Source organism: Curtobacterium sp. MCJR17_055 (genome assembly GCF_003224335.1).
In the GTDB taxonomy this organism is placed as follows: Bacteria; Actinomycetota; Actinomycetes; order Actinomycetales; family Microbacteriaceae; genus Curtobacterium.
The window spans coordinates 110628-224604 of record NZ_QKLF01000006.1 but is presented as its reverse complement, the minus strand read 5'-3'; the positions used below and the strand labels follow the sequence as shown (position 1 = coordinate 224604).

General features: G+C 72.3%; 105 protein-coding genes and 2 tRNA genes (2 of these 107 only partly in view). 44 read left to right on the top strand and 63 right to left on the bottom strand.

The window, feature by feature from the left end; translation table 11 throughout:
• The 6 genes from pstS to DEJ16_RS14730 all read right to left on the bottom strand — a co-directional run.
• Positions 1–445, bottom strand: the 5' portion of a protein-coding gene (gene pstS / locus DEJ16_RS14755; protein WP_258366011.1) for a phosphate ABC transporter substrate-binding protein PstS. The gene continues 1247 nt to the left of window position 1, outside the view; only the first 445 of its 1692 coding nucleotides appear in the window; it begins with the start codon at positions 443–445; the stop codon falls past the left edge of the window.
• A complete protein-coding gene (gene pstA / locus DEJ16_RS14750; protein WP_258366010.1) occupies positions 442–1803 on the bottom strand; it encodes a phosphate ABC transporter permease PstA in 1362 nt (453 codons plus the stop codon). Before pstA ends, pstS begins: the two co-directional genes overlap by 4 nt.
• Positions 1804–1805: 2 nt before the next feature.
• A complete protein-coding gene (pstC, locus tag DEJ16_RS14745; protein WP_220032714.1) occupies positions 1806–2783 on the bottom strand; it encodes a phosphate ABC transporter permease subunit PstC in 978 nt (325 codons plus the stop codon).
• Positions 2784–3164: 381 nt separating this feature from the next.
• Positions 3165–3253, bottom strand: a tRNA-Ser gene (locus tag DEJ16_RS14740).
• A 317-nt stretch (positions 3254–3570) separates the two neighbouring features.
• On the bottom strand, positions 3571–4257 hold the full coding sequence (locus tag DEJ16_RS14735) for a GntR family transcriptional regulator (RefSeq protein WP_181419621.1): 687 nt from the start codon (positions 4255–4257) through the stop codon (positions 3571–3573).
• Between the two features lie 226 nt (positions 4258–4483).
• Positions 4484–5965 (bottom strand): MFS transporter, encoded by a 1482-nt coding sequence (locus DEJ16_RS14730; RefSeq protein ID WP_110826002.1) that lies wholly within the window; start codon positions 5963–5965, stop codon positions 4484–4486.
• Between the two features lie 293 nt (positions 5966–6258).
• On the opposite strand from DEJ16_RS14730, the gene DEJ16_RS14725 reads away from it, so the two are divergent.
• From DEJ16_RS14725 to DEJ16_RS14715, 3 genes are all read left to right on the top strand, one after another.
• Positions 6259–7458: a cobalamin-independent methionine synthase II family protein gene (locus tag DEJ16_RS14725; RefSeq protein ID WP_258366009.1), complete on the top strand. Its 1200-nt coding sequence runs from the start codon at positions 6259–6261 to the stop codon at positions 7456–7458.
• Between the two features lie 71 nt (positions 7459–7529).
• Positions 7530–8918: a magnesium chelatase gene (locus tag DEJ16_RS14720; RefSeq protein WP_110826001.1), complete on the top strand. Its 1389-nt coding sequence runs from the start codon at positions 7530–7532 to the stop codon at positions 8916–8918.
• 32 nt (positions 8919–8950) lie between these two features.
• Positions 8951–10996 (top strand): VWA domain-containing protein, encoded by a 2046-nt coding sequence (locus DEJ16_RS14715; protein WP_110826000.1) that lies wholly within the window; start codon positions 8951–8953, stop codon positions 10994–10996.
• Positions 10997–11066: 70 nt separating this feature from the next.
• On the opposite strand, the gene DEJ16_RS14710 is transcribed toward DEJ16_RS14715, so the two are convergent.
• From DEJ16_RS14710 to DEJ16_RS14700, 3 genes are read right to left on the bottom strand one after another with little or no spacing between them, the layout of a single operon-like run.
• Complete coding sequence (locus DEJ16_RS14710; RefSeq protein ID WP_110825999.1) at positions 11067–11897, bottom strand: SCO1664 family protein; 831 nt, start codon at positions 11895–11897, stop codon at positions 11067–11069.
• Positions 11894–12427 (bottom strand): DUF3090 domain-containing protein, encoded by a 534-nt coding sequence (locus DEJ16_RS14705; protein WP_110825998.1) that lies wholly within the window; start codon positions 12425–12427, stop codon positions 11894–11896. The genes DEJ16_RS14710 and DEJ16_RS14705 overlap by 4 nt, the downstream gene beginning before the upstream one ends.
• A 33-nt stretch (positions 12428–12460) precedes the next feature.
• The gene (locus DEJ16_RS14700) at positions 12461–13171 is read right to left on the bottom strand and encodes an MSMEG_4193 family putative phosphomutase (RefSeq protein WP_110825997.1); all 711 of its coding nucleotides are present in this window, start codon (positions 13169–13171) and stop codon (positions 12461–12463) included.
• Between the two features lie 82 nt (positions 13172–13253).
• On the opposite strand from DEJ16_RS14700, the gene DEJ16_RS14695 reads away from it, so the two are divergent.
• Entirely contained in the window at positions 13254–13682 is a 429-nt protein-coding gene (locus tag DEJ16_RS14695) for a BLUF domain-containing protein (RefSeq protein WP_146243648.1), read from the top strand.
• Positions 13683–13766: 84 nt separating this feature from the next.
• Entirely contained in the window at positions 13767–15032 is a 1266-nt protein-coding gene (locus DEJ16_RS14690) for an AI-2E family transporter (RefSeq protein ID WP_110825995.1), read from the top strand.
• Positions 15033–15183: 151 nt separating this feature from the next.
• Here the strand turns inward: DEJ16_RS14690 and DEJ16_RS14685 are convergent, their stop codons facing one another.
• The 6 genes from DEJ16_RS14685 to serS all read right to left on the bottom strand — a co-directional run bounded on the left by DEJ16_RS14685 (position 15184) and on the right by serS (position 19925).
• Entirely contained in the window at positions 15184–15831 is a 648-nt protein-coding gene (locus tag DEJ16_RS14685) for a ScbR family autoregulator-binding transcription factor (RefSeq protein WP_110825994.1), read from the bottom strand.
• A 91-nt stretch (positions 15832–15922) separates the two neighbouring features.
• Complete coding sequence (locus DEJ16_RS14680) at positions 15923–16774, bottom strand: helix-turn-helix transcriptional regulator (RefSeq protein ID WP_110825993.1); 852 nt, start codon at positions 16772–16774, stop codon at positions 15923–15925.
• Complete coding sequence (locus tag DEJ16_RS14675; RefSeq protein WP_110825992.1) at positions 16771–17538, bottom strand: SDR family oxidoreductase; 768 nt, start codon at positions 17536–17538, stop codon at positions 16771–16773. Before DEJ16_RS14675 ends, DEJ16_RS14680 begins: the two co-directional genes overlap by 4 nt.
• Positions 17539–17617: 79 nt before the next feature.
• Positions 17618–17702, bottom strand: a tRNA-Ser gene (locus tag DEJ16_RS14670).
• Between the two features lie 85 nt (positions 17703–17787).
• On the bottom strand, positions 17788–18657 hold the full coding sequence (locus DEJ16_RS14665; protein ID WP_110825991.1) for an HAD family hydrolase: 870 nt from the start codon (positions 18655–18657) through the stop codon (positions 17788–17790).
• On the bottom strand, positions 18654–19925 hold the full coding sequence (gene serS / locus DEJ16_RS14660) for a serine--tRNA ligase (RefSeq protein WP_110825990.1): 1272 nt from the start codon (positions 19923–19925) through the stop codon (positions 18654–18656). Before serS ends, DEJ16_RS14665 begins: the two co-directional genes overlap by 4 nt.
• Before the next feature lie 139 nt (positions 19926–20064).
• On the opposite strand from serS, the gene DEJ16_RS14655 reads away from it, so the two are divergent.
• Positions 20065–21132, top strand: a complete 1068-nt coding sequence (locus DEJ16_RS14655; protein WP_110826056.1) for a diacylglycerol kinase family protein — start codon at positions 20065–20067, stop codon at positions 21130–21132.
• Positions 21133–21160: 28 nt separating this feature from the next.
• On the opposite strand, the gene pheA is transcribed toward DEJ16_RS14655, so the two are convergent.
• The 4 genes from pheA to DEJ16_RS14635 are packed head-to-tail and all read right to left on the bottom strand — an operon-like array spanning position 21161 to position 25069.
• Complete coding sequence (gene pheA / locus DEJ16_RS14650; RefSeq protein ID WP_110825989.1) at positions 21161–22120, bottom strand: prephenate dehydratase; 960 nt, start codon at positions 22118–22120, stop codon at positions 21161–21163.
• A 39-nt stretch (positions 22121–22159) separates the two neighbouring features.
• Positions 22160–23254, bottom strand: coding sequence for a bifunctional helix-turn-helix transcriptional regulator/GNAT family N-acetyltransferase (locus DEJ16_RS16070; RefSeq protein ID WP_110826055.1), 1095 nt, complete (start codon positions 23252–23254; stop codon positions 22160–22162).
• A 10-nt stretch (positions 23255–23264) separates the two neighbouring features.
• Positions 23265–23762 (bottom strand): hypothetical protein, encoded by a 498-nt coding sequence (locus tag DEJ16_RS14640; protein ID WP_110825988.1) that lies wholly within the window; start codon positions 23760–23762, stop codon positions 23265–23267.
• Complete coding sequence (locus DEJ16_RS14635) at positions 23759–25069, bottom strand: molybdopterin-dependent oxidoreductase (RefSeq protein WP_110825987.1); 1311 nt, start codon at positions 25067–25069, stop codon at positions 23759–23761. The genes DEJ16_RS14640 and DEJ16_RS14635 overlap by 4 nt, the downstream gene beginning before the upstream one ends.
• Positions 25070–25123: 54 nt before the next feature.
• On the opposite strand from DEJ16_RS14635, the gene DEJ16_RS14630 reads away from it, so the two are divergent.
• The 3 genes from DEJ16_RS14630 to DEJ16_RS14620 are packed head-to-tail and all read left to right on the top strand — an operon-like array spanning position 25124 to position 27963.
• Positions 25124–26590 (top strand): glycosyltransferase family 87 protein, encoded by a 1467-nt coding sequence (locus tag DEJ16_RS14630; protein ID WP_110825986.1) that lies wholly within the window; start codon positions 25124–25126, stop codon positions 26588–26590.
• 4 nt (positions 26591–26594) lie between these two features.
• On the top strand, positions 26595–27719 hold the full coding sequence (moaA, locus tag DEJ16_RS14625) for a GTP 3',8-cyclase MoaA (protein ID WP_258366008.1): 1125 nt from the start codon (positions 26595–26597) through the stop codon (positions 27717–27719).
• Positions 27720–27723: 4 nt separating this feature from the next.
• The gene (locus DEJ16_RS14620; RefSeq protein WP_110825985.1) at positions 27724–27963 is read left to right on the top strand and encodes a MoaD/ThiS family protein; all 240 of its coding nucleotides are present in this window, start codon (positions 27724–27726) and stop codon (positions 27961–27963) included.
• 55 nt (positions 27964–28018) lie between these two features.
• On the opposite strand, the gene DEJ16_RS14615 is transcribed toward DEJ16_RS14620, so the two are convergent.
• The 5 genes from DEJ16_RS14615 to DEJ16_RS14595 form a co-directional block, all read right to left on the bottom strand.
• Complete coding sequence (locus DEJ16_RS14615; RefSeq protein ID WP_181419620.1) at positions 28019–29086, bottom strand: ABC transporter ATP-binding protein; 1068 nt, start codon at positions 29084–29086, stop codon at positions 28019–28021.
• Positions 29083–29868: an ABC transporter permease gene (locus DEJ16_RS14610; RefSeq protein WP_110826053.1), complete on the bottom strand. Its 786-nt coding sequence runs from the start codon at positions 29866–29868 to the stop codon at positions 29083–29085. Before DEJ16_RS14610 ends, DEJ16_RS14615 begins: the two co-directional genes overlap by 4 nt.
• A gap of 98 nt (positions 29869–29966) precedes the next feature.
• The gene (gene modA, locus DEJ16_RS14605; protein ID WP_110825983.1) at positions 29967–30749 is read right to left on the bottom strand and encodes a molybdate ABC transporter substrate-binding protein; all 783 of its coding nucleotides are present in this window, start codon (positions 30747–30749) and stop codon (positions 29967–29969) included.
• Positions 30750–30815: 66 nt separating this feature from the next.
• Positions 30816–31904, bottom strand: coding sequence for a ThiF family adenylyltransferase (locus tag DEJ16_RS14600; protein WP_110825982.1), 1089 nt, complete (start codon positions 31902–31904; stop codon positions 30816–30818).
• Positions 31901–32311 (bottom strand): molybdopterin-binding protein, encoded by a 411-nt coding sequence (locus tag DEJ16_RS14595; RefSeq protein ID WP_110825981.1) that lies wholly within the window; start codon positions 32309–32311, stop codon positions 31901–31903. The genes DEJ16_RS14600 and DEJ16_RS14595 overlap by 4 nt, the downstream gene beginning before the upstream one ends.
• Positions 32312–32419: 108 nt before the next feature.
• On the opposite strand from DEJ16_RS14595, the gene DEJ16_RS14590 reads away from it, so the two are divergent.
• Positions 32420–34078 carry a glycosyltransferase family 39 protein gene (locus tag DEJ16_RS14590; protein WP_146232902.1) on the top strand — a complete coding sequence of 553 codons (1659 nt, stop codon included), beginning with the start codon at positions 32420–32422 and terminating at the stop codon, positions 34076–34078.
• A gap of 30 nt (positions 34079–34108) precedes the next feature.
• On the opposite strand, the gene DEJ16_RS14585 is transcribed toward DEJ16_RS14590, so the two are convergent.
• From DEJ16_RS14585 to DEJ16_RS14570, 4 genes are all read right to left on the bottom strand, one after another.
• Complete coding sequence (locus DEJ16_RS14585; RefSeq protein WP_110825979.1) at positions 34109–35041, bottom strand: 4-(cytidine 5'-diphospho)-2-C-methyl-D-erythritol kinase; 933 nt, start codon at positions 35039–35041, stop codon at positions 34109–34111.
• Between the two features lie 94 nt (positions 35042–35135).
• On the bottom strand, positions 35136–36434 hold the full coding sequence (locus DEJ16_RS14580) for an O-acetylhomoserine aminocarboxypropyltransferase/cysteine synthase family protein (protein ID WP_110825978.1): 1299 nt from the start codon (positions 36432–36434) through the stop codon (positions 35136–35138).
• Positions 36434–37480, bottom strand: a complete 1047-nt coding sequence (locus DEJ16_RS14575; protein WP_110825977.1) for an LLM class flavin-dependent oxidoreductase — start codon at positions 37478–37480, stop codon at positions 36434–36436. The genes DEJ16_RS14580 and DEJ16_RS14575 overlap by 1 nt, the downstream gene beginning before the upstream one ends.
• Positions 37481–37599: 119 nt before the next feature.
• Entirely contained in the window at positions 37600–38610 is a 1011-nt protein-coding gene (locus DEJ16_RS14570) for a RimK family alpha-L-glutamate ligase (RefSeq protein WP_110825976.1), read from the bottom strand.
• 100 nt (positions 38611–38710) lie between these two features.
• Between DEJ16_RS14570 and DEJ16_RS14565 the strand changes: the two genes are divergently transcribed.
• A complete protein-coding gene (locus tag DEJ16_RS14565) occupies positions 38711–39481 on the top strand; it encodes a DUF3800 domain-containing protein (RefSeq protein ID WP_110825975.1) in 771 nt (256 codons plus the stop codon).
• A 73-nt stretch (positions 39482–39554) separates the two neighbouring features.
• On the opposite strand, the gene DEJ16_RS14560 is transcribed toward DEJ16_RS14565, so the two are convergent.
• Complete coding sequence (locus tag DEJ16_RS14560) at positions 39555–40397, bottom strand: helix-turn-helix transcriptional regulator (protein ID WP_110825974.1); 843 nt, start codon at positions 40395–40397, stop codon at positions 39555–39557.
• 101 nt (positions 40398–40498) lie between these two features.
• Between DEJ16_RS14560 and DEJ16_RS14555 the strand changes: the two genes are divergently transcribed.
• Positions 40499–41239 carry an SDR family oxidoreductase gene (locus tag DEJ16_RS14555; RefSeq protein ID WP_110826052.1) on the top strand — a complete coding sequence of 247 codons (741 nt, stop codon included), beginning with the start codon at positions 40499–40501 and terminating at the stop codon, positions 41237–41239.
• 14 nt (positions 41240–41253) lie between these two features.
• Here DEJ16_RS14555 and DEJ16_RS14550 read toward each other — a convergent pair whose 3' ends face one another.
• The 5 genes from DEJ16_RS14550 to rsmI form a co-directional block, all read right to left on the bottom strand.
• Complete coding sequence (locus DEJ16_RS14550; RefSeq protein ID WP_110825973.1) at positions 41254–41793, bottom strand: hypothetical protein; 540 nt, start codon at positions 41791–41793, stop codon at positions 41254–41256.
• Positions 41794–41855: 62 nt separating this feature from the next.
• Positions 41856–42719: a 16S rRNA (adenine(1518)-N(6)/adenine(1519)-N(6))-dimethyltransferase RsmA gene (gene rsmA / locus DEJ16_RS14545; protein WP_110825972.1), complete on the bottom strand. Its 864-nt coding sequence runs from the start codon at positions 42717–42719 to the stop codon at positions 41856–41858.
• Between the two features lie 2 nt (positions 42720–42721).
• Complete coding sequence (locus tag DEJ16_RS14540) at positions 42722–43645, bottom strand: TatD family hydrolase (protein WP_110825971.1); 924 nt, start codon at positions 43643–43645, stop codon at positions 42722–42724.
• Positions 43642–45219: a methionine--tRNA ligase gene (gene metG, locus DEJ16_RS14535; RefSeq protein ID WP_110825970.1), complete on the bottom strand. Its 1578-nt coding sequence runs from the start codon at positions 45217–45219 to the stop codon at positions 43642–43644. The genes DEJ16_RS14540 and metG overlap by 4 nt, the downstream gene beginning before the upstream one ends.
• Before the next feature lie 122 nt (positions 45220–45341).
• Positions 45342–46163 carry a 16S rRNA (cytidine(1402)-2'-O)-methyltransferase gene (gene rsmI / locus DEJ16_RS14530; protein ID WP_110825969.1) on the bottom strand — a complete coding sequence of 274 codons (822 nt, stop codon included), beginning with the start codon at positions 46161–46163 and terminating at the stop codon, positions 45342–45344.
• 78 nt (positions 46164–46241) lie between these two features.
• Between rsmI and DEJ16_RS14525 the strand changes: the two genes are divergently transcribed.
• The gene (locus DEJ16_RS14525) at positions 46242–47873 is read left to right on the top strand and encodes a dolichyl-phosphate-mannose--protein mannosyltransferase (protein ID WP_181419619.1); all 1632 of its coding nucleotides are present in this window, start codon (positions 46242–46244) and stop codon (positions 47871–47873) included.
• Between the two features lie 91 nt (positions 47874–47964).
• On the opposite strand, the gene DEJ16_RS14520 is transcribed toward DEJ16_RS14525, so the two are convergent.
• Complete coding sequence (locus DEJ16_RS14520) at positions 47965–48642, bottom strand: TetR/AcrR family transcriptional regulator (RefSeq protein WP_181419618.1); 678 nt, start codon at positions 48640–48642, stop codon at positions 47965–47967.
• A 159-nt stretch (positions 48643–48801) separates the two neighbouring features.
• On the opposite strand from DEJ16_RS14520, the gene DEJ16_RS14515 reads away from it, so the two are divergent.
• The 6 genes from DEJ16_RS14515 (at position 48802) to DEJ16_RS14490 (ending at position 58806) form a co-directional block, all read left to right on the top strand.
• Positions 48802–50343 carry an MFS transporter gene (locus tag DEJ16_RS14515; protein WP_110825966.1) on the top strand — a complete coding sequence of 514 codons (1542 nt, stop codon included), beginning with the start codon at positions 48802–48804 and terminating at the stop codon, positions 50341–50343.
• Between the two features lie 197 nt (positions 50344–50540).
• Positions 50541–51392: a sulfurtransferase gene (locus tag DEJ16_RS14510; RefSeq protein ID WP_110825965.1), complete on the top strand. Its 852-nt coding sequence runs from the start codon at positions 50541–50543 to the stop codon at positions 51390–51392.
• 54 nt (positions 51393–51446) lie between these two features.
• Positions 51447–52514, top strand: coding sequence for an NAD(P)-dependent oxidoreductase (locus DEJ16_RS14505; protein WP_110825964.1), 1068 nt, complete (start codon positions 51447–51449; stop codon positions 52512–52514).
• An 87-nt stretch (positions 52515–52601) separates the two neighbouring features.
• Positions 52602–54446, top strand: a complete 1845-nt coding sequence (locus DEJ16_RS14500; RefSeq protein WP_110825963.1) for a thioredoxin domain-containing protein — start codon at positions 52602–52604, stop codon at positions 54444–54446.
• 35 nt (positions 54447–54481) lie between these two features.
• A complete protein-coding gene (hrpA, locus tag DEJ16_RS14495; protein WP_110826051.1) occupies positions 54482–58381 on the top strand; it encodes an ATP-dependent RNA helicase HrpA in 3900 nt (1299 codons plus the stop codon).
• A 41-nt stretch (positions 58382–58422) separates the two neighbouring features.
• Complete coding sequence (locus DEJ16_RS14490; RefSeq protein ID WP_110826050.1) at positions 58423–58806, top strand: VOC family protein; 384 nt, start codon at positions 58423–58425, stop codon at positions 58804–58806.
• Between the two features lie 10 nt (positions 58807–58816).
• On the opposite strand, the gene DEJ16_RS14485 is transcribed toward DEJ16_RS14490, so the two are convergent.
• Positions 58817–59431: a YbaK/EbsC family protein gene (locus DEJ16_RS14485; RefSeq protein WP_110825962.1), complete on the bottom strand. Its 615-nt coding sequence runs from the start codon at positions 59429–59431 to the stop codon at positions 58817–58819.
• A gap of 117 nt (positions 59432–59548) precedes the next feature.
• On the opposite strand from DEJ16_RS14485, the gene DEJ16_RS14480 reads away from it, so the two are divergent.
• Positions 59549–59887 (top strand): hypothetical protein, encoded by a 339-nt coding sequence (locus DEJ16_RS14480; protein ID WP_146232901.1) that lies wholly within the window; start codon positions 59549–59551, stop codon positions 59885–59887.
• A gap of 321 nt (positions 59888–60208) precedes the next feature.
• Here the strand turns inward: DEJ16_RS14480 and DEJ16_RS14475 are convergent, their stop codons facing one another.
• Genes DEJ16_RS14475 through DEJ16_RS14460 form a run of 4 tightly spaced genes read right to left on the bottom strand, consistent with a single transcriptional unit; the run spans position 60209 to position 65887 of the window.
• Positions 60209–62680: a beta-glucosidase gene (locus DEJ16_RS14475; RefSeq protein ID WP_110825960.1), complete on the bottom strand. Its 2472-nt coding sequence runs from the start codon at positions 62678–62680 to the stop codon at positions 60209–60211.
• Positions 62677–63558, bottom strand: a complete 882-nt coding sequence (locus tag DEJ16_RS14470) for a carbohydrate ABC transporter permease (RefSeq protein ID WP_110825959.1) — start codon at positions 63556–63558, stop codon at positions 62677–62679. Before DEJ16_RS14470 ends, DEJ16_RS14475 begins: the two co-directional genes overlap by 4 nt.
• A complete protein-coding gene (locus tag DEJ16_RS14465; protein WP_110825958.1) occupies positions 63558–64589 on the bottom strand; it encodes a carbohydrate ABC transporter permease in 1032 nt (343 codons plus the stop codon). Before DEJ16_RS14465 ends, DEJ16_RS14470 begins: the two co-directional genes overlap by 1 nt.
• A gap of 2 nt (positions 64590–64591) precedes the next feature.
• Positions 64592–65887, bottom strand: a complete 1296-nt coding sequence (locus DEJ16_RS14460) for an ABC transporter substrate-binding protein (protein ID WP_110825957.1) — start codon at positions 65885–65887, stop codon at positions 64592–64594.
• Between the two features lie 200 nt (positions 65888–66087).
• Between DEJ16_RS14460 and DEJ16_RS14455 the strand changes: the two genes are divergently transcribed.
• The 3 genes from DEJ16_RS14455 (at position 66088) to DEJ16_RS14445 (ending at position 70022) form a co-directional block, all read left to right on the top strand.
• Positions 66088–67119 carry a LacI family DNA-binding transcriptional regulator gene (locus DEJ16_RS14455; RefSeq protein ID WP_258366007.1) on the top strand — a complete coding sequence of 344 codons (1032 nt, stop codon included), beginning with the start codon at positions 66088–66090 and terminating at the stop codon, positions 67117–67119.
• Positions 67120–67760: 641 nt separating this feature from the next.
• A complete protein-coding gene (locus tag DEJ16_RS14450) occupies positions 67761–68993 on the top strand; it encodes an endo-1,4-beta-xylanase (RefSeq protein WP_110825955.1) in 1233 nt (410 codons plus the stop codon).
• Positions 68994–69014: 21 nt separating this feature from the next.
• Positions 69015–70022: a LacI family DNA-binding transcriptional regulator gene (locus DEJ16_RS14445; protein ID WP_110825954.1), complete on the top strand. Its 1008-nt coding sequence runs from the start codon at positions 69015–69017 to the stop codon at positions 70020–70022.
• A gap of 155 nt (positions 70023–70177) precedes the next feature.
• On the opposite strand, the gene DEJ16_RS14440 is transcribed toward DEJ16_RS14445, so the two are convergent.
• The gene (locus DEJ16_RS14440) at positions 70178–70912 is read right to left on the bottom strand and encodes a triacylglycerol lipase (protein ID WP_258366006.1); all 735 of its coding nucleotides are present in this window, start codon (positions 70910–70912) and stop codon (positions 70178–70180) included.
• A complete protein-coding gene (locus DEJ16_RS14435) occupies positions 70909–71697 on the bottom strand; it encodes an alpha/beta fold hydrolase (protein ID WP_110825953.1) in 789 nt (262 codons plus the stop codon). The genes DEJ16_RS14440 and DEJ16_RS14435 overlap by 4 nt, the downstream gene beginning before the upstream one ends.
• A 78-nt stretch (positions 71698–71775) precedes the next feature.
• Here DEJ16_RS14435 and DEJ16_RS14430 point away from each other — a divergent pair, with 78 nt between their 5' ends.
• Both DEJ16_RS14430 and DEJ16_RS14425 read left to right on the top strand, forming a co-directional pair.
• Positions 71776–72324, top strand: a complete 549-nt coding sequence (locus DEJ16_RS14430; RefSeq protein WP_110825952.1) for a dihydrofolate reductase family protein — start codon at positions 71776–71778, stop codon at positions 72322–72324.
• A 75-nt stretch (positions 72325–72399) separates the two neighbouring features.
• The gene (locus DEJ16_RS14425) at positions 72400–73731 is read left to right on the top strand and encodes an NAD(P)/FAD-dependent oxidoreductase (RefSeq protein WP_258366005.1); all 1332 of its coding nucleotides are present in this window, start codon (positions 72400–72402) and stop codon (positions 73729–73731) included.
• A 102-nt stretch (positions 73732–73833) separates the two neighbouring features.
• Here the strand turns inward: DEJ16_RS14425 and DEJ16_RS14420 are convergent, their stop codons facing one another.
• On the bottom strand, positions 73834–74772 hold the full coding sequence (locus tag DEJ16_RS14420) for an SDR family oxidoreductase (protein WP_258366004.1): 939 nt from the start codon (positions 74770–74772) through the stop codon (positions 73834–73836).
• Positions 74773–74834: 62 nt separating this feature from the next.
• Between DEJ16_RS14420 and DEJ16_RS14415 the strand changes: the two genes are divergently transcribed.
• Both DEJ16_RS14415 and DEJ16_RS14410 read left to right on the top strand, forming a co-directional pair.
• Positions 74835–75410, top strand: coding sequence for a TetR family transcriptional regulator (locus DEJ16_RS14415; protein ID WP_110825951.1), 576 nt, complete (start codon positions 74835–74837; stop codon positions 75408–75410).
• Between the two features lie 43 nt (positions 75411–75453).
• Positions 75454–76662, top strand: a complete 1209-nt coding sequence (locus DEJ16_RS14410) for an acyltransferase (protein WP_110825950.1) — start codon at positions 75454–75456, stop codon at positions 76660–76662.
• Positions 76663–76740: 78 nt separating this feature from the next.
• On the opposite strand, the gene DEJ16_RS14405 is transcribed toward DEJ16_RS14410, so the two are convergent.
• The 5 genes from DEJ16_RS14405 to DEJ16_RS14385 all read right to left on the bottom strand — a co-directional run bounded on the left by DEJ16_RS14405 (position 76741) and on the right by DEJ16_RS14385 (position 80897).
• Entirely contained in the window at positions 76741–77157 is a 417-nt protein-coding gene (locus DEJ16_RS14405) for a DUF1801 domain-containing protein (protein ID WP_110825949.1), read from the bottom strand.
• A 119-nt stretch (positions 77158–77276) separates the two neighbouring features.
• A complete protein-coding gene (locus tag DEJ16_RS14400) occupies positions 77277–78143 on the bottom strand; it encodes a DUF2382 domain-containing protein (protein ID WP_110825948.1) in 867 nt (288 codons plus the stop codon).
• A gap of 77 nt (positions 78144–78220) precedes the next feature.
• A complete protein-coding gene (locus DEJ16_RS14395; RefSeq protein WP_181419617.1) occupies positions 78221–78988 on the bottom strand; it encodes a hypothetical protein in 768 nt (255 codons plus the stop codon).
• Between the two features lie 125 nt (positions 78989–79113).
• The gene (locus DEJ16_RS14390) at positions 79114–80361 is read right to left on the bottom strand and encodes an MFS transporter (RefSeq protein WP_258366003.1); all 1248 of its coding nucleotides are present in this window, start codon (positions 80359–80361) and stop codon (positions 79114–79116) included.
• A gap of 8 nt (positions 80362–80369) precedes the next feature.
• Positions 80370–80897: a helix-turn-helix domain-containing protein gene (locus DEJ16_RS14385; RefSeq protein ID WP_110825946.1), complete on the bottom strand. Its 528-nt coding sequence runs from the start codon at positions 80895–80897 to the stop codon at positions 80370–80372.
• 103 nt (positions 80898–81000) lie between these two features.
• Here DEJ16_RS14385 and DEJ16_RS14380 point away from each other — a divergent pair, with 103 nt between their 5' ends.
• Positions 81001–82200: an NAD(P)/FAD-dependent oxidoreductase gene (locus DEJ16_RS14380; RefSeq protein ID WP_110825945.1), complete on the top strand. Its 1200-nt coding sequence runs from the start codon at positions 81001–81003 to the stop codon at positions 82198–82200.
• Positions 82201–82329: 129 nt separating this feature from the next.
• Here DEJ16_RS14380 and DEJ16_RS14375 read toward each other — a convergent pair whose 3' ends face one another.
• Both DEJ16_RS14375 and DEJ16_RS14370 read right to left on the bottom strand, forming a co-directional pair.
• On the bottom strand, positions 82330–83496 hold the full coding sequence (locus DEJ16_RS14375; RefSeq protein ID WP_110825944.1) for a N(5)-(carboxyethyl)ornithine synthase: 1167 nt from the start codon (positions 83494–83496) through the stop codon (positions 82330–82332).
• Positions 83497–83554: 58 nt separating this feature from the next.
• Positions 83555–83968: a MarR family winged helix-turn-helix transcriptional regulator gene (locus tag DEJ16_RS14370; protein ID WP_110825943.1), complete on the bottom strand. Its 414-nt coding sequence runs from the start codon at positions 83966–83968 to the stop codon at positions 83555–83557.
• Positions 83969–84018: 50 nt separating this feature from the next.
• On the opposite strand from DEJ16_RS14370, the gene DEJ16_RS14365 reads away from it, so the two are divergent.
• A complete protein-coding gene (locus DEJ16_RS14365) occupies positions 84019–84795 on the top strand; it encodes an alpha/beta fold hydrolase (protein WP_110825942.1) in 777 nt (258 codons plus the stop codon).
• Positions 84796–84858: 63 nt separating this feature from the next.
• On the opposite strand, the gene DEJ16_RS14360 is transcribed toward DEJ16_RS14365, so the two are convergent.
• Positions 84859–85728, bottom strand: coding sequence for a UbiA family prenyltransferase (locus DEJ16_RS14360; protein ID WP_110826046.1), 870 nt, complete (start codon positions 85726–85728; stop codon positions 84859–84861).
• Positions 85729–85908: 180 nt separating this feature from the next.
• Between DEJ16_RS14360 and DEJ16_RS14355 the strand changes: the two genes are divergently transcribed.
• Positions 85909–87255: an MFS transporter gene (locus DEJ16_RS14355; protein WP_110826045.1), complete on the top strand. Its 1347-nt coding sequence runs from the start codon at positions 85909–85911 to the stop codon at positions 87253–87255.
• 12 nt (positions 87256–87267) lie between these two features.
• Here DEJ16_RS14355 and DEJ16_RS14350 read toward each other — a convergent pair whose 3' ends face one another.
• Positions 87268–88203, bottom strand: coding sequence for a DMT family transporter (locus DEJ16_RS14350; protein ID WP_110825941.1), 936 nt, complete (start codon positions 88201–88203; stop codon positions 87268–87270).
• 70 nt (positions 88204–88273) lie between these two features.
• Between DEJ16_RS14350 and DEJ16_RS14345 the strand changes: the two genes are divergently transcribed.
• From DEJ16_RS14345 to DEJ16_RS14315, 7 genes are all read left to right on the top strand, one after another.
• Complete coding sequence (locus DEJ16_RS14345; RefSeq protein WP_110825940.1) at positions 88274–89122, top strand: LysR family transcriptional regulator; 849 nt, start codon at positions 88274–88276, stop codon at positions 89120–89122.
• 34 nt (positions 89123–89156) lie between these two features.
• Positions 89157–89969, top strand: coding sequence for a fructosamine kinase family protein (locus DEJ16_RS14340; RefSeq protein ID WP_110825939.1), 813 nt, complete (start codon positions 89157–89159; stop codon positions 89967–89969).
• A gap of 56 nt (positions 89970–90025) precedes the next feature.
• Positions 90026–90706 carry a hypothetical protein gene (locus DEJ16_RS14335; RefSeq protein ID WP_110825938.1) on the top strand — a complete coding sequence of 227 codons (681 nt, stop codon included), beginning with the start codon at positions 90026–90028 and terminating at the stop codon, positions 90704–90706.
• Between the two features lie 91 nt (positions 90707–90797).
• Complete coding sequence (locus tag DEJ16_RS14330; RefSeq protein WP_258366002.1) at positions 90798–92102, top strand: ABC transporter substrate-binding protein; 1305 nt, start codon at positions 90798–90800, stop codon at positions 92100–92102.
• Between the two features lie 43 nt (positions 92103–92145).
• Positions 92146–93102, top strand: coding sequence for a carbohydrate ABC transporter permease (locus DEJ16_RS14325; protein WP_110825937.1), 957 nt, complete (start codon positions 92146–92148; stop codon positions 93100–93102).
• A complete protein-coding gene (locus tag DEJ16_RS14320; RefSeq protein WP_110825936.1) occupies positions 93099–93995 on the top strand; it encodes a carbohydrate ABC transporter permease in 897 nt (298 codons plus the stop codon). Before DEJ16_RS14325 ends, DEJ16_RS14320 begins: the two co-directional genes overlap by 4 nt.
• 52 nt (positions 93996–94047) lie before the next feature.
• On the top strand, positions 94048–96456 hold the full coding sequence (locus tag DEJ16_RS14315) for a glycoside hydrolase family 31 protein (RefSeq protein WP_258366001.1): 2409 nt from the start codon (positions 94048–94050) through the stop codon (positions 96454–96456).
• A 21-nt stretch (positions 96457–96477) separates the two neighbouring features.
• Here DEJ16_RS14315 and DEJ16_RS14310 read toward each other — a convergent pair whose 3' ends face one another.
• Positions 96478–97302 (bottom strand): NmrA family NAD(P)-binding protein, encoded by an 825-nt coding sequence (locus DEJ16_RS14310; RefSeq protein WP_110825935.1) that lies wholly within the window; start codon positions 97300–97302, stop codon positions 96478–96480.
• Positions 97303–97388: 86 nt separating this feature from the next.
• On the opposite strand from DEJ16_RS14310, the gene DEJ16_RS14305 reads away from it, so the two are divergent.
• A complete protein-coding gene (locus DEJ16_RS14305) occupies positions 97389–98177 on the top strand; it encodes a TetR/AcrR family transcriptional regulator (RefSeq protein ID WP_110825934.1) in 789 nt (262 codons plus the stop codon).
• A 33-nt stretch (positions 98178–98210) separates the two neighbouring features.
• On the opposite strand, the gene DEJ16_RS14300 is transcribed toward DEJ16_RS14305, so the two are convergent.
• Entirely contained in the window at positions 98211–99236 is a 1026-nt protein-coding gene (locus DEJ16_RS14300; protein WP_110825933.1) for a LacI family DNA-binding transcriptional regulator, read from the bottom strand.
• 52 nt (positions 99237–99288) lie between these two features.
• Here DEJ16_RS14300 and DEJ16_RS14295 point away from each other — a divergent pair, with 52 nt between their 5' ends.
• Positions 99289–101154 carry a sugar-binding domain-containing protein gene (locus DEJ16_RS14295; RefSeq protein ID WP_110825932.1) on the top strand — a complete coding sequence of 622 codons (1866 nt, stop codon included), beginning with the start codon at positions 99289–99291 and terminating at the stop codon, positions 101152–101154.
• Positions 101155–101222: 68 nt separating this feature from the next.
• The gene (locus DEJ16_RS14290; RefSeq protein ID WP_146232900.1) at positions 101223–101768 is read left to right on the top strand and encodes a hypothetical protein; all 546 of its coding nucleotides are present in this window, start codon (positions 101223–101225) and stop codon (positions 101766–101768) included.
• Between the two features lie 145 nt (positions 101769–101913).
• Here the strand turns inward: DEJ16_RS14290 and DEJ16_RS14285 are convergent, their stop codons facing one another.
• The 7 genes from DEJ16_RS14285 to mvk form a co-directional block, all read right to left on the bottom strand.
• Positions 101914–102819: a hypothetical protein gene (locus DEJ16_RS14285; RefSeq protein ID WP_110825930.1), complete on the bottom strand. Its 906-nt coding sequence runs from the start codon at positions 102817–102819 to the stop codon at positions 101914–101916.
• Complete coding sequence (locus tag DEJ16_RS14280) at positions 102819–103307, bottom strand: hypothetical protein (RefSeq protein WP_110825929.1); 489 nt, start codon at positions 103305–103307, stop codon at positions 102819–102821. Before DEJ16_RS14280 ends, DEJ16_RS14285 begins: the two co-directional genes overlap by 1 nt.
• 110 nt (positions 103308–103417) lie before the next feature.
• Positions 103418–104590 (bottom strand): hydroxymethylglutaryl-CoA synthase, encoded by a 1173-nt coding sequence (locus DEJ16_RS14275; protein ID WP_110825928.1) that lies wholly within the window; start codon positions 104588–104590, stop codon positions 103418–103420.
• Positions 104587–105651: a hydroxymethylglutaryl-CoA reductase gene (locus tag DEJ16_RS14270; protein ID WP_110825927.1), complete on the bottom strand. Its 1065-nt coding sequence runs from the start codon at positions 105649–105651 to the stop codon at positions 104587–104589. Before DEJ16_RS14270 ends, DEJ16_RS14275 begins: the two co-directional genes overlap by 4 nt.
• Complete coding sequence (locus DEJ16_RS14265) at positions 105648–106727, bottom strand: phosphomevalonate kinase (RefSeq protein ID WP_110825926.1); 1080 nt, start codon at positions 106725–106727, stop codon at positions 105648–105650. The genes DEJ16_RS14270 and DEJ16_RS14265 overlap by 4 nt, the downstream gene beginning before the upstream one ends.
• Complete coding sequence (mvaD, locus tag DEJ16_RS14260) at positions 106724–107722, bottom strand: diphosphomevalonate decarboxylase (RefSeq protein WP_110825925.1); 999 nt, start codon at positions 107720–107722, stop codon at positions 106724–106726. The genes DEJ16_RS14265 and mvaD overlap by 4 nt, the downstream gene beginning before the upstream one ends.
• Entirely contained in the window at positions 107722–108738 is a 1017-nt protein-coding gene (mvk, locus tag DEJ16_RS14255) for a mevalonate kinase (RefSeq protein WP_110825924.1), read from the bottom strand. The genes mvaD and mvk overlap by 1 nt, the downstream gene beginning before the upstream one ends.
• 136 nt (positions 108739–108874) lie before the next feature.
• On the opposite strand from mvk, the gene DEJ16_RS14250 reads away from it, so the two are divergent.
• The 3 genes from DEJ16_RS14250 to DEJ16_RS14240 all read left to right on the top strand — a co-directional run bounded on the left by DEJ16_RS14250 (position 108875) and on the right by DEJ16_RS14240 (position 110810).
• Positions 108875–109327, top strand: coding sequence for a MarR family winged helix-turn-helix transcriptional regulator (locus tag DEJ16_RS14250; RefSeq protein WP_181419616.1), 453 nt, complete (start codon positions 108875–108877; stop codon positions 109325–109327).
• A 67-nt stretch (positions 109328–109394) separates the two neighbouring features.
• Positions 109395–109817 (top strand): organic hydroperoxide resistance protein, encoded by a 423-nt coding sequence (locus DEJ16_RS14245; RefSeq protein ID WP_110825923.1) that lies wholly within the window; start codon positions 109395–109397, stop codon positions 109815–109817.
• Positions 109818–109835: 18 nt separating this feature from the next.
• Positions 109836–110810, top strand: a complete 975-nt coding sequence (locus DEJ16_RS14240; protein WP_110826041.1) for a zinc-binding dehydrogenase — start codon at positions 109836–109838, stop codon at positions 110808–110810.
• A gap of 72 nt (positions 110811–110882) precedes the next feature.
• Here the strand turns inward: DEJ16_RS14240 and DEJ16_RS14235 are convergent, their stop codons facing one another.
• A complete protein-coding gene (locus tag DEJ16_RS14235; protein WP_110825922.1) occupies positions 110883–112337 on the bottom strand; it encodes a sugar porter family MFS transporter in 1455 nt (484 codons plus the stop codon).
• A gap of 195 nt (positions 112338–112532) precedes the next feature.
• Here DEJ16_RS14235 and DEJ16_RS14230 point away from each other — a divergent pair, with 195 nt between their 5' ends.
• Complete coding sequence (locus DEJ16_RS14230) at positions 112533–113540, top strand: LysM domain-containing protein (RefSeq protein ID WP_110825921.1); 1008 nt, start codon at positions 112533–112535, stop codon at positions 113538–113540.
• A 28-nt stretch (positions 113541–113568) separates the two neighbouring features.
• Here DEJ16_RS14230 and DEJ16_RS14225 read toward each other — a convergent pair whose 3' ends face one another.
• Positions 113569–113977: the 3' portion of a hypothetical protein gene (locus DEJ16_RS14225; RefSeq protein ID WP_146232899.1), read on the bottom strand. The gene runs 107 nt beyond the window's last position; 409 of the gene's 516 nt are visible here — the last part of the coding sequence; the start codon falls outside the window, past its right edge; the stop codon is at positions 113569–113571.

Sequence of the window (113977 nt, the reverse complement as noted above, 5' to 3'; positions counted from 1 at the left end):
TGATCTTCCCCGTGAACACCCCGGCGAGCACCGGACCGGACAGCCGCAGGTTCGTGATCTGCTTGCCACCCGAGCTGAGGTTGTACATGAACGACGTCCCGCCCGCGACGACCGGCATGTAGCCGTACCCCACGGTCGGCGGGTCGTCCGTGACCCCACCGTCCTTGATGCCGTACGGGATCTCGGACACCGCGAAGTCCACCGTGCCGGCCTTGAACTGGTTGCGGCCGTCGGACGACCCCGTGCTCGCGTACCGGACCTTCATGCCGTACTGCTGGACGTTCACCGCCCACTGCTGGATGGCGACGGAGCTCCACGAGGAACCGGCGCCCGAGATGGGCACGTAGTTCTCGGCCGCGCTCGCGGCGGTGGTGGGCAGGGTCGTGAGGGCCAGCACGGCGGCGGCCAGGAGCGCACCGATCGTGCGTCTTCTGCGGGTGGTCACGAGGGGTCCTTCGGGGAGGAGTCGGTCAGGCGGGAGTTGAGGCTGTCCACGTGGCGGTCGACGTACCGGCGGGCGGAACGGACGGCGGGTGCGACGGCGGCCAGACCGCGGCGGACCAGTCGACCGGCGGCACGGATGCGGTCGTTGCGGCGTTCCCGGGTCGCGACGGTCTGCGCACCGATCACGCGGGCGATGACGAACAGCACGAGCACGAGGGACATGAGCACCGCGGCGGCGCCGAAGCCGCGGGCGATCATGTTCGGCTCCGGCGACTTGACGAACTCGAAGATCGCCAGGGGCAGCGAGATCATCGGGCCGTTCGTCGGGTCGATGTTGAGGTCCGGCGCGTACCCGGCGGTGAGCAGCACCGGGCTCGTCTCGCCGATCCCGCGCGCCGTCGCCAGGATGATCGCGGTGACGAGACCGGACCGCGACGTCGGGAGCACGACGCGCCAGACGGTCTGCCACTGCCCCGCGCCCAGCCCGATCGACGCCTCCTTGAGGGTCGACGGGACCAGACGGAGCACGACGTCGGCGGACCGGATCATGATCGGCAGCATCATCACGCTGATCGCGAGCGACGCCGCGAAGCCGGACTTGTCGACGCCGAGCCCGACGATGACGCTCGCGTAGATGAACAGCCCGGCGACGATCGACGGGAGGGCCGTCATCGCCTCGACGATGGTCCGGACGAACCGGGCGAACGGCCCCGGCACCTCGGTGAGGAACAGCGCGGTCGTGATCCCGAGCGGGACGGTGATGAGGAGCGCGATCGAGATCTGGATGAGCGACCCGGCGATGGCGTGCAGTACGCCGCCGGAGGTCATCGGGTCGAGCGGCCCGGTGAGTGCCATGTCCTGCGTGTAGAAGTTCGCGTGCGGCAGGGCCCTGGTGGCCCGGACGACGCTGAACCCGACGACGAAGACGAGTGTGGCGACGACGACGAACGCCAGGGTGTGGACGGCCGCCGACACCACGCGGTCCCGCACCACGGCGGCGTTCTCGGTCGTCGCGACCAGCAGCGCGTAGAACACGAGGAACATCACGTACGCGACGGCGGCGAACGCGATCGGACCGGACACCGGTGCCAGGTCGGTGAAGACCACGACCGTGACGGCGAGGGAGGCCAGGCCCGCGCCGACGTGGCAGAGCAGGTCGCTGATCCGCACCCCGCCGACGCGGCGGTCCTCGGGACCGCGGTCCGGCTCGGAGGCCCGTTCGGCCAGCGGCAGGACGGTGCCGGCTCCGGCACCGGACGGGCCCGCAGCGGTCGGCGGGCTGGTCGGGACCGCTGTGCGGCGGGTCATGGCGGGCAGGGGCGTCGTGGCGCCCGACGGCGCCTGGGTGATCTCGGTCATGGCTAGCTGCTGGCTCCGGACCGTGAACGGGCGACGACCGCGGACGCGGCGAAGTTGATGCAGAGGGTCATCAGGAAGAGGGTCAGGCCGGCCGCCATCAGGGCGGACATCCCGAACGGGGTCGCGTCGCCGTAGCGGAGGGCGATGAGCGACGACACCGAGCTCGCGCCGGCCTGCAGGACGTGCGGCTGGATGACGAACACCGGCGAGATGATCATGTAGACCGCGATGGTCTCCCCCAGCGCACGGCCCAGTCCGAGCATCGTGCCGCCGATGATCCCGCCACGGCCGAAGGGCAGCACGACCGAGCGGATCATGCCCCACTTCGTCGACCCGAGGGCGAGCGCCCCCTCCCGCTCGCCGAGCGGTGCCTGCGAGAAGACCTCGCGCATGATCGAGGTGACGATCGGGGTGATCATCAGCCCGACGACGATGCCGGCGATGAAGGTCGACGCCGTGTAGACGGTCGAGGACGCGAGCGGGTCGTCCAGGTCGATCCCCTCGACGCGGAACAGCGGGATCCACCCGAACCACTGCGAGATCCACCGCGACACCGGGGTGATCTGCCCCTGCAGGAAGAAGAACCCCCACAGGCCGTAGACGACGCTCGGGATCGCGGCCATCAGGTCGACCAGCCCGATGAAGAACTTCCGCACACGGGTCGGTGCGTACTCGGTGATGTAGAGCGCGGTGCCGAGGGACAGCGGGACGGCGAGGGCGATCGCGACACAGGCGATGAGGATCGTGCCGACCAGGACGGCCGCGATGCCGAAGCGGTGGGCATCCGGGTCCCAGGCCTGCGTGGTGAGGAAGCTGAAACCGGCGACGCGGAGGGCCTCGGAGGCGCGGAACGCCAGGAACAGGCCGACCAGCGACATGATCGTGAGGACCGCGACCCCGCCAGCACGGGCGATGAACCGGAACCTGACGTCCGACGGGTCCCGCACGACCGTGAGGAGGCGGGGCGAATCTGTGGACAACGTGATCCTTCGGGATTCCGGGGCAGCTGCTCGGGCGACCGACGGAGTGCTGCTCTCCGGTTCGGCGGCATCACAGTGGCAGTCGGATGGCGAACCGCAGCCCTCCCGGGATCAACTGATCCGTGACCCGGAAATGAACAACAGGGGACTCCTAGCGGATTCTGGGGAATCTCCGATGCACCAGTCCCCGGATCGGGGGTCAGGATCTGTCCCCCGGGGTACGCGGACCGCCGGCATCCTGCAGGTCCGCGGCAAAGCCCTGGTCAGGAGGCAGTTTCGTTCCGGGTGCTAACTTGTTCCGCGTCGTAGCCCGCGCACCGAGGAGCTCGGCCGACGACGAAGCCCCGGTCCGCTGCTGCGGAACCGGGGCTTCGAGGAGTGCGGAGACGGAGGGATTTGAACCCTCGGTCCCCTAGAGGGGACTCCACCTTAGCAGGGTGGTGCACTCGGCCTGACTATGCGACGTCTCCAGGTGCCTGACGGCACTCCCACCACCATACAGGAGGACGAGGGCCGGGACGAAACGGTCCGGCAGCGCTACACCCGACCCCGGCGCGGTCGGTCCCCCGAAGTGGGGACGGCGGGGGCTTGCCAGCGTGTACCCCGCTGCATAGTCTCGTCGGGACGTGGCGATCACATTCCGGGGCATCCGTGCCCTGTCGCTACGACACAGCACCCAGACGTCGCTCCCCGTGGCCTGGGCCCGGCGTCCCCGATCGCCCGGCGCCCGCCCGGGGAGCGACGTCGTCTCTGCCAGCACGCAGCAGCGACCGCGTGCCCGGCAGCGCTAGGCGGACTCCGCGCTCCGGAACCGTTCGGGCAGGGCGATGAGGAGCTCGGCGAGCTCGATCAAACGGGCCGCGCACCGGATGACGTCGTCGGCCAGGGCAGCGGCACGGGCCGCCTTGACCAGGTGCATGCGACTGGTCCAGTCCGCGGCGACGTCGATGCCGTTCGCGCGGGCGATGTCGTCCGTGTGGAAGACGTCGAGCACCGGCTGCTGCGACCGGAGCCAGTCCGCGCTCACCGGTGCTCCCGAGCGGCGGAGCACCCACACGGCGAGTTCGACGAACGCCCCCGCCTCGGACTGGCAGTCGCGCAGGACCACGGCGTCGAACGGCTCGTCGGTGGGCGCACAGCTGGTCGGCGGGTCGACGAGCATCGACCGGGCGATGCGCGTGCGCTCCACCATCTGCCCGACGGTCCACGGCGCGATGACGACGCCGACGTACCGCTGGACGACCACGAGCCGCATGGCCTCCAGCGGGACGAGGGCTTCACGGACGGGCGTCCGCGAGACCTGCATGTCGTCCGCCAGCGCATCGAGCCGGAGGCGCTGGCCGCGCCGGTAGTCACCGCGCAGGATGCTCCGGAGCATCCGCGCGAAGACGGCGTCGCGCAGCAGGTTGCGCGGGACGGCGATGGGGTCGCCGGGATGGGCGACATCACGATCGGGGCGCAGGAGGCCGGTCATCACGTCACCGTCACGCATGGCGGCCCTGACGGGACACCACCCCGACGGCACGGTGGACAACGGCCCTGTTCAGTTGCATGTGGAGGGCGACGGCCCGTTCGGCCGTCGCCCGTCGTCCATTCGTCGTTCTCGCGTTCCGCATGGTGCCTCCGTGACCACGGCCCTCCAGGACGGGCCGTGGCCACGAGGATCACAGGACGTGACGCTCACCGCTAAACATGTTGCATCAGGAGTTTCGCGAGGACGACGCCCCCGCCCCGTCCTTCGCGGTCAGGACGGACAGCGGCTGCGTGATGTCCTCGAGTCCCTTCCGCGCGGCGTCGACCCCGAACACGAGTGCCACGACGCCGCCGAGGACCATCACCCCGGACCCGAGCAGGTAGCCCCAGAAGAGCGGCTCGCGCGACGACCCGTCCCCGATGAAGGCGCCGTAGACCAGCGGAGCGATCGCGCCGAAGACCTGCGCGAGGGCGAAGAAGTACGAGATCGCCTGCGACCGGAGTTCGAGCGGGAAGATCTCGCTCACCGTCAGGTAGGCGCTCGACGCTCCGGCCGACGCGAAGAAGAACGACACGCACCAGAACGCGACCTGGACGGTGGCGCTGATGGCGTCGGCGCGGAACAGGAACGCAGAGGTCGCGAGCACGAGCCCGGACACCAGGTACGTCAGGAAGATCATCTGCCGCCGACCCCAGGTGTCGAAGAACCGGCCGAGGATGAGCGGACCGAGCAGGTTGCCGATCGCGAACGGGAAGAAGTACAGGCTCGTCTGCGCGGTCTCCATGTCGAAGAAGTTCGTCAACACCAACGCGTACGTGAAGAAGATCGCGTTGTACAGGAACGCCTGCGTGATCATCATGGTCGCGCCGACCAGCGTGCGGGTCGGGTACTGCTTGAGCAGCACGCGGGCGATGGTGAGGAACCCGACGCGGTCCATCGGCGTCACGGTCATCGCCTTCGACTGCGGCACCACTTCGAGCTTCCGCCCCGACTCCCGCTCGACCTCGGCCTCGATGCGCGAGACGGTCTCCTCCGCCTCCTGCTCCTTGCCGTGGGTCATCAGCCACCGGGGACTCTCGGGGATGTGCCGACGCAGGAAGATGATCGCGATGCCGAGCACCGGGCCGAGGAAGAACCCGATCCGCCATCCGACGTCCTCGGCGAAGTGCGCGGTGTCGAGCAGGTAGATGTTCGCGGCCGCGCCGAGTGCCGCGCCGCCCCAGTAGGTGCCGTTGATGGCGATGTCGACGTGCCCGCGGTACTTCGACGGGATCAGCTCGTCGATCGCCGAGTTGATCGCCGCGTACTCACCACCGATCCCGAGCCCGGCGACGAAGCGGAACACCGCGAGGAACCAGAAGTCCTGCGCCAGGCCCGCGACGCCCGACCCGATCAGGTAGATCGCGAGCGTCAGGATGAAGAGCTTGCGTCGACCGAGCCGGTCGGACATGCGTCCGAAGACCAGGGCACCGACGACCTGGCCGACCAGGTAGACACTGCCGAGCGACGTCACGTCCTGGTTCGACAGCCCCAGGTCCGCCTTGAAGCCGGCGTTGGAGACGATCTGGATCTCGAGTCCGTCCAGGATCCACGACACCCCGAGGCCGACCACGACGCTCCAGTGGAACTTCGTCCACGGGAGCCGGTCCATCCTCGCCGGGACCAGGCTCGTGACCGTGCCGTCCCTCGTTCCGCTGGCGCTCGTCATGCGCATGCTCCTCCCGCGGCGGACGCCCTCGGCCTGCCGCAAGCCAGGACCGTACGCCTGCGCCACCGCCCGGGTTCTCGGCCGGGACGTGCGGATCGACCGCGCCCGTCGACCGGCAGGGAGGGGGGTCGAGCGGGGCGGAGCCGGATCCCCCTATGTCGATCAGGCTCCGCCGCTCTGCCCTCATCCTCTCGGATGCTAGGGATCCTCACAACTCCCGGGACGCTCACACCGCTGGCCGGGAGGCCCGTGGCGGACCCCACCACGAGCCTCCCGGCCAGTAGCGTGGTCGCGTGCCGCTGCAGAACTCGTCCGACCGCATCCTCACGACCCACACCGGTTCGCTCCCCCGGACGCCGGAGCTGACCGCCCTCCTGGTGGCCCGTGACCAGGGGAAACCCTTCGACGAGCGGGCACTCCGCGAGGAGACGGCCGCTGTGCTCGCCGCGACCGTGGACGCGCAGCTCGATGCCGGGCTCGACGTCGTGAACGACGGCGAGGTCCCCCGCGTCGGGTTCTCGACCTACATCCGCGAACGACTGACCGGCTTCGGCGGGACCGGCCACCGCAAGCCGACGCTCGACTCGGTGAAGTTCCCCGGGTACGCCGCGTTCCAGGCGCGACAGATCGACGAGGGTGCCGAGTTCGCCCGTGTGTGGGACACCCCGGTGGCACAGGGCCTGCTGCAGTACGACGCGGAACGGACCGGGATCCGCGAGGACCTGGACGGGTTCGAGCGCGAACTGGCGCGGAACGCCGCGGCAGGACGTGTTCCTGAGGGGACCTTCATCTCCGCCGCGACGCCCGGCATCGTCGCCACGACCCTGCTGCTCGACGACGCCAACCCGCACTACGCCGACCACCGCGAGTACGTGTTCGCCCTCGCCGAGCAGCTCCGGGTCGAGTACGAGGAGATCGTCGCCCGCGGCCACGTGCTCCAGCTCGACGCCCCGGACCTGGCGATGGAGCGCGTGATCCACTTCGGCGACGCGACCCTCGACGAGTTCCTCACGGCGGTGGACCTGCACGTCGACGCCCTCAACCACGCCCTGCGGAACATCCCGAAGGAGCGGACCCGACTGCACGTCTGCTACGGCAACTGGCAGGGTCCGCACCAGGACGACGTGCCGGTCGACGTGCTGCTCCCGCACCTGTACCGGGCAGAAGTCGGGTCCTTCAGCATCCCGTTCGGCAACCCGCGGCACGCGCACGAGTTCCCGGCGTTCCGCGACCTGCCGCTGCCCGAGGACGCCGTGCTCGTGCCGGGCGTCATCGACGTGACGACGAACTACCTCGAACACCCGCAACTCGTCGCGAACCGCATCGTCGAGGCCGCCGAGGCGGTGGGCGACCCCACCCGTGTCATCGCCGGCACGGACTGCGGACTGGCGACCTTCGCGAGCTACGAGTTCGTCGCGTCGGACGTCGCGTGGGCGAAGCTGCGCGCGCTCACCGAGGGCGCCGAGATCGCGTCGCGCCGCCTGTTCGGCTGACCCCGCTCCGGCGGACGCGGCCCGCGACCGGAGGGTCGCCAGCGTCGGCGGGCAGGCGTACCGTGGCGCCCGTGAACCGACCTGACATCTCCACGGTCGGCGAGCTCCGCGCTGCTGGGCACGTCCAGAAGTCGGTCCGCGCCGAGATCCGCGACAACCTGCTGACCGCCCTCCGCGAGGGCCGCAACCCCTGGCCCGGCCTGCACGGCTTCCGGACCACCGTCATCCCGCAGCTCGAGCGCGCCCTCATCGCGGGGCACGACGTCGTCCTGCTCGGGGAGCGCGGCCAGGGCAAGACCCGACTGCTCCGCACGATGAACGGCCTGATGGACGAGTGGACGCCGGTCATCGCCGGGTCCGAGCTCGGCGAGCACCCGTACGAACCGATCACCACGGCGAGCATCCGTCGTGCGGAGGACCTCGGCGACGCGCTGCCGGTCTCGTGGGTGCACCGCGACGAGCGCTACGTCGAGAAGCTGGCGACGCCGGACACCTCCGTCGCGGACCTCATCGGCGACGTCGACCCGATGAAGGTCGCGGAGGGCCGCAGCCTCGGCGACCCCGAGACCATCCACTTCGGTCTCATCCCGCGCGGACACCGGGGCATCGTCGCGATCAACGAGCTGCCCGACCTCGCCGAGCGCATCCAGGTCGCGATGCTCAACGTGATGGAGGAGCGGGACGTCCAGATCCGCGGGTACGTCCTCCGGCTGCCCCTCGACGTGCTCATCGTCGCGAGCGCGAACCCCGAGGACTACACGAACCGCGGCCGCATCATCACGCCGCTCAAGGACCGCTTCGGTGCGGAGATCCGCACGCACTACCCGATCGAACTCGAGGACGAGATCGCGGTGATCCGGCAGGAGGCGCAGCTCACCGCCGACGTCCCGGACCCGCTCGTCGAGATCCTCGCCCGCTTCACCCGGGCGCTCCGCGAGTCGAGCGCCGTCGACCAGCGCAGCGGCGTCAGCGCCCGCTTCTCGATCGCCGGGGCGGAGACCGTGTCGGCGGCGGCCGTGCACCGCGCCGCCCGACAGGGCGAGCCCGAGGCGGTCGCCCGTCCGATCGACCTCGAGACCGCGGTCGACGTGCTCGGCGGCAAGATCGAGTTCGAGTCCGGGGAAGAGGACCGCGCCGACGAGGTGCTCGAACACCTGCTCCGCACGGCGACCGCGGAGACCGTCCGCTCACGCTTCCGCGGGCTCGACTTCGGTGTCCTCGTGGACGCGCTCGAGGCCGGCACGATGGTCACCACGGGCGAGCAGGTCAGTGCACGGGACTTCCTCGCCGGTCTGCCGTCGCTCGGCGAGTCCGACCTGTACGACCAGATCGGTGAACGCGTCGGTGCCACGAACGACGGCGAGCGGGCGGGCGCCGTGGAGTTGGCGCTGGAGGGGCTGTTCCTCGCCCGGCGCATCAGCAAGGAGTCCGGCGGGGGCGAAGCAGCGTATGGGATCTGACGTCGTGGGCCCGAACAGCGGTGGGGTGTCCCGTGGCTAGTCGACTGAACCGTCGTCTCAGCCGGGACAGCCGCTACGGCAAGTACGAGGGCGGGCCGGATCCCCTGGCACCGCCCGTCGACCTCGCCGAGGCGCTCGACGCCATCGGTGAGGACGTCATGGCCGGCACCTCCCCCGAGCGCGCGATGCGGGAGTTCCTCCGCCGCGGTGGTCGCACGCAGCGCGGGCTCGACGACCTGGCTCGGCTCGTCGCCGAGAAGCGCCGCAAGCTCACCAGCGAGAACAACCTCGACGGCACGCTGCAGGAGGTCAGACGGCTCCTCGACGAGGCCGTTCTCGCCGAGCGCGGACAACTCGCGCGTGACACCGCGATGGACGACGGCGACCGCGCTCTCGCCGAACTCCAGCTCGACAGCCTGCCGCCGTCGCCCGCCGCCGCGGTGAACGAACTGCACGGCTACGACTGGAAGAGCCCCGCGGCACGCCAAAAGTACGAGCAGATCAAGGACCTGCTCGGCCGGGAGATGCTCGACCAGCGCTTCGCGGGCATGAAGCAGGCGCTCGAGAACGCCACCGACGAGGACCGGGCCGCGGTCGCGCAGATGATGCAGGACCTCAACGACCTGCTCGACGCGCATCGCCGCGGCGAGGACACGCAGGAGCAGTTCGACGCGTTCATGCGGCAGCACGGTGACCAGTTCCCGAGCAACCCCCAGGACGTCGACGAGCTCCTCGACGACCTCGCCGCCCGCGCCGCCGCCGCCCAGCGGATGCGGAACTCGATGACACAGGAGCAGCGCGACGAACTCGACGCCCTCGCCGAACAGGCGTTCGGCTCGCCGGCGCTGATGGGCGCGCTCTCCCGACTGGACGAGAACCTCCGCGCGCTGCGCCCCGGCGAGGACTGGGGCGGGTCCGAGGGCATGGACGGCGAGCAGGGCCTCGGGCTCGGCGACGGCACCGGGATCTTCCAGGACATCGCGGACCTCGACGCCCTCGCCGACCAGCTCGCGCAGGTCGGTCCGGGCTCCGAACTCGACGACCTGGACCTCGACGCCCTCGCGCAGCAGCTCGGCGACCAGGCCGCCGTGGACGCCCGCACCCTGCAGCAGCTCGAGAAGGCGCTGCGGAACTCCGGGTCGATGCGCCGCGGCACGGACGGGCAGCTCCGGCTCACCCCCAGGGCCATGCGGCAGCTCGGGAAGAGCCTGCTCAAGGACGTCGCCGAGCGGATGTCCGGTCGGCAGGGCGCGCGTGACCTCCGCCGGGCCGGAGCCGCCGGTGACCGTTCGGGCTCGACGCGTCCGTGGGAGTTCGGCGACACCGAGCCGTGGGACGTCACGCGCTCGATCACGAACGCCCTGACCAGGACCGCGGGCGACGGAGCGCGGACCGGTGCCGGTGTGCGCCTGCAGATCGAGGACGTCGAGGTGCAGGAGACGGAGGCCCGCACGCAGGCCGCCGTCGCGCTGCTCGTCGACACCTCGTTCTCGATGGCGATGGAGGACCGGTGGGTCCCGATGAAGCGGACCGCACTGGCCCTGCACACGCTCATCTCCACCAGGTTCCGCGGGGACGACCTGCAGCTCATCGCCTTCGGCCGCGAAGCCGAGGTGATGGACGTCGAACAGCTCGTCGGCCTCGACGCGATGTGGGACAAGGGGACGAACCTGCACCACGCCCTGCTGCTCGCGAACCGCCACTTCCGGAAGCACCCGAACGCGCAGCCGGTCCTGCTCATCGTCACCGACGGCGAGCCGACGTCGCACCTCGAGCCGAACGGGCAGGTGTACTTCAGCTACCCGCCGGACCCGGTGACCATCGCCCTGAGCGTCCGTGAGTTGGAGAACGCCCACCGTCTCGGCGCGAAGACGACGTTCTTCCGCCTCGGTGACGACCCCGGTCTGGCGCGCTTCGTCGAGGGCATGGCCCGCCGGGTCGACGGCACGGTGACCGCGCCGGAGAACGAGAACCTCGGCGTCGCGGTGGTCGGCTCCTACCTGGGCGCCAGACGCGGGTCCGGCTCGGCCTCCGGCGACGACGGGCTGTGGGGCAGCGCCTTCGGGCGCTTCGCCTGAGCGGCGACGGGACCGACAGGTGCCGGCTGCCGGCCGGGAGGCGCGCCTCCCGGCCGGCGACCGGCCCGCGTCAGAAGACCGGCCAGGGCACGGCCGGACCGTACCCGTCCGGCGGCGGGAACGCCCGCACCGCGGCGAGCGCGGCGCACCGCCCGCGGAGGGCGGAGAGCTCGTCGTCCGTCAGGTGCTCCCGGAGGGTCTCGCCGAGCTCGCCGCGCAGCGCCTCGGACAGCCGCTGGAGCCCGGCGACCTCGTCGTCGGTGAGCGGCTCGCCGATCCATCCCCAGAGCACGGTCCGGAGCTTGTGCTCGGCGTGGAAGGTCAGACCGTGGTCGACGCCGAAGCGGTGACCGTCGGGCATCGCGAGGACGTGACCGCCCTTGCGGTCCGCGTTGTTCGTGACCACGTCGAAGACCGCCATCCGCCGGAGCACGGCCGTGTCCTCGTGCACCAGGGTGACCGCCTGGTCGTTCTCGTCGACGGCGTCGAGCACCTCGCGCACGGTCCCCTCGGCGAGCGCGGCCGCGGCCTCCTCGCTCGGGAGCAGGTCGACGGCGTCCTGCGCCGGGTCGATGTCCTGCCACCGCTGGACCATGCCGGGACCGAAGGGGCCGTCCCCGAGCCAGGTCGGCGGGACGACGTTCCACCCGAGGGCCTCGGAGACCAGGTAGGCGGACACCTCGCGGCCGGCGAGCGTGCCGTCCGGGAAGTCCCACAGCGGCTTCTCGCCCTCGATCGGCTTGTACACGACGTTCTCGCCGTCGAGCCGGGCGATGAAGGTGGCGTTCGACGCTTCGCGGATGCGTCCGGTGATCCGGAGCTCTCCCGGTGCGCTCGGCACCACGGCGCTGGCGGCGTCGAGGCCGGTGGAGCCGTCACCGCTGCCGCGCTGGACCGTCATCCGAGTTCGGGCGGGTTCGGCCGACCGGCTGCGACGACCTCCCGGGTCCGCTCGACGAACGCACGAGCGGTCCCGACCGGGATCTTGACCTGCAGGAGTTCGGTCGGCTCGGGGAGTTCGACGACCGCTTCGGCCTCGTCGCCGTCGCCGGTGGTCTCGGTAAAGACCTCGAGGTCCTCCTCGATCGGGTAGGCCTCGATGACCACCTGCGCGGTCGCGGGGTCGAACCCGAGGCTCAGGGCACCGGCGCGGAACTCGGGCTCGACCGGTTGGTCGAGGGGGTCGCCGTCACGGAGTTCGGCGGGTGCGGCGTCGGGGACGCTGAAGCGGTTGTCCTCCACCGTCGCGACCTCGTCGAGGAGTTCGTCGATCTTGTCGGCGAGGACGGCCGACTGTTCCTTCTCGATGGCGACGCTCACGACGCGGCGGCCGTCTCGGGCCTGGATGTAGAACGACCGCTCGCCCGGGAGCCCGATCGTTCCGACGACGAGTCTGTCCGGCCAGTCGAAGCCGTGGACGATGGGGGGCATACCCGCATTGTAGGAGCGACCGCCTCCGTCCGTTCAGGGAGTCGGTCGCTCGGTGTCCTCGTGCCCCGCGCCGCCACCGACCGGTGCGTCCCCCGTCGGCGCCGCTGCCCGTGCCAACCACGAGAGGTCACCCGACTCGGTGTTCGTCGCGACGACCTCGGGCCGCTGCTCGCCGTACCGGACGATCGACACCGAGGCCGGCCCGACGGCGATGCGCTGGAAGAGGTCGAGGTGCATGCCGAGCGCGTCGGCGAGGACGGACTTGATGATGTCGCCGTGGCTCACCGCGACCCAGACCGCGTGCGCGCCGTGCTCGGCCTCGATCTGCGCGTCGAGGCGCCGGACGGCCGCGACCGCTCGGGACTGCATGGTCTGCATCGACTCCCCGCCCGGGAAGACCACGGCACTCGGGTTCGCCTGCACCACCCGCCAGAGCGGCTCCTTCGCGAGGTCGCTGATCGCCCGGTTCTGCCAGTCGCCGTAGTCCGCCTCGATGATGCCCCGCTCGACGAGCTGCTGCGGCTCGCCCGGCTGGAACGCCGTGATCGCGCGGGCCGTCTGTCGGCAGCGCTCCAGCGGACTGGACACGACCGCGGCGAGGGGCACCGCGGCGATCCGCTCGGCGGTCGCAGCTGCCTGGCGCTTGCCGACGGAGTCGAGGGCGACGCCGGCGGTCCGGCCCGCGAGGAGTCCGGTCGCGTTCGCGGTGGTGCGCCCGTGCCGGACGAGGAGGACGGTCGCCATGGGGACGATCCTAGGCGCGCCCGACGGTGCGACCAGCGGACAGGCACGTGCGCGCGATCCGCGGACCCGCGAGAATCGAGGTGTGTTGGTCTCCATCGTCTACATGAGCGTCGCGACGCACGAGTTCCGGGAGGACGAGCTCGCCGAGATGCTCGCCGGTGCACGCCTGCGCAACGAGGCGCTCGGCGTCTCCGGGCTGCTCGTCGTCAAGGGCGGCCGGTTCATGCAGCTCCTGGAGGGCCCGGCGTGGAGCGTGGACGACCGGTTCGCCGCGATCGAGCGGGACCCGCGCCACCACACGATCCGGTCGTTGATCCGTGAGGACATCGAGCACCGCCGGTTCGACGGCTGGTCGATGGCGTACCGCGGCCTCGACGACGCCGACATCGCGGCCGAGGAGGGCTTCAGCCCCTTCCTGTCCGGCACGCTCGAGTTCGCGCCGTCCTTCGACCGCACCAGCGCCGCCTGGCTCCTGAAGTGGTTCCGCGACCGGGACCTGGTCGAGGACTGACACCTCCCGTCCACAGGTCTGCACTGTCCACCGCGACGCGCTCCACCGCGGCGCGCTCACCGTTCTGTCTGTACGGTCGGCGACATGCCGTTCTTCCGTTCCACCCCAGCCCCGCCCGCGACTCCCCCGACGGAGCCGTTGACCGGCGCGCGGGCCGCGTGGTCCGATTCGTTCGGCAAGCTCGCGACCCGGTGCCTCCAGGTCATCATCATCCTGGTCATCGTCGCGGGCATCGTGTACGCGAGCCAGGTGCTCAGCGTCGTCACGATCCCGGTGCTCCTCGCGCTCATCATCGCCTCGGCCATGCACCCGGTCGTGTCCTGGCTCCGTCGGCACGGCTTCCCGTCCGTCTTCGCGACGCTGACGGTGCTCCTCGGTGTCCTCGTCGTGCTCGGACTGCTCGGCTACCTGATCGTCGTCGCCGTCGAGAACCAGTGGTTGAGCCTGCAGAAGTCCGCCGTGCAGGGGTTCCAGCAGCTGCAGGACTTCAGCACGACGTTGCCGTTCGCCATCTCGGATTCGCAGGTCGACGACGCGGTCAACACGGCCACCGACTTCGTCACGAGCGCGCAGTTCGGCTCGGGCGCACTCGCCGGTGCCTCCGCCACCGCGAACTTCCTCACCGGCCTCGTGCTGATGATCGTCGTGTTGTTCTTCTTCCTCAAGGACGGGCCCCGCATCTGGGAGTTCCTGCTCCGTCCCTTCACCGGCGCCTCGTACACCCGCGCCCGCCGCGTCGGTGACCGCGTCGTCTCCACCCTGGGCGGCTACGTCCGTGGCACCGCCACCGTCGCGGCAGTCGACGCGATCGGTATCGGCGTCGGCATCGCCATCGTCGGTGTCCCCCTCGCGCTGCCCCTGGCCGTCATCGTGTTCATCACGGCGTTCATCCCGATCGTCGGCGCCACCGCGGCGGGCATCCTGGCCGCGCTGGTCGCCCTCGTCGCGCTCGGTCCGGTCCAGGCGCTGTTCGTCATCGGCATCGTCGTGGTCGTCAACCAGCTCGAGGGCAACTTCCTCCAGCCGGTGCTCATGGGCAAGACGCTCCGCCTGCACGGTCTGGTCATCCTGATCGGCCTGACCGCCGGCACCGTCCTGGCCGGCATCACCGGCGCGATCATCTCGGTGCCGCTCCTCGCCGCCGCATGGGGTGCGGTGAAGGTCTGGGACGGCCCGGACCTGGCCGCCGAGCCGTGGCGCCAGAAGCGTTCCGAGGACGTCGAGGACCACGAGCGCGCGAACAAGCGCGCGAAGCGTCGCGAGAAGGCACAGAAGGCCCGCACGGAACGCCGCGAGAAGGCGGAGAAGGCCCGCGCGAAGCAGGCCGCGAAGGCCGCCAAGGCGGGCTGACGCCGCCACCGGCTCCGGACAGGAGGCCCGGACCAGCCCGCCGGGGCCGGTCCGGGCCTCCTGTGCTTCCGCGCTCTCGCCCGTCGTGCTCACTCTCGCGGCTGCACGATGCGTGCCGTCGGTCGCGATGGTCGCGCCCGAGGCGTCGGTGTCAGACCGGCGGGCAGGCGAACGAGCGGTCGACGACCGCCAGCAGGCGGGCGCGGTGGGCCGGGGCCACGCAGGCGTGGGCGAGCACGCGCCACATCGTCCCGACGGCCGGGAGCAGGTCCGTCCGGGCAGCACGGACGTCCGAGACGAGCTGCACGCCGGTGAACCACGGCACGACGGTGGCGCCGAGCGCATCGGCGCTGACGGTCGAGTCGACCTCGCCCGCGGCGACGGCGAGCCGGAAGACGTCGACGACGCTCGCGATCCACTGGTCGTAGAAGGCGGAGGTGGCGCCGGAGAAGACGCGGTTCTCGAGCGAGAGCCGGATGCCGGCACGCACCACGGGGTCCTCGAGCAGGAGCCCGGCGATCGTCCGCGACGCCACGACGAGTCCGCCGAGCGGTGAGGGGTCGGCGAACGTGACGGCGGCGAAGGTCCGGGCGTTCTGCTCGTCGATCACGCCGAGCGCGATCGCCTGCTTCGTCCGGAAGTGGAAGTGGATCGCGCCCTGGCTGACCCCGGCTGCCTTGGCGATCCCGGCGATGCTCGCGGCGCCGAATCCCTCCCGGTCGAACTCGACGGCCGCCGCGTCGAGGATCGCGGTCCGGCGGTCGGTCCCGCGTCCGGGCACGGAGGTCGGCATCGTCATGGTCTTCGTTCCCCCGTGGTCCCTGGTGCTGGGCGTGGACAGAACGACCGGTGCACGCCTGTGACAACGTTACCGCGGAAGCGAAGACTCCTCACACCACTGACTGCGGCGGTGCCTCCTGCGTCAGCGCCGCGAGCAGCCCGAGCCGCTCGGCGCTCTCGCTCCCCGGGTCCGCGTAGTAGAGCACGAGGACGAGGCCCTCGACCGGCAGCTTGTCCCGGTGCAGGTGCAGCTCGCCGACGACCGGGTGCTCGACCGTGACCGACCCGCCCTCGAGCGCCCGGACGTCCTGACGCGCCCAGAGCTGCCGGAAGCGTCCGCTCGCGAGCGACAGCTCGCCCACGAGTTCGACGACCCGCTGGTCCTGCACGTCGTCCGCGACCGACCGCCGGAACGCCCCGACGAACTGCGCGACCGCACGGTCCCAGTCGCGGTGGAACGCCCGCTCCTCGGGGTCGAGCAGCAGCGACCGCAGTCGGTTCGCACCGACCCGGAGTCGGGGCGAGAACGCGGTCGCGAGGTCGTTCGCCGCCAGGACGTCGAACGCGCGCCCCTCGATGAACGCGGGGACGTCGACCGCGGCGAGGAGTGCGTGCAGCCGTGCGGGGACCCGCTCGGCGCTCCGGCGGGGTCGACTCCGGCGGACGGGCTCGGCGAGGTGCCGGAGGTGCGCCTGTTCGACGTCGTCGAGCCGGAGCACGCGGGCGAGTGCGTCGAGGACCTGCGGCGACGGGTGGGTGTCCCGACCCCGCTCGAGTCGCAGGTAGTAGTCGGTGCTGACACCCGCGAGCATGGCGACCTCCTCGCGGCGGAGGCCCGGCACGCGGCGGAGCCCGCCGCCCGGGATGCCGGCCTGCTCGGGTGTCACGAGCCCACGTCGTGCCTGCAGGTACGCGCCGAGCAGGTTCGTCGGGGCGTCGTCCGGGCCTCCGCCTGCGGTCATGCGGCCGTCCCGGTCCGGCCGGGCAGCGTCGCGAGCGCGCGCGACCGCTGCGCGACGAGGTCGTCGTAGGTGCCGTCGCGTTCCGCCCACCGGTGCATGAGGACACCCTGCACCAGGACCTCGTGCGGCGTCGGGTCCTGTGCCAGGAGCGTCATCACCTCGGCGCCGAACGCCCCGAGGTCGAGCGCGTTCGGGTTGCTGGTCCCCATGCTCGTGGCGACCGCCGGCGGCACGAGCTCGGCGACGTCGACACCCGTCCCGGCGAGCTGTGCACGGAGTGCCTCGCTGTAGGCGTGGACGGCCGCCTTCGAGGCACCGTACGAGGCCATGAGCGGGAAGGGCAGGAAGCCGATGCCCGAGCTCACGGTGACGATCGTGCCGCTCCCCTGCGCGAGCAGGTGCGGGGTGAAGGCGTCCACGACCCGGATGGTGCCGAGCACGTTGACGTCGATCGTCCGCTCGGCGTCGGCGAAGTGCGCCGGGTCGCGGAGGTCCTCGGGGAGCCCGATGCCGGACATCGTGACGACGGTGTCCAGATCGGGCAGGAGGTCGAGCACGGAGTCGCGTGCGGCTGCGACCGACGCCGTGTCGGTGACGTCGACCGCCACGGTACCGAAGCCCTCGGCACGGAGCTGGTCGAGCAGGTCGGTCCGGCGGCCGCCGATGACGACCGAGCTGCCGGCGTCCCGGAAGCGCCGGGCGAGTTCGAGGCCGATGCCGGAGGTGGCACCGACGATGACGACTGAGCGAGTGGTGATGTCCATGCCTCGACGCTAGGTCGACGCTGCGGACGGTCCCGGGGCCCCCGGAGGACCTGTCAGGGCTGACGGACGGGGAACGGTGCGGAGGGTGTGGGATTCGAACCCACGAGACATCTCTGCCCACCTGTTTTCAAGACAGGCTCCATCGGCCACTCGGACAACCCTCCGTGACGCGACCACGTGGCGAGACGTGACCGCGTCCCGAGCAGTCTACCGGGCCTCCCGTCCGGCGGCGGAGCGCCCGCGCGCGCCTCAGCGGGGCAGGGTGTCGAGCGCCGCCGCGAGCCCGTCGTCCGTGACGCCACCGGTGATCTCGCTGCCGGCGTCGACGACGTCGTCCGGCGCCTGCCCCATCACGACACCACGGCCGGAGGTCGAGGCCCACCGCAGCATGTCGATGTCGTTGCGTCCATCACCGGCCGCGAAGACACGGGAGCGCGGGATGTCGAGCCACTCGCGGACCCGCTCCATGGCGGTCGCCTTCGTGACACCCTCCGGCGCGATGTCGAGCCAGGCCGTCCAGCCGACGGTGTACGAGACCTTGTGCAGGCCCATCCGGTCGACGATCTGCAGGAACTCCTCGAGCCCGTGCTCCGGGGAGATGACGACGACGCGGGTGGCGCGGACCCCGAGCAGCTGCTCGAAGTCGACGTGGTCGCCGGACCCGGTCATGGTGTCGTCGGGGAAGTCGCCGGACAGCAGGTAGTGGCCGGTCTCGTCCTCGACGCCGTACGCACCGTTCTGCAGGGCCCCGCGGATGGTCTGCAGGACCTCGGTCGGGTCGAAGGTCTCGACGTGGACGCGCTCGTACGCGCCGTCGGGGGTGCGCTCGAGCGTGAGCGCGCCGTTCGCACAGACGAGGTACCGCGGCTCGATGCCGAGCTGCTCGAGCAGCGGGACGGTCATGCCCTCGCTGCGGCCGGTGGAGAGCATGACCTCGTGCCCGGCGGCCTCGGCGTCGCGGACGGCCCGGATGACGGTGTCGGTGATGACCCCGTCCTCGCGCATGGTCGTGCCGTCGATGTCGAGCGCGACGAGCCAGCGCTTCACCCGCGCGGGCGCAGCGGCGTCCCGGCCCGATGCCGCGTCGGACCCGTCCACGAAGCCGCGTGAGGAGCTCATCGGGGCTCGATCACCTCGACGCCGCCCAGGTAGGGCCGGAGGACCTCGGGGATGACGACCGAGCCGTCCTCCTGCTGGTGCGTCTCGAGGATCGCGACGAGCCAGCGGGTGGTGGCCAGCGTGCCGTTGAGGGTCGCGACCGGCGCGGTCTTGCCGCTCTCGGTGCGGTACCGGATGTCGAGGCGGCGGGCCTGGAACGTCGTGCAGTTCGACGTCGAGGTCAGCTCGCGGAAAGTGCCCTGCGTCGGCACCCATGCCTCGAGGTCGTACTTCCGCGCAGCACTCGTGCCGAGGTCACCCGCGGCGGTCTCGATCACGCGGTAGTGCAGCCCGAGGTCCTGCAGCATCGACTCCTGGTACGACATGAGCCGCTGGTGCTCGGCGTCGGCCTGGTCCGGGTGGACGTAGGCGAACATCTCGAGCTTGTTGAACTGGTGCACCCGGAGGATGCCGCGGTTGTCCTTGCCCGCCGACCCGGCTTCGCGCCGGTAGCAGGTCGACCAACCGGCGTAGCGGAGGGCCGGGTCGTCCTCGGACGGGAACTGCAGGATCTCGTCCGCGTGGTACCCGGCGAGGGCGACCTCGCTCGTGCCGGTCAGGTACAGGTCGTCGGCCTCGAGTCGGTAGACCTCGGCCGCGTGCTCGCCGAGGAAGCCGGTGCCGGCCATCGTCTCGGGGCGCACGAGGGTGGGCGTGATCAGGGGCTCGAACCCGTGTTGCACGGCGCGGTCGAGGCCGAGCGACATGAGCGCGATCTCGAGGCGGGCGCCCATCCCCTTGAGGAAGTAGAACCGCGAGCCGGAGACCTTGACGCCGCGGGCGATGTCGATGATGCCGAGGGACTCACCGAGGTCGGCGTGGTCCTTCGGCTCGAAGGCGAACGACGGCTTCGTGCCGACGGTGCGCAGGGTGACGAAGTCGTCCTCGCCACCGGCGGGCACGTCCGGCAGCACCACGTTGGGGATGGCGCGGACGACCGAGTTGAAGGTGTCCTCGGCGGCGGTGACGGTGGCCTGCGCCTCCTTCACCTTCGCGGCGAGCGCCTGCGCCTGCTGCACGAGCGCGGCCTTCTCGTCCTTCGGGGCCTTCGCGACGGTCTTGCCGAACGCGTTCTGTTCGGCGCGGAGCGCCTCGAACGCGGTGATGGCGCTGCGTCGCGCTGCGTCCGCGGCGACGGCCTGGTCGACGACGTCGACGGAGGCGCCGCGCGCCGCCTGCGAGGCCTTGATGAGGTCCGGTTCGTCGCGCAACAGCTGGGGGTCGATCACCGCCCCAGCTTACCGGGGAGCCGGTGGCAGATCGGTGGACGCACCGGACGGGAGGCCCGGCACCGGATCGACCCGCGCTCCCGTCCCGGACGTGGTCACGTTCCGGACCGCGCAGCCGGTGCCCGGTAGCGTTGACCGCATGTCGACGCCCTCGGAAGCCACCGCCGTGCCGGAGGACGCCCCTGCCACGGACCAGCGCACCGCCGCAGTCATCTACAACCCCGTCAAGGTCCACCTGCCGACCCTGAAGCGCACCGTGAACCGGTACCAGCGCGAGGCCGGCTGGTCGGAGACCAAGTGGTACGCCACGAGCGAGGAGGACCCGGGCGGCGGCATGGCCCGCCAGGCACTCGAGGCCGGTGCGGACGTCATCGCCGCTGCCGGTGGTGACGGGACGGTCCGCGCCGTCGCCGAGGTCGTGCACGGGTCCGACGCGGCGCTCGCCCTGCTGCCGAGCGGCACGGGCAACCTGCTCGCCCGCAACATCCCCGCGCCGATCGACGACCTCGGTGCCAGCGCGCACACGATCTTCCACGGCGAGGACCGCGAGATCGACATGGGCACGGTGCACGTCGAGCGCCCCGACGGCTCGCGTGAGCAGTTCGGCTTCCTCGTGATGGCCGGCCTCGGGCTCGACGCACGGATGCTCGTGAACACGAACGACGACCTGAAGAAGAAGGTCGGCTGGCTCGCGTACGTCGACTCGCTCGTCCGGTCGCTGCGGGACTCCGACGCCATCGAGTTCCGTTACCGCCTGGACGGCCAGAGCACCCGGTCGGTCCGCGCCCACTCGCTCATCGTCGGCAACTGCGGCATGCTGCAGGCCGGCGCGACCCTGCTGCCGGACGCCGAGATCGACGACGGCTACTTCGACGTCGTCGTGATGCGTCCGCACGGGTTCTTCGGCTGGGTCCGGATCGGGGCCCGCGTGTTCTGGGAGAACGCGATCCTCCGCCGCTTCCGTCGCTCCGCGCTCGGCAAGACCGAGATCGGCAAGACCATCGTCACGAAGACCCGCGACGAGCGTCCGCTGCGCTACCTGCGCGGCGAGGAGTTCACCGCGCGGCTCGAGCGTGCCGAGGAGTTCGAGATCGACGGCGACCCGGTGGGCGAGGTCCGCGCCTTCCGGGCGAAGATCGACGCGGGCGGTCTGACGGTCCGCGTGGCCGGACCCGAGGACCAGACGCGGGCGACCCGCCGCCGCTGACCGCGCGCGGGGGTGTCGGACGGGAGGCTCAGCCCGCGTCCGGCTCCCCGCTCACGATCGCGCGCAGCCAGTCGCGCGCCTCGACGAAGGCCTGGTTGGAGTAGCGGGGTGAGACCTCGGACCGGAGGCCGTCCGCACGCGGGTACGAGCCGAGGAAGGTCACGCGCGGGCTGAACCGGCGGAGACCGAGCAGGGCGTCCGCGACGCGTTCGTCGTGGACGTGGCCGTCCAGGTCGATGACGAACCGGTAGCGGCCGAGCTCGTCGCCGATCGGACGCGAGGACAGCAACCCCATGTTGATGCCCCGGGTGGCGAACTGCTCGAGCATGTCGACGAGGGCACCGGGGTGGTCCGCGGGCAGTTCGACGATGACGCTCGTCTTGTCGGACCCGGTCCGCGGCGGGATCGCCAGGGTCTTCGAGACGAGCACGAACCGCGTGACGGCGCTCGCGTTGTCGCCGATCGAGTCGGCGAGCACGGCGAGGTCGTAGTGGTCCGTGATGCCGGGCGGGGCGACGGCGGCGTCCGCGGTCGGGTGGTCGTCGAGGAGCACGGCCGCCGCGGCGACGTTCGAGGACGCCGGGATGTGCCCGTGGCCCGGCAGGTTCGCCTCGAGCCAGTGGTGCGTCTGGGCGTAGGCGACCGGGTGGGCGTTCACGGTGCGGACGTCCGACAGGGACGTGCCGGGGCGGGCGACGAGCACGAAGTCGACCGGGACGAGGTACTCCCCCACGATCCGCACGCCGGGGATCCGGGCGAGGGCGTCCTGCGTGGCGCTCACGCCGCCGTCGACGCTGTTCTCGATCGCGATCACGGCCCCGACCGAGCGGCCGGTCATGACGTCGTCGAGCGCCTCGCCGACGTTGTTGACGCTCCGCCAGGGCTTCCCGGCGGCGGCCTCGACGAGCTTGAGTGCCGCCTCGGTGAAGGTCCCCGCCGGTCCGAGGTAGCTGTAGGTCTCGGACGGGGAGTCGGCGGCCTGGCTCATACCGGCGAGCCTATCGGCGTGCGGTGCCCCGTCCGCCGCTCAGAGGACGAGCTGCATGGTGTCCGAGTCGCCGTTCCGTCCGACGGTCCGGAACCCCGCTCGTTCGTAGAGGATGCGCGCACCGGTGTTGCCGTCCTCGACGCTCAGGCTCATCCCGGGCCACCCGGCGTCCCGGGCTGCGGCGACGAGCCGGGTGAGCAGCGCCGAGCCGATCCCGCGGCCGCGCGCCCGGGCGTCGAGGGCGAGGGTGAGCTCGGGGACGTCCTCGGCGACGAACCCGTACCCGGGGTCCTCGGCGGGCAGGTGCACCGCCCACGCGACGCCGACCGGCCCGTCGTCGTCGGTCGCGACGACCCCGAGGTCGGCGGCGCCGGGCCGCTCGGGGTCGAACGCGGCGGAGTAGTGGGCGAACTCGGGCCGGTCGAGGTCGGCGTCGGCGAACCGCTCCCCCGACCAGTTCATCGCGTCGAGGGTCGCCCGGCGGAGCAGGGGCACGTCGTCGGCGGTGGCCGCGCGGTACCCGATGCCGTCGACGGTGCTCGGCAGGGAGTCGTCGGCGGTGCCGGTCATCCGCGCCTCGCACATCTCGGTGGCGGCGACCACCTCGTCGCAGGACGCGCCCTCCGCACCGGCTCCGTCCCCACCGGGCATGTCGCTGACCGCGGCGAACCGGCCCTCGGGGTCGACCCGGGCGAGGAGCACGCGGGAGATCGTGTCGAGCTCGGCGACCTGCTCGTCGGTGAGCGCGTCGATCACCAGACGACGGGCGGTGCGGACGTGGTCCGGCGCGGCGGCGACGATGTGGTCGAAGCCGGCGTCGGTGAGCCGGACGTCGGTGGCGCGGCGGTCCTCGGAGGACGGGCACCGGGCGACGAGCCCACGCTTCTCGAGGCGCGACACGACGTGCGACAGGCGCGGGAGGGACGCGTTCGTGGCCGACGCGAGGACCGACATCCGCAGGGTGCGGGAGTCCCGCTCGGACAGCATCGCGATGACCATGTAGTCGAAGAGCGTCAGGTCGGCGTCGCGCTGGAGCTGCTGGTCGAGCGCTGCGGGCAGGAGTTCCATGACGGCGACGAACCCCATCCAGGCACGCAGCTGCTCACGGGAGAGCCAGGGCGTGTCGTCGGTCATGCCGCTCATCCTACGGAGAGGTTGTCGCTGCAACCACAGCATCGTCCGGACGACGCCGAGCGGTGACCACGCCGACCACGAGCACGACCACGACGACGGCGGCGAGCACCCCCTCGACGACGAGCAGCCGCGCGGTGTAGTCGAACGGCAGGACCGTGGGGTTCTTTGTGCCCTGCGACTTCGCGACGATCTCGGACACGGCGACGAGCGCGAGCACGCTGCCGAGGACGACCGCGGCCTGCACGACCACGAGCACCCACGTGCGGAGCGTGCGCCCTGCCCGACGGAGCCCCGCGCCGACGGCGAGCACGAACGGCGACAGCACGGCGTCGTGGAGCACGACCGCGGCGAGCAGCCACACGAGCAGGCCGCCGATCCGGTCCGTCCGGACCGAGGTCAGCAGGACCCACGCCCCGAAGGCGATGACGAGCACGCCGACGACCACGAGGACGGTCCGCGCCACCCGGATCCGCCGGTCGGGACGCTCGGCGGTGGGGACCGCGCTCATGCGATGACCTCGATCCGTTCGATCCACTTCGTCTGCAGGACGCCGGGTCGTCCGGGGGCGATGATCCGCGCCGGGAACCCGTGCTCCAGGTCGAGCGTCGCACCGTTGAGCTCGAGGGCCACCAGGGTGGTCGGGTCGGCGGTGTACTCCGGCCCCATCTCCATCACCCGGTATCCGCCGTGCTGCTCCAGACTCGTCACCCGCACGCGTACGTCCGGGTCGGACTGCACCGCCACGAGCAGGTCGCGCATCCGGACGCCCTTCCAACTCGCCATCTGGCTCCAGCCCTCGACGCACGAGATCGGGAGCCGCGCCTCGGCCTGACCCAGGGCGACGAGTTCGGCGCGTGAGAACGTGCGGCTGACCGCCGGGCCGGCGACGGTGAGGGCCCAGTCGGCGGCGGTCGCCGTGGCGAGGACCCCGGCGGCGCGAGCCGTCCGGTTCACCGGCAGCCCGTTCTGCCCGATGTGCCGCTGACGGGGAGCGAAGACGTTGAACGGCTCGGCGAGCACCGACGACTGGCCGGCCGTGAGGACGACGACGCCGGCCGTGGCCGCCGTGACACCCGCGATGAACCCGCGGCGGGCGAGACGCTGGCGCCCGCCTTCGGCGTCGGCGTCGGCGTCGGCGGCCGGGTCCGGTGCCGCACGGTCCGCGACCGGCGGAGCGCCGTCGATCCAGCGGTGGAGGCGACCGACGAACCCGCGGGACGTCGCGGCGGCGGGAGGGCGGGCCTCCAGGCCGGGACGGGCCTGCAGGGTCGGGTCGGGCAGGTCGCTGCCCACCGTCTCGTCCACGACGAACCGACCGTGCTCGTCGAACGCGTCCCGTGAGCGCCAGTACCGCGTGATGATGCGCAGCTTCGTGCCGATGTGCAGCACGAGCGAGCCGATGAGGACGTACGCGAGGGCGTTGTGGACCTGCCGGAACGGGAACGGCCACGGGTACCACTGGAAGGTGTTGAGCAGTCCGGTCACGACCTGGATGAGCGCGGCCGCCACGAACACCGCGATCGACAGCCGCTCGAGCCCGTGCAGGACACCACGCACGGGCGGTGTCTGGAGCAGCGCCGGCATGACGACGTTGAGCTTGGCGAGCAGCAGCGGGATCGCGGCGATGCCGGCGGTGACGTGCAGGCCCTGCGTGACCTGGTAGAGCTGCACCGGCCGGGTCGGGAAGCGCATCCACCCGGGCGGTTCCTGCAGCAGGTGGCTGTAGACCCCGGTGGCGAAGCAGACGAGGAACGCGATCCCGAGCAGCCGACCGGTGACGACCGCCGAGCGCGCGGTGCGGTTCGGCGACGCCATCACGCTCCGTGCGTCCAGGAGGAGGCGCTGGACGCCCGCTAGCCTCGACGGACCATGAGCGAACGACTGCGCCCCGGCCGCCGACCCTCGACCGGGCTCGTCGCCACGCTGCTCGCCGTCGTGGGCGTGCTCGCGCTCGGCACCGTGATCGCCGTGGGTGTCACGCATCTGGGGTTCCTCCGGGAGGGTCATCGCTCTCCATTCGTCACCTGGACGCTCATCGCTTGGACGGTCTTCGCGGCTTCCGTGCTGGCGCTCAGGTTCGTGCCGCCGCACCTCGTGACGCGGATCGTGCTCGGTGGGGCGGTCGTGGTCGGCATCGCGGCCCTCGTCGGCCCGCCGAACACGAGCACCGACTCCGCACGCTACGCCTGGGACGGCATCGTGCAGCACGCGGGCGTGTCCCCCTACGCGCACACGCCGCAGTCCGAGGCCTTGGCAGGTCTCCGCCCGGAGTGGTTGTTCCCGGACAAGGTCGACGGCACGTGCAAGCCGCTCGAGCCGCGGTACCGCGGACTCGGGGACGGCGCGCTCGGGCACTGCACGGCGATCAACCGTCCGGACGTCCCGACGATCTACCCGCCGATGGCCGAGCTCTGGTTCGCCCTGGTCCGGGTCTTCGTGCCGGCCACGGCGCAGTACATGCCGTTCCAGGTCGCCGGACTGCTCGTCTCGCTCGGCGTCACGGTCGGCCTGCTCGTCGTCCTCCGCCGGACCGGCCGACCGACGTGGTGGGCCGCGCTGTGGGCCTGGTCACCGCTCGTCGCCGCCGAGGCCGTGACGAACTCGCACGTCGACGTCGTCGGGGCCGCGCTGGCCACCGCGGGTGCCGTGCTCGTGGCCTTCGGTCGGCCGATCTGGGGCGGCATCGCGCTCGGTGCCGCGACGGCGACGAAGCTCATCCCGGCGATCGTCTACCCCGCACTGCTCGGCCGGTGGCGGAGCTGGTGGGCGATCCCGGTCGGCATCGCCGTGTTCGGGCTGCTCTACGTGCCGTACGTGCTCTCGACCGGGCCGAAGGTGCTCGGGTACCTGCCGGGCTACCTGTCGGAGGAGGGCTACGAGGACGGCTCGCGCTTCGCCCTGGTGGCGGAGGTCCTGCCCGGCGACGCGGCGACGATCGCCGTGGGCCTGATCGTCCTCGTCGCGGCGGTCATCGCCTGGCGGCTGTCGGACCCCGCGAACCCGTGGTCCGGGCAAGTGTTCATGATCGGCGTGACCTTCCTCGCGGTGACCCCGCGCTACCCCTGGTACGCGCTGCTGCTCATCCCGTTCGTGGTGCTCTCCGGCCGGTGGGAGTGGCTGTCCCTGACGCTCGCCATCGCGCTGCGCGGGGTGTGGCCGTCGGTCGTCGCCTACCGGTGGTGGCTGCTCGCCGCGATCGCCGTCGTGCTCGTCGTCACCCTCGTCCGCACGCGCCGCGAGGACTGGCTCCGGTGGCGGGACCGCCTGCTCGGCCGGAGCCCGGGAGCCCCGCTGCCCGCCGGAGACGCGAGCCGCGGTCCCCGCGACGTATCCTGACGACATGCCGGCCCAGATGCTCCCCTCGACGGGTCTGCTGAGCCGTGTGCGTCCGGGAGCGACGGACACCGCGGTGCACCCCCTGGTCGCACAGCATCCGGGTCTCCCGCCCCGGCCCGACGGCGACCCGGGCCTGGTGGACCGGTTCGGCCGGTACGCCGTCGACCTGCGGGTGTCCCTGACGGAGCGCTGCAACCTCCGCTGCACCTACTGCATGCCGGCCGAGGGTCTGCCCTTCGCGCCCGACGCAGCGCTCATGTCCGTGGACGAGATCGCCCGGCTCGTCGGCCTCGGGGCGCGGGAGCTCGGCATCCGCAAGGTCCGCTTCACGGGCGGTGAACCGCTCCTCCGCAAGGACCTCGTCGACGTCATCGCCCGGTGCGCGGCGGCCCACCCCGACCTCGAGCTGTCCCTCACCACGAACGCGATCGGACTCGCGGGTCGCGCGGCAGCGCTGCGAGCGGCCGGACTGCACCGGCTGAACGTCTCGCTCGACACCGTGGACCCGGACGTCTTCGCCGAGGTCACCCGGCGCCCGTTCCTCGACCGCGTCCTCGAGGGGATCGCCGCCGCGGCCGACGCCGGCCTCGGGGTGAAGATCAACGCGGTCCTGCTGCGCGGGGTGAACGACCACCTGGCGTCCGAGCTGCTCGCGTGGTGCCTGGAGCGCGGCCACGAGCTGCGGTTCATCGAGCAGATGCCGCTCGACCCCGGGCACGCCTGGGACGCCACGACGATGATCACGGCCGCGCAGATCCGCGACCTGCTCAGCGCCGACCACGTCCTGACCCCCGACGACGCCCCGCGGAACGGCGCTCCGGCCGAGCGGTACCGGGTGCGGTCCCGGGCGACCGGCGCCGACCTCGGGACGGTCGGGGTCATCGCGAGCATCACCGAGTCGTTCTGCGGCGACTGCACGCGCACCCGGCTCACCGCCGACGGTCACGTCCGCAGCTGCCTGTTCTCCGACGACGAGACCGACCTGCTCGGTCCCCTGCGCGCGGGCGCCGACGACGCCGACGTCCTGGACCGCTGGCGGCGGGCGATGTGGGCGAAGCCCCGCGACCACGGCGACGACACCGACGGCCTCGTGCACCCGACCCGGGGCATGAGCGCGATCGGAGGATGAGGAAATGACCACCCTGCGCTTCTTCGCCGCCGCCCGTGCCGCGGTCGGCATCGACGACACGACCGTCACGGCGGACTCGCTCGACGCCGCCCTCCGTCAGGTCGAGGCTGCCGACCCCGAGCGCTGGGCCGCGCTGCAGGAGCGGTGCTCGTACCTGGTCGACGGGGTCACCACCCGCGACCGGTCGACGTCGCTCGACGGGGTGGCACTCGTGGACGTGATGCCGCCGTTCGCCGGCGGCTGACCAGCGCCCTGAGCTCAGCACACGGAGCTCAGCGCACGGGCGCCGGACTCCGCGCTCAGGACTCCCACACGGTGAGCTCGGTGGGCGGGACGTGCACCCGCACCGTCGATCCGACCGTCGCCCCGAGCGCCGCGACCGCGGCCAGGGTCAGGTCGGCGGACAGGTCGTCGGTGCGGAACCGCACCAGGCCGTTCCGCGGTTCGAGGGCACGGACGACCCGCGGCAGACCGGGGCCGACGCCGGTGTCCCGTGTCACGACCGCCGCCGTCGGGTGGTAGGCCGCCGACACGGGTCGACCGGCAGGCACGTGGTGCGCGGCCGACGCCAGCGGGCGCCCGTCACCGGAGCCACCGGAGCCACCGTCGAGCACGAGCCCGTCCGCCGTCGCGGTCCCGTGCACCACCACCAGACCCGAGAACGCCGCCGCGAACCCGCTCCGCGGACGCGCGAGCACCTCGGCCGGGGTGCCGGACTCGACGACCCGACCGTCCTGCAGGACGACGACCCGGTCCGCGAGGGCCATCACCTCGACCGGGTCGTGCGTCACGAGGACGCTCGGCCGACCGGACACGGCCGTGCGGAGGGCGGCGCGGACGTCCTCGCGCGCGCCGACGTCGAGTGCCGAGGTCGGTTCGTCGAGCAGCACGACGGCGGGGTCGGCGGCCAGGGCCCTGGCGATCGCGACGCGCTGCGCCTGCCCGCCGGACAGCGTCCCGGGCGCCCGGTTCGCCAGGTCGGCCACCCCGACGGCGGCCAGGGCGTGCCGGGCGGCCGCGCGGGCCTCCCGGCCGGACCGGCCCGCGGCCCGCGGACCGAAGGCGACGTTCGCGAGGACGGAGAGGTGCGGGAACAGGTCGGGCCGCTGGGCGACGAGTCCGATGCGGCGACGGTGTGCCGGGAGGCCCCGCCCGGCACCGGCGAGGACCCGGTCGTCGGAGCGGACCGCACCGCCGTCGAGCGGCAGGAGGCCGGCGACCGCGTCGAGGACCGTCGACTTGCCGGAACCGTTCGCACCGACGAGGGCCACGCACTCGGCCGGTCCGACGGAGAGGGCGACGTCGACGTCCCGGTCGTGGCTAACCACGTGCGCGACGAGGCCGGTCCGGGCTGCGGCGGCGGTCACGGCGTCACCGCGCGGGTCCGGACGGATGCCAGGCCGATGACGAGCACCGCGACGACCACGAGCACGAGGGCGAGGGCGACCGCGGCGTCCGGGTCGACCTCGCGCTGCAGGTACACCTCGAGCGGGAGGGTCCGGGTCACCCCCTGCAGGCTGCCCGCGAAGGTCAGCGTCGCACCGAACTCACCGAGCGCCCGGGCGGCGCAGAGCACCAGGCCGGACAGGATCCCCGGCAGCACCCGCGGCGTCGTGACGGTGAGGAACGTCCGGGTCGGGCCGGCGCCGAGCGTGGCCGCGACGCGCTCGTAGCGGTCCCCCTCGACGCGCAGGGCACCCTCGATCGCGGACGCCAGGAACGGCATGGCGACGAACGTCTGCGCCATGACGACCGCCACCGTGGTGAACGCGATCCGCAGTCCGTGCTCGTCGAGGAACGCGCCGACCACGCCCATCCGCCCGAACGCGGCCAGGAGCGCGAGCCCACCGACGACCGGCGGCAGCACGAGGGGCAGCAGCACGACCGCCCGCGCCACGCCGATCCACCGCGACCGGGACCGGGCGAAGAGCACCGCGAGCGGGTAGCCGAGCACGAACGAGACCCCGGTCGCCGCAGCCGCGGTCCCGAGGCTCAGGACCAGGGCCGTCCGGGACGCGGGTGACGTGACGAGCGCCACGAAGGAGCCCCACTCGACGCGGCCGACCATCGCGAGCACCGGCACGACGACGAACAGGCCGCCGAGCACGGCCGGCACCGGCAGCCACCACGGGACCGGTGCACGGCGGATGCTGCCGGAGCGGCCAGCGGCGCCGTGGCCGGCGGCACCGTGGTCGGCGGTGGTGCGGGCGGCGGCGGCACGGGTGGCGGTGGCACGGCGCACGACGGTCAGGGCTCCCCGAACCCGGCGGCGGCGAGCACCCGCTGGCCGGCGGGCGACAGCACGTACGCCGTGAACGCCCGAGCGGTCGTCGGGTCTGCCGCGTCCCGGAGCACGCTGATCGGGTAGGTGTTCACGACGTCCGCAGCAGCGGCGAACGGGACGCCCGCCACGTCCCCGCCCGCGCCCTGGACGTCGGTGCGGTAGACGATGCCCGCGTCCGCCTGACCGGACGTGACCTTGCCGAGGACGTCGGTGACGGACTGCTCCTCGCTGACCGGGTGCAGCTCGACCCCGCTCGCACGCTCGACGGCCGCGGTCGCAGCACCGCACGGCACTGGCGCGGCGCACGTGACGAGCTGCACGTCCGACGCCGTCAGGTCCGCGAGTTCGGACACGTGCAGCGGGTTGCCCGGCGCCACGGCGATCTCGAGCGTGTTCGTCGCGAAGGCGCGCGGCGGACCGTCCAGCAGGTCGGCCCCGAGCGCCTCGGTGCTCGCCTGGTCGGCGGAGGCGAGGACGTCGGCGGGGGCACCGTTGCGGATCTGCGAGACGAGATCGCTCGAGCCGGCGAACGAGAACGTCACCGTCGCGCCGGGGTGCGCGCGCTCGAACCCGCGCCCCAGGGTCGTGAAGGTCCGTTGCAGCGATGCCGCGGCGAACACCGTGACCGTCCTCGAGGGAGTCCGTTCCACGCCGCCGCCCGCGCGGTCGGCGGTGGGACCGCTCGCGCACCCGGCGGTCGTCAGCGCCAGCACGAGGACGGCTGCGAGTGCGGTCGCGCGTCGCATCGGCCCTCCACACTGCCGCAGGTGCGGCATCCACGGCTGATCCTATCCGCACCAGCGGTCGACGCCTCAGGCCGGTGCGAGCGGGAGCCCTTCCCGACGCCATGCGTCGACGCCACCGTCGAGGACGGTCACGGGCCTCCCGGCGGTTCGTGCCCACGCATCCGCGCGGGGCCCACGGGCGCAGGTCACGACGACCTCCGTGTCGGACGGGACAGCGTCCGGGTGCACGGACCCGGCGATGACGCCCGTCGCCCACTCGGCCGGTGTGCGCACGTCGACGACCGTCACCCGGTCGGCGGGGTCGGCGAGACGGGCGGCGAGCGCGGACGGGGCGATCCGCGCGGGCCGGGTCACGCCGTCCGCGTCCGCCGTCCCGGCCGGGAGGCCCGTGGGCCGTCGCGACGCCGGCCCACGTCGGACGGGACTCTCGGTCCACCGCCACCGCCGGGCGTCGACGGTGAGGAGCCGCCCGAGCAGGGGCTCGCCGAGACCCGCGACGAGGGCCGTCACCTGCGCGGCCATCACCGACCCGACCGCGCCGCAGAGTGACGGGAGGACCCCGTCGACCGCGCATGACCCCTCGTCCGGCAGGACCTCGGGGTGCAGGTCGTGGAAGTCGACACCGTCCGGACCGGCGTCCCGGAACACCGAGACCTGACCGTCCCAGGACAGCACCGTGCCCCAGACGAACGGGATCCCGAGCGGCGCGCAGGCGTCGGACACCGCACGGGTGACGTCGACGGCGTCCGCGGCGTCCACCACGACGTCGTGCCCGGCGACGTGCTCGGGCCGGAACCGTCCCACGACCGCGACGACCTCGAGCTCGGGGTCCACCGCGCGCGCCCGGGCGGCCGCGACCTCGGCCTTGGCGGAACCGACGTCATCGCCGGTGAACAGGGTCTGCCGGGACAGGTTCGACCCGTCCACGACGTCGTCGTCCACGATCGTCAGGCGACCGAGCCCGCTGCCGGCCAGGAGGGCGATCACCGGGGCACCGAGGCCGCCGGCACCGACGACGAGCACCCGGGCTCGACCGAGACGTTCCAGGACGTCCGGCCCCGCACCGGTGAGCGCCGCCGTGCGTGACCCGAGGCGTCGACGCGCGGTGCTGACGGGCGTGCTCGTGCTCGTGCTCGCGTCCGGTGTCGTGCTCACGCGTCCGTCTCCGGGCTCGCAGCCTCGACCGTCACCATCGTGGCCTTGACCGAGGCGACCGCGACGGACCCGACCTCGAGCCCGAGCTCCCGGACCGCCTCGGCACTCATCAGCGACACCACCCGGTGCGGCCCGCACTGCAGCTCGACCTGGGCCATCACCGTGTCGACGACCAGGCCCGTCACGATGCCGACGAACCGGTTGCGTGCGGAGCTCCGGACGCCCGACGGGTCGGCGAGCTGGTCGCCGCGCGACGAGGCGTACTCGGCGAGTTCCCGTCCGTCGACCACGGCCCTGCCCGCGGGGTCGGTCGCCCTCGTGAACGTGCCGCCCTCGACGAGCCGCCGCACGGTGTCGTCGCTGATGCCCAGGTAGGTCGCGGCGTCACGGATGCGGAGCTGCGTCATGACGACGACCCTAGACCGGGGACGACCCGGTACGACTTGTGGACACTCACCGTCTCGCAGGGCCCGACACCGGGTTCCCGTCCAGCGGCGCTCGGTACCGTGCTGGGCGTGAGTTCCCCCCGTACCGGCAGCATCGGCGTCCCGCACGCGGTCCGCCGGGTACCGGTGCGTGCCGGCGTCCGCGGGGCCGTCTCCGCCGCCGCGACGGCAGCGGTCCGGGTGCCGGAACTCACGATCGGCGCGGTGGGCGTCGTCGTCGCCGCGGCAGCCTCGTGGGTCCCGTCCGTCTGGTACGACGAGGCGGCGACCGTCACGAGTGCCCAGCGGTCCTGGGCGCAGCTCTTCGCGGAGCTCCACACCGTCGACGCCGTGCACGGTCTGTACTACGCCCTGATGCACGTCTGGTTCTGGCTCGTCGGGTACACCCCGTTCACGTTGCGCCTGCCGAGTGCGCTCGCGATCGGGGTCGCCGCGGGACTCGTCGTCGCCCTCGGCCGACGCCTCGGCGGACGACGGCTCGGCATCACGGCGGGCATCGTCTTCCTGCTCCTCCCCCGCGTGCAGTGGGCGGGGACCGAGGGGCGTCCCTACGCCACCATCACGACGCTGTCGGTCTGCCTGACGCTCGTGGGCGTCACGGCCCTGCGCCGCACCCGGTCACGCGCACCCCGGTCCACCGGGTGGTGGGTCGCCTACGGGGTGCTCGCCGTCGTCGCGGTGCTCTGCAACGTCTACCTGGCGCTCGCGGTCCTCGCCCACGCCGCCGCGCTCGCCTGGACCCTCGTGGCCGAACGGCACGCGCTGCGGACGGCCGTGGTCACCCGGGACGGCCGCACGCCCGGGCCGCCGCTCGTCACCGGTCGGGTGCTCGTCCGCTGGGCCGCCGCCGCCGGCATCGCGGCCGCCGTGGTCGCGCCGTTCGTGGTCGTCGTGTCCTCGCAGGCGAAGCAGGTCGGCTGGATCAAGGACATCAGCCGCGACACCCTCGGGCAGGTGTGGTCGACCGCCTGGTTCGGCGCGTCCGACCCGTACGCGGCCGTCATCTGGTCCCTCATGGTCGTCGGCGTCGGGCTCGCCCTCGTGCAGGTGCACCGCCGGGTGCCGTCCGCACGCGCCCTGTTCCGGGCGCAGACCGTGCGGGTGGCGCTGCCGCTCGTCGTCGTCCCCACCTCCGTGCTCCTCGTCGCGACGGCACTCGGTGAGCGCCTGTACTCGCCGAAGTACGCGACCCTCAGCCTGCCGTTCGTCGCGCTCCTCGTCGCCGTCGCGCTCACCGCGGTCCGGCCGAAGGCGCTGCTCGCCGCCGCCGTCGCGGTGCTCGTGGTCCTGTCGGTCCCCACGGCCGTGTCCGTCAAGGGCCCCGAGGCGAAGCAGGCGTCCACCTGGGCGCATGCCGCCGCGATCATCAGCGCCGAGCGCGCCGCCCGCCCGAGCGCCAACGAGGGCGTCGTGTTCGGCAGCGTCTACCGCCACCCGACGACGACCGCCGAGGTCATCCGAGTGTCCTACCCGGACGCGTTCTCCGGGCTGACCGACCTGGCCGTCGCGACCGACGGGGCCGACGAGGGCGTCCTCTGGAACACGAACGGCGACCTCGCGACGACCGTCCCGTCCCGTCTCGGCGACATCGACACCGTCTGGTACGTCGGCGGCACCTCCCGCACCATCCGGCCCGAGCTCAAGGCGGTGCTCGAGGAGCAGGGCTTCCACGTCGCGCACAACTGGCAGACCGGCAAGGTCATCATGTCGGAGTTCGTCCGCTCCTGACCCCGCGTCGCTGCCCGTGCGGGCAGCGGGTCAGTGCAGGACGCGGGCGCCGTGCACGGGACCGGTCGCGCGGAGTGCCACGCGCCCCGAGGCGCTCAGTGCGACCTGGACCTCGAGCGCGGCGTCACGGTCGGGCACCAGGAAGGCCACGGTGGGACCACTGCCGGACACGAGACCGGCCAGGGCGCCGGAGCGCTCCCCGAGCTCGAGCGTGTCGGCCAGGCCCGGCTGCAGGCGCATGGCCGGGGCCTGCAGGTCGTTGTGCAGGTTCTCGGCGAGGAGTTCGGCGTCGCCCGCCCGGAGCGCTTGGAGCACGTGCGCCTCGACGACGGGCGTCCGCGGGGCCGGGGAGATGTCGGCCCGGTAGCGCTCCCGGTGCTCGTCGAGCGCGCGGTACACCGACGGCGTGGAGAGCCCGGTGTCGCTCAGTGCGAGCACCCAGTGGAACTCGCCCTTCGCCAGCGCCGGGCTGAGCTCGTCGCCACGACCCGTCCCGACGGCGGTCCCGCCGGCGAAGGCGAAGGGGACGTCGGCCCCGAGTTCGGCGGCGAGCCGCAGCAGTTCGTCGCGTCCGAGTCCGGTGCCCCAGAGCGTGTCGACCGCCAACAGGGTCGCGGCGGCGTCAGCCGAGCCGCCGCCCATCCCACCGGCGACGGGCACCTGCTTGTCGATCGTCAGACGCACGCCGCCGCGGTGTCCGGCGGTCCGGGCGACGAGCCGTGCGGCCCGGAGCGCCAGGTTGGTGTCGTCCGTCGGCACCGAGGACGAGTCGATCGGCCCGGTGAAGCGGACGGAGAAGTCGTCGGCACGCTCGGCGGTGACGTCCTCGTACAGGGACACCGCCTGGTACGCGGTGGCGACGTCGTGGTACCCGTCGTCCTGCAGGGCGCCGACCGACAGGTGGACGTTGATCTTGCCCGGCGCGCGCGTCCGCACCCGACCGGGAGCAGGCATCGACGTCATGCGACCAACCTATCCCCGTCCCGCCGGTCCACCCGCCGTCCATACCGGACGGGAGGCCCGTGGCGGCGCCGCCACGGGCCTCCCGTCCGACGGCTCACGCCGCAGCGGCAAAGCCGCGCTCCAGGTCCGCGATGACGTCGTCGACGTGTTCGAGGCCGATGGACAGCCGGATGAGCCCCTCGCCGACGCCCGCCGCGGCCCGCTCGGACGGGGTCATCTGCACGTGGGTCGTCGACGCCGGGTGCACGACGAGGGAACGGACGTCACCGATGTTCGACACGTGGTCGAAGAGCTCGAGCGCGGACACGAAGCGCCGCCCGGCCTCGACCCCGCCGGCCAGGTCGAACGCGAGGACGCTCGACGGCCCCTTCGGCACGTACCGCTGCTGCAGGTGGTGCCACGGGGAGCTCGGCAGGCCGGCGTAGTGCACGTGCTCGACCTGGTCGTGTGCATCGAGCCAGGACGCGACCGTCGCGGCGTTCGACACGTGCCGGTCCATGCGGAGCGACAGCGTCTGGATGCCCTGCAGCACCAGGAAGGCGTTGAACGGGGCGATCGCCGGGCCGAGGTCGGCGGAGAGCTTCGAGCGGGTGCGCTGGATGAACGCACGGCGACCGAACTTCTCCGCGAAGTTCGTACCCGAGAAGCCCGAGTGCTCGGTCGTGGTCAGCTGCGGGTACTCGTCCGGGTGTGCCGCCCAGTCGAAGTTGCCGCTGTCGACGATGAGTCCGGCGATGGCGCTGCCGTGCCCGGCGAGGTACTTCGTCGCGGAGTGCACGACGATGTCCGCGCCGTGCTCGATCGGCCGGACCAGGTACGGCGTCGCGATGGTGTTGTCGACGATGAGCGGGACGCCGGCCTCGTGCGCGACACCCGCCACCCCGGCGAAGTCGAGGACGTCCCCGCGCGGGTTCGGGATGGACTCGCCGAAGAACGCGCGCGTCTCGGGTCGGACGGCCGCGGCCCACTCGTCCAGGTCCGTCGGGTCCTGCACGAACGTGAACGCGATGCCGAGGTCACGGAGCGTCGACGCGAAGAGCGTGTACGTCGCGCCGTAGAGCGACGCGCTCGACACGATGTGGTCCCCGGCACGGGCGAGCCCGAGCACGGCGAGCGACGTGGCCGCCTGCCCAGACGCGAGCGCGAGCGCGGCGACCCCGCCCTCCAGGTCGGCGATCCGACGCTCCAGCGCCGCAGCCGACGGGTTGTTCACCCGGGAGTACGTGTGCCCGGGTGCGTTGAGCAGGAACCGGTCGGCCGCGTCCTCGCCGGACGGGTACACGAAGGCCGCGGTCTGCGCGATCGGCGGCACGTTCCCGCCGAAGCCCGGATCGGCCTTGAACCCGGCGCGGATCTGCCGGGTCTCGAACGCCCAGTCGTCCTCGGCGGCCATCAGGACACCGTCTCCACGGGGACGGACGCACGCACGAGCGGGATGACCTGCTCGCCGAAGCGCTCCATCTCCTCGAGCTGCGGCGAGAACTGCAGGAGCAGGGTGTCCACACCCACCTCCTCGTACTCGCGGATCCGTGCGGCGACCTGCTCCGGCGTCCCGACGAACTGCGGGCGCAGGCCCCGGTTCGACACCGAGTAGTCCTCGAGCGACGGCACGTGCTCGAGCTGCGACTTCGAGATGAAGTCCTGGTAGGACTCGTACGCCTTGCCGTGCTGCACGTCGGTGATGCGTGCGAGCTCGGCCTGCGCTTCCTCCTCGGTGTCGCGCACGATCGCGTACGCGGCCATGCCGAACGCCTCGAACGGCGGGAGCCCGGCGTCCTCGCGGCGCCGGCGCATCTCGGCGATCTTCGTCCGGAGTTCCTCGACGGTGCCGCCGTGGGTGACGTAGGCGTCGGCGTAGTGGGTGATGCTCGCCTTGCCGGCCTCGCTCTCACCGCCGGCGTAGATGCGCGGGGTGACGCGGGGCTTCGGCTCGAGGTGGGCGTTCTCGATCTCGTAGTACTCGCCGGAGAAGCTGTACGGCGTCTCGCGCCACAACCCCTTCATGATCTCGACGAACTCCGCCGTGCGCTTGTAGCGGTCGTCGTGCTCGGAGAAGATGCCGCCGTACTGACGGGCCTCTTCCGCCCACCAGGCGCTCACGACGTTGAAGGTGAACCGGCCGCCGGAGATGTCGTCGATCGTCGCCGCCTGCTTCGCCGTCACCGCGGGCAGGTGGTATCCGGGCCGCATCGCCGCCATGATCTCGAGGCGCTCGGTCGTCGCCGCGATCGCCGCCGCGAGCGCCCACGCCTCCAGGCTCGGCGCTGCGACGCCCTTGATGTCGTTGAGGTTGAGCTCCGGCACGAGCGTCAGGTCGAACCCGATCCGCTCGGCGCGCTGCGCCAGGAGCTTCACGTAGTCGAACGTGACCGGCATCTGCTCGTCGTCGACGTTGCGCAGCCAGCCGCCGAAGAGCGGGGTCCAGTATCCGAATCGCACGGGGGTTCCTTGCTGGTGGAGATGACGGTCCGGAGGCTCGGTGCCGGTGGCGAGCCGGGCCTCCAGACCGGTGGGTGGGTCAGGCGGTGCCGTGTGGTGCGGCGGTGTCGTGTCGCCGGTCAGGCGTGCGCCGCCGGTGCGGCGGCCGTGGCGTACTCCGCGTCGAGCAGCCCGCCGAGGTAGCGGGCGATCGACCGCGGGCCCGAGGCCGGTGCGGCCTCCTCGACGGCGGGGTTGTAGTTCGTGTTCGTGTTGATGTCGTAGACGACTGTCCGACCGTCGGTCGTCTCCATGAACTCGACGCCGGCGATCGTGATCCGCTGGTCGGCGAGGAACGTGCGGAGCTGCTGCACGAGCGGGTGCTCCGCGGTCACCTCGGTCCGGACGCTGAACGCCGGGGGCGCTCCTGCGGTCTCCGTGCCGGGGACCTCGCACACCGCGCCGGCGATGACCTGCGGGACCTCGCATGCGTCGGCGGGGCAGAGCTCGAAGCTGCCCGCACTCGTGTCGACGCGGACGGCGTAGACGAACTCGCCGCCCACGAACTCGACGCGGGTGATGAACGGCTCACGAGCGGTCAGGTACTCCTGCAGCAGCGTGATGCCGTCCACCGGCTCCTCGAACTCCGGGCTGTCGACGTAGGCGTCGAACTCGGCGAGCGAGTCGAAGCGCCGGACGCCGAGGCCCTTGCCGCCCTGGTTGTGCTTCGTGATGAAGGGGACGTCCTGGCCGCCCGTGAAGTCCGCGGCCGCCTGCGTGAGCGTCGCCGTGCCGAACACCGCGGTGGTGCGGGGCACGTCGAACCCGGCCTGCTGCAGGAGCCCGTGCTGAGCGACCTTCGAGACCTCGAGCTCGAGCACGTGGCTGCCGCCGACGACCTGGCGGCCCGCTCGTTCGAGCCAGCCGAGCACCGCGCGGGTGTACTCCTTGCTGTGCTCGTGCCCGCGTGTGTGCGAGCTGGCCGACATGCGGCTCCAGTACACACCGGGCTCCGGTTCGGCGCCGAGGTCGATCTGCCCCTCGGTCAGCAGGAGCTCCCGCACCGGGACGCCCTCGGCCTCGAAGGCAGCGGCGAGCGGCGGGAACCACTCGGGGTTCTCGTGGATGACGGTCACGCGCGGAGTGCTCACCGCCCCACCCTAGGCACGCACGTGTGGAGGCTGCCAGGTGTGTGACGTGGTGTTGCGGCTGCGGCGCATCGACAGACTGGTACATCAGTATCCTGGCTTGATGCGTCTCATCTTCATCGACGAATCCGCTCGTGATGACCGCTACTACTTCTTCGGCGCGCTCATCGTCGACGCGGCAGCGCTCCGGACGATCGAGGACGGGTTGGACGCGGCGGCGACGGACGTCGCGCGGTCAGTGCCGGGGTTCGACCCGGAGACCGAGTTCCACGCCGTCGAGATGTTCCACGGCAAGAGCGGTTGGGGGTGCGTCCCGCCGCAAGTGCGAGTGCGGGCCTGCATGTCGACGGCGACTGTGCTCGCCCGGTCGACGGCCAGTTTCGTGTTCCGGGGCATCGACCTCCGTGCACACCGCGCTCATCCCGTCGCGGACGCCCGTCCGGTACACCTCCTGACGCTCGCACACGTGCTCGAAGCGGTCGATGAGCACCTGGAAGGAGCTGACCCGAGTGAGCAACTCGGACTCGTGCTCGCCGACGACCACCACGCCGCCGCCGACGGAGCGCGGCGCAGCCTGCGGGACGTCAGGACGGGCGTGTCCTCCGGATGGACAGCGGGTCCGCTCACCAGGATCGCTGACACGCTCTACTTCGGCCCGTCGCGCGAGAGCCGGCTGCTCCAGGCAGCCGACTTCGCGACGTACTTCCTGAACCGGGACAGGACCGTGCCGGAACGTGACCACCGCGCAGCGCGGGCCACGGCCCGGATCGTGCGGGCAGTGCGGTCGATCACAGTCGAGGAGGCCGTCTGGTGCCCCCCGGACGCACGACGCCCCGCTCGAGGGCGGGGCGTCGGCTGGGTGCGGGAGGTCTGACGACGTCCTGCCATGTCACAATATCATCCGGCATAGGCCCTGTCGAGATCGACGGAACAGGTCGATCCGGCCGTCAACCGGCGAAGGTCTGCTGGCCGAGGACGCCGAGCAGTTCGAGCTTCTGGGCGTCCTCGCTCCCCGGCGGTGCAGTGAAGAGCAGGAGCGCCTGTGCCTGGTCGTCCGTGTGCAGCACCTGGCAGTCGACGGTGATGCGACCGAGCTCGGCCTGCATGATCGTCTTGTTGTCCGACCAGCGGAGGGCGACCTCGTGCAGCGCCCACAGCCGGGCGAACTCGGGACTGCGCCGCTCGAGTTCGGCGACGAGTTCGGTCGCCCGACGATCGCCGGGTCCGGCGAGACCGACCGCCGCCCGCAGTGACGCCACCACGACCCGCCCCAGTCGTTCGTGCTGCTCCGGTGCGTACCGGTCGAGCTCGGTGCCGGTGACGAACCACCGCCATGCCTGGTACCGATCGTTGCCCGACAGGCCGACCGACGTGCCGAGGAGCGCCACGGCGAGCCGGTTCTCGACGAGGGTCTCCCCCAGGTGGCTGACGACGATCGCCGGCGTGTCCGTCAGCCGGTCGAGCACCCGGAGGATCGCCGGGTCCACGTGGTCGGCGCGGTGCATGCGCACCGGCGCGTTCTGCCCCGCGAGGTGGAACAGGTGGTCGCGCTCGTCGAGGGAGCAGCGGAGGGCACGGGCGATCGCGGCCACCATCTGCTCGGACGGCTGCGGTCCGCGCTGCTGCTCCAGGCGCGTGTAGTAGTCGACCGACATGCCGACCAGCGCGGCGACCTCCTCACGACGGAGGCCCGGGGTGCGTCGACGAGCGCCGGCACCGAGCCCGACGTCCTCCGGGCGCAGGAGCTCGCGTCGGCGGCGCAGGAAGTCGGCGAGGGCGGCACGGTCCATGCGTCCAGTCTGCTGCTCGGCGCGGCCGGGAACCAGGGACCGGCGGTCCCCCGATGTGCGGGCTCTGGATGCGTCGACACGGCGCGGGCATCGTGGTCGTCATGGACACCACCAACAGCACCGTCTTCATCCCCGGCGCGACCTCGGGCATCGGCCTGACGCTCGCGCTCCGCCTGCAGGCCGCGGGCAGCACCGTCGTCATCGGCGGGCGCCGACAGGCCCTGCTCGACTCCCTCGCCGAGGAGCACGGCCTCGGCACGGTCCAGATCGACGTCGCCGATGCCGACTCGATCCGGGCGGCCGCCGACCAGGTCCTCGCCGCACACCCCGGACTCGACACCCTCGTGACGATGTCGGGCATCATGCGGAACGAGGACCTCCGCGACCCCGGCCACATCGAGGACGCCCTCGAGACGATCCAGACGAACCTGGTCGGGACGATCCGCCTGATCGACGCGTTCCTGCCGCACCTGCTCACCCGCCCGGCCGCCACCGTCATGACGGTGTCGTCGGGGCTCGCGTTCGTGCCGCTCACCGCGACCCCGACCTACAGCGCCACCAAGGCCGGCGTGCACTCGTACACGCAGGCACTCCGACAGCAGCTCGTCGGCACCGCGGTCGAGGTGCTCGAACTCGCTCCGCCGGCCGTGCAGACCGACCTGATGGGCGGAGCGGACTTCGGCGGCATGCCCCTCGACGCCTTCGTCGACGAGGTGATGACGATCATCGAGACCGGCGGGACGTCGGAGGTCCTCGTGCAGAACGTCCAGCCGCTCCGGTGGGCCGAACGCGACGGCACCCACCAGCAGATCCTCGAGATGATGGCGGGCCGCGAGCACTGAGCCCGCCCTGCGGCTCAGACCGCGGCGAGCAGGTCCCGCAGTCCGGCCTTCGCCTCGGGCATCCGCTCCGGCCCGGTGAGACGTTCACGCGTCGCCGACAGCCGGACGGTGCCCGGGCGGGGGCCGTCCTCCGTCGTGAGCAGCACCGACTCCCGGTCGGCGGACGTCCACCGGGCCGAGGGACGCTTCCCACCCCGGCGCTCCGAGGTCGGGCCGTGCCCGAACGCGGCGGACGCGACGACGACCGCGCGGTCGAGCACCGCCTCCCGGTCGCCGTCGACCTGCCGTGAGGCCGAGACGGCGAACGTGCCGTCGGAGCGCTGCCCGGGGACACGGAGGCCGCGGGACTGCTCGTAGCCGACGGCGACGCTCTGCGCCCACCAGGGGTCGACGCCCTGACCGACGAGCCAGGCGGCGATGGCCGTGTGGCCGATGGTGCGCCCGTCGGCTCGGTCGAGGCGGTCGTACCAGTCGTCCGGCGCGGCACCGGTGGCCGCGGCCACGCGGTCGGCGGGGATCCCCCGTGCGTGCGAGCGGACGACGTCGTCGGTCATGGAGCGAGCGTACCCAGCGCGGACCGGATCCTCCGCCGGACGGCTGCCCATGTGTGGCGGGGTCAGGACGCGGCGCCGCCGGCGGCCGCGAGGACGGTCCGGCCGAGCCGCACGAAGTCGTCGACCCCGAGCTCCTCGCCGCGGGCGGTCGGTGCGATGCCCGCCGCCTCGAGGACCTCCGACGCACGGGCGCTGCCACCGAGGACGCCGGACAGTGCCTGCCGCAGCATCTTCCGCCGCTGCTGGAACGCCGCGTCGACGAGGGTGAAGACCCGCGACCGCAGCTGCTCGTCCCCCGGCGGTTCGTGCCGGTCGAAACCGACGAGCACGCTGTCCACGTTCGGCACGGGCCAGAACACCTGGCGGCTGACCTGCCCCGCGATGCGCCACGAGCCGTACCAGGCGGCCTTGACGCTCGGGGACCCGTAGACCTTGCTGCCCGGGTCCGCCGCGAGCCGGTAGCCGACCTCGGCCTGCACCATGACGAGCGACCGGACGAGGGACGGGAAGGTGGCGAGGAGGTGCAGGAGCACCGGCACGGAGACGTTGTACGGCAGGTTCGCGACGAGGTGCGTCGGCGCCACGGGCAGGTCCTCGGCGGCCACCTGGAGTGCGTCCTGGTGGACGACCGTGAGGCGGGCGTCGGGCTGCATCGCGGCGACGGTGGTCGGCAGGTGCGCGGCGAGCCGGGCGTCGATCTCGACGGCGGTCACGGGAGCGCCGGTCTCGGTCAGCCCGAGCGTCAGGGAACCGAGCCCGGGACCGACCTCGAGCACGCGGGAGTCCGGCGTCACCCCCGCAACCGAGACGATGCGTCGCACGGTGTTGGCGTCGTGCACGAAGTTCTGGCCGAGCTTCTTGGTGGGGGTGACGTCGAGCGTCGCCGCGAGGTCGCGGATCTCCGCCGGACCGAGGAGGGCACCCATGACTACTCCCCCACCGTGGTCGGCTCGTCGTCCCACGAGCCGTACACGAGCTCGGTGTTGGACGAGATCTGCTCGGCCAGCGTCGACGGGTCGGTGCCGAGGGTCTCCGCCATCGACCGCACGGTGAGCGGGATGAGGTACGGCGCGTTCGGCCGGCCGCGGAACGGCGTCGGTGTGAGGAACGGGGCGTCGGTCTCGACCATGATGAGGTGCCGCGGCGCCACGTGCAGGGCGTCCCGCAGGTTCTGCGCGTTCTTGAACGTGACCGTCCCGGCGAAGGACATGTACCAGCCGCGTTCGGCGCAGAGCCGCGCGAGTTCGGTGCCGCCGGAGAAGCAGTGGAAGACCGTCCGCTCCGGAGCGCCGACGCGCTCGAGGACCTCGACCACGGCGTCGTGGGCGTCCCGGTCGTGGATCGTCAGCGCGAGGTCGTACTCCTTCGCGATCCGGATGTGCTCCTCGAACGAGCGGACCTGGGCGGCTCGGCCGTCGTCCCCGGTCCGGAAGAAGTCGAGTCCGGTCTCGCCGATCGCCCGGACGCGCGGCAGCCCCGCGAGCGCTTCGATGCCGGCCAGGTGCTCGTCCAACAGCCCCTGCTCGTCGAGCACCGGCGCTTCGTTCGGGTGCAGGGCCACCGCCGCGAGGACGCGCGGCTCACGGGCTGCGATCGACGCGGACCACTGCGAGGTGGCCAGGTCGGTCCCGACCTGCACCACGCCGCGGACACCGACGTTCGCGGCGCGGTCGAGGTGCTCGCCGTACTCGAGCGGACCGTCCCCACCGTCACCGACGCCGTCGGCGATCTCCATGTGGGTGTGGTTGTCGTACACGGGGACCGCCAAGGCCTGCGGCAACGGCGGGTACGTCAGGTCCCGCTTCTGCCGGCCACCGTCGCCACCGCGTGCGCGGACGTGCGCGTCCGTCACGCGGCGCCCTGCTCCGGCTGCTCGATGCGCGGGAACAGCCCGGCGGCGAGGGGCGTCACCGTCTCGGAGCCCTGCCACTCCCAGGCACGGTCGACGCGCTGCTCGGCGATCGACCCGCCGGCACCGATCGACGCCCAGAGCTTCTCGGTGGCCTTCGGCATGACCGGCGACACCAGGACCGCGACGGTCCCGAGTCCGCGGAGCGCCGTGACGAGCACGGTCGCGAGCCGCGCACGCTGCGCCTCGTCCTTGGCGAGGGCCCACGGCTCCTGCTCGGTGATGTAGCCGTTGAGGGCGTCCACGAGCTCCCAGACGGTGCTGATCGCGTCGTGCGGCGCGAAGGCCTCGATCGCGGCGTCGGCACGCTCGGTGACGGCCTGCGCGAGGGCGTCGATCGCAGCGTCGGACTCGGTCAGCTCCCCGCGCTCGGGGACGGCACCGTCGAAGTAGCGGTTCAGCATCGCGACGATGCGGGACGCCAGGTTGCCGAACCCGTTCGCGAGCTCCGCCTGGTACCGCGCCGAGATGTCCTCCCAGCTGAAGTTGCCGTCCTGCCCGAAGGTGATGGCACGCAGGAAGTAGTAGCGGAACGCGTCGGACCCGAACGTGTCGGTGATCTCGCTCGGGGCGATGCCGGTCAGCTTCGACTTCGACATCTTCTCGCCGCCGACGAGCAGCCACCCGTGGCCGAACACGCGCTCCGGCACCGGCAGTCCGGCCGCCATGAGCATCGCGGGCCAGATGACAGCGTGGAACCGTGCGATGTCCTTGCCCACGATGTGCACGCTCGGCCAGAGACGCTGGAAGGCCTCGTCGTCCTCCGTGCCGTAGCCGAGTGCGGTGACGTAGTTGAGGAGCGCGTCGAACCAGACGTAGAGGACGTGGTCCGAGTCCCACGGGATCTGGATGCCCCAGTCGAAGCTCGACCGCGAGATGGACAGGTCGCGCAGGCCCTGCTTGACGAACGACACGATCTCGTTGCGGACGCTCTCCGGCTGGATGAACTGCGGGTTCGACTCGTAGAGGTCGAGCAGGCGCTGCTCGAAGTCGGACATGCGGAAGAAGTAGTTCCGCTCGGCCAGGACCTCCACCGGGATTGAGTGGATCGCGCAGACCTGCTGGCCCTCGTACGGACCGGTCCCGGGCACGAGGTCGCTCGGCTGCTTGTACTCCTCACACCCCACGCAGTAGAAGCCCTCGAACTCGCCCGCGTAGATGTAGCCGTCGTCGTACAGCTTCTGCAGGAACGCCGTCACGCCCCGCTCGTGCCGCTCGTCCGTCGTCCGGATGAAGTCGTCGTTGGCGACGTCCACCGTGTCGAGCAGCGGCTTCCACGCGTCGGTGACGAGGCGGTCGGCCCACTCCTTCGGTGTGACGTCGTTCGCCGAGGCGGTCCGCAGGATCTTCTGCCCGTGCTCGTCGGTGCCGGTCAGCAGCCAGGTGTCGTCGCCGCGCTGCCGGTGCCAGCGCGCGAGGACGTCCGCGGCGACCTCCGTGTACGCGTGCCCGATGTGGGGCACGTCGTTGACGTAGAAGATCGGCGTGGTGATCGAGAACGAGCTGCCGTCGGCCATGCGGACCATCCTAGAGGCGACTCGAAACCGCGTGACGCGCCTCCCGGCCGCCTGTGGATGACCGGACGGGAGGCTCGTCGCGACGTCGCCACGGGCCTCCCGTCCGACTCCCCCCGGTCGGTTCAGCGCGCGGCGAGCGCGCCTTCGTAGAGGTCCCGCTTCGACAGCCCGGTCGCGTCGGCCACCGCGGCGGCGGCTTCCTTCATCCGCGCTCCCGCGGCCACGCGCTCGAGCACGAGGCGGACACCGTCCTCGATCGTGGCGTCCTCCCCCGACCCGGTGGCCCCGGCGACGACGACGCAGATCTCGCCGCGGACCCCGTCGGCCGCCCACTCGGTCAGCTCGGCGAGGGTGCCGCGACGGACCTCCTCGTGCAGCTTCGTGAGTTCACGACAGACCGCCGCGCGCCGGTCGGCACCGAAGCCGGCGGCCATGTCCCCGAGCGTGTCGGCGATCCGGTGCGGGGACTCGAAGAAGACCATCGTCCGCTGCTCCCCGGCGAGCGCCGCGAAGACACGACGCCGCTCCCCGCCCTTCCGGGTCGGGAACCCCTCGAACGTGAAGCGGTCGGTCGGCAGCCCGGAGAGGGCGAGGGCGGTGAGCACGGCGCTCGGGCCGGGGACGGCCGTGACGGTGACGCCTGCGGCCGCGGCGGCCTCGACCAGCGGGAACCCGGGGTCGCTGATCGCCGGCATGCCCGCGTCGGTGAGCACCACGACGTCGTCCTCGCGTGCGAGCTCGACGACCTCGGCCGCGCGCTCCCGTTCGTTGTGCTCGTGCAGCGCGATGAGGCGCGGTCGGTTCTCGATGCCCAGGGCACGCATGAGGTGGATCGCGGTCCGGGTGTCCTCGGCGGCGACCACGGAGGCGTTCGACAGCGTCTCCACGAGTCGACGGGAGGCGTCACCGAGGTTGCCGATGGGGGTTGCTGCGAGGACGATCACGTCCCCATTGTCGTCGTCACGCCTGCGACCTGTGGACAGCGCAGCCGACGCGTGCGCGGCCTCCGTAGGATGCTGCGCGTGACCACGGACCTGGCCGACCCGCTGCAGACCGTGCCGGACGTCCCCCGTGGCTCGCGGCTCGACGACTGGTGGGCGCGCACGCTGTCCGTCGGCTGGCGGGTCGCCGCCTGGCGCTGGGGCGGCCCGATCGCGGTGACGGTGCTGGCCGCGGTGCTCCGCCTGGTCGACCTCGGGCGACCGCACTCCCTGGTGTTCGACGAGACGTACTACGTCAAGGACAGCTGGTCGCTCGTGCACCTCGGGTACGAGGGCACCTGGCCGGCGAACCCGAGCGACGAGGGCGCGCCGACCACCGACGACCGGTTCGCGAGCGGGCAGACCGACATCTACTCCCGCGCCGCCGAGTTCATCGCGCACCCGCCGCTCGGCAAGTACCTCATCGGCCTCGGCATGCTGGTGTTCGGGCCGGACAACGCGTTCGGGTGGCGGTTCACGGTCGCCGTGCTCGGCATCGCGACCGTGTTCCTCATCGCCGTCATCGCGCGGTCCTTGTTCCGCTCGACGCTCGTCGGGACGCTCGCCGGCGGTCTCCTCGCCGTGGACGGGCAGGCGATCGTGATGTCCCGGGTCTCGCTGCTCGACGGCATCGTCACCTTCTTCGTCGTCCTCGCCTTCGGCGCCCTGCTGCTCGACCGCCGCTGGTCCGCCCGCCAACTCGACCGGTGGACCGACCGGCGGGCAGCGGCCGGACGGGCCACGCTCTGGGGCCCGGTGCTGTGGTGGCGACCGTGGCTGCTCGCGATGGGCGTCGCGCTCGGGCTGGCGTCGTCGACGAAGTGGACCGGGATGTACTTCCTGGCGTTCTTCGCGGTGTACTCGGTCCTCAGCGACATGATGCTGCGACGCCGGGCGGGCGTGGTGTTCTGGTCGTCCAGTGCGGCGCTGCAGCAGGCACCGGTCACGTTCCTGCTCACCGTGCCGGTCGCCGCAGTGACCTACCTGGCCTCGTGGTCCGGGTGGTTCCTGACGAAGGGCGGCTGGGACCGCGACTGGATCGGCGGCGGCGGACAGCGCTGGACGGGCGTGCTCGCGTGCGTGCCCGACAGTCTGCAGAACTGGTGGCACTACCAGTCGGAGATCTACGCCTTCAACATCGGCCTGCACACGCCGCACTCGTACCAGGCGAACCCGCTGCTCTGGCTCGTCATGCAACGCCCCACGTCGATGTACTACCAGGGCACGAACGCCGGCCAGGACGGCTGCGGGTTCGACCGGTGCGGCGCTGCCGTGACCGGGATCGCGAACCCGTTCATCTGGTACGCCTCGGTGATCGCCGCCGTGGTGCTGCTCGTGCTCTTCGTCACGCGTCGGCGCTGGGAGTACGGGCTCGTCCTGATCGGCATCGGCGCCGGGTACCTGCCCTGGCTCATGTACCTGGACCGGACGGTGTTCCAGTTCTACACGATCGCCTTCGAGCCGTTCCTCGTGACGGCGCTGGCCGCGGCGATCGCGCACCTGATCGGGTCACGGGACGATCCGCGGCGACGGCGGACGCGGGCGCTGCTCGGGCTCGGCGTGTACCTGCTGGTCGTGGTCCTCGCATCGGTGTACTGGTACCCGATGTGGACGGCGATGCAGGTCCCCTGGGACTTCATCCGCTCGCACTACTGGCTGCCGAGCTGGTTGTAGCGCTCGGGCGATCGCGCCGTCGCAGGCACGCGCCGTCGCGGGCCCGCGCGGTCGCATCCGCGTGCCCTCGGGGCCACCTGGGACGCCGCCGTCAGGACTGCGGCTGCATCGACCGCTCGAGGGCGTCGCGGTCGAGCGGCACGCCGACCATCGGGTCCTGCCGGGCCTGCGGCAGCACGCCGTCGACGAGGACCTGGGCGTAGCGCTTCCAGGCGTCCGGGTCGTGGTTCCGCGTCGCGTCGGCCACGGCACCGACCATCGTCGTGAGGATGGGCAGGTCACGGGCGTCGAAGCCCGGCCGGACGACCCCGGCCTCGCGGGCACGACGGATGATCTCGGCGACCTGCCGCTCGAGACGGTCCCGCTCCTGCATGACCGACGGTCGGGCCTTGCCCGCGCGGACGATCGCGTCGGCGAGCGCTCGGTCGCGGGCGCGGAAGGCGAACACGCCCATCAGGTACAGGCGGAGCGACTCACGGGGGTCGGTCTCCTCGGCAGCGGCCGCGGCCGCGGCGTTCAGCGCCTCGAACTTGGCGCTGAGCAGGGCCGCGATCAGGGAGTCCTTGTCGGCGAAACGTCGGTAGACGGTGCCGACCCCGACCCCGGCCTCGTGGGCGATGTCGTTCAGGGTCACCGAAAGGCCGCGCTCCGCGAAGCACTTCCGTGCCGTCTGCAGGATCAGTTCGCGGTTCCGCGCCGCGTCGGCACGGAGGGGCCGGTCGAGGTCGAGAGGCCGATCGAGATCGGCTGCGGGTCCGGTGGTGCTCACACACCGAATGTAATCGACCTCTCTGGGAACAAGCGGATGCGGTTGCTCCGTTTCGATGTACAGTGACCACAAGCGGATGCCGCGCATCCACTTCACCCTCCTCCGGGACGCCCGACGGCGCGCGCCCCTCCCCTTCCATCCTTCGAGAAGGAGGCTGTCATGACGGCAGAACAGACCGCGCCCGCTCCCACAGGAGCGACGCCGACGACCGCGGGCACCACCCCGGCCCGCACCGACCACCGCTGGATCGCCCTGGCGGTCATCGCGCTCGCCCAGCTCATGGTCGTCCTCGACGCCACCATCGTGAACATCGCCCTGCCCTCCGCGCAGGGGGACCTCGGGTTCGCCACCGACCAGCGCCAGTGGATCGTCACGGCGTACTCGCTCGCGTTCGGCTCGCTGCTCCTGCTCGGTGGTCGTCTCGGCGACCTGTTCGGCCGGAAGAACACGTTCATCATCGGCCTGGTCGGGTTCGCCGTCGCCTCCGTGCTCGGCGGGCTCGCGGACTCGTTCGGGCTGCTCGTCGCCGCTCGCGCGCTGCAGGGCGTCTTCGGTGCGCTGCTCGCCCCGTCCGCCCTCGGCATGCTGACCACCACCTTCCGCGACCCGAAGGAGCGCGGGCGCGCGTTCGGCATCTTCGGGTCGATCGCCGGGTCCGGCGCCGCCATCGGCCTGCTGCTCGGTGGCGTCCTGACCGAGTACGCGTCGTGGCGCTGGTGCCTCTACGTCAACGTGGTCTTCGCGGTCCTCGGCGTGATCGGCGCACTCGTCTTCATGGCGAAGCCGCCGAAGGTCGAGCGTCCGCGCATCGACGTCGCCGGCGTCATCACCATCACCGCCGGTCTCGTCGGGGTCGTCTACGGCTTCTCGAACGCCGAGACGAACGGCTGGGACGCCCCGCTCACGATCGGCATGCTGGTCGGCGGCGTGCTGCTCATCGCCGCGTTCGTCGTCATCGAGACCCGGGTCGCGCACCCGCTGCTGCCGCTCCGTGTCGTGCTCGACCGCGACCGCGGTGGTTCGTTCGTCGCGATCGGCCTCGTCGCGATCGGCATGTTCGGCATCTTCCTGTTCCTGACCTACTACCTCGAGCAGACCCTCGGGTTCTCGGCACTGCAGACCGGCCTGGCGTTCCTGCCGATGCCGCTGTCGATCATGATCTCCGCCACGCAGATCGGCGGTCGCCTGCTCCCCCGCGTCGGCCCGAAGGTGCTCATCTTCGCCGGGGCACTCGTCGCCGCGACGGGGCTCCTGCTGCTCCTCCGCACCGACCTCGACAGCTCCTACGCGGGCACCGTCCTGCCAGCTCTCGTCGTCATCGGCCTCGGGATGGGGACGATCTTCTCGTCGGCCATGAACACCGCCACGACCGGGGTCGCCCGGTCGGACGCCGGCGTCGCGTCGGCCACGGTGAACACCATGCAGCAGATCGGTGGCTCGATCGGCACCGCGCTGCTGTCGACGATCTTCGCGAACGTGGTGGAGAACAGCCTGTCCGGGCTGACCGCGGCTCCGACGGCGCTCCAGCAGGCGCAGGCCACGCTCGACGGCTACCACGCCGCCTTCGCGATCTCGGCCGGGGTGCTCGTGGTCGTGGCGATCGCCAGCGGACTGCTCATCAACCGCCAGTCCGTCCGTGTCGCCCGTCTCGAGCGGGCCGGGGCCGGTACGACCGGCAGCATCCCGACGGCTGCGCACTGAGCGACCGAGCGACTGCGTGGCTGAGCAACTGAGCGGCTGCGTCGCACGACACCACGGGACGGACACGGCACCGCGCGACCGCACGGTGCCGTGTCCGTCCCGTGCTGCGTCGTCCCGTCCGTGCCGGATCGCGCGGCACAAGTCGCCCCGTTGCTCACACCCTGTCGCGGGTCAGGGGTCTGGTTTACCGTGTGGGCATGGCCCCCGTCCTGACCTCGCCGCTCGTCTCGACGCAGTGGCTCGCCGACCACCTCGGTGCGGACGACCTGCTCGTGCTCGACGCGTCGGTGCACACGGACGGCCGCGGCCTCGACATGTCGTGGCACTCGGCGCGCGACGCCCACGAGCGCCGCGGCCACGTACCGGGCGCCGTCTACGCCGACCTCGTCGACGAGTTCTCCTCGCCCGAGACGGGACTCCCCTTCACTCGTCCCGGAGCCGAGCAGTTCGAGGCGGCAGCCCGCGCGCTCGGCGTGAGCCGCGCCTCCACGGTCGTGGTCTACGACGACGGCATCGGCGAGTGGTCCGCACGGCTCTGGTGGATCTTCCGCTCCTTCGGCTTCCGGACGGTCGCCGTGCTCGACGGCGGGTTCGCGAAGTGGCGCGACGAGGGCCGGCCGGTCCGCGTCGGCGCACTCTCGCGGACTCCTCGGCGTGCCGCGGACGACGACGCCTTCGTCGCGGGCGAGGAACTCCCGCTGTGGGCCGACCGGTCGCGCGTGCTCCGCGCCGTGGACGGGTCGGAGCCGGCAGCACTCGTCCTCGCCGCAGACCCCGAGGACCTCGGTGACGACCACCCGCCCCTCGTCCCGGGCACCACGACCATCCGGGTGCGGGACCTCCTCGGCGAGTCGAACGCGTTCCTCCGTCGGTCGGAACTCGAACAGGCGCTCGCACCGGTCCTGACGGCGGACGAGGTCGTGACGTACTGCGGGGTCGGGAGCGCGTCGTGCGTGGACGCCCTGGCCCTGACGATGCTCGGGCACGAGAAGGTCCGCGTGTACGACGGGTCGCTGGCCGAGTGGTGGCGGGAGCCGATCGCCTCCTGACCGGGGCGGTCGACACCGCCGAGCCGACGTGGGCCGGGGGCTAGCGTTGGCGCCATGAGCAGCAGACGCGCGGTGGTCCTCGGCGGGACCGGTGGCATCGGGTCCCAGGTCGCCCGCGAACTCCTCGACCTCTCGGGTCGGGGTGGGGACGACTGGTCCGTCGAGATCGTCTCGCGGCACGGCGGTCCCGTCGCCGACGACCTCGTCGCCGCCGGTGCGCTGGCCCGACCCGGCGACCGACGGGACACCGCGCTGCTGCGGGACCTGCTGCGGCCGGGGGCGGATCTGCTCGTCGACACCGTCGGCGTGACCCGGGACGACGCCCTACAGCTCGCGCCGTTCCTGGACGACGTGGGCTCGACCGTGTTCGTGTCGTCGAAGGCCGTCTACGTCGACGAACAGGGGCGGCACGCCAACTCGGTCGACAAGCCGGTGTTCGGCGGCGCGGTCACGGAACTCCAGCCGACGATCGCGCCGAGTGACGGCGACCCGACCTCCCGCGACGGGTACGCCGCGGCGAAGGTCGCGGCCGAACAGGTGCTGCTCGACCACGGCGCACCGGTCACCGTCCTCCGCCCGTCCAGGGTGTACGGCATCGGGATCGGACGACCCCGCGAGTGGTTCGTGGTGCGGCGGGTCCTCGACGGACGGGAGCGGATCCTGCTCGCCGACCAGGGGCGCAGCGTCGACCACACGACGGCCGCGTCCGGCATCGGCTCGCTCGTCCGGCTGGTCGCGGAGGCCCCGGACCGCCGGATCCTCAACGTCGCGGACGAGACCGCCCCGACCGCGCTCGAGATCGTCCGCACGGTCGCCGGACACCTCGGGCACACGTTCGACGAGGTCCTGCTCGGCGAGGACGCACCGGCGTTCGTCGGACTCACGCCGTGGTCCACCCCGTCCCCGTCCGTGCTCGACACGACCGCGGCCCGGGCGCTCGGATGGGTCCCGCCGCGGTTCGCGGAGGCGGTCCGGTCGGAGGTCGACTGGCTCGTCGAGACCGCTCACCGGACCCCCGCGGACGGCGACGTCCCGTGGGCCGACGACCCGTTCTGGGACCGGATGTTCGACTACGGGCCGGAGGACGCGGCGCTCGCGCTGCTGTCGTTGGGGCTCGGCTGACGTGTGTGCAGCTGTGGACGTTGGCTCGCTCTCCACAGGACGGCCTGGAGGCCCGCCCACACAGGCCGGGCGGGGCACGCTGGGTGCATGAACGACAACCGGCTCGGATCCGCGGTCAGCCCGTACCTCCGCCAGCACGCCACCAACCCGGTGGACTGGCGGGAGTGGGGAGCCGAGGCGTTCGCCGAGGCGCGCGAGCGGGGCGTCCCCGTCCTGGTGTCGATCGGGTACGCCACCTGCCACTGGTGCCACGTCATGGCCCGGGAGAGCTTCTCCGACCCCGAGGTCGGCGAGCTGCTGCGGCGGGACTTCGTCGCGGTCAAGGTCGACCGTGAGGAACGCCCGGACGTCGACGCGAGCGCGATGGCCGCCGCGAGCGCCTTCACCGAGCAGCTGGGCTGGCCGCTGACGGTCTTCATGACACCGGATGCGCAGGTTTTCTACGCCGGCACCTACTACCCGCCGCAGCCGGTCGGGCAGCACCCGTCGTTCCGCCGGGTCACGGCCGCGGTGCTCGACGCATGGCGGGACCGTCGGCAGGAGGTGGACGCGAACGCGTCGGCCATCGCGCGCGCGATCCGGCAGGGTGCGGAAGCGGACGCGGCGTCCGCGCAGGCGGGGCACACCGACGGAGCCAGCTCGGGCCTCCCGTCCGTCGACGCGATCCGCGGGGTCGTGACCGACCTCGAGCGAGCGGAGGACGCCGAGTACGGCGGCTTCGGGGGCGCACCGAAGTTCCCGAACGCGCCGCTGTTGGAGTTCCTCGGCGATGCCGCCGCCGACGGGGTCGAGCCGGCCGGCGGTCTCCTCCGCCGCGCGCTGGGCGCCATCGCCGGGTCGGAGCTGACCGACGCGGACGGCGGTGTCTTCCGGTACGCCACGCGCCGCGACTGGTCCGTCCCGCACTACGAGCGGATGCTCTACGACAACGGCGGGCTGCTCGCCGTCGCCGACCCCGCTCGTGCCCGCGGCATCGCCGACTTCCTGCGCGACACGCTCCGGCGGCCGGACGGCGCGTTCGTCGCCGCCCAGGACAGCGAGTCGACGATCGACGGTCGACGGGTGGAGGGCGAGTGGTACCGCCTGCCCCTCGACGAACGCACCCGGCTCGACCCACCACCGCTCGACGACCAGGTCCTGACCGGGTGGAACGGCCTGGCGGTCCGAGGATTGGTGTCAGCCGGAGCACGAAGCGGGGACGACGAGATGATCGACCTCGCTCGTGCCGCGGCGGACGCGGTCATCGCCGCACACCTCCGGGACGGGCACGTCACCGTCCGCTCGAGCTCGGGTGCCGGTACGTCGGCGGCGGCGCCGACCCTGGAGGACCTCGGGCTGTTCGCCGAGGGGCTCCTCGAACTCGCGCTCGCGACGGGCGAGCTGCGCTACGCGACGATCGCCAGGACGCTCGTCGACGACGGCCTGTCCGGTGCACTCGAGGTCGACCCGGTCCTCGCCGCGGCCGGGACGGCGACCGGCGAGCAGCCGCAGACCGCGCTCCGGTCGGGGACCGTCGCGCTCGCGAGCGCGGCTGCGGTCCTCGCCGCACTGACCGGGGACGACGATCGGCGGACCGCTGCGGCACGGCTCATCGCCGACCGCGCGCGGACCGGAGTGGATCGCCCGCTCGGGCACGCCGACGCCCTCGGACTCGCGCTCGCCCTGCAGCGTCCCTCGCGCGAGGTCGTCCTCGTCGCTGACGACCGGTCAGTGCCCGAGGTGACAGCGATGCTGCGCGCCCTCCGGTCCACACGTCGGCCCGGGACGATCACCGCGGTGCTGACGCGAGCGCAGGCGGCCGAGTGGGCGGAAGCCGGGTTCACGCTCATGGAGGGACGGGACACCGCGGACGGCGTGACCTACGTCTGCCACGACCGCGTCTGCGCCCTGCCGGCACGCACCGCCGACGAGCTCGCGGCGCAACTCGTCTGATGGTGGACCCGCCCGGGCGGTATCCTGGAATGCTCATGTCGAATCCCCCCGTCATCACGTACCCGCCGGAACTGCCCGTCTCCCAGCGGCGCGACGACATCGCCGCTGCGATCCGCGACAACCAGGTCGTCATCGTGGCCGGGGCGACGGGTTCGGGCAAGACGACGCAGCTGCCGAAGATCTGCCTGGAACTCGGACGCGAGAACATCGGCCACACGCAGCCCCGCCGCATCGCCGCGCGGACGATCGCCGAGCGAGTGGCCGACGAGCTCGGCGGTGAGCTGGGCGACCTGGTCGGGTACCAGGTCCGCTTCACCGACAAGGTGAGCGCGAACACCCGTATCAAGCTGATGACCGACGGCATCCTGCTGAACGAGATCCACTTCGACCGGGACCTCGAGCGGTACGACACGATCATCATCGACGAGGCGCACGAGCGGTCCCTCACCATCGACTTCCTGCTCGGGTACCTCAAGCGACTCCTCCCCCGCCGGCCCGACCTCAAGCTCATCATCACGAGTGCCACGATCGACCCGGAGTCGTTCTCACAGCACTTCGGCGGCGCCCCGATCGTCGAGGTGTCCGGGCGCACCTACCCGGTGGAGATCCGCTACCGGCCGCTCGTCGCCGACGAGGACGCCGCTGGCGACGACGAGGACGAGGACGAGTTCGACGAGCGTCCTGCCGGCACCCGACCGGCGACGTCGAAGGGTGGCGCCGCGGGCCGCACCGGGAGCCCGACGGCCGGCGATGACCGGGACCCGCTGCAGGGCATCACGGACGCGCTGGACGAACTCGCCCGCGAGGACCCGGGCGACGTCCTCGTGTTCCTGTCCGGCGAGAACGAGATCCGCGACGCCCAGGACGCCATCGAGGGCAAGCACTACCCGGGAACCGAGGTCCTGCCGCTGTACGGGCGGTTGTCCGCGGCCGACCAGCACCGGGTGTTCCAGCGCTCGACGACGCCGGGCGTCCGCCGTCGGGTGGTGCTCGCGACGAACGTCGCCGAGACCTCCCTGACGGTTCCCGGCATCAAGTACGTCATCGACACCGGGACGGCCCGCATCTCGCGGTACTCCCCCCGCGCCAAGGTGCAGCGACTGCCGATCGAGGCGATCTCGCAGGCGTCCGCGAACCAGCGCTCCGGTCGAGCCGGCCGCACGAGCGCGGGCATCGCGATCCGCCTGTACTCGGAGGACGACTTCGACCGTCGTCCCGAGTACACCGACCCGGAGATCCTCCGGACGAACCTGGCCGCCGTCATCCTGCAGATGATCTCCCTCGGCTTCGGTGACATCGAGTCGTTCCCGTTCCTGCAGCCGCCGGACTCGCGCGGCGTGAAGGACGGCCTCGACCTGCTGCGGGAACTCCGCGCCGTCGACACGGCCGGCGCCATCACGAAGACGGGCAAGCAGCTGACGCGGCTGCCGATCGACCCCCGCCTGGGTCGGATGGTGCTCGAGGCGAGCCGGCAGGGCGTCGGCCGGGAGGTCATCGCCATCGTCTCGGCCCTGAGCATCCAGGACCCGCGTGAGCGTCCACTCGAGAAGCGCGCGCAGGCCGACCAGCTGCACGCGCGCTTCGCCGACCCCACCAGCGACTTCCTGACCCTGCTCGGCCTCTGGAACCACCTGGAGGAGAAGCAGGAGGAACTGTCCTCGAGCGCGTTCCGCCGGATGTGCAAGGCGGAGTTCCTCAACCACCTCCGCATCCGCGAGTGGCAGGACCTGTACCGCCAGCTCTCGCGGGCGGCGAAGCAGGTCGGGATCCACGTCGGCAAGGAGCGCAAGGACGACCCCGACTCGGTCCACCGCGCGTTGCTCGCCGGGCTCCTCAGCCAGATCGGCCTGCGCGACCGTGAGAAGCGCGACTACCTCGGTTCGCGGAACACCCGCTTCGTGGTGTTCCCGGGCAGCGTGCTCGCGAAGAAGCAGCCGGACGCGGTGATGGCCGCCGAACTCGTCGAGACCAGCCGTCTGTTCGCCCGGACCGTCGCACGCATCGACCCAGCGTGGGTGGAGCCCCTGGCGGGTGACCTGCTCAAGCGCACCTACGGCGAACCGCACTGGGAGAAGAAGCAGGGCGCGGTCGTCGCGTTCGAGCGCGTCACGCTGTTCGGTGTGCCGATCGTCCAGCGACGTCGGGTGCAGTACAACCGGATCGACCCGGTGCACTCGCGGGAGCTGTTCATCCGGCACGCCCTGGTCGAGGGTGAATGGGACTCGCAGCAGGCGTTCGACCGCGCGAACCGGAAGCTCCGGCGTGAACTCGAACAGCTCGAGGAGCGGACCCGACGGCGGGACATCCTGCTCGACGACGAGACGGTCGTCGAGTTCTACGACGCCCGCATCCCCGCCGAGGTCGCCACGACCCGCGACTTCGAAGGCTGGTGGCGCAGGACGCGCCGCGACCAGCCCGACCTCCTCACGATGCGCCGCGAGGACCTCCTCGACGAGTCCGCCGCATCCGCCGCTGAGGACGACGCCGAGTACCCGACCCAGTGGCGGAGCGGCGACCAGCGCCTCGCCGTCCGCTACCGCTTCGAGCCCGGCGCCGAGGACGACGGCGTCAGCGTTCAGGTGCCGCTCGCCGTCCTGCCGCGCATGCGGGAAGAGGGCTTCGACTGGCAGGTCCGCGGGCTCCGGAAGGAACTCGTCACCGCGCTCATCAAGGCGCTGCCGAAGCAGATCCGCAAGAACGTCGTCCCGGCCGCGGACTGGGCGGAGAAGATCGTCGCCGAGCTGCCGGACGACGCCCCGACGACGCCGACCGAGAGCTTCCGCGCGACCCTGGCGAAGACGATCCAGCGGCTCGTGCACGTGCCCGTCTCCGAGTCCGACTTCGACATGTCGCGGGTGCCCGCGCACCTGTTGCCGACGTACGCGGTCGTCGACGAACGCGGACGCCGGGTCGAGGCCGGCAAGGACCTCGCCGCCCTGCAGACCAAGCTCAAGGACCGCACGCAGCAGAGCGTCGCCGCCGCCACGCAGCGGCAGGGCCGGCCGGGAGGCTCGTCCCGGGTCGCGGACGCCGGCTCGGGCCGCCGCATCGAACGGTCCGGCCTGACCGCTTGGCCGGACGAGGACCTGCCCGAGGTGCTCGACACGAAGCAGGCCGGTGGGGTCATCCGCGCCTACCCGGCACTCGTCGAGGAGGGCAGCGGGCCGAAGGCGACCGTCGGCGTGCAGCTCCTCGCGACGCCGGGAGACCGCGCCGTCCAGATGCCCGCGGGGGTGCGGCGACTCGTCATGCTCGCTGTGCCGTCCCCCGTCTCCTACATCCAGCAGCACCTCACCGCGCAGGAGAAGCTCGCCCTCGCCGCGAGTCCCTACCCGTCCACGTCGGCGCTGTTCGACGACGTCCTGGCCGCCGTGGTCGACGCCGGGATCCGCCGGACCCACCCGGACGGTCTCGTCTTCACCCGGGCAGCGTTCGAGCAGGTCCGGGATGCGGTCTCCGCGACGGTCGTCGACACGATGTTCACCGCCGTGTCCGAGGTCGCGGCCGTCCTCACGGCGCAGCGGAACGCCGAGCGGGCGCTGAAGCAGGCCACGAACATGGCGCTGCTGCCGGCCCTGTCGGACATGCGCCAGCAGATGGAACGCTTGGTGTCCGCCGGGTTCGTCTCGGTCGCCGGACTCGACCGGCTGCGACGCATCCGCGTGTACCTGCAGGGCATCGAGGCCCGGGTGACGAAGCTCCTGCAGAACCCCGGCCGGGACGCCGGCTGGATGCGCGAGGTCACCGGCGCGACCGATCGCTACGTCGAGGCCGGGGGCGCGTTCCCGCCGGTCGTGGGGTCGCACCCGGAGCTCGTGCACGCCCGGTGGATGCTCGAGGAGTTCCGCCTCAGCCTGTTCGCGCAGGAGCTCGGCACCGCCGAGACCGTCTCCCTGCAGCGGATCACGAAGGCCCTCACCGCGGCCTCACGCTGACCGGAGGACGGCTCCTGCCCACGAGGACTACGGTGACCGCCATGATCGGCTCACTCGACGTCGTCGTCCTCGACTGCCCGGACCCCGCGGCCCTCGCCCGCTTCTACGCCGAGCTCCTCGGGGGCGTCGTCGAGGAGGCCGAGACGCTCACCCCGGACGACGAGTGGGTGGAGGTCACCCTGCCGTTCGCCGGGCACCGCCCCCTGCTCGCCTTCCAACGGGTCGACGACTACCGAGCGCCGGTGTGGCCCGGGCAGGACGTGCCGCAGCAGGCCCACCTCGACGTCAAGGTCGACGACCTCGACGCGGGCGAGCGAGCCGTGCTGGCGATCGGAGCGGCCGCGACCGGCGAGGGGACGGACACGTTCCGCGTCTACCTCGACCCGGCCGGGCACCCGTTCTGCCTGGTCCGACCGCAGGACTGACCGCGAGTCGTCAGCCGACCTGCTCGGAGCCCGTACCGGTGCCTGCGTCGGCATCGGCATCGACATCGGCCGCGTCGGCGTCGGCGGCGGGTTCGACCGCGAGCCCCTCGACGACCTCGACCCGGGGCAACGCGGCGAGCACCGCACCGGGCAGGAACAGCTTCGCCCCGCGCACGCCCGCACCGATGACGACCTCGGGCGCCTCGAGTACCCGTGCGTCGACGTACACGGACCAGTCGGCGGGCAGCCCGATCGGGGTGATCCCGCCGTACTCCATGCCGGTGCGCTCCACGGCGTCCTCCATCGGCGCGAAGCTGACCTTCCGGGCGCCGAGCAACCCCTTCACGGTGCGGTTCACGTCGAGCTTCGTGGAGGCGAGCACGACGCAGGCCGCGTACGTCACGGTGTCACCCCGCTTGCCCGCGACGACGATGCAGTTCGCGCCGCCCGCGACCGGGAAGCCGTACGCCTCGGAGAACGCCGCGGTGTCGGCGAGCTCGGGGTCGATCGGCGCGGCCTCGATGCGTTGCAGCACCTCGAACGGCAGGGCGACCAGGGCCTCCGCGACCGGGATGGCGATCGAGCCGGTGGCGAGCAGGACGGGCATGCGGTTCAGCGTGGGCATCCCCCCACCCTAGGGACGGGAACCACCGCGACTGGTCAGGAGTCGACCCGTCCGCAGCGGACAGCCCGTGCGGACGCCCGGGGACGCACGGGCACGGACGGCGGGTAGCCTCGCGACATGGGGGAGGAACCACGAGTCCATCGGCCGGACCGGTGGCGTGTGCTGCGCGACGTCCTCATCGCGGTGCCGCCCGGCTTCGAGACCGTCGTCGTCATCGTCGGGCTCGTGGCGTCGATCGATGCGCCGTACGAGAGCGAACGAGCCTGGGCACCGTGGGCGTGGCCGGCGCGGGCGACGCTGTGCACCTTCCCGCTCGCCCTCGTCGCGGTGGCCGTCGCGGTCGGTCTCCGTCGGGTCCCCGGTCGGACCGCTGCGATCTGGCTCGCGGCCGCCTCCGCGGCGCTCGGGGTCCTCCCGTTCGTCGTCGCGGTCCAGATCGCCCTGCGCGCGGTCTGACGACCGGCGCCCGGTCCCCGCGCAGACCCCGCGACACCCCCACGCCGACGCCCACAGCTGGACACCCAGCCCGAGGGCGATGGAGCCCGCCGTCATCCCGCCGGTCGCCATCGGCAGCGCTGCTTCCGCGCCACCCAGGGCGGGCGGCCGGCGGGCGCTCCGCGCCGAGCGACACCGTTCGCAGACCGTAGCCCGAGGGCCGTCGCCAGGCGCGGACCGTGCAGGGGACACGACGGACGGGAGGCCCGCGACCGACTGGTCACGGGCCTCCCGTCCGACGCACCGCGCTCCCCGCGGCGGGCGTCTCCGGCTGGTTCCCCGTCAGCCGACGACCTCCCAGGTGACCAGTCGCGCGTCGCGGGTCGTCACCTCGTGGACCGGCCCCTCGACCGCGAGACGCGCTCGCGGAGTCGCCGTGCCGGGCACCGTCCGCGCCGCGGTCGCTCGTTCGTTGACGATCGCGCCGCCGGTCGACGCATCGACGTCCGCGACGGAAGCAGAGGCCGCCGCGTGCGAGCCGACCCACACCTCCACGTCACCGGGCTCGACGATCCGGACCATGCGCCGGTCGCTGAACGCCAGACGCGTGGTGGGCACCGTGAACGCGAGCCGGACGGTCTCGCCCGCGTCGAGTTCGACGCGCGCGTAGCCGAGCAACTGCACGACCGGCCGTGTGACCGAGCCGTGCACATCACGCCCGAACAGCTGCACGACGTGCCCACCCGCGACCGAGCTGGTGTTCGTGACGGTGACGCTCGCGGTGAAGGTGCCCCCGGCCTGCACCGAGCCGTCGACGACCAGGTCCGAGTACGCGAAGGACGCGTAGGACAGGCCGAAGCCGAACGGCCGGACCGGCGTGGAGTCGGTCGCGGTGACGTCCGACGGACCACCGAGCACCGGGTGCAGGTACGAGTACGGCTGCGCCCCCGCGGACCGGGGCAGCGAGACCGGCAGGCGACCGGAGGGGTTCACCCGCCCGGTGACGACGTCGGCGATCGCGAGTCCGCCGCCCTCGCCGGGGAAGAACGCCTGCAGCACCGCCGCCGGACGGGGCTGGTCCCCGTCGAGCGCCCAGCTGATCGCGTACGGGCGGCCGGTGAGGAGCACCAGGACGACCGGCGTGCCGGTGGCGACCACGGCCTCCACCAGGTCGCGCTGCACGCCGGGCAGGTCGAGCGACTCGGAGTCGTTGCCCTCGCCGACGGTGCCGCGCCCGAAGAGGCCGGCCTGGTCGCCGACGACGACGACCGCGAGGTCGGCGTCGGCAGCGGCGGAGACGGCAGCGGCGATGCCGGTCCGGTCCTCCCCCTCGACCGTGCAGCCCTCGACGACACGGACCGATGCGCCGGCGAGCGCGTCGGTCAGTGCCTCGGCGACCGTCGGGATGGAGAACCCGAGCGGCAGCCCGGGGTGCGCGGCCAGGACGTGGTTCGCGAACGAGTAGCAGCCCTGCAGGGCCTCGGCCCGGTCGGCGTTCGGGCCGATGACCGCGACGGAGCGCGGTGTCCGCCGGACCGGGAGCACGCCGTCGTTGGCGAGCAGCACGACCGATTCCTCGGCGAGCCGTCGGGCGAGGGCCTGGTGCCGCGGCGAGTCGAGGTCGACCCCGGTGGGCGGCTCGTCCTCGTACGCGTCTGCGTCGAGCAGGCCGAGTGCCTCCTTCTGCGCGAGCGCACGGAGGACGGCACGGTCGACGAACGCCTCGTCGAACTGCCCGGACCGCACCCGGTCGACGAGCGGCCGCAGGTACGCGTCACCGGTGGGCAGCTCGACGTCGATGCCGGCATCGAGGGCGAGCGCTGCCGCTTCCCCACGGTCGGCGGCGACGGCGTGCATGACCTCGAGGAAGGCGACCGCGAAGTAGTCCGCGACGACGGTGCCGTCGAAGCCGAGCTGCTCACGGAGCACCCCGGTCAGGTACTCGGGGCTGGCCGCCATCGGGACACCGTCGGTCTCGGTGTACGAGTTCATGACCGAACGGGCGTTCCCGTCGAGCAGTGCCATCTCGAACGGCGGCAGGAACACGTCGCGGATCTCCCGCGGCCCGGCGGACACCGGTCCGTGGTTCCGTCCACCCCGCGATGACGAGTAGCCGAGGAAGTGCTTCAGCGTGGCGTGCACACCGGCGTCCTGCAGTCCGCGGACGTAGGCGGTGCCGACGGTCCCGACGAGGTACGGGTCCTCGGCGATGCACTCGTCCACCCGACCCCAGCGGGGGTCCCGGATGACGTCGAGCACCGGGGCGAGGCCCTGGTGGATGCCGAGTTCGCGCATCGAGTCGCCGATGGCGCGGCCGACCTGCTCGACGAGCTCCGGGTCGAACGACGCACCCCACGCGAGCGGGGTCGGGAAGGTCGCGGCCTTCCACGCGGCGAGCCCGGTGAGGCACTCCTCGTGCACGAGCGCGGGGATGCCGAGGCGGGTCTCCCGCTTCAGGCGCCGCTGCTCCTGCCAGAGCCACGCGGCTCGCTCCTCGGCGTCGACCGGTCGGGTCCCGTAGACGCGGGTGTAGTGCCCGATGCCGTCGCGGGTGACCTCCGGCAGGGTCGCCTGGGCGTCCTGCGCGGCCGCCATCTCGCCCTGCATGGGGGCGACGACGCCGTTCTGGTCGAGCCAGTAGCCGACGATCTGCGCCGCCTTCTCCTCGAGGGTCATCCGGGCGAGCAGGTCGCGGACGCGGTCGCTCACCTCGGGGACGGCCGGGAGGCCCGGGGTCGGGTCCGCCAGGTCGGTCCGGGCCGCGCCGACGGCGCGGTCCCCCGACGTGTGCCGGGGCTGGTTCGTGATCGTCATCCCTTGACCGCCCCGGTGAGCCCGCCGACGATCCGACGCTGGAAGATCGTGAAGAACACGAGAGCGGGGATCATCGACATGGACGTGAACGCGAGCACCTTGGCGGTGTCGACCGAGTACTGCGACGAGAACGCCTGCACACCGAGCGGCAGGGTGTAGCTGCCCTCGTTGTTGAGGATGAACAGCGGCAGGATGTAGCTGTTCCAGCTGGCGATGAACGCCAGGATGCCGACCGTCACGACACCGGGCAGGGACAGCGGCACGATCATCCGGAAGAAGAAGCCGAGGCGGCTGGCGCCGTCGATGGACGCGGCCTCCTCGAGCTCATCGGGGATGGCCCGGAGGAACGGCACCAGGATGATGACCGTCGTCGGCAGGGCGAAGGCGATCTGCGGCAGGATCACGCCGGCCAGGCTGTTCGTGAGACCGAGGTCCTTGATGAGCAGGTACAGCGGCGTGATCGCGACGGTGATCGGGAACATCAGGCCGGCGGCGAACAGCGCGTAGAGCGCGCCACGGCCGGCGAACCGGTAGCGGGCGAGCACGTAGCTCACCATCAGGCCGAGCACGACGACACCGGCGGTGGTGGCGACGGCGCTGATCGTCGAGTTGCCGAGCTCACGCCAGAAGATCGAGCTGCTCAGCACCGAGCCGTAGTTGCCGAGTTCGAACGGCGCCGGCAGACCCGCCGGGCTCGTGGTGATCTGCGAGTTCGTCCGGAACCCGCCCAGCACGATGTACAGCACCGGGGCGAGGTTGGCGGCGACGAACAGGATCGCCACGACGTAGGTGAGCGGGTTTGCGCGACCGATGGCCGCACTCGACCGGCGCTCCCGTGTCGCCCGTCGCCCGGGGGCGACGATGCTCGTGGTGGCCATCACTTCTTCCTCTCGGTGATCGCGCCCGCGGTGTCCCGGCGGAGCACGAAGTGCTGGTAGATCAGCGCGACGGCCAGGGAGATGACGAACATCACGACGGCGACCGCGCTGCCGAAGCCGAAGTTCCCGGAGTTGCGCCCGTTGCCGACCATGTACGTGGCCATCGTCGAGGTGCCGGCGGTCGAGGCGATGTACTGCCCCCAGATGATGTAGACGAGGTCGAACAGCTGGAGCGAGCCGATGATGGACAGGAACGCCCAGATGCGGATCGTCGGGCCGAGCAGCGGCAGGGTGATGCGACGCTGGATCTGCCAGTAGCCGGCACCGTCGATAGCGGCCGCCTCGAACAGCTCCTCGGGGATGCTCTGCAGACCGGCGAGGAACAGGATCACCGCGAAGCCGATGTACTTCCACGAGATGATCACGAGCAGCGTCCAGATGGCGATGTCCGGGTTGGACAACCAGTCCGCCCGCAGGCCGCCGAGGCCGATCGTCTGCAGCATGTCGTTGACGGCGCCGTTGGACTGCAGGAGCAGGCTCCACCCGGTGCCGACGATGACCTCGGAGATGACGTACGGCACGAAGACGAGCACGCGGACGAGTCCGCGGCCGTGCATCTTCTGGTTGAGCAGCAGTGCGAGCACGATGGCGATCGGCCCCTGCAGCACCAGGGAGAGCACGACGATGAAGCCGTTGTGCATGAGGACCGAGTGGAAGGCCTGGTCCTGGAAGATGATGAGGTAGTTCTGCAACCCGACGAAGTCGGTGGGCGGGCCGTAGCCCTGCCACTTGAAGAACCCGTAGTACGCCGCCATGGCGACGGGCAGGATGACGAACGTCACGAAGACGATCACGGCGGGACCGGCGAGGACGGCGATCTCCGCGCGCTGCCGCCAGTCCGCGAGCCGCTTGGCGGGCCGACGCCCGGCGGGGCGCGGTGCGCTGGACGCACCGCTCCCCGCCGGCGTGGACCCCGCGGCGCCGTCCGACCCGGTGGCCGGGGTCGTGCCGAGCGAGGTGTTGAGGGTCATGGTCAGCCCTTGGCCGCAGCCTGGTTGGTGGTGGTGACGATGTCCTTCGCGGTCCCCTTGCCGGCGAGGACGTCCACGACGCTGGTGTTCAGCGCGTTGCCGACGTTCTGGCCGTACAGGGTGTCGAGGTACTGCGAGACGAACGGGGCTTCCTTGTAGGCGGCCAGGGCCGACTTCAGGTACGGCTCCGACACGACGGACTGTGCGTCCTGGTTGACGGGGATCGCCTGGAAGGCCTTGTAGTAGCCCTCCTGGTTGTCCTTCTGCACGATGAAGTTGAGGAAGTCGGTGCACGCCTTCTTCGGGGCCTGCGCCGTGCAGGAGTAGCCGTCGACGCCACCCATCATCGACTTCGGGTCACCCTTGCCACCCTCGACCGCGGGGAACGGGAACCAGCCGAGGTCGGGCAGCGGCTTGGCGTCCGGGGTGAGCGAGGAGATCACGCCCGGGTCCCACGCGCCCATGAGTTCCATGGCCGCCTTGTGGTTGGCGAGCAGACCCGCGGAGCTCCCCGCGCCCTGCTGAGCGGCGGTGGTCAGGAAGCCCTTGTTGAACGGCTTCGTGTCGTTGAAGTCCTCGAGCTGCTTGCCGGCTTCGGTCCAGCACTTGTCGTCGAACTTCAACGACTCGGCGGCACCGGTCAGGGTCTTCTCGCTGCAGGCGCGGAGGGCGAAGTTGTAGTACCAGTGCGCGGCCGGCCAGGCGTCCTTCGCACCGACGGCGACGGGGTCGACACCCGAGTCCTTGAGCTTGGCGATGTCCTCGTTGAGCTCGTCCATCGTGGTGGGGGTGCCCTCGATGCCGGCCTTCTCGAAGAGGTCCTGGCTGTACCAGATGCCCTCGGGGAGCACGGCGACGGGCATCGCGTAGGTGCCGTCCTTCGCGTCGTAGCCCGAGAAGGTCCCGGCGCTGATCGACTTCTTCGCGTCGGCGCTGATCGAGTCCTTGATGTCGAGCAGCTGCCCGGCGTTGATCATCGCGTTGAGCTTGCCGCCACCGCGCTGCAGGAACACGTCGGGGCCGTCGCCGGAGTTGAGCGCGGTCTGGAGCTTGCCGTCCAGGTCCTCGTTCTGGATCGCCTGGATCTTGACCGTCACGTTCGGGTTCTTCGCCTCGAACGCCTTGACGGTGTCCTCCCAGTAGGCCTTGCCGGGGCCGGTGGTGGAGTTGTGCCAGAAGGTCATCGTGACCTTGCCGTCGCCGTCGTCGGCGGCTCCGCCGCTCGAGCAGCCCGTGGCGAGCAGTGCGGTGCCGGCTGCGATGGCGATGGCCGCCGCGAACCTGTTCTTCCTCGTCATTGTGGAGTCCCTCGGTAGTCGTCGTTGACATGCGACCGCGAGGCCGCAGGGAGAGCATGCACGGCCGCCGGAACGGCTGTCAATCGATTTCGATAACGATTTCTGTCCGGTGCGCGGTATGGACGGCCGATGTCGCGCTCCATGCCACGGACTCGGTCGTGGCGTGCCGGACGGAGCCCGTGGACGAGTACGGTGTCGACGTGGATGCCATCGCCCGTCCTGCTCCCCTCCCGGGGCGGACCACCATCAGCGATGTCGCGCGAGCCGCCGGCGTCTCGGTGCCGACCGTCTCGAAGGTCATCAACGGGCGCGACGGTGTCGCCGCCGCCACCTCGCAGCGGGTGCTCGCCGTGATCGAGTCACTCGGGTACGAGAGCTCCCTCGTCGCCCGGAGCCTCCGGCGCAGCCGCACCGACGTCATCGGCATCCTCGTCACGGAGTTCGAGCCGTTCTCCACCGAGCTCCTCAAGGGCATCTCGTCGGCCGCCGACGGCACCGGCTACGAACTGCTCGCCTACGCCGGACTCGTCAGCGGGGAGGCCCGGCCCGGCTGGGAGCGCCGGTCGCTCTCCCGCCTCGCCGGCACCCTGATCGACGGCGCGATCGTCGTCACGCCGACCACGCTCATGGCGAGCACGCCGATCCCCGTCGTCTCGATCGACCCGCACACCGGACCCGAGGGCCACGCGGCCATCGACTCGGACAACATCGGCGGGGCCCGAGCGGCGACCGAGCACCTCATCGGCCTCGGACACCGCCGGATCGCACACATCCGGGGTCGCGCGGACCTGGCGTCGGCCGAACTCCGCGAGATCGGCTACCGGCAGTCGCTCGAGGCCGCGGGCATCCCGTTCGACCCGGACCTGGTGTGCGTCGGCGACTACCAGACCACGGTCAGCGCCGAGGTCGCCCGCGAGCTGCTCTCCCGGCACAACCGCCCCACGGCGGTGTTCGCCGCGAACGACAGCTCCGCGATCGGGGTGCTCCAGGTGGCGGGCGAACTCGGACTCCGGGTGCCGCAGGACCTCTCGGTGGTGGGCTTCGACGACGTGCCGCAGGCCGCGAACGCCGCTCCCCCGCTGACGACCGTCGCCCAGCCGCTGCACGACCTCGGCGCCGAGGCCCTCCGGATGCTCCTCGAGCTCCTCGGCGGGCGGGACGTCCCCGCGCACGTGCAGCTGCCGGCGTCGCTCGTGGTGCGTGCGAGCACCGCGCCACCGCCCGGCGCGTGAGACGGCACCCGGCGCGCGGGACGCCGCCGAGTGTGTGAGACCCCGGGCGCGGAAGACGCCCCGGGCACGGAGGACGCCGCCGTATCCCGCGGTGTCTCGCCTGGTCGGCGGCGTCGTCGGCAGACGGGGGTGTCTCGCCCCCGCCCCGCGCGCTGGACAGGAGGCCCGGTGCCCGACCGAGCCGCGCCTCCCGTCCCGGCATCCTCGGCGCGCGAGACACCGGCGTCTGCGCACGACGCCGCCCCGCCCGCGAGACGCCGCCACTTCCGGCGGCGTCTCGCCTGGCCAGGGGGGTCTCGCGTCGGCAGCGGCGTCCGTCGGCAGACGGCGGCGTCCCGCCTCCGCCCGCGCGCAGGACGGGAGACTCGGTGCCCGACCGAGCCGCGCCTCCCGTCCGGTGTCCTGACGCGCGAGACGCCGGCGTCCGTGCACGACGCCGCCCCACCCGCGAGACGCCGCCACTTCCGGCGGTGTCCCGCCTGGCCAGCGGCGTCTCGCCTCGACAGCGGCGTCACACCTGGTGGGCGGCGCCGCCGGCAGACGGAGGCGTCCCGCGGACGGGCGACGACGTCGCACACACCCCTCGAGTCCGCGAGCCGGACCTGATACGTTGCCGCTCACAACAAATCGGGAGGCCGTCGATGGCGACGCACCAGGACACAGCACACCGGACCGGCGAGGCGGTCGTCACCGTCACCGACGCGGACGGCACTCCCGTCGCGGACGCCGACGTCCGAGTCGAGCAGCGGCGGCACGCGTTCGGCTTCGGCAACATCGGCTTCGACTTCGTCGGGCTGGCGAACGGCGAGCCGGACGTCGGGACGCCGGAGCTCGCGGACCTGTGGCTCGACGTCTTCAACACCGCGACCCTGCCGTTCTACTGGGGCCGGTTCGAGCCGGAGCGCGGGCAGCCGGACACCGGACGACTCCGGCGCACCGCCGGGTGGTTCCGCGACCGGGGCGTCGCGACGAAGGGACATCCCCTCGTCTGGCACACCGTGCAACCGGACTGGCTGCTCGGCCTGGGGAACGACGAGGTCGAGCGCCTGCAGCGCGAGCGGATCCGCCGGGAGGTCAGCGACTTCGCCGGGCTGGTGGACACGTGGGACGCGATCAACGAGGTCGTGATCATGCCGCACTTCGCGAACGGCGACAACGCGATCACGCCGCTCGCACTGGCACGCGGCCGCCTGGCGATGATCCGGATGGCCGTCGAGGAGGCCCGCACCACGAACCCCGCCGTCACGCTGCTGCTCAACGACTTCGACCTCTCGGACGCCTACGAGTGCCTGATCGAGGGCGTCCTCGAGGCCGGTATCCGCATCGACGCGATCGGGCTGCAGACCCACATGCACCAGGGCTACTGGGGTGAGGACACCATGCTCGCGATGGTCGACCGGTTCGCCCGGTACGGCCTGCCGCTGCACCTGACCGAGACGTCACTCGTGTCCGGCGAGCTCATGCCCGCGCACATCGTCGACCTCAACGACCACGTGGTCGGCTCGTGGCCGTCGACGCCCGAGGGCGAGGCACGTCAGGCGGACGAACTCGAACGGCACTACCGCAGCCTGGTCGGGCACCCGGCCGTCGAGGCGATCACCTACTGGGGCATCACGGACGAGGGGGCGTGGCTGGGCGCACCGATCGGGCTCGTCCGGGCCGACGGCACCCCGAAGCCGTCCTACGACGCCCTCCGTCGGCTGGTGAAGGACGAGTGGTGGACACCGCCGACCACCCTGCGCACCGACGACGCCGGGCGGGTGGTGTTCCGCGGGTTCCGCGGCGAGTACGCCGTCCGCGTCGGGGCACAGGAGACCACCGTCACCGTCGGCGACGACGGCCCGGCGCAGGTGCGGGTCCGCGCCGCCGGCTGACGGCCGCGCTACGGTGCTGTCATGCGAGCGACCGTGCGGGACGTGGCCGCCCTCGCGGGGGTGTCGCCGAAGACGGTGTCCAACGTCGTCAACGGCGGTGTCGTCGTGCGCCCGGAGACGCGGGCCCGGGTGGAGGCCGCGGTCGCCGAACTGGCGTACGTGCCGAACCTCTCCGCCCGTGGCCTCCGCAACGGCCGGACCGGCGCCATCGCCCTGACGCTGCCGGAGCTCGCGAGCGCGTACTCGGCGGACCTCGCGCGGTGGTTCGTCGAACTCGCGCACGACCGAGGGCTCGTCGTGCAGTTGGAGCAGACCGCCGACGACCCGGAACGGGAGCGCGAACTGGTGTCGCGCGCGCGGGCGCACCTGGTGGACGGACTCGTGCTCAACCCGGTGTCGCTCAGCGCGAGCACCCTCGCGAACACCGAGGGGTTGCCGCCGACGGTCGTCATCGGCGAGGTCGAGCCCGAGCAGGTCGACCAGGTGCACGTGGACAGCCGAGCAGCGGCCCGGGAGGTCACGACGATGCTCCTCGACCGAGGGCACCGGCGCATCGCCGTGGTCGGGGCACCACGGCGTGACGGGGTCACCGCGACGGCGCGGCTGCGGCAGCTCGGCCACGACGACGCGGTCGGCAGCGCAGACCTGCACGTGGACCCGGCGCTCCGGGTCCCGCTCCCCGAGTGGACCACCGCGGCCGCCGCCACCGCCTTCGCCACCTGGCTCGACGGGAACCCCCTGCCCGACGCCGTGTTCGCGTTCACGGACTCCATCGCGTTCGGCGTGCTGCACGTCCTCGCAGCTCGGGGTGTGCGGGTTCCCGAGCAGGTGAGTGTCGTCGGGTTCGACGACGTCGACCAGGCCGCGTTCGCGATCCCCGCGCTCACCACGGTGTCGTTCGACCGTCGGGCCTTCGCGGACGCCGCCCTCGACCTGCTGGAGCGGCGGATCGCCGACCGGGAGGCACCGGTCCGGACGGTCGTCGTGCCGCACCGGATCGTGGAGCGCGCGAGCGTCGCGACGCGCTGACGAACGGGCCCCGGGGGAGTGGGCACCGGAGGAGTGGGCGCCGGACGAACGGGCCACCGCAGGAGTGGAGCCCGGAGGAGTGGGGCCCGGAGGAGTGGCCAGCGGGAGCAGCACACCGCGGGACCGGACGCCGCGGGACCGAGGAGGTCGCCCGCTCAGTCGCCGTCCGCCGCGCGCAACACCGCGACCGCCGTCCGCCGGTCGGCGAGGATCCGGAAGTGCCCGCCGAGTTCGAGCCGCACGTTCTCCGCGCCGGCGAGCTCACACCCACCGGGGATGAGCGTGTCGTACACCCCGTACACCGAGGTGATGCGGCTGTTCGCGTCCAGCTCACGCGCCAGCCCGGCGAGCACCGGGTCCGCAGCCCGGAAGACCCGGAGGTGCCGCACGGGCGCGAGCACCGCGTACTTCGAGCCGGCGAACGGCGTCGACACGGCGACCATGCGGTCGATCCGCCCATGCGGATCGAGTCGGGTCATCGCGTACTTCCCGATCAGCCCGCCCTTGCTGTGCGCGAGGACGAGGACGTGCTGCAGGTCGTGTTCGTCGAGGTACGCCATGACCGCCTCCGCCGACACCGGGACGGGTCGGACGTTGTGGCGCAGGTCGGTGAGCACGTGCACGGGGTGGCCGCGGTCGTGCAGGACGTCCATCAGGGGGCGCATGAAGTGCCACGTCTCGTACACGCCCGGGATGACGACGACGGCCTGCCGGTCGCCGGTCCGGTAGTCGTCGGCGGTGGTCGGGCCGAGGCTCCGGACCTGCCACACCGCGGCGTAGAGCCAGTCGAGCAATGCCCACCGCACGCGTCGGAGGAGGCCGACCCGGACGGGAGGCCCACCGGCGGACACGTCGGTCGGCGCACCCTGGTGCGGGGCCGGGCCGGTCACAGCACGACTCCGTCGCGCGCCGACTCGAGCGTCTGGACCCGACGGAACTCGTCCACCAGTCGGGCGACGGCGACCGGCTGGTGTTCCTGCACGTGGTGCGGCCCGGGCAGTTCGACGAGTGCACCGCGCACCGCGGTCTCCGCGAGCCGCACGGCCCAGTCGTGCTTCGCGACGGGGTCCTGTGCACCGCGGATGACGAGCACCGGGACGGTCAGGGCCCGGACGCCGTCGGTCATCCGGAAATCCCGCATCGGCCGGAGTTCGCGGAGGTACTGGGGCATGCTCCGGAGGTAGTCGGAGAGGACGATCGCGTTCATCCGGGCGCCCTCGAGCAGGACGTCCACGCCGAGTGCGGCGGCGAGCCGGACGAGGGAGCGGCGGCGGTCGTCGACGACCGGACCGACGAGGACGACGGAGCTGACGACGTCGGGGTGACGGAGGGCGGCCTCGACGGCGATCTGCGTGCCCATCGACTGTCCCAGGACGACGACGTCCTCCGCTCCACGGGCGGTGACCGCGCGCACGACGAGGTCGGCGTACTCGTGCTCCTCGAACCGACGGCGGCCGTACGGCAACCCGCCGAACCCGGGCAGGTCGACCGACACGGTCCGGTGCGTCCGGGACAGCGCCGTCTGCACCCGGTGGAAGGACCGGTGCGACATCCCGATGCCGTGCACGAGCACGACCGTGGGGGCGAACGAGTCCCGCACCCGACCGGCCGGCGCCATCGTCCGCAGCCGGACGGGGTGTCCGTCGACCTGAACGGTCTCCACCAGTGCACGCATCCCCCGACCCTATGCCGACCGGGCCGCAGTGCCTGGGAACCGTTCCGCTGCCGGGCTCCAGGCGCTACCCTCGCCCACATGCGGAAGGTCACTGCGGGACTGTTCACCTCGGTCGACGGCGTCGTGCAGGACCCGTACGAGTTCCAGTACGACAGCTTCGACGACGAGCTCGGTGCCGCGATGACCGCGTGGATGGCGGCCACCGACACGGTGCTGCTCGGTCGGAACAGCTACCTGGAGTGGTCCGAGTGGTGGCCAGCGCACGCGGACGACCCCTTCGGCCAGTGGATCAACCCGATCGAGAAGCACGTCGCGTCGACCACCCTCGGCGACGACCTGGCGTGGGAGAACAGCACCCGGATCCCCGGCGACGTGCCGGCGTTCGTCCGGGAGCTGCAGCGACGGGACGGAGCCGACATCGCCGTGTGCGGCAGCGTCACCCTCGTCCGGAGTCTGCTCTTCGCCGGGGTGCTCGACGAGTTGCAGCTGATGGTGCACCCGGCGATCGCCGGACACGGTCGGAAGCTGTTCGAGCCGACGGACCCGCCGACGCGGCTCCGCCTGGTCGCGAACGCCGTGACGAGCAAGGGGAACGTGCTGAGCACCTACGGGCGGTTCGACGCCTGACGGCGGTGATCCGCGCCTCCCGGCTCTTGTCCGGAGCGTGGACAGCGGGTCTGCCTGATCGGCGTACCCTTCTGGGTGGCCCAGACCGCACGACCCCCGGAGCTCACCATGCCGCAGGACACCCGCCCGCACGTCGTCGTCGTCGGCGGTGGATTCGCCGGGATCGCCGCGATGCGCGAGCTCAAGGACGCACCGGTCCGGGTGACCCTCGTCGACCGGCACGTCTACAACATGTTCCAGCCCCTCATGTACCAGGTGGCGACCGGCGGGTTGAACGCCGGCGACGTGACGTACTTCCTCCGCAGCCTCCGCGCACGCCAGGCCAACGCGGACTTCCGGCACGGGCTGCTCACCGGCATCCGGCACGACGAGCGCATCGCCGAGATGTCCGACGGCGAGCACCTGCACTACGACTACCTGATCCTGGCCAACGGCGTGAACACGAGCTACTTCGGGACGCCCGGCGCCTACGAGTACGCGTACTCGATGTACTCCCGCTCCCAGGCCCTGCGCATCCGGGACGAGCTCTTCACCCGCCTGGAGCAGGCCGCGGCGAAGCAGGGTCCGGACGAGATCCGCGTTGTCATCGTCGGCGGCGGTGCCACCGGCGTGGAGATGGCCGGTGCGCTCGCGGAGCTCCGCGACCAGGCGCTCGTCGGCGCCTACCCGGAGATCGAGCGCGGCAACATCTCGATCACGCTCGTGCACCGCAGCGGCGAGCTCCTCAAGCCGTTCGCCCCGCGCCTCCGCCGGTACGCGGCCAAGATCCTCCGTAAGCGCGGTGTCGTGCTGCGGCTCAACGCCGGTGTCGAGGAGGTCCTGCCCGACGGCGTCCGCCTGGCCGGCGGCGAGGTCATCCCGGCGTCGCAGGTCATCTGGGCGACCGGTGTCGCGGCGCACAAGGAGGTCGGCAACTGGGGCCTGCCGCAGACGCACGGCGGTCGCATCCAGGTGAACGACGACCTCAGCGTGAAGGGCGTCGACCGCATCTTCTCGGCTGGGGACATCGCCGCGCAGGACGATGCCCTCGCCCAGCTCGCCCAGCCGGCGCTGCAGGGCGGCAAGCACGTCGCCGAGCAGATCAAGCGACTGGTCGCCGGCAAGCCGACCGAGCGCTTCAAGTACTTCGACAAGGGCACGATGGCGACGATCGGCACGAACGCCGCCGTCGCCCAGCTCCGCGGCGGCATCACGATGGTCGGGCCGGTGGCCTGGGCCGCGTGGGTGTTCGTGCACATCACGAGCCTGCTCGGCAACGGCAACCGCATGTCGACGCTGACCCACTTCTTCGTCCGCTACGTCTGGTTCATGCGGAAGCGCTCGATCCCGATCGTCGGCGACGTCCGACCGGTGCGCCCGAACGGCGACCGCGAGCCGGAGCACTGGCAGCTGCAGAAGGCGGAGTAGCGCCCCGCGCGACCACGAATCGGACGGGAGGTCCGTCACCAGCGGGTGACGGACCTCCCGTCCGCCGTCCGGCCCGGTCCGTGCGGTCAGGGAACCGCGCGCTCAGCTCCGTGCGGCCGTGTAGGCGCCGGCCGCGATGTCCTCGAGCAGGGTCGGCCCGGTCGGCTGCCAACCGAGGAGATCCCGAGTGGCCGTCGACGTCGCGGCCATCTCCATGGCGTAGAACGGTCCGACGAAGCCGAAGTGGTCGACCGCGTCGGCCGGCTCGATCGTCGTCACCGGTACGCCCAGGGCGTCACCGATCGCTCGCGCGATGTCCCGGGTCGGCACGGCGTCCTCTGCGGTGACGTGCATCCGAGTGCCCGCCGGTGCGCCCTCGAGGCCGAGTCGGACCAGGCGCGCGGCGTCCGTGCGGTGAACCGCAGCCCAGCCGTTCGACCCCTCGCCGATGATCGCGGCGGCCCCGTGCCGACGGGCGGCCTCGGTGATGAGCGAGACGAAGCCGGAGTCGCCGGAGCCGTGGACGGTCGGGGCAAAGCGCGCGATCACGGTCCGGACGCCCTGGTCGACGAAGTCGAGCGCACGGTTCTCACCACCGCCGCGCATGGAGTGCGGACCGACGGCCGGGTTCGGGTCCGCCTCGGTCGCGGCCCGGTCGCCGGCCAGTCGGGCCACGCCGGACGCGACCACCAACGGTCGCCCGCTGCCCACGAGCGCTTCGCCGAGGGTCTCGACGGCGGCGCGCTCGGCAGCGTCGCTGACTTCGGGGTGCGCGAAGTCGTGCTTGTTGGCGAGGTGGACGACGCCGTCGGCGGCATCGGCCCCACGGCGGAGTGCCTCGAGGTCGTCGAGGTCGCCGCGGAGGACCTCGGCGCCCTTCGCCTGGACGGCCGCGGCTGAGGTGTCGGACCTGGCGAGCCCGGTGACGCGGTGGCCGGCGGTGAGGAGCTCGTCGACGGTGGCGGAGCCGATCCAGCCGGAGGCTCCGGTGACGAACACGTGCATGATGGTGCCCTTCTCGTTGATGTCAGTTGCTGACATCAAGACGGTACACCCGATGTCAGGCGCTGTCATCATGACCGGTCCGTCGGTACACTCGGAGGATGGCGAGATGGCAACCGGGCACGCGGGAGCGCCTCCAGTCGACGGCTCTGGAACTGTTCCTCGACCGGGGCTTCGAGGCCACGACGGTCGCCGACATCGCCCGTGCCGCTGACGTCACCGAGCGGACCTTCTTCCGGCACTTCGCCGACAAGCGCGAAGTCCTGTTCGCGAGCCAGGACGCCTTCATCGGGCTGTTCGTCGGACCCGTCGAGGACGCCCCGGCCGACATCCCGCCGATCGAGCTCATCGCACGGGCGCTCGACGGTGCCGGCTCGTTCTTCCCCGACGACCGCCGCGAGTGGTCCCGCCGCCGGCAGAACGTGATCGACGCCGAACCCGCTCTCGGCGAGCGCGAACTCGCGAAGCTCTCCGGTCTCGGACGCAGGCTCGCCGAGGTCCTCCGCGGGCGGGGCGTCCCCGAGCCGGCCGCTACCCTGCTGGCGCAGTCCGGTGTGACGGTGTTCCACCTGGCCTTCGCGCAGTGGATCGCCCCGGGCGAGACCCGCACCCTGCCGGAACTCGCGACCGAGCGGCTCGACGCACTGGCCGCGTCGATGGTTCGACAGCACGCCTGACGGGCCGGAGCCGGTTCATGGACAGCGGGAGCACACTGGGACGATGACGCGGATCGCACCCCCGACGGACACCGTGCCCGTCGTCGCGCCGTCCGTACCCGCCGCGGCCGCGCCCGTGGCGGCCCCGCCAGCTCCGGCGTCGCCGCCGGGTCGCGCCCTGGCGTTGGACGGCCTCCGGACCGTCGCGATCGTCATGGTGGTCCTGTACCACCTGCACGTCCCGCAGTTCGAGGGCGGGTGGATCGGCGTCACGGTCTTCTTCGTGCTCTCCGGCTACCTCATCACCACGCTGCTCCTCCGCGAGCGGCAGCGGACCGGCACCATCCGGCTCGGGTCGTTCTGGTGGAAGCGCATGCTCCGGCTCTACCCGGCACTCGTCGCCCTCGTCGTGGCCGGACTGCTGCTCTGGAACTGGGTCGGCGACTACAAGGGCGCGTCGCTCTCGGCAGGTTCGGCGGCGTTCATCGCCCTGACCTACACCGGGAACCTCTACCGCTCGTTCTGGGACACCACGCAGGGGGTCTTCGCGCACACGTGGAGCCTGTCGATGGAGGAGCAGTTCTACCTGGTCTGGCCACCGGTGCTGCTGCTCCTGCTGTCGCTCGGACGTCGTCGGCGGACACTCGTCCTCGGCCTGTCCACCGTCGTCGTGGCGGCGTCGGCAGCGTCGTGGCTCAGCTACCGCACCCCCTCGGGCGGCTCGACCCCGGACGTGTACTTCTCCCCCGTGCTCGGCGTCGTGCCGCTCGCCACCGGGTGCGTGCTCGCGCTGCTGCTCGACGACGAGCGGTGCCGTTCGTTCGCCTCCGGCCTCGCCGGACACCTGGGCACCTGGGCGGGCGCCGCGGCGGTGGTCGGCGTGCAGTTCTGGATCGGTGACGACTGGACCGACCACGCCTGGACCTTCGGCCTGCTCATGCCGGCCACCGGACTGGCGGCGGCGGTCCTCATCGGCGGGCTGGTCTCGGTGCGGACCCCGGTGTCCGTGGCCCTGTCCTGGTCCCCGGTCGCCTGGTTCGGACGCCGGGTGTCGTACTCCGCCTACCTCTGGCACCCGCTCGTGATCGCCCTGCTCGGCACGTTCGCGATCGGCTGGTTCGGGAACGTCTGGCTCTTCGCCGCCGCCGTCATCGTGTCGATCGGGGCGGCGTACGCGATCGAGGTCCCGGTCGAGAAGCTCCGCGCGCGTGTTCGGGAGGCCCGTCGCCTGGTCGCCGAGGACCACGCCGCCCGCAGCGCCGCCGCGAGCTGACGCGGACCCGACAGCGGGGCCGGTCGGTCAGCGGCTTCGGTCGGTCAGCGGCGTCGGTCGGTCAGCGGCGTCGGTCGGTCAGCGGCGTCGGCTGGCCTGGCGTCGCGCGTGGTTGTGGTCGATCGCCCGTCGCACGAGCGCCTGCAGTGCCGGGACGTCGACGTCGTCCCCCTCGGAGTACTTGATCGCGCGACGCTGGTTGCCACCGAGTTCGTCGTTGAACAGGCCGTCCGGGTCCTCGAGGGCCGCGCCGTACATGAAGCCGAGCTTCACGGCCGTCCTGAAGACGTTGCCGACGACGAGGATGCCGTCGAGTTCCCACACCGGAGCGCCCCGCCACTTCCAGGTCTCCTCGATCGCCGGGTCGACGGCCAGGACCGCCGCACGTGCGTCGGCGAGGACCGCTCCGCGCCAGTCCGCGTGCGCCGCGATCATCGCATCGATGTGCTGTGCCGGCGTCGGCTCCACTGCCGGTGTCTCGTCGGTTGCTGCCATGCGCACACGCTAGTGGTCGGCACCCCTCCGACGCCCGCCCGGTCGTGGTGCCGGTGCAACGACGGACGGGAGGCCCGGTGCCAGCCGGCACCGGGCCTCCCGGTCGTGCAGAACGCGACTCAGCGGCGGGTGGTGCCGTCCTCGTCGAGCTCGATCTCCTCGTGCGAGACGTCCTCGGAGACCTGCTGCTGCTCGGTGACGGTCTCGGTGCCGAGGCGGACGCGCTCGACCGGGACGGTCTCCTTGTCGACCACGACGCGCTCCTCGCTGAGGGTCACCTCGTGCTCCTCGTCGGACAGGGCCGGGCCGTCGGTCGCCGCGCCGACGTTGCCGTCGGTGATCGGCTCGGTCTCGAGGCGGACCTCTTCGTGCTGCACCGGCACGGTGACGGACTGCTGTTCCGTGACGACGTGCTTGCGGAGGCGGGCACGGCCGGTCTGGACCTTCTGGGTGCCGACGTCCAGGCGCTCCTCGGACCGCGTCATCGCGTCGTCCGTGTTCGCCCCGGACGTGTCGTGGCCGGCGCTGCGGTCGACGTCGGTGACGTCACCGGTCGTGCCGGAGCCGGAGGCCGTGCCTGTGGTGAGGTCCGGGTCGGTGCCGGTCGTGCCGGTCGTCGACTCGGTGCCGAAGCCGGCCGAGGTGTCGGTGCCGGTGGTGGTGCTGCTGCTGCTGCTGCCCAGGCCGTAGTGGTCGAAGATGCGGTCCTGCTCGTCGTCGCTGAGGTCGCCGTCGGCGTCGATGCGCGGTGCGTCCTTGATGCGGTCCTTGTCGTACGCGACGCGGAGTTCGTCACCGGTCAGGTCGGCGCCCTCGAGGGGGACGAACGACTCCGAGGTGCCGAAGAGGCCGGTGGAGACGCTGGCGAACAGCGGGTGGCCGTCGGTGTTGTCGACGTAGACCTGCTTGACGGTGCCGACCTTCTGGCCGTCCGGGTCGATGACCTTGGCGTCGAAGACGCTGTTGATGTTGTTCGTGTCGATCATGGTCGTTCCCTTCGTCGTGCGGTGGTGGTGTGTCAGGTGGGTTCGTGGGGGCAGAGCGCCCGGGGCAGTGCCTCGGCTCAGCGGCCGAGACCGACGCGGTCGACCTTGCGGTGGTACCGCATGCCCGTGAGGCCGCCGAGGACCGCGCCGACCAGGCTGATGACGGCGACGACGATCACGGTGATGATCCCGGTCACGGTGAGCGTGCCCTCGTCGACCGGGATCCGCGGGAAGCTGTTGAGGTTCCCGAGGACGTTGAACTGGCTGCCCGCGACGGCGGTGACGATCGCCACGACGATCGCGATGACGACCGCCCAGATCCAGACGGCGACGCCCTGCTTGGCACCGGAGAACCGGGCCATGCGGCCGGCGACGTAGCCGCCGGCGTAGTAGGCGACTAACAGGATCACGGCGAGTGCGATGGCGCCGACGATGCCGACGACGTCGCCGTTCTGCGTCACGTCCTTCGCAGCGTCGTCGACGTCGCCGCCGTTCTGGCCGAGGCCGACGCCCGCGCCGACGGCGGTGAGGAGGGCCGTCAGGATGACCGCGGTGCCGGTGGCGGTGAGCCAGCCGAAGAACGCCGAGCCCCACTTGAAGCCGGCGAACTCCTCCTTCTCGCGTTCGAGGACGGTCTCACGCTGGGTCGCACCGCGCTCGGCGCGTCCGGCAGCACCCGCAGCGACGCCGTCGTTCCGTGCGTGGTCGCGTCCGTCGTTCCGGTCGTCACCGGGAGCGGCGACCGCGTGAGCGGCGTCGCCGTCGTGGTGCGTCTCGTCACGACCCGTGCCGTCGTGCGCGCCGGTGCCGCGGACGGGCCGGGTGTCGTCGTCGGGTGTGCTCATGGGTGCCTCCTGGCGGTGGTGCTCGTGCTGGTGGTCGATCCGCACGGAACGGAACTCGGGTGCGCCCGTGAGGGCTGGCAGATCCGGCACCTGGTGCGGTTCGCGGACAGTCGGGAACCGGTCGGTCAGGAGCCCGCGGACTCCTCGACCGTCACGTGCCGGACGCTCCGGGTGGCGGCCGCTGCCACGGTGGCGAGGACGATGAGCGCGGCGCACCCGAGCAGGGTCGGCACCGCTCCCACGGTGTGCGCGAGCGGTCCGACGAGCGCTTCGCCGACGGGCACCGCGACGACCGAACCGACCGCGTCGTACGAGTACACGCGGGCGAGGACGTCGCGCGGCACGTTCGTCTGCAGGGACTGGTCCCAGGCGATGGAGAACACCTCGATCGCGACGCCGGCGGCGGCGAATGCGACGACCAGCGCGACGACCGACGGGGTCAGCGCGAGGGCGAGCACGGGCACGGCGGCGACGACCATCAGTGCGACCCCGATGCCGAGTGCGTGCCGGGGTCGCCACCGGAGCGCGATGCCCGCGCCGATCGCGAGCCCCACGGAGAGCGCGGCGACGACGAGCCCCCACGCGGCCCGACCGAAGGACGCGTCCGCCACGACGGGCCCGAGGACGGCCGTCGCGCCGACGAACGCCGCGTTGAGCACCGCGAACTGCACCACGACGATCCACACCCACCGGCGGCTGGCGAACTCGCGCCACCCCTCCTGCAGGTCGGACACGACGGACCGCGACGTCCCGCTGTCCGCGTCGGCCGCTGCCGCGCCGGTCCGAGGCAGTCGCATCCGTGCGAACAGCAGGCCGGCGACGGCGAAGCCGGCCGCGTCGACCGCGAGTCCCCATCCCGGCCCGACGAGGGCGACCAGGCCGGCACCCGCCGAGGCGCCGAGGATGCTCCCGCCGTTGAGGCCGAGCCGGAGCATCGCGTTCGCGGGGCGGAGCATCGGCGCGGCCACGGTGTCCGGCACGAGTGCCGCCGCGGCGGGGAGGCTGACCGCCGCGACGGCTCCGTTCAGGACGCTGAGGACGACGAGGGTCGGGATGCTCGCCGACCCCGTGAGGACGAGCGCAGCCACCACGCCCTGCGTGACGGCGGCAGCGCCGGACGTCCCGACGAGGACGACGTCGCGGGGCAGGCGGTCCGCGACCACGCCGCCGAACAGCAGGACCGCGACGTTCGCCACCGACCGTGCGGCCACGACCATCCCGAGGTCGGCCGCCGACCCGGTCAGGTCGAGCACGGCGAACGCGAGCGCGATGGGCGCGACCGCGTTGCCGAGGATGCTCGTCGTGCGGGCCGCCAGGAGCCACCGGAAGGGTGCGTGCCGGAGCGGACCGAGACGGTCGACCGTGGTGCTCACCGTCGTGCTCACCGACGTCGCACCGGGAACAGCGCCGCCGTCATCGACACCGGCTGTGTCCCGGGTGTCCGCGGCGGACGTGCGGCGGCGTGCAGGAGGGCGGCGGTCTGCCCGACGTGGTGCACCGCGCGGCGCCACGTCTCCGGGTCCACCCAGAGTTCGGCGTCGGCGGACATGCCGGGGCCGTCGACCTGGTCGAGGGCTCGCCGCCGGAGCTCGTCCGCGACCAACCCGAGGTAGGCGACGCGCTCCTCCGCCGTGTCCGGGTCGAGCGGGTGCACGTCGTGGACGTCGAACGGCACCGACGACGCCTCGTGCCGGTAGCGCTTGGCGTCACCGCCCCGGAGCCGGACGACCTCGACGACCCGGACGAGTCCGGCACGCTCGAGCACGCGCAGGTGGTAGCTCGCGGTCGCCTGCGAGAGCCCGAGCTCCCGGCCGGCTTCGGCGGCGCTCATCGCGACGCCGGTCAGGAGCGAGAGCAGTCGCAGGCGGACGGGGTGAGCGGTGGCGCGGAGCTCGTCGATGGCGGACACGGCGTCATGGTGACACTCGCGACGCGGCACCGTCAAAAGGTTCTTTGGGGGTCGTGGTGGCGTTCCCGGCAACCGGTGGTCCGGCCGTGCGTAGGCTCGGCCCGTGACCACGGACACCACGGACGTCCTCGTCGTCGGCGGCGGACCGGTCGGCCTCTTCCTCGGCGCGCTCCTGGCGGCCAGGGGAACCGCCGTGCAGGTCTGGGAGCGCCGGACCACCGACCCGGTCGGCTCGCGGGCGATCGGGATCCACCCGCCGTCGCTCGACGCGTTCGCCGAGGTCGGGTTGGCCGACACGGTGCTCGCGGAGGCGGTCCTCGTGCGGACCGGGGTGGCCCGGAGTCGCGGTCGGGTCCTCGGCACGCTGTCGTTCGACGGCGCCTCCGACACGCACCCGTACGTGGCGACGCTCGACCAGCACCGGACCGAGGTGCTCCTCCGCGACCGGCTCGATGCCGGTGCACCCGGAGCACTCCGGACCGGCACCGCACTCGTCGGGCTCACCCGGCACCGCGACCACGTGGACGCGACCGGCACCGACCGCGACGGCCGACCGGTCGAGATCCGCGCGTCCTTCGTCGTCGGCGCGGACGGCGCCCGGAGCCTGGTCCGCGACCTGCTCGGCATCGGGACGACCGGCCGGGACTACCCGGACCGCTACGTGATGGGCGACTTCGCCGACCCGGAGGACACGGACGCCCGTTCGGCCGCCCTCGTCGACGTCGGGGCGGCGGGCGTGGTCGAGTCCTTCCCGCTCCCCGACGGCCGCCGACGGTACGTCGTGCTCCTCCCCCGGGACGACGCCCTGGCGGACCCGGCCGTCCCCGCGGCCGCAGCCGACGCGCCGGAGGCGGACCGGGCCTCCCGGCTGGCGGCGATCGTGCGGAACCGCACGGGTGTCGCACCGGACCCCGCCACCTGCTCGATGCTCAGCGCCTTCCGCGTGCGTCGCCGCACCGCGGACCGCGTCGGACTCGGCCGGGTGGTCCTGGTCGGCGACGCGGCCCACGAGATCAGCCCGATCGGTGGACAGGGCATGAACCTCGGGTGGCTGGACGCGGCGGACCTGGCACCGGTCCTCGCCGACGCGGTCCGCACCGGTGCGGCCGGACCGTGGCCGGCGTACGCGCGACGGCGGCAGGCCGCCGCACGACGGGCCGGACGGCAGGCGGAGGGGAACATGGCCCTCGGCCGTGCGGTCCCCGACGTGGTCGGCGTCGGCCGGGAGGCGCTGCTCCGGTCCGTCCTGGCGCTCCCGACCGCGGGTGCCCTGGCCCGGCTGTACGCGATGGCCTGGGCGTAGTCGACCTCCCGTCCGTCCGACCGGCCTGCGTGACGGGCCCGTCCGAGCGGGACGCCACCGAGTGGTCGGGACGCCGCGGGAGGTGGCGGCGTCTCGGAGCCATCGAGGCGTCCCGAGCAGACGCCGCCGTCAACCGATGACCGCGTGCGGGTAGGCCGCCGCGCGGCCCTGGAAGGCGAGGATCGCCTCGTTGCGGACCTGCCCGTGCTCGATCTCGATCGCCCGACGGATCGTGTCCGACTCCGCCCACGCCGACGGCCCCGACATCACCGTCCGGAGGAACGGCATCAGCGCCTCGCTGATCTCCCACGTCGACGAGTTCCAGAGCAGTGACGGGCTGTGGTCGACGGCGTAGTAGTTCGTCGACCCGCCGACGGTGACCATGGGCTCGGCGAACGACGTCGGCCGTGCCCAGCTGAAGCCCATCCCCTCGTCGATCGAGACGTCGACGACCAGGCTCCCCGGGCGGAAGGCCTCGAGGTCCTCGGTGCGGAGGTAGGTCAGGGGCGCGTTCGGGTCCTGGAGGGTGCAGTTCGCGACGATGTCGTTCCGCGCCAGGTACGGCGCGAGCGGGACCGAGCCGTCCCGGGTCCGGACCGTGCTGCCCGTCGGTGCGTCCTCGTCGTGCTCGATCTGCAGGATGTCGACGGACGGGATCGGCGACCCGACGGCGGCGATGTCGCGGTTCGTGAGGACGCGGACGTCGTGGATGCCGTGGGCGTTGAGGGCGGTGACGGCCCCACGGGCGGTGGCACCGAAACCGATGACGACGGCGGTGAGCCGACGCCCGTAGTCCCCGGTGGAGCCGCAGAGCTGCAGCGCGTGGATCACCGAGCAGTACCCGGCGAGCTCGTTGTTCTTGTGGAAGACGTGCAGGCCGAAGCCGCCGTCGGCCCGCCAGTGGTTCATCGCCTCCCAGGCGATCAGGGTCAGGCGCTTCTCGATCGCGAGCTGCGTCAGCGTCTGGTCCTGCACGCAGTGCGGCCACCCCCAGAGCACCTGGCCGTCCCGCAGGTCGGCGAGGTCCGGTGCCTGGGGCTTCGGCAGGAGCACGACGTCTGTGGTGGCGATGATCTCCGCACGCGTGGCCATCGCTCCGACGAGGGGTTCGAGCTGCTCGTCCGGGACGCCGAAGCGATCGCCGTACCCGCGCTCGAGGACCATCCTGGCGCGGAGGTCGGGGTCGATGCGTTCGACGTGTGCGGGGTGGATCGGCAGGCGACGTTCGTCGGCCTTCCGGGAGACAGCCAGCACCCCGAGCCGGAGCAGGTGGGGTGTCGGCGTGGTTTCGGTCATGGTGCACTGTACGGCCCGCACGGTCGAGGGCCCCGCGTACCCGGACGCGGGGGGCCGTTCACTCCGCCGCGGTGAGAGCAGCCAGCGCGCGCTCCAGGTGGCGCCGACCCGCGTCGTCCAACGGTGCGAAGAGCTCGTCGAGCACGTGGACCGCGATCGCGTGGCCGTCGTCGAGCGCTGCGCGGCCGGCGTCCGTCAGGGTGTGCACGAGACGGCGCCCGAGTCCCGCCGACCGTTCGATGAGGCCGCGTTCGACGAGCCGTGTCGCGAGCGTGCCGAACGCCTGGTCGCTCTGGAACGTGGCGACGGCGAGGTCGTGGCCGGAGGCTCCGGGCATCCGGTCGACCGCACGGAGCGCGTCCCACTGCACGAGGCTGACCCCGACGTCGCGGAGCGCAGCGTCCATCGTCCGGTGGTTCCGGTACTGCGCCCGCTTGAGCATCTGTCCGAGCAGTTCGAGGTCCGTCGCCATGGTGCTACGGTATCAACATCATTACATCAACATGTTGAGACAGGTGGACCATGACCAGCACCCTCCCCACTGACCTCCCCGTCGACCAGGACGGCGACCCCGCCGCGCGGATCGCCCTGGTCCTCCACGGCGGCGGTGGCCCGCAGACCGTCGCACCGATCGTCGGGCACCTCGCGGCGACCATGCACGCCGTCGCGCCGACCCACCCCGGCTGGGACGGCACCGCCCGGCCGGAGGCCATCGCCTCGGTCGCCGACCTCGCGCACGCGTACCTCGACCACCTCGTCGACCGCGACGAGCACGACGTCGTCCTGATCGGTTCGTCGATCGGCGGGTGGGTCGCCCTCGAGATGGCCGTCCAGGCGGCCGCCGATGACCGGTACCGCGGACGGATCGGTGCCGTCGTGGTGATCGACGGCGTCGGCGTCGTGGTGGACGGTGAGCCGATCGCCGACTTCTTCGCCCTCGACGCCCGCGGACTGGCCGAGGTGGCATGGCACGACCCCGAGCGCGGGTACCGGGACCCGGCCGGCTCCACCGACGAGCAGCGCGCGGTCCAGCAGGCGAACGGCCGCACCATGGCTGCCGTCGCCGGCACGAGCATGAGCGACCCGACGCTCCTCGGCCGTCTGGGGGCGGTGGACGTCCCGACCCTCGTCGTGTGGGGTGCCAGTGACCGCGTCGTCACGCCCGCGTACGGCAGGGCCGTCGCCGCAGCCGTTCCCGGTGCGCAGTTCGTCGAGGTCCCGGCGGCCGGGCACCTCCCGCACCTGGAGGCCCCGGACGCGACGTGGGCGGTCATCGACCCGTTCCTGCGCCGGTCCTGATCGGGCGCTCCGCACGCCCTGGCGTCGGTCTCGCCCTGGGGCTGGTGTGCGGGCGGCCGCGGCTCAGGCCACCAGGGCCGCTCCCGCGAAGCCGAGCTCGACGACGAGCACGAGCGACGACGCGATCACCAGGCGGAACAACGTGCGGGTCGGCGGCCCGGTCAGCACGAGTCGCACCCCGACCGCTGCCAGGACGACCACGACGACCGCACCCAGCACAGCCAGCACAGAGCCGACCCCGCGGACCGGGTCGTCGCCGCCGAGCTGGCCGACGAGCACCAGGACGGCCGCGACGACGAGCGAACCGAACGCGACGACCCCGGACGCGTGCAGGCCGAGCCGGTGCGGGAAGCCGCGCACCCCGGTCGCCTCGTCGTCGACGAGGTCGGGCAGGACGTTGGTGCAGTGGATCGCGACGCCGAAGACCGCACCGGTCGCGATCGCCCACGCGGCGGGCCACCTGACGTCGGGCCCCGCCGCGATCGCGACGACCGGGAGCAGCCCGAACGCGACGACGAACGGCGCGACCGACCAGACCGTGCGCTTCAGGCCGGCGTCGTACGCCCACCCGGCCGCGACGAGGACCACGTGTGCGACCGCGGCGACCGGCCCGAGGAACAGCGACAGCACGACGGCGATGCCCGCGGTGACGACGGCGGCGGCGCGGACCGTCCCCACGGCGATGAGCCCACGGGCCACCGGCTTGTCGCTCCGCCCCACGGCTCGGTCACGGTCGGCGTCGATCCAGTCGTTGGCGAGCCCGATCGAGAGCTGGCCGGCGACCACGGCGAGCGCCACGAGCACGACGGTCCCCACCGGGTGCCCCACCGCGGCGGCGAGGACGGTGGCGAGGACCGTCACCGTCACGGTCGGGCCGGGGTGCGAGGACGCTACGAGCAGGCGGACGGTCGAGGGCCTGCGCGGAGGGGTCACCGTGCCAGCGTACGGAGCGGACGTGCGCTCGGTCGCCACGAGCCATGCCACCGGGCAGTGCGACGGCCGGCGGTCCCCCTCGTGAGATCCGCATGCCGGACATCCTGGACGAGCACACGACCACCTCCGGCCTAGGGTCCGATGGGCGTCGACCACGGGGCGCACGCGGGAGGGATCACCATGACCACGACGAGCATCCCGGCCGGACGGCGGGGGTTCCTGCGCCGGATGACCTTCGCCTGCGCGTGGGGCGAGGGCCTCGACGGGTTCGACCTCGGCGTGATCAGCGTCGCCCTGCCCGCCATCACCGTGGCGCTCGGCCTGGACCCGGTGCTCGCAGGACTCATCGGTGCGAGTTCACTGATCGGCATCTTCATCGGAGCGCCGCTCGCCGGCTGGCTCACCGACCGGTTCGGCCGCAAGCGCGTCTTCACGATCGACGTGCTGGCGTTCATCGTCCTCGGTCTCGCGCAGGCGTTCGTCGCCGACGGCTGGCAGCTGTTCGTCGTCCGGGTACTGCTCGGGGTCGCGATCGGCGCGGAGTACGCGATCGGTGCCGCGATGCTCGCCGAGTTCGCCCCCGCGAAGGACCGCGGCCGACGACTGTCCGGGTTGCTCGTGTGTTGGTACGGCGGCTACCTGATCGCCGTCGTCACCGCCTACGTGATGATCGACGCGTTCGGCCTGAGCTGGCGGTGGGTGCTCGTGACGAGCGCGCTGCCGGCCGTCGTCACCGCCGTCGCCCGGATCGGGTTCCCGGAGTCGCCGCGGTGGCTGCTCGCCCGCGGCCGGGTGGACGAGGCGCGGACGATCGTCGCCGAGCACCTCGGCGGCGACGCGTACTTCCGCGACGAGCAGTACGCGGCGGAGCAGCAGAAGGCCGGCGGGTACCGCGTCCTGTTCTCGAAGGAGAACCGGCAGCGTCTCGCGTTCATCTCCCTCTTCTGGGCGTGCAACGTCGCGCCCTACTTCGCGATCTTCACGTTCGCCCCGACGGTGCTGAAGTCCCTGCAGCTGCACGACGAGGCCGCGGGCACGATCACGGTGAACGCGATGGCGGCGGTCGGCGCACTCGTCGGCATGCTCACGATCGAGCGGCTCGGGCGTCGCCGGCAGCTGATCCCGCCGTTCTGGATCATGGCCGTGGCGCTCGTCGTCGTCGGACTGTGGGGATCCGCGCCCGGCGTCGTCGTCGTGCTGTGTTTCGCGGTGTTCTCGTTCATGAACGCCGTGCAGGGCAACCTGACCGCGGTCTACCCGATCGAGGTGCTGCCGACCGAGGTCCGTTCCACCGGCGTCGGGTTCGCTGCCGCGTGCAGCCGCATCGGCGCGGCCGCGGGGACGTTCCTGCTCCCGGTCGGCATCTCGACGATCGGCATCGGTGCGTGCATGCTCATCGCCGCGGCCGTCTGCGTCGCCGGCGGGATCCTGTCGCAGGTCATGGCACCCGAGACGACGGGCAAGGGGCTGCACGACACCAGCACGCAGCCGCTCCGGCAGCAGACGCCGTCCGCCGCAGGGCGCTGACGCGCGGGCTCGTCACCGGCCGGCCGCCGCCGCCCCTTGCTCACCGGCCGGCGCCGGAACCGACCGACGCCGTGACCCGATCAGTCCCGACGCCAGAGCGATGCCGAGAAGCACGACGAGACCGCCCACCGGCTCGTTCCACCGCAGCGGCTCCCCGAGCACGAGGACGCCGAGTGCGACCCCGACGACCGGCGTCAGGTAGGTCACGGTGGAGGCGCGCCCGGCGCCCCAGGCCCCGACCAGCCGGGTGTTCCACGCGTACGCCAGCCCCGTGCCCACCGCGCCGAGCGCCACCATCGCGGCTCCGATCCTCCAGTCCAGCCGCACCGGACCGGTCGCGATGACGGGTGCGACCAGGAGCATGAGCACCGCGGCGAGCGTCAGCTGCACCGTCGCGACGGTGGTCGGGTCGATCCCGCCGCCGACGCCGAAGCGGCGGAGCCACGCGAGGCCGATGCCGTAGGACGCCGTCATGCCGAGGAGCGCGAGCTGTCCCGGCACGCTCGCCAGGACCTCCGGGTCGCCGAGCACGTCCCAGGGACCGACGAGCACGAGGACCCCGACGATGCCGAGCACGATCCCCCCGATCTGCCGCCGGTTCAACCGCTCGGTCGGCACCAGGACGGCCAGCGCGAGCAGCGTCATGATGGGCGTCGTCGCGTTGTAGATGCTGGCGAGCCCGGACGGCACGGTCTGCTCGGCCCACGCCATGAGGGACGACGGCACGGCGTTGAGGAACACCGCGACGACGAACAGGTGTCCCCACAGCCGCCGTTCACGCGGCCACCGACGGCGCGTGACGAGCAGCACGACGACGAGCGTCAGTGCGCCGAGCACCGTCCGGACCGTGGCGACCTGCTGGGGCGCCAAGCCCTCGAGCCCGATCTTCGCGAAGAAGAAGCTCGAGCCCCACGTGAGGGCGACGAGGACGTAGAGGAGGGCGTTCACGAGGCCTAGTCTCGGGAGTGTCCGGTCATGCGGCAAACGCATGACGCTCATGCCGTCATGAAGGAAGCGCATGACCGTATCGCTCCCCCAGCTCCGCGCGTTCGTCGCGACCGTCGACGCGGGCTCCTTCACCGCGGCCGCGCTCGCGCTCGGTGTCGGGCAGTCGGCCGTCTCGCACGCGGTCGCCGGACTCGAACGCGAGGTGGGCGGCCCGGTCGTGCTCCGCGGCGCCGCCACCGCGCCGACGCCGCTCGGCGACCGCTTGCTCGCCCACGCCCGGAGCGTGCTCGCCTCGGTCGACGCCCTGGAGGCCGTGGTGCGGCCCGCCCCGGCACGCGGCACCGTGCGCCTCGCCGCCGTCCCGACGGTGTGCCAGGGGCTGCTCCCCCGGCTCCGCGCGGTCTGGGCGGTCACGCTGCCGGACGTCGACGTGCAGGTGTACGAGGGCGACGACGACGAGATGCCGGAGTGGCTCGAAGCGGGCACGGTCGACGCCGCGGTGCTCGTCGACCCGACCGCGGTACCGGACGGCGGGGTCGTCGTCGCACAGGACGAGATGGCCGCCGTCGTCCGCCGGGACCACCCGCTGGCCGAGCTCCCGGCGCTGACCCTCGACGACCTGCACGAGGACGGCCTGGTCGCGGGCGGCGGTGGCTGCGAGCACCAGATCCAGCTCATGCACGAGCGGGCCGGACAGCCGTTCCGCTACGCCCACCGCGTGCGGGAGATGAGCACGATGTTCGGCATGATCCAGCGCGGCGAGGGCGTCTCGATCGTGCCGACGCTCGGCCGCGTGATGCTGCCGCCGGACCTCGTCATGCTGCCGATGTCGCCCGGGTACCAGCGGACGCTGGTGCTGAGCGGGCCGTCCTCGCGGCCGTGGCACCCCCTCGCCCGGGCCCTGGTCGACGCCGTCTGAACCCGGAGCCGTCCCCGGTCGGCAGGATGGGGTGATGGCCTCGACGCACACGAAGACCTTCACGGACCCGGACGAGGCCGCCGCCGAGGCGGCCGGCCTCGAGTGGCTCGCCGAGGCCGAGGAGACCGGTGGCACCCGGATCGCCCGCGTCCTGGGGCGTCCACACCCGACCCTGCTCGAACTGGAGCTCATCGCCGACGGGACCCCGACCCGTGCGCAGGCGGCGCGCTTCGGTCGCTCGCTGGCCCACACGCACGCCGCCGGTGCCGCGCACTGGGGTGCCCCGTCGCCCGGGTTCCCGGCGAACGGTCCGCTGCGGATGGGCCGCTCGCGCACACCGTTCGTCCCCGCGTCCGAGGCGCCGACGTCCTGGGGCGCGTTCTTCGCCGAGTACCGGATCCGGGACTTCGTCGAGCGGATCGTCGACGCCGGCGGGTACGACGGTGCCGAGGCCGCCGTGTTCGAGCGGGTCTGCGACCGCCTGGAGGACGGCTCGCTCGGGTCCCCGCAGCCGGCGCTCGTCGGGGACGGTCCGGCCCGACTGCACGGCGACCTCTGGGCCGGGAACGTGCTCTGGCCGCGAGAGGCGGACGCACCGACCGGCGCCGTGCTCATCGACGCGACCCCGCACGGCGGTCACGCGGAGACGGACCTGGCGCTGCTGGCACTGTTCGGCCTCCCGGAGCTCGGGACCGTGTTGGCCGCGTACGACGACGAGTCGCCGCTCGCGCCCGGGTGGCAGGACCGCGTGGCGCTGCACCAGCTCGCCCCGCTCCTGCTCCACGTGTTCCTGTTCGGTGGCTCGTACACCGACGCCGCACTGCGCGCCGCCCGCCGCTACGCCTGACGGCCCGGACCGCATCCAGGCCGGACGGGTGGCCATCCCCCTGCCAGGCTGGGGAGATGACCTCCGTCCCCGAACCCTGGATGCAGCGACTCCGCGACGGCGCCTTCCCGCCCGTACGGAAGACCGTCGTCGCCGTCGCGGTCCTCGGCGTGCTCGGGCTCGCCGGCATCGCGCTCGAGCTCTCCAGCGGGGTCGGTGTCGGGTCCGGCGACGGCCGCAGCAGTCGGGGCTGGCTGCTGCCCTGGTTCCTCCTCTTCGCCGCGGTCGCGCTCGCGGTCGGCACCGCCCGGTACCGCCGTCGCGACCGTGCCGCGCTGGCCCGTGCCCGGGCGTGGCAGGTGCGGCCGCGCCTGTTCCTGCCGGCACACGTGAACCTCCGCGGTGACCTCGCCGCGTTCGGCATCGCTCCCCGCCGTCGGGCGCGACCGGCGCTCTGGACCGTCGACGAGGTCGGGCTGCACGCGTGGACACCCGACCAGGCCGAGCCCGTCGTCGAGATCCCGTGGGTTGACCTCCGCGACGTCGAACCCGACGAGCGCAGGACCATCACCGGGCAGAGCGGTTGGTCGCTCGCCCTCGTCACGGGGGCAGGACGCCTCGGGGTGATCGCGCGCCCCGCGCTGGGATCGCCGCTCGGCGCCAGCGCTCGGAAGCAGGACGAGCTCATGCGGGCCGTCCGGTCCCTGCGGCAGGAGCTCCAGCACGCACCGGAGCCCCGCGGCTCGTCCCTCCCCTGACCCTCCCCGGAGAACGCGACTTCGGCGTTGACTTTGCGTTTACAGCGCTGTAAAACTGGGCTGGCGCGATGGAGCGCGAAAGGGAGTGACCATGGTCATGGGCAGCACAACGGCACGGACGGCACTCAGTCGGCGCGGGTTCCTCGCCGGCACGGTCGGCGGGCTCGGCACGCTGGCGCTCGCCGGGTGCTCGGCCCCCTCGGCAGGCAGCACCGCGGCGGGTGGCAGCACCCTGCGCTTCTACGAGCAGAAGCAGGAGGTCATCGCCTACTTCGACGACCTGCTCCGCCGCTTCGAGCGGGAGAACCCCGGCATGCGCGTCGTGCACGACAGCACCGGCGCCATCGCCCCGCAGTTCGTCCGCGGTGAGCCCGCGGACGTCGGCTGCTTCAACGACAACCTCGAACTCGCGCGCTACATCGAACGTGGTGTGCTCCGTGACCTGAGCGACCTGCCGTCCGCGGGCCGGGTGCGGAAGAGCATCGACGGCCTGACGAACCAGTACGCGAAGTACGAGGACCGCACCAGCGTGCTGCCGTTCTCGCTCGCGGCGGCCGGCGTCATCTACAACAAGCGCATCTTCGCCGAGCAGGGCCTGCCGGTCCCGACCACGTGGGACGAGTTCGTGGACGTCTGCACCGCGCTCCGGAAGGCCGACATCACCCCGGTGTACGCGACCGACCGGGACACCTGGACACTCTGGCAGGGCCTGTTCGACTACTCGGTCGGGAGCCTGGTGGACACCGGCTCGTTCTTCCGGAAGATGAAGGCCCTCGGGACCGACGTCGGGCCGGACGCCGAGGTGTCGTTCGAGAAGGACTTCGCCCTGCCCATGGAGCGCGCGAAGACCATCTCGTCGTTCTTCAACCCCGACCACGCCACCCGGTCCTACGCGGACGGCAACCTCGCCTTCGGGCAGGGCAAGGCGGCGATGTACCTGCAGGGACCGTGGGCGCTCGGGCAGATCGCCCTGGTGGACGACCGACTGCCGGTCGGCACGTTCGCCCTGCCCGTCTCGAACGACCCGGGCGACCGCAGAGCCCGGGTCAACATCGACCTCGGGTTGTGGATCCCCACCACGACCCCGCACCTCGAGCAGGCGCAGGAGCTCGTCGAGTTCCTCATGCAGCCCGACGTGATCAACGCCTACAACCGCGACAACCTGGCGTTCTCGACCACCGAGGACGCTCCCCCGCAGACCGACGAGCGACTCGAGGGGCTGCAGCAGTACGTCGACGACGGCGCGTTCTACCAGGGTGCCGGCACCTTCATCCCCACCTCCATCCCGCTCGGCAACTACCTGCAGACCGCCATCCGCAGCGGCGACTTCGACTCGATGCTGCGGCGGCTCGACACCGACTGGCGACGACTCGCCGGCCGCTCGGCGACGGTCTGACCGGCGCGACCAGGAACAGCCGGACCGGACCCCAGGAGCGATCATGACCATGCAGACCCCCCTGACCCCCGAGACCGAGGACCCCCGTCCCGGCCCCGCCACCGCAGCGACCCGCGTCCACCGCCGCGTCGGCTCTCTGCACCGCACCGAGGGCATGTACTACCTGTTCCTCGTGCCCGCCCTCGTGCTGTTCACGGCGTTCGTCGTCGCGCCGGCATGCGTCGGCATCTTCTACAGCTTCACGGACTACCTCGGGTTCGGGCAGTGGCACTTCCTCGGCATCGAGAACTACCGCGCACTCGTGTCCGACCCGGCGATCCTCGGGTCGTACGGGTTCACGCTCGGCTTCGCGGTGGTGACCGTCATCGTCACGCAGACGATCGCGCTGTCGCTCGCCATCGCCCTGTCCAAGCGGGTCCGTTTCGCCGCGGGTCTGCGGTCGGTGTTCGTCATCCCGATGGTCGTGTCCGGCATCATCGTCGCCTACGTCTTCAACTACCTGTTCTCGAACACGTTGCCGGCCCTGGCCACGTCGGTCGGGTTCGGCCCGCTCGAGCAGAGCATCCTCGGCGACCCGAACCTGGCGTGGCTCGCCATCGTCATCGTCTCGGCGTGGCAGACCATCCCGGGCGCGCTCCTCATCTACACCGCCGGACTCACCTCGATCCCGGCCGACGTGTACGAGGCCAGCTCCCTCGACGGCGCCGGGACGTGGAAGCAGCTCCGGTCGATCACCCTGCCGCTCATCGGTGGCTTCATCGTCATCAACACCGTGCTCGGCGTGAAGGGCTACCTCGGCGCCTACGACGTCATCGTCGGCCTGACGAACGGCGGGCCCGGCTCCGCGACGAGCAGTGTCGCGATGACGATCTTCACCGGCTTCACCAGCGGTGACTACGCCTACCAGATGGCCAACGCGACCGTCTTCTTCATCATCACCGTCCTCATCTCGGTCCTGCAGCTCGCAGTGACGCGCGGAAGGAACCTCCGACTCGCATGAGCGCCATCGACACCCGGTCCCCGGCCACCGCAGCCGCCCGCACCGCCCCCGACCAGCCGCGCCGCCGCCGCCTCGAGCGCGTCAACTGGCCGCTGACGATCATCCTGGCGCTCGCGTCCCTGACCGTCCTCGTCCCGCTGTACGTCACGGTCGCCATGGCGTTCAAGACGAGCGCGCAGGCGGTCGACGGCAACGCGCTGTCCCTGCCGACCCCGTTCAACCCGGCGAGCTTCGCCGAGGCGTGGGCGCTCACCCGCTTCCCGGTCTCGTTCTCGGTGTCGCTCGGCGTCGCCGCACTCACCGTCGTCGCGACGCTCCTGCTCAGCTCGTTCGCCTCGTACGCCATCGTCCGGAACTGGCACCGCCGCTTCTTCCGCTGGTCGTTCGTGTACCTGCTCGCGGCGATGTTCCTGCCGTTCCCGGTCGTGGCGCTCCCCCAGATCAAGCTCACCGCGATGATCTCGCTCGACAACCCCATCGGCGTCGCGATCCTGCACGCCATGTTCCAACTGTCGTTCAGCGTGCTGCTCTACTCGGCGTTCCTGCGCTCCATCCCGGTCGAACTCGAGGAGAGCGCCCGCATCGACGGCGCCTCCACGTGGCAGATCTTCTGGCGCATCATCCTGCCGCTGCTCGGACCGATGAACGCGACCGTCGGCATCTTCGCCTTCCTCGCCTCGTGGAACGACTTCATGATGCCGTCGCTCATCACCGCGGACCCGGGGCTGCAGACGCTGCCCGTGGTGCAGAACATCTTCCAGAGCCAGTTCGGCACGAACTACAACGTCGCGTTCGCCTCGTACCTCATGGCGATGGCGCCGACCGTCATCGTCTACCTGTTCGCGCAGCGCTGGGTGATCAGCGGCGTGACGCAGGGCGCCGTCAAGAGCTGAACCGAGCCTCCAGACCGACACCGGCCGGAACGGCCGAGACAGGACCACCAGCGTGACCACACCCCCTCCCGGCCCCCTGCCCACCATCCGCCCCTTCCCCGGATCCGACCCCGTCGCCTCCGCCGAGGCCGTCGTGCACGGCGACCACTGGCGGGTCACGGTCCTGCAGGACGGCCTGTTCCGGGTCGAGTGGAGCGAGGACGGCGGCTTCGAGGACCGCGCCTCGACGTTCGCCGTGCGCCGGCGGCTCGAGGTGCCCGAGTACACGGTGCTGCGCCGCGGCGCGGGCGTCGAGGTGACGACCGACCGTGCGACCCTGCGGTACGACGGGCGGCCGTTCTCGTCGGCCGGCCTGGTCGTCGAGACCTCCGGACCCGACGCCAACCGCTGGCGCTACGGCCAGGAGGCCCGTGACCTGGGTGGCACCGGACGCACCCTCGACGACGTGGACGGGCGGATGCCGCTCGAGTCCGGCGTCCTGGCGCGCGACGGCATCGTCATGCTGGACGACAGCGAGTCGTTCCTGTTCGAGGACGACGGCTGGGTCGGCAGCCGGGTCCCCGGCCGGCGGGACGTCAGCGTCTTCGCGTACGGGCGCGACTACGCCGCGGCGCTCCGGGCGTTCCACGCGGTGTCCGGGCCGCCGACCCTGATGCCCCGGTGGGCGCTCGGCAACTGGTGGAGCCGCTACCACCCGTACTCGGACGAGTCGTACCTGGCCCTCCTCGACCGGTTCGACGAGGAGCGCCTGCCGCTCTCCGTCGCCGTGATCGACATGGACTGGCACCGGGTGGAGTCCGTCCCGTCCCGGTTCGGCAACGGCTGGACCGGCTACTCGTGGGAGCCCTCGCTCTTCCCCGACCCGCCAGCGTTCCTGGCCGAGCTGCACCGGCGCGGGATGCGCACGACGCTCAACCTGCACCCCGCGGACGGCGTTCGGGCGTTCGAGGACGCCTACCCCGCGATGGCCGCGGCGATGGGGGTCGACCCGGACACCGAGCAGGCGATCCCGTTCGACCCCACCGACCCGGACTTCCTCCGCGCGTACCTCGAGGTGCTGCACCGTCCCCTCGAGGAGCAGGGCGTCGACTTCTGGTGGATCGACTGGCAGCAGGGCCGGACGTCCTCCGTCCCGGGGGTCGACCCGCTCTGGGTGCTCAACCACTTCCACCTGCTCGACTCGGCCCGTGACGGCGGCGGCGGCATGACGTTCTCCCGCTACGCCGGACCGGGCAGCCACCGCTACGCCGTCGGGTTCTCCGGGGACGCCGTCGTCTCGTGGGCGTCCCTGGCGTTCCAGCCGGAGTTCACCGCCACCGCCGCGAACATCGGCTACCCGTGGTGGAGTCACGACATCGGCGGGCACACCCGCGGGGTCCGGGACGACGAACTCGCGACACGGTGGGTGCAGTTCGGCGTGTTCTCGCCGATCATGCGCCTGCACTCGGCGAACAACCCCTTCATCCGCAAGGAGCCGTGGGTCTTCCCCGCCGAACCGCGGGCGGCGATGGGCGACGCCCTGCGCTTCCGGCACCGCCTCGTGCCGTACCTGCACACCATGAACCACCTCGCCGCGGACGGCACCCCGCTCGTCCGGCCGATGTACCACCTCGAGCCGCACCGGGACGAGGCGTACCGCGTCCCGAACGAGTACGCCTTCGGCACCGAGCTGGTCGTCGCGCCGATCGTCGAACCGCGTGACCCGGTGACCCTGCGTGGGCACGCCCGCGCCTGGTTGCCGGCCGGGACCTGGACGGACGTGTTCACGGGCACCACCTACGCCGGGGACCGCTTCGTCGACCTGCACCGGACGCTCGACACGATCCCCGTGCTGCTGCGGGCCGGCGGGATCCTGCCGCTCGCCGCACCGGAGGAGGTCGACGCGACGGTGAACCCGGCCGCGCTCGAGGTGCTCGTCGCGCCCGGGGCCTCCGGCAGCTTCACGCTCGTCGAGGACCGCGAGGACACGTCCGGGCAGGAGGACACCGGCGGATCCGCGGGACCCTCCGGCGCCGACGGCACCGGTGCCTGCCGGACGACGCTCACCTGGGACCGGGACACCGCCTCGTTCCGCGTCGACGCGGCGGTCGGGGACGTCGACGTCGTCCCGGTCCGTCGACGGTGGCGCGTCACGTTCCTCGGGTCGCCCGCCGCCGGGCAGGAGGCCGCGGTCGTCCGGCCCGACCGGTTCTCGGTCGACCTCGACGTCCCCACCGACGAGGGCGCGTTCCTCACGTTGGCCGGTCCCCCGTCGGTCGGCGTCGACGCACGGGACGCCGCGCGGGAGCTGCTCGAGCGCGCCCAGGCCGGGAACCCCGAGAAGCTCACCGCGTGGGAGATCGTGGACCGCGACGTGCCGCGGGCCGACCGGATCGTCGAGCTCGAGACGGTCGGGCTGCCGGACTCCCTGCGGAGCGCCCTGGTCGAGCTGCTGGGGAGCGTGCAGCCGGACGGGCGCTGACGACGGGCTCGCCGCGGTCCGTCAGGCCGCCACCATCCGCGCGAGCAGGTCGCGGAGCAGCGGGTCCGTGCCCGCGAACCGGCCCTGCGCCGCCGCCTGGTACATGCCGAGCAGGAAGCGCACCATGCGCTCGTCCTGTCCGCCGGCGACCGCGCGGGCGACCCACTCGTCCTCGTCCACGACCTCGAAGCGCACCGGCGTACCGGACACCGCTGCGGCGGTGCGCGCCAGGTCCTCGAACGTCGGTGCCTCGCTCGCCGTGAGCGTCACCGGGCCGTCGAGGGGTTCCGCCGCGAGGAGGATCTGCGCGGCGGCCTCGGCGGCGTCCTCGCGGGCGGTCCAGGACACCGGCCCGTCGGCCGGTACCGACACGACACCCGTGGCCTGCCACGGTCCGGTCATCCACTGGATGCTGTGCGCGTAGAAGCCGTTCCGCAGCGAGGTCCACGGCAGCCCGGACGCGGCGAGCATGTCCTCGGTCGCGGCGTGGTGCCGGGCCGGCAGGAACGGCGAGCCGGCACCGGCTCCCTGGTGGCTCGTGTAGAGGACCCGTCCGACCCCGGCTGCCACCGCGGCGTCGACCGCGTTGCGGTGCTGGCCGATCGTGTCGCCGGCAGGGTCGTTCGACGAGACGAGCAGGAGCTGGTCGGCACCGGCGAAGGCGGACCGCAGTCCGTCGGGGTCGTCGTAGTCGCCCTGCCGGACGGTGACGCCCTGCTCGGCGAACCGTGCGGCTCGGGCCGGGTCACGGGTGACGACGGTGACCTCCGATGCGGGCAGCCACTCGAGCAGGTGGTCGGTCGTCGCGCCGTTCAGGGCGCCGGTCGCTCCGGTGACGGTGATCATCGATGCCTCCTTCGTGCTAACGGTGGTAACAGAACGAACGTACCACCGGAAACACAGCGGTAGCAAGGAGTCGTTATCGTTGATCCATGCCCGATGCCCCCGTGCCCCGCGCCGACGTCCGCGACCGGATCGTGACCGCCGCCGCGGAACTCCTGCGCCGGGACGGAGCGGCCGGTGTCACGACCCGGGCGGTGTCGGACCGCGCGCACGTGCAACCGCCGACGATCTACCGCCTGTTCGGCGACAAGGACGGCCTGCTCGACGCCGTCGCGGAACACGCGATGACCGAGTTCGGTCGGACGAAGGCCGATGCCGTCCACGCAGCCGCCGAGCACGAGGTCGACCCCGTCGCCGACCTCCGCACGGGTTGGGACCTGACGATCGGCTTCGGGCTCGACAACCCCGACCTCTTCGTCATCATGAGCGACCCGCGACGGGGCAACGGGTCACCGGCCGTCGCCGCGGGGCTCCGCCTGCTCGAGGACCGTCTTCGCCGCGTCGCAGCGGCCGGGAGGCTCGCGGTCCGCGAGCGCGACGCCGTCCGGCTCCTGCACGCGGCCGGCACGGGCGCCGTGCTCACCCTCCTCGAGGAGCCCGAGGGCGAGCGGGACCCCGCCCTCGCCGACGCCGCGTTCGCGGCCGTCATGACGCAGATCTGCACGCCCGACCCGAGCGGGGCGGCGCCGGACGGGCCGTCCGCGACCCGGACGGCCGCGCTCACCCTCCGGTCGGTCGCGCCGGACCTCACGGCCCTGTCCCCGGCCGAACGGTCGGTCCTCGCCGAGTGGCTGGACCGCGTCGTCGACCACGAGGGCGAGCCCGGCCACCGTGGCCGACGCGGAGAGCAGGGCGGATCCGGCCACGACGAGGACTGAGCACCTCCCGGTCTACTCGGGTGGGGCCTCCCGTCAGTCGACGGACCCGTCCGGGTAGGGCGCGCTCTCCCCGACCAGGATCCGGTGCCCGACGGTCACGGCACGCCCCTCGCCCGGCCGACCGGCGATGCGCTCCTGCAACCGGTCGAGTGCCGCCTCGGCGAGCGCGACGGTGTCCGGCGCGACCGAGGTCAGACTCGGCACCAGGCTCGCGGCGAGGCCGATGGCGTCCCACCCGACGACGGCGACGTCGCGCGGCGCCTCGAGCCCGCGCAACCGCATCGCACGGAGGGCGCCGACCGCGGCGAGGTCGTCCCGGCAGAGCAGCCCGTCGATCGAGAGGCCGTGGTCGAGCGCGCGTCCGAAGGCCTGCTCGGCCCCGCGGGCGTCGCCGACTTCGCGCGGCACGCACAGCGACGGGTCGAACGGCAGGCCGGCAGCGGCCAGGCCGTCGCGGTACCCCTCCATGCGGAAGGCCGAGGTGCGGGACTGCTCGCCCACCTCGTGCCCGAGGAACCCGATGCGGCGTCGCCCGAGTGCGGCGAGGTGCGCGACGGCCTCGGACGCGGCCAGGACGTTGTCGATGGCCACGAGGTCGCCGCCCGGGGGTCGGACGTCCTCGCCCAAGAACACGACGGCGGTGTCCCCGCGCGCCCGGTCGATCTCGACCGGTGTGAGGACCTGGGGGTGGATGACGACGCCGTCGACGACGCCCGCCTCACGCCCACGGACGGCGGAGAGCTCGCCGCCCGGCGCTCCGGCGGTCTCCTCGAGCAGGAGCTGGTACCCGCGGTCGGCGCACACGCGGGAGAACACGTGCGCGAGCTCGGCGAAGTACGGACGGCGGAGGTCGGGGAAGGCGAACGCGAGCATGTTCGTCCGTCCGGTGGCGAGGCTCCGCCCGGAGACGTTCGGCCGGTACCCGAGCTCGTCGACGGACCGCTGCACGCGCTCCCGCATGGCGTCGCTGACGTGCCGGTACCCGCGGACCACGTTGGACACGGTCTTCATCGAGACGCCGGCGTGCTCCGCGACGTCCTGCAGCGTGACCTGGCCCACGCGCTCACCGTACCGTTGACGCTGCGTTTACAGCGCTGTAAATTGCTCGACCATGAGCACCGTCGCTTCCCCGGTCCCCGTCGACGTCACCGACCTCCCCCTCGCGAGTCGTCAGGACGGCCGGTACCCCCGACCGCAGATGCTCCGCCGCGACTGGACGGACCTCAGCGGCACCTGGTCCTTCCGGTACGACGACGACGACTCCGGAGCGGACTCGGGATGGGCCACGGGCCTCCCGGCCCCCCGCGCGATCACGGTGCCGTTCCCGCCAGAGTCCCCGGCGTCCGGGATCGGCGACCCGGGGTTCCACCCCGTGGTCTGGTACGCGCGGACGATCGGCCGCGCCGAACTCGAGGCAGCCGGCCACGGCACCGCACGCCCCCGCCTGGTGCTGCACTTCGGCGCCGTCGACCACCGCGCGCAGGTGTGGATCGACGGCCGGTTCGTCGGCGAGCACGAGGGCGGGCACACGCCGTTCTCGTTCGACGTCACCGCGCTGCTGACCGACGGCGCCGACGGCGTGACCGACCACCTGCTCGTCGTCCGCGCCGAGGACGACCCCGCCGACGTCACCCTCCCCCGCGGCAAGCAGGACTGGCACGAGGACGCGCACGCCATCTGGTACCGCCGCACCACCGGCATCTGGCAGCCGGTCTGGCTGGAGGCCGTGCCGCGCACCGCGATCAGCTCCCTCCGGTGGTCGCCGGCGGGGCCCACGGCGACCGCGTTGACAGTCCGGTTCCGGGGCCGCGTGCCGGCCGGATCGCGGCTGCGGGTCGCCCTGCGGTTCGACGAACGGGACGAGGACCTCGGGACCACCGACTGGGACGCCACCGCGAGCCGGCCGACCCTCGACGTGACGGTGCCGGTCGCACGGCAGCGCAACGGCCAGGCCGAGGACGAGCTGACCTGGTCGCCCGAGCACCCACGCCTGGTCGACGCCGTGCTCACCCTCGTGGACCAGGACGGCCACGTGCTCGACGCGGTGTCGAGCTACCTCGGCATGCGGAGCGTCGGCGTCGGCGGTGGCCGGTTCCTGCTCAACCGTGCGCCGTACCCGGTGCGCAGCGTGCTCGACCAGGCGTTCTGGCCGGAGTCGCACCTGGCCGCACCGCACCCGCTCGCCCACCGCCAGGAGGTCGAACTCATCAAGGCCCTGGGGTTCAACGCCGCACGGATGCACCAGAAGATCGAGGACCCGCGGTTCCTGCACTGGGCGGACCGCCTCGGCCTCATGGTGTGGGGCGAGGCACCGGCCGCGTACGAGTTCTCCCCCACCGCCGTCCGCCGTCTCACCGCGGAGTGGACCGCGGCCGTGGAACGGGACGCCTCGCACCCGTCCATCGTCACCTGGGTCCCGTTCAACGAGTCGTGGGGCATCCAGCACGTCGTGTCCGACCCGGCGCAGCAGGCGTACTCCCGCGCCCTCGTCGACCTGACGCGCGCGCTCGACCCATCCCGCCCCGTGATCGGGAACGACGGCTGGGAGCAGCAGGACACCGACATCGTGACGATCCACGACTACGAGGGCGACGGTGCGGTGCTGGCGCGCACCTACGCGGACGACGCAGCCCGCACCCGTGCCCTCGAAGGACTCGCCCCGTCCGGCCACCCACAGTTCGTCGGCGGGGCCGTGGACCAGGGGCAGCCGGTGATGCTCACCGAGTTCGGCGGGGTGCGCCACCAGTCGGGCGGGCGCCGGGAGGAGGGCTGGGGCTACACGACCGCCACCGACGGCGACGACTGGGTCGAGCGCATCACCGCGCTGCACGACGCCGTCCGCGCCAGCACCTTCCTCGCCGGCTCGTGCTGGACGCAGCTGACGGACACGATGCAGGAGGCGAACGGGCTGCTGAACGCCGACCGGTCACCGAAGGTCCCCGTCGAGCAGATCCGCCGGGCCGTCACCGGGCAGTGACCCCGTCGGGGTGCACCTCCGACCCACTCCGGTGATGTGTAGAGTGTTGCGCCGCGAGGAGGGTGGCGGTGCGAGCAACGAGCGGGACCGGACGAGCGGCGTTCGCCGACGAGTCGAAGGCGCGCGACTACCTGCTCGCAGCGACGCTCCTCGAACCCGGGGACGTCGGAGCAGCCCGGAACCTGGTCCGGTCGCTCGTCCTGCCGGGGCAGCACCGCCTCCACATGGCGAAGGAGAGCGACGGGCGTCGTCGCATGATCCTGGACGCAATCGCGAGCATCCCGTCCTCGACGACCATCCACCGCGCTCCGAAGGACGGCCGGTCCGAGGTCGACCGTCGAGCGGCGTGCCTCCGAGCACTGGTGATCGACCTCACGCGATCCGGCTGTTCAGGGCTGTGTCTGGAGCGTGACGAGACCCTGGAGCGCCGGGATCGCCGACAGATCATCGATACCTTGCACCAGCAGGGAGCGCAGCTGCGGCACCGGCACGCCACCGCTCGCGAGGAGCCCCTCCTCGCCCTGCCCGATGCGCTCGCCTCGGCATGGGCGAAGGGCGGGGACTGGAGGCGCCGGGTGACCCACCTGGTCGACTGCCGGACCGTCGCGCGGTGACGCCCGGGAAGACGCGAGACCCGAGCGCCACAACCGTCCGGATGGGTCTCGGGTCCACTTCTCGGAGCTCAACGCAACGAGCACACCCATGCTACCAGGCGGGACATGTCACACGCCAGCGGCCCTGCCGCCCCACCCCGCCGCCTCACCCCGTTAGGTCCTTCGCGAGCATGAGCTCCGCGGACCGCACGGACGCCGTCTCCGCGGGCGTGAGCTCCCGCCCCTGGACCTCGGCGTCCCGGATCGCGATGAGCAGGTCGTAGGTGCGCACCTGGAGACCGCCTCGCCGTCTGCGTGCGCGCAGGTCGAGGCGGCGGGCGATGCGGGCGAGACGGATGCGGTGTCCGCGGAGCCGGGCCTCCCGGGCCCATCGCCGGACGGTCATCGACGCCATCGCGGCGACCATGAGCACGATCCCCAGGTAGAACGGCGGGTCGAACGCGGTCCGGAGGACGTCGCGGAGCAGCACCGGCCCGAGCACGAAGTGGTCGGCCGTCAGGGACGCGATCTCCTCGACGCTCGCGATCGCGACGAGGGACAGCCCCACCCGGAACACGACGAGCGCCCCGCGGCTGCCGAGCACTCCGCGGGCGAGGGTGGTGGCGGTGATCGCGGCGACACACGCCATGTAGATGCACGCGTACAGCCAGGTGGCGGTCTGGTCGATCTCGTCCACGATGAAGGTGAAGACGGTGTCCCCGCGGTCCCGGATGAACAGGAACGGCACCGTGAAGGACACGAGCATCGCCACCAGGGCGAGCGGGTGCGCCAGTGCCGGACGCCGGTCGACGTCACGCACGCTGCCGCGGAACAGCAACCAGAACGCCGTCGTCGCGCAGAGGTTCTGCACGAGGTTCACGACGTTGGTGCCGCCGAGCAGCGCGTCCAGGTCCCGCTGCGGGACGACCGCGCCGAGCGTCAGCAACCCGAGCGCGCCCACCCCGGTGGCCGCCCAGCTCGCTCGCCCGTGCGGGTTCCGTCCGATCGAGGGCGCGCGGATCGCGAAGCTCGCCGCGGCACACCAGAACGCCAGGGCGTGCAGGACCCCCACTAGCCGTAGGTCCGCTCGTCCGCCCCCACGGTGCCGGACAGGAGGACCGTGGCCAGTTCGTACGCGAAGGTCTCGGCGAACTCCTCGTCGTCACCCTGCAGGGACGAACCCGCGGGTGCGGGGAGCGTGTGCTGGACGTCGTCGACCGAGCGGTGGCAGACGGTGCCGCCGGCGGACCACGCGGCGAAGTCGAGCTGGGTCCGCGGGACCGGCACGCCGGTGTCCCCGCGCACGAGGTGGCCGAGTTCGTGCAGGACGCAGTGCATCCGGTAGAGCGGCGTCGACCCCGGCGGCAGCAGCACGAGCGCCGCGTCGGGCGACTGGGACACGAGCGCGGTCAGGGCGCCCCAGCTCGGGCCGCGGACGTCCACGACGCGGATCGGCTTGCCGATCCGTGCGGCGACGGCGTCGACCACGTGACGGAGGCGGGGCGCGTTCGGGAGCACCGCGACGACGTCGCGGATCGCCCCGGCACTGACAGCGTCCACACCGCAAGCCTAGGGCGTGGGTGCGGGTCCGATCCGGGAGGCACGACCCCTCTCCGAGGGACGCTCACGTCGGGCCGGGGTCGGGTCAGGTCGGTGTGCGGCCGGCCGGCTCAGGCGCCGGTCGCCTCGTAGTGCCGCGCACCGCCGGTGACCCCGGCGAAGCGGAACGGCCCCGCGGTGACGCGCGGACGCTCGACGTCGTCGCTCGTCGCGGCACCGGCGGCGTGCAGCTCCCGGTACGCCTCGACGGACAGCGGGACCCGTGCCGCGAGCAGCTCGGCGACGCGTCCGGTCCGGCGGTGGTCGCGGTACTCCGGCCGGACGACGCCGGTCATGAGCTCACCGACGCTGCCGGAGCCGTAGCTGAACATGCCGATGCGGGCGCCGGCCAGGTCGTCGTCCAGGTCGAGCAGCGCGCCGAGGGCGATCCAGAGCGACGCCGTGTACGTGTTGCCGGTCTGACGGTTGTACGTGAACCCGACGGCGAGCTCGGTCTCCTCGAACGGGACGTCGACGTGCTGTGCGAGCTTCCGGTGCGCCTTGATCGCCATCTTCGTGAACGGCTGGTGGTGCACGAAGCGGTCGATCGCCTCGATGCCGGGGCCACCGCGCGCGGCGAGGTCGTCCCAGGCCCCGATGAAGGCGTCGACGTACGCGGTGACCGACAGCCGCCCGTCCACCAGCGCGGTGGAGCGGTCGTTCGGGCGCCAGAAGTCGTCGACGTCGGCGGTGAACAGACCGGACTGCGGCTCGAGCTCGACCAGGTCCGGGTCGGCGGCGATGAGCATCGCGACCGCGCCGGCGCCCTGCGTGGGCTCCGCGGCCGTCTCGACGTCGTAGCGGGCGACGTCGGCGGCGATCACGAGCACGCGTTCACCCGGGTCCCGCGCGATGATGCCGAGGGCCATCTGCACCGCGGCGGTCCCGCCGTAGCAGGCCTGCTTCAGCTCGACGACACGGACGTTGGTCGGCAGACCGAGCAGCCCGTGCACGAACACCCCGGCGGCCTTGGACTGGTCGATGCCGGACTCGGTCGCGAAGAGCACCGTGCGGATGCCCTCCACGCCGTGACGGTCGAGGACCTCCTTCGCGGCGGCGGCGCCCATGGTGACGATGTCCTCGTCGGGGGCGGGCACGCTGAAGGCGTCCTGACCGATGCCGACGTGGTACTTCGCCGGGTCGACGCCCGTGGTGGCAGCGAGGTCGTCGAGGTCGAGCACGTGGTGGCCGGTGGCGATCGCGAGGTCGTGGATGCCCACGGTGAGCGGCTGTTGCGTGGTCATGCCGACGCTCCTTCCGGTCGGTGGCCGCGTCGCTCCATGGCGACGTGTGCGGCCATGAGCTCGCCCGGGTTCGTCTGGGCGGCGAGCAGTGAGAGTTCACCGCAGAGCACGGTGGCGGCGCAGAGCGCGGCGAGGCGTCGGGCGTTGGCGCCGGGCTCGCGGTCCTCCCGGCAGCCGAGTCGCACGAGGGCGTCCTCGACGACGGGCAGGTCGTTGCCCTTGCCGTTGCCGACCGTGCCGACGATGAGGTGCGGGAGCGAGCACGAGAAGTACAGGTCGTCGCCTCGGGCCTGGGCGAGCGTGATGCCCTGGGAGCCCTCGACGATGTTCGCCGCGTCCTGCCCGGTGGCGAGGTAGAACCCGAGCAGCATGTTCGCGTAGTGCGCGTTCGCGGAGCGCAGTGCCCCGGCGATCGTCGACCCGACCAGGTTCTTCGCCGTGTTGAGCTCGACGATCCGTTCGGTGGAGGACCGCAGGCGCTTCTCGACGACCTCGCCCGGGATGACGATCTCGGCGATGGTGTTCCGGCCGCGGCCCCGGATGCCGTTCACCGCGGTGGCCTTCTTGTCCGAGCAGAAGTTGCCCGAGATCGACACGTACCGCAGCTCGGGCTCCCAGGCCAGGATCGCCGGCAGGAGCGTGTCCGCGGCCTGCGTGACCATGTTGTGACCGGAGGCGTCGCCCGTGGTGAAGGCGAAACGCAGGAAGAGCAGGTCACCGACGATCTCCGGGTGCACCTCGATGAGCTTCGCGAAGCGGCTCTGCCCGGTGACGATGGTCTCGAGGTCGCCCTGGCGGGCGAGGATCCGTCCGGCGGCCATGTGCGCGGCGGCGGCACTGGAGGCGCGGACGACCACCGAGCGGGTCATCCGCTCGTCGACGACGGTCGAGACGATGCCGCCCTCGACCATGCGCGAGATCCGTGCGCCGCGTCCGACGGACGGCCAGAGCGGGGACTCGTACGTCGCGAGGGGCACCTCGTGCTCGCCCTCGACGGCGTTGCCGCTGACGCGGATCGGTCCGACCCACTTCGTGGGGATCGGGGTCTGCAGGTCGGTCATCGCGTGGTCCCTTCCTCGGGTTGCACCGCGACGCTGAGGTGCCTGATGTCGTGTGCCTCCCAGGTGCGGAGGATGTCGGCGGGGTCGCTGTCGGCGGGGACGAGCGCGATCCCGCAGTCGCCGCCACCGGCCCCGGACGGCTTCGCGGCGCCACCGGCTGCCTCGACGACGTCGCAGAGCGTCGCGAGGCGCGGCGTCTCGATCTGCGAGCCGACGGACGTCCCGAGGTCCTGCAGCAGGCCGCGGGCGCGCCGGAGTGCGCCGAGCGTGCGCTCGGCGTCCCCGGTCCGGAGGCCCGTGGTCAGGTCGTCGACGCAGGCGCGGCTGGCGTCGAGGAACGCCGCGTAGTCACCGTCGCGGTGTCGACGCACGACGCCGACGAGCTTCGTCGTGGACGCCGGTGACCCGGTCCAGCCGACGAGGAGCCGCAGGTCGGTCGGGGCGGGCAGGTGCTCGACGTCGAAACCGGTCCAGGCGTCGTCGTCGTCGAGGATCGACGAGACTGTCCGCTCGTCGAGCAGGCCGGCCAGGACCTCGCGGTCGGGCGCGCTGTAGCGGAGCCATCCGCCGAAGGTGCTCGCCGCGAGGTCGCCGCCGGAGGCGCGGGGTGCCACGCGGATTGTCGCGAGCAGCGCCACCATGAAGCGTCGGCGCTGCGACAGGCCGAGGCCGTAGAAGCGGTCGAGGGCGCCGACGGTCGCGACGGTCACCGCGGCCGACGAGCCGAGCCCGAACTTCCGGCCGCTGGCGTCGTCGAGCTGGCTCGCGATGCGCAGGTCGTGGAACCGCGGCGCGATCCCGAGCTCGGCGCGGAGCTTCTCGACGAGGTCGATCGTCGCCATGACGTAGTCGTAGGGGTGGTGCTCGCGGTCCAGTGCGAGGCCGTCCTCGGCACGGGTCCACGTCAGCGGGAGGTTGCCGTACTCCTCGGAGTGCACGCTGCCGGCCTCGTGCCCCTCGGAGACGCGGGCGGTGATCGCACGGTCGAGGGCGATCAGCACGGACGGCTGACCCGGCTCGACGACGGCGTACTCGCCCGCCACGAACAGCTTGCCGTGGGCTCGGAACTCGGTCACGCGGTGGTCTCCTCTGCTCGGGGGTGGTCCCCCGGGCGTTCGGAGCCGACCAGGTGAGCGGCTGGTCCGGTGCCGGACTCGATGACCGCGCCGAACCCGTCCAGGGACGCGGCCACGCGGGCACGGTCCCCCGGCCGGCAGAGCACGACGACGTTCGGGCCGGCGTCGGCGGTGGCGTAGGCCTCGAGGCCGTCGGCCCGCAGCGCGGCGACGGCGTCGAAGACCGCGACGCTGCGGCTGTTCAGGTAGCGGATCGGGGGGAAGGCGCCCTCGATGGTGGCGTGCATGCGGAGCGCGTTGCTCTCGGTCAGCTCGCCGATGCGGGTGAAGTCGCCGGCCGCGCACGCGGCGAGCATGTCCTGGACGGTCTCGGTCGTGGAGGTCACCCAGGCCGGGTAGAACGGCGACGTCGCGATCGTCCGGCGCATGGCCTCGCGCGAGCCGATCTCCTTCGGGCCGTCGTCGATCGTCACGACCACCATCGCCATCGGCGGCGCGGGGATCGTCTCGGCGAAGGACCCCTCGTCGTCGCCCGCGTGCCAGACCGCGACCCCGCCGGGGATCGACCGCGTGGCCGAGCCCGAACCGCGGCGGGCGAGCCGGGAGAGGTCCCGCGACGACAGGTCGAGGCCGTACGCGCTCGCGGCGGCGACGGCGAGGGCGGCGAAGCCCGATGCGCTCGAGGCCAGTCCGGCGCCCGTGGGCACGGTGTTCTCCGAGACGACGGCGGCGCGGGCGTCCGAGCCGGACAGGTCACGGACGAGGTCGAGGAAGCGCTCGACCCGCACCAGCGCACCGTCGTCGACGACGCGACCGTTCAGGGTCAACGTGTCACGCGCCTCCCGGTCGGCGTCGAGCGTGACGGAGGTCGTGGTGGGGAAGACGTCGAGGCCCATCGAGACGCTGCCCGTGGCGGGCAGCGCGAGGTCGGCGTCCGCCTTGCCCCAGTACTTCACGAGCGCGATGTTGGGGTGCGCGACGGCGGTTGCGGTCATCAGGCACGGGCTCCGATCGAGGTGGTCCAGGTGGCGGCGGCGCCCGCGTCGCGCAGTGCGGTCACGATGCGGGTGGCGTGCTCGTCGTCGGCGGCGAGGGCCAGGACGCATCCGCCCCGTCCCCCGCCGGTGAGCTTCGCGCCGAGGGCGTCCGCGCTGCGTGCGGCGCCGACGAGCCGATCGAGGTCCCCGCTCGACACGTCGAGGGTGGTGAGCAGTTCGTGCGCGGCGTCCATGGTGGCACCGAGGGCCTGGGCGTCGCCGTCGACGAGCGTCCCCCGCGCTGCCCGGGCGAGGTCCCCGATGCGCTGCACGACGGCGTCGACCACCTCGGGGGCGCGGTCGTGGCGTTCCCGGACGGCCGCGACGGCCTCGCGCGTGTGTCCGGGGACACCGGTGTCGGCGACGACGAAGACGAAGCGCCCGGTGAGTTGCACCGGCTCGATGACGTCGTGCTCGAACCAGACGGGCTCGTCGGCGACGACCCCCCGGGCGTCGAGTCCGGACGGGCGCCCGTGGGCGACGCGCTCGCACGCCTGGATGAGGTCGTGGTGGGTGGCGCGGTCGAGCACGACCCCCAGGGCGTCGGCGACCGCGGCGGTCACGGCCGCGGCGACGGCGGCGCTCGACCCCATCCCGCGGGCGGTGGGCACCTGGCTGTCGACCCGGACGTGGAACGCGGTGTCCACGGCGTGCGGGTACCCGAGGTCGGCGAGGTGGCGGAGCGTCGCGGTGACGGCGGTCGTCGTGGGCAGCACGGCGGCCGGCGCGAGGCCGAACGGCCCCGTGTGGACGGAGGATTCCAGCACGTGCTCCGCCCCGGACGAGTGCGTCGCCGGCAGGGGCGTCGCGGTGGCCGTCACGCGGACGTCGGTCACCGGCAGCACGAGCGCGGGTGCGCCGTAGACCACGGCGTGCTCGCCGATCAGGATCGTCTTGCCGTGGGACACCGATGAGCCGACTCGCGGGATCGCTGTGGTCGTCGTCGGTGCGGTGGCGGGGTGGTTGCTGGTCATCGTCGGTCCGGCCAGCCTAACCGGACCCGACGACGGACGTCCGTCCGGTGCGCTCTCGGCGGACGGATGCCGTGTGTCGGCTGGACGTCGTCCCGATCAGGTTGTGCACAACCCGGTCGCGTGCAACAGTGACGTCATGCCGGTGACCGACGAGATGGTGTGCTTCTCCCTCTACGCAGCGACCCGGGCGACGACCCAGGCGTACCGCGCGCTGCTCGAGCCGTGGGGCCTGACCTACCCGCAGTACCTCGTGCTCGTGACGCTGTGGGTCGAGGGCGACCAGACCGTGTCGAGCCTCGGCGACCACCTGCAGCTCGACTCCGGGACCCTCTCGCCGCTCCTCAAGCGCATGGAGCAGGGCGACCTCGTCCGTCGCGAGCGCCGCAGTGACGACGAGCGCGTGGTCACCGTGACGACCGGCGAGCGCGGCCGGTCCCTCCGCGCCGAACTCGCGCACGTCCCCGCCCGCGTCGCCGCCGGCACCGGGCTGCCCGACGAGCAGTCCGCCGCCGACCTCATCGCGACGCTGCAGCGCCTCACCGAGACGATGCACCGCGCGGCGGCCACCGCGGCCCCGCTGACCCGCTGACCTCGGTCCCCACTGACCTCGGTCCCCACTGACCAGACAGACCCCACGAAGGAAGGAAGGACACCACATGGACGTCCTCTACACCGCAGAAGCCCTGTCCACCGGCGAAGGCCGCAACGGCAAGGTCCAGACCAGCGACGGCTCGTTCGAGCTGGACATGGCGATCCCGAAGGAGATGGGCGGCTCCGGCGCCGGCACGAACCCCGAGCAGCTCTTCGCCGCCGGCTACGCCGCGTGCTTCCACTCCGCACTGCAGGGCGTCGCCCGCGCGCAGAAGGTCAAGGTCACCGACTCGTCCGTCGGCGGCCGCGTCCAGATCGGCCCGAACGGCCAGGGCGGATACCAGCTCGCCGTCGTGCTCGAGGTCGTCATCCCGGACATGGAGCACGACCAGGCCCAGGCCCTCGCGGACGCCGCCCACCAGGTGTGCCCGTACTCGAACGCGACGCGCGGCAACATCGACGTCACGATCACGGTCTCGGAGGACTGAACCGTGGCAGACCAGACCATGCGCGCCGTCGTCCACCCGGAGTTCGGCGAGCCCGCCGACGTCCTGACCGTCGAGCGGCGCCCCGTCCCCACCCCGGGCGCCGGCCAGGTGCTCGTCCGGACCGTGCTCTCCCCGATCCACAACCACGACCTGTGGACGATCCGCGGCACGTACGGCTTCAAGCCGGAGCTGCCCGCGCCGTCCGGCACCGAGGCGCTCGGCGTCGTCGAGGCCCTCGGCGAGGGCGTCACGCACCTGTCCGTCGGCCAGCGCGTGGCCGGTGGCACCTTCGGCGTCTGGGCGGAGTACTACGTCGCCGACGCCGCCGGGCTGATCCCCGTGCCGGACGCGATGCCCGACGAGTCCGCCGCCCAGCTCGTGTCGATGCCGTTCAGCGCGATCAGCCTGCTGCACTCGCTCGACCTGCACGAGGGCGACTGGCTCATCCAGAACGCCGCGAACGGCGCGGTCGGCCGCATGGTCGCCCAGCTCGGTGCCGCCCGCGGCATCAACGTCATCGGCCTCGTCCGCCGTGCCGAGGGCGTCGAGGAGATGCGCGCCCAGGGCATCGAGCGGATCGTCGCGACCGACACCGAGGACTGGCAGGACCAGGTCTCGGCCATCACCGGCGGCGCCCCGATCCGCGCCGGCGTCGAGTCGGTCGGCGGGAAGGCCGCGGGCGACATCGCGTCCGTGCTCGGTGACGAGGCGACCCTCGTCGTCTTCGGCGCGATGGCCTCCCCCACGCTCGAGATCCCGTCCGGCAAGGTCATCTTCGGCCAGCTCACCGTGAAGGGCTTCTGGGGCAGTGTGGTCAGCCGGACCATGCCCGCGGAGACGAAGCAGGAGCTGTTCGGCGAGCTCATCAGCCGCGTACTCGACGGGTCGCTGACGCTCCCCGTGTCCGAGACCTTCGCGTTCGAGGACGCCCGCGACGCCGCCCGTGCGAGCGACACCGCCGGCCGCGTCGGCAAGGTGCTCCTGCGCCCGTAGCCCGACCGGAGACACACGGGAGGCCCGTCACCAGCCGGTGACGGGCCTCCCGTGTGTCCGCCGTCGCGTCGGTCAGCGGCGCCCCGCCGCGTCGACGGTGAAGAGGCTGCCCGAGGCGACGCCCTCCTCGACCTGCTCGAGGGTGCGGCCGCGCGTCTCGGGCACGAACCGCCAGATGAACAGCAGCGCCAGGATCCCGACGACCCCGAAGCCGAAGAACGTGCCGGTGATGCCCGTCGCCGCGACGACGGACGGGAACCACAGCCCGACGAGCGCGGTCGCGATCCAGAGGCAGAACACCGCGATGCCCATGCCGAGGGCCCGGATCTGCGTCGGGAACACCTCCGACAGCACGACCCACACCGCGATGTTGAGGAACGTCTGCATCGAGCCGACGAACGCGACGACGAGGACCAGGATCACCCACGGTCGCGCCGGGTTGCCCGCCGGCAGGGCGACCGAGGCGGTGCCGATGAGGAAGTGGCACACCGTCGTCAGGGAGAAGCCGAGCAGCAGCGTCGTCCGCCGGTCGATCCGCTCCATGTTCGCGATCGCGATGACGCCACCGACCACCGCGATGACCCCCGGGGCGATGGTCGCGATGAGCGCGGCTGATGCCTTGAACCCGGACTCGATGAGGACGGACTGGCCGTAGTACATGATCGAGTTGATCCCGGTGAGCTGCTGCGCGACCCCGAGTCCGGCGCCGACCAGCACGATCCGGACGAGCCACTTGTTCCGGAGCAGGACGGTCCACCCGCTCTCCCGCTGCTCCTGCGCCTCGTGCTCGTGCGCGCGGCGGATGTCCGCGAGTTCGGCCTCGGCACGGTCCGCCGACCGCACCTGCCGCAGGACGGCGAGCGCCGCGTCGTCACGGCCGTGCGTCGCGAGCCACCGGGGCGACTCCGGCACGCGGAGCATCCCGACGAACAGGGCGACGGCGGGGAGTGCGCAGACGGCGAGCATGATCCGCCAGACCCCGTCGCCCTCACCCCAGAGGCTGGCGATGACGGCGTTCACGACGAACGCGGCGAGCTGCCCGATGACGATCATGAGCTCGTTGCGACCGGACAGCGACCCGCGGATCTCGTACGGAGCGAGCTCGGCGAGGAACACCGGCACGACCGTCGAGGCACCGCCCACCGCGAGGCCGAGCAGCACGCGGCCGACGACGATCACGCCGAACGACGGGGCGGCGACGCACACGAGCGTCCCGACGAAGAACAGCACCGACAGGAGGATGATGGTCCGCCGTCGACCCCAGGCGTCGGCGACCCGTCCCCCGAACACCGCGCCGACTGCCGCGCCGAAGGCCAGCGAACTCGTGACGACACCCACCGTGACGTCCGTCAGGCCGAGCTCCTGCCGCATCGGCAGGAGCGCGCCGTTCACCACCCCGGTGTCGTACCCGAAGAGCAGACCGCCGAAGGTCGCGACGAGCGCCAGCAGCCCGAGGCGGCGGCGGTGCGGTCCGGTGCCCACCGGGGGGAGCCCGGCCTCGTGTGCTGTGGATCGGGTGTCGACCATGCGGTGTGTCCTTCGTCCGTGATCGCGAGCGGGGGTCCGGCAGGGACCGGCGCGGCCCACCGTCCCGGGACGGCTCCCGGCGGGCCACCTGTGATCTTCCCACCGCCGCGCAGGTCCGACGCGCAGGAGCCGGGCCGACCGTGGTGCCGGTAGGCTCCCGGCGCGAGGGACCAGGCACGACGGGACGGGGGGACCATGCGTCGCGGGTACGCAGGACAGGGACACGCAGGACAGGGGCACGCCGGACCGGGGCACGCCGGACAGGGGCACGCCGGACCGGGGCACGGCCGAGGCAGGCCCGGCCGACTGCTCGGAGCGGTCGCGCTCGCCACGGTCGTCGTCACGACCGCAGCGGGGTGCGCGTTCCTCCGCGGGCCGGACGAGCTGCCGGCGCCGAGCCGCAGCGCCACCGCCGACGGGACGGGCAAGGCCCCCGACCCGAGCGCCAGCGCCGAGGCCCGCCGCATCGCCGAGTTCGCGTCACCACGGACCCCGACCGCCGTCCCCACCGAGGCCGCGGCGCCGGAGCCCACGGTCTCCCCGATCCCGGTCGGCACCGTCGTCAGCGAGGCGGACGTCGTCACGCCGAAGGGCAGCGTGCGGTTCCACTACCGCGTGGTCGTCGCCGACAACGGCTACCCGACCGTGCAGTGGTCGGGGTTCACCTCGACGCTGCCGGTCCCCGTCGGTGCGACCTTCCTCGAGACGCCGCCCTCGGTCGGCGACGGCCTCTCCTGGCACGGCGTCGGGGACACCGTGCTCGGGGGCGGCTCCCCCGCGGTCCCGACCCCGGCCAGGACCGACATGGACCCCGGACGGGTGGACCCGTCGTGGCTCGGCACGCTCGTCGTCTACTCGGCGGCCGAGTCCGCGGCCCCCGACCTGCCGGTCGAACTCGGGCCGGACAAGGTGCTCGCGGTCACACCGGTCAACTGGTCGGTACCGGCGCGGACGACGAACGTGCACCCCGTCGACGGTGGGGCACGCCCGAACGCCACCGGGATCACGAGCAGCGAGGGGTCCCCGGACGGGTCACCCGTTGCCTACCGGATCGCGTCGGAGGACCTCATCGGCGCCGTCGCAGCCCGGCTCGGCATCACGGTGAAGGACCTGGTCTGGTTGAACCCGGACGTCACCGTGTACGGCGACCAGCAGTACCTGTACGAGGACACCGTGCTGAACCTCGACCCGTTCCGGCGGTAGTCCGAGCCCGGGCGGGGCCGCGTCCGGGTCAGGCGTGCTCGGCCCCGCCGTCGTCGTCCCGAGCGACGGGTCCGGCGTCGAGCACGTCCCCGAGCGCGGACATCCCCGCCCCGTGGTCCGTGTAGCGGCGCACGGTCCGTCGTGCGGCGGCCCGTGCGGCCCCGGCGAGCCGCTCGTTGCGGCGCGCGGCGTCCGCCACCCGGCCTGCGTGCCCGGCGGTCGAGAGCAGCACGTTCGCGAATGCGCGGGCGTCCCCCTGCTCGGGGATGCCCGTCACCGTCCAGGCGCTCCGGACCTGGGCGTCCGGGGTCATGCCGCGGCGGGTGCCCATGCGGCGCCAGTCGGACAGCGCGCCCTCGGTCCGGTCGGCCGCGCGGTCCGACTCCGCCGCCCGTTCGGCGTCCGCCGACCGGCGACGCTCGGGTGCCGGGGCCGCC

Coding starts and splice junctions, on each gene's coding strand:
- pstA (WP_258366010.1), bottom strand. CDS start 1,803: ATGACCGAGATCACCCAGGCGCCGTCGGGCGCCACGACGCCCCTGCCC.
- DEJ16_RS14735 (WP_181419621.1), bottom strand. CDS start 4,257: ATGACCGGCCTCCTGCGCCCCGATCGTGATGTCGCCCATCCCGGCGAC.
- DEJ16_RS14730 (WP_110826002.1), bottom strand. CDS start 5,965: ATGACGAGCGCCAGCGGAACGAGGGACGGCACGGTCACGAGCCTGGTC.
- DEJ16_RS14710 (WP_110825999.1), bottom strand. CDS start 11,897: ATGACGGTCCAGCGCGGCAGCGGTGACGGCTCCACCGGCCTCGACGCC.
- DEJ16_RS14705 (WP_110825998.1), bottom strand. CDS start 12,427: ATGCCCCCCATCGTCCACGGCTTCGACTGGCCGGACAGACTCGTCGTC.
- DEJ16_RS14700 (WP_110825997.1), bottom strand. CDS start 13,171: ATGGCGACCGTCCTCCTCGTCCGGCACGGGCGCACCACCGCGAACGCG.
- DEJ16_RS14690 (WP_110825995.1), top strand. CDS start 13,767: ATGCCGTTCTTCCGTTCCACCCCAGCCCCGCCCGCGACTCCCCCGACG.
- DEJ16_RS14685 (WP_110825994.1), bottom strand. CDS start 15,831: ATGACGATGCCGACCTCCGTGCCCGGACGCGGGACCGACCGCCGGACC.
- DEJ16_RS14680 (WP_110825993.1), bottom strand. CDS start 16,774: ATGACCGCAGGCGGAGGCCCGGACGACGCCCCGACGAACCTGCTCGGC.
- DEJ16_RS14675 (WP_110825992.1), bottom strand. CDS start 17,538: ATGGACATCACCACTCGCTCAGTCGTCATCGTCGGTGCCACCTCCGGC.
- DEJ16_RS14665 (WP_110825991.1), bottom strand. CDS start 18,657: ATGAGCTCCTCACGCGGCTTCGTGGACGGGTCCGACGCGGCATCGGGC.
- DEJ16_RS14655 (WP_110826056.1), top strand. CDS start 20,065: ATGTCGACGCCCTCGGAAGCCACCGCCGTGCCGGAGGACGCCCCTGCC.
- pheA (WP_110825989.1), bottom strand. CDS start 22,120: ATGAGCCAGGCCGCCGACTCCCCGTCCGAGACCTACAGCTACCTCGGA.
- DEJ16_RS16070 (WP_110826055.1), bottom strand. CDS start 23,254: ATGACCGACGACACGCCCTGGCTCTCCCGTGAGCAGCTGCGTGCCTGG.
- DEJ16_RS14640 (WP_110825988.1), bottom strand. CDS start 23,762: ATGAGCGCGGTCCCCACCGCCGAGCGTCCCGACCGGCGGATCCGGGTG.
- DEJ16_RS14635 (WP_110825987.1), bottom strand. CDS start 25,069: ATGGCGTCGCCGAACCGCACCGCGCGCTCGGCGGTCGTCACCGGTCGG.
- DEJ16_RS14630 (WP_110825986.1), top strand. CDS start 25,124: ATGAGCGAACGACTGCGCCCCGGCCGCCGACCCTCGACCGGGCTCGTC.
- moaA (WP_258366008.1), top strand. CDS start 26,595: ATGCCGGCCCAGATGCTCCCCTCGACGGGTCTGCTGAGCCGTGTGCGT.
- DEJ16_RS14620 (WP_110825985.1), top strand. CDS start 27,724: ATGACCACCCTGCGCTTCTTCGCCGCCGCCCGTGCCGCGGTCGGCATC.
- modA (WP_110825983.1), bottom strand. CDS start 30,749: ATGCGACGCGCGACCGCACTCGCAGCCGTCCTCGTGCTGGCGCTGACG.
- DEJ16_RS14595 (WP_110825981.1), bottom strand. CDS start 32,311: ATGACGCAGCTCCGCATCCGTGACGCCGCGACCTACCTGGGCATCAGC.
- DEJ16_RS14585 (WP_110825979.1), bottom strand. CDS start 35,041: ATGACGTCGATGCCTGCTCCCGGTCGGGTGCGGACGCGCGCGCCGGGC.
- DEJ16_RS14580 (WP_110825978.1), bottom strand. CDS start 36,434: ATGGCCGCCGAGGACGACTGGGCGTTCGAGACCCGGCAGATCCGCGCC.
- DEJ16_RS14565 (WP_110825975.1), top strand. CDS start 38,711: ATGCGTCTCATCTTCATCGACGAATCCGCTCGTGATGACCGCTACTAC.
- DEJ16_RS14560 (WP_110825974.1), bottom strand. CDS start 40,397: ATGGACCGTGCCGCCCTCGCCGACTTCCTGCGCCGCCGACGCGAGCTC.
- DEJ16_RS14555 (WP_110826052.1), top strand. CDS start 40,499: ATGGACACCACCAACAGCACCGTCTTCATCCCCGGCGCGACCTCGGGC.
- DEJ16_RS14550 (WP_110825973.1), bottom strand. CDS start 41,793: ATGACCGACGACGTCGTCCGCTCGCACGCACGGGGGATCCCCGCCGAC.
- rsmA (WP_110825972.1), bottom strand. CDS start 42,719: ATGGGTGCCCTCCTCGGTCCGGCGGAGATCCGCGACCTCGCGGCGACG.
- metG (WP_110825970.1), bottom strand. CDS start 45,219: ATGGCCGACGGCAGCTCGTTCTCGATCACCACGCCGATCTTCTACGTC.
- DEJ16_RS14515 (WP_110825966.1), top strand. CDS start 48,802: ATGACGGCAGAACAGACCGCGCCCGCTCCCACAGGAGCGACGCCGACG.
- DEJ16_RS14510 (WP_110825965.1), top strand. CDS start 50,541: ATGGCCCCCGTCCTGACCTCGCCGCTCGTCTCGACGCAGTGGCTCGCC.
- DEJ16_RS14505 (WP_110825964.1), top strand. CDS start 51,447: ATGAGCAGCAGACGCGCGGTGGTCCTCGGCGGGACCGGTGGCATCGGG.
- DEJ16_RS14500 (WP_110825963.1), top strand. CDS start 52,602: ATGAACGACAACCGGCTCGGATCCGCGGTCAGCCCGTACCTCCGCCAG.
- hrpA (WP_110826051.1), top strand. CDS start 54,482: ATGTCGAATCCCCCCGTCATCACGTACCCGCCGGAACTGCCCGTCTCC.
- DEJ16_RS14490 (WP_110826050.1), top strand. CDS start 58,423: ATGATCGGCTCACTCGACGTCGTCGTCCTCGACTGCCCGGACCCCGCG.
- DEJ16_RS14485 (WP_110825962.1), bottom strand. CDS start 59,431: ATGCCCACGCTGAACCGCATGCCCGTCCTGCTCGCCACCGGCTCGATC.
- DEJ16_RS14480 (WP_146232901.1), top strand. CDS start 59,549: ATGGGGGAGGAACCACGAGTCCATCGGCCGGACCGGTGGCGTGTGCTG.
- DEJ16_RS14475 (WP_110825960.1), bottom strand. CDS start 62,680: ATGACGATCACGAACCAGCCCCGGCACACGTCGGGGGACCGCGCCGTC.
- DEJ16_RS14470 (WP_110825959.1), bottom strand. CDS start 63,558: ATGGCCACCACGAGCATCGTCGCCCCCGGGCGACGGGCGACACGGGAG.
- DEJ16_RS14465 (WP_110825958.1), bottom strand. CDS start 64,589: ATGACCCTCAACACCTCGCTCGGCACGACCCCGGCCACCGGGTCGGAC.
- DEJ16_RS14460 (WP_110825957.1), bottom strand. CDS start 65,887: ATGACGAGGAAGAACAGGTTCGCGGCGGCCATCGCCATCGCAGCCGGC.
- DEJ16_RS14450 (WP_110825955.1), top strand. CDS start 67,761: ATGGCGACGCACCAGGACACAGCACACCGGACCGGCGAGGCGGTCGTC.
- DEJ16_RS14445 (WP_110825954.1), top strand. CDS start 69,015: ATGCGAGCGACCGTGCGGGACGTGGCCGCCCTCGCGGGGGTGTCGCCG.
- DEJ16_RS14435 (WP_110825953.1), bottom strand. CDS start 71,697: ATGCGTGCACTGGTGGAGACCGTTCAGGTCGACGGACACCCCGTCCGG.
- DEJ16_RS14430 (WP_110825952.1), top strand. CDS start 71,776: ATGCGGAAGGTCACTGCGGGACTGTTCACCTCGGTCGACGGCGTCGTG.
- DEJ16_RS14420 (WP_258366004.1), bottom strand. CDS start 74,772: ATGTCAGCAACTGACATCAACGAGAAGGGCACCATCATGCACGTGTTC.
- DEJ16_RS14415 (WP_110825951.1), top strand. CDS start 74,835: ATGGCGAGATGGCAACCGGGCACGCGGGAGCGCCTCCAGTCGACGGCT.
- DEJ16_RS14410 (WP_110825950.1), top strand. CDS start 75,454: ATGACGCGGATCGCACCCCCGACGGACACCGTGCCCGTCGTCGCGCCG.
- DEJ16_RS14405 (WP_110825949.1), bottom strand. CDS start 77,157: ATGGCAGCAACCGACGAGACACCGGCAGTGGAGCCGACGCCGGCACAG.
- DEJ16_RS14400 (WP_110825948.1), bottom strand. CDS start 78,143: ATGATCGACACGAACAACATCAACAGCGTCTTCGACGCCAAGGTCATC.
- DEJ16_RS14395 (WP_181419617.1), bottom strand. CDS start 78,988: ATGAGCACACCCGACGACGACACCCGGCCCGTCCGCGGCACCGGCGCG.
- DEJ16_RS14375 (WP_110825944.1), bottom strand. CDS start 83,496: ATGACCGAAACCACGCCGACACCCCACCTGCTCCGGCTCGGGGTGCTG.
- DEJ16_RS14370 (WP_110825943.1), bottom strand. CDS start 83,968: ATGGCGACGGACCTCGAACTGCTCGGACAGATGCTCAAGCGGGCGCAG.
- DEJ16_RS14365 (WP_110825942.1), top strand. CDS start 84,019: ATGACCAGCACCCTCCCCACTGACCTCCCCGTCGACCAGGACGGCGAC.
- DEJ16_RS14355 (WP_110826045.1), top strand. CDS start 85,909: ATGACCACGACGAGCATCCCGGCCGGACGGCGGGGGTTCCTGCGCCGG.
- DEJ16_RS14345 (WP_110825940.1), top strand. CDS start 88,274: ATGACCGTATCGCTCCCCCAGCTCCGCGCGTTCGTCGCGACCGTCGAC.
- DEJ16_RS14340 (WP_110825939.1), top strand. CDS start 89,157: ATGGCCTCGACGCACACGAAGACCTTCACGGACCCGGACGAGGCCGCC.
- DEJ16_RS14335 (WP_110825938.1), top strand. CDS start 90,026: ATGACCTCCGTCCCCGAACCCTGGATGCAGCGACTCCGCGACGGCGCC.
- DEJ16_RS14330 (WP_258366002.1), top strand. CDS start 90,798: ATGGTCATGGGCAGCACAACGGCACGGACGGCACTCAGTCGGCGCGGG.
- DEJ16_RS14325 (WP_110825937.1), top strand. CDS start 92,146: ATGACCATGCAGACCCCCCTGACCCCCGAGACCGAGGACCCCCGTCCC.
- DEJ16_RS14320 (WP_110825936.1), top strand. CDS start 93,099: ATGAGCGCCATCGACACCCGGTCCCCGGCCACCGCAGCCGCCCGCACC.
- DEJ16_RS14310 (WP_110825935.1), bottom strand. CDS start 97,302: ATGATCACCGTCACCGGAGCGACCGGCGCCCTGAACGGCGCGACGACC.
- DEJ16_RS14305 (WP_110825934.1), top strand. CDS start 97,389: ATGCCCGATGCCCCCGTGCCCCGCGCCGACGTCCGCGACCGGATCGTG.
- DEJ16_RS14295 (WP_110825932.1), top strand. CDS start 99,289: ATGAGCACCGTCGCTTCCCCGGTCCCCGTCGACGTCACCGACCTCCCC.
- DEJ16_RS14275 (WP_110825928.1), bottom strand. CDS start 104,590: ATGACCACGCAACAGCCGCTCACCGTGGGCATCCACGACCTCGCGATC.
- DEJ16_RS14270 (WP_110825927.1), bottom strand. CDS start 105,651: ATGACCGACCTGCAGACCCCGATCCCCACGAAGTGGGTCGGACCGATC.
- mvaD (WP_110825925.1), bottom strand. CDS start 107,722: ATGACCGCAACCGCCGTCGCGCACCCCAACATCGCGCTCGTGAAGTAC.
- mvk (WP_110825924.1), bottom strand. CDS start 108,738: ATGACCAGCAACCACCCCGCCACCGCACCGACGACGACCACAGCGATC.
- DEJ16_RS14250 (WP_181419616.1), top strand. CDS start 108,875: ATGCCGGTGACCGACGAGATGGTGTGCTTCTCCCTCTACGCAGCGACC.
- DEJ16_RS14245 (WP_110825923.1), top strand. CDS start 109,395: ATGGACGTCCTCTACACCGCAGAAGCCCTGTCCACCGGCGAAGGCCGC.
- DEJ16_RS14240 (WP_110826041.1), top strand. CDS start 109,836: ATGCGCGCCGTCGTCCACCCGGAGTTCGGCGAGCCCGCCGACGTCCTG.
- DEJ16_RS14235 (WP_110825922.1), bottom strand. CDS start 112,337: ATGGTCGACACCCGATCCACAGCACACGAGGCCGGGCTCCCCCCGGTG.
- DEJ16_RS14230 (WP_110825921.1), top strand. CDS start 112,533: ATGCGTCGCGGGTACGCAGGACAGGGACACGCAGGACAGGGGCACGCC.